This is a genomic window from Stutzerimonas stutzeri (assembly GCF_002890895.1).
GTDB classification, from domain to species: domain Bacteria; phylum Pseudomonadota; class Gammaproteobacteria; order Pseudomonadales; family Pseudomonadaceae; genus Stutzerimonas; species Stutzerimonas stutzeri_AB.
This window is the reverse complement of record NZ_POUL01000001.1, coordinates 55,944-169,288: the sequence shown is the minus strand read 5'-3', so window position 1 is coordinate 169,288 and position 113,345 is coordinate 55,944. Positions and strand designations below refer to the sequence as shown.

The 113,345-nt window shown below is 59.0% G+C and carries 102 protein-coding genes, 1 tRNA gene and 2 pseudogenes (2 of these 105 cut by a window edge); 37 read left to right on the top strand and 68 right to left on the bottom strand.

Features of this window, described 5'->3' with window-relative positions:
- Window positions 1–703, bottom strand: the 5' portion of a protein-coding gene (locus CXK96_RS00795) for an alpha/beta fold hydrolase (RefSeq protein WP_102834621.1). Its footprint begins 59 nt before the window's first position; only the first 703 of its 762 coding nucleotides appear in the window; it begins with the start codon at window positions 701–703; its stop codon lies beyond the left edge, outside the window.
- The gene (locus tag CXK96_RS00790) at window positions 696–1,676 is read right to left on the bottom strand and encodes an isopenicillin N synthase family dioxygenase (RefSeq protein WP_102834620.1); all 981 of its coding nucleotides are present in this window, start codon (window positions 1,674–1,676) and stop codon (window positions 696–698) included. Before CXK96_RS00790 ends, CXK96_RS00795 begins: the two co-directional genes overlap by 8 nt.
- 37 nt (window positions 1,677–1,713) lie before the next feature.
- Between CXK96_RS00790 and CXK96_RS20595 the strand changes: the two genes are divergently transcribed.
- Window positions 1,714–1,989, top strand: coding sequence for a hypothetical protein (locus CXK96_RS20595; protein ID WP_146030683.1), 276 nt, complete (start codon window positions 1,714–1,716; stop codon window positions 1,987–1,989).
- A gap of 69 nt (window positions 1,990–2,058) precedes the next feature.
- On the opposite strand, the gene CXK96_RS00785 is transcribed toward CXK96_RS20595, so the two are convergent.
- The 5 genes from CXK96_RS00785 to CXK96_RS00765 all read right to left on the bottom strand — a co-directional run bounded on the left by CXK96_RS00785 (window position 2,059) and on the right by CXK96_RS00765 (window position 8,197).
- On the bottom strand, window positions 2,059–3,003 hold the full coding sequence (locus CXK96_RS00785; RefSeq protein WP_102834619.1) for a LysR family transcriptional regulator: 945 nt from the start codon (window positions 3,001–3,003) through the stop codon (window positions 2,059–2,061).
- 42 nt (window positions 3,004–3,045) lie between these two features.
- Window positions 3,046–3,711: a TetR/AcrR family transcriptional regulator gene (locus tag CXK96_RS00780; protein WP_102834618.1), complete on the bottom strand. Its 666-nt coding sequence runs from the start codon at window positions 3,709–3,711 to the stop codon at window positions 3,046–3,048.
- 225 nt (window positions 3,712–3,936) lie between these two features.
- Window positions 3,937–4,743, bottom strand: a complete 807-nt coding sequence (locus CXK96_RS00775; RefSeq protein ID WP_102834617.1) for an outer membrane protein OmpK — start codon at window positions 4,741–4,743, stop codon at window positions 3,937–3,939.
- Window positions 4,744–5,137: 394 nt separating this feature from the next.
- On the bottom strand, window positions 5,138–6,460 hold the full coding sequence (gene rimO / locus CXK96_RS00770; protein ID WP_102834616.1) for a 30S ribosomal protein S12 methylthiotransferase RimO: 1,323 nt from the start codon (window positions 6,458–6,460) through the stop codon (window positions 5,138–5,140).
- A 132-nt stretch (window positions 6,461–6,592) separates the two neighbouring features.
- The gene (locus CXK96_RS00765) at window positions 6,593–8,197 is read right to left on the bottom strand and encodes a sensor domain-containing diguanylate cyclase (RefSeq protein ID WP_102834615.1); all 1,605 of its coding nucleotides are present in this window, start codon (window positions 8,195–8,197) and stop codon (window positions 6,593–6,595) included.
- Window positions 8,198–8,496: 299 nt separating this feature from the next.
- Here CXK96_RS00765 and CXK96_RS00760 point away from each other — a divergent pair, with 299 nt between their 5' ends.
- The 3 genes from CXK96_RS00760 to CXK96_RS00755 are packed head-to-tail and all read left to right on the top strand — an operon-like array spanning window position 8,497 to window position 10,379.
- Window positions 8,497–9,621, top strand: a complete 1,125-nt coding sequence (locus CXK96_RS00760; protein WP_219807513.1) for an RAD55 family ATPase — start codon at window positions 8,497–8,499, stop codon at window positions 9,619–9,621.
- On the top strand, window positions 9,566–9,976 hold the full coding sequence (locus CXK96_RS20795; RefSeq protein ID WP_219807517.1) for an RAD55 family ATPase: 411 nt from the start codon (window positions 9,566–9,568) through the stop codon (window positions 9,974–9,976). The genes CXK96_RS00760 and CXK96_RS20795 overlap by 56 nt, the downstream gene beginning before the upstream one ends.
- Window positions 9,969–10,379 (top strand): response regulator, encoded by a 411-nt coding sequence (locus tag CXK96_RS00755; protein WP_102834614.1) that lies wholly within the window; start codon window positions 9,969–9,971, stop codon window positions 10,377–10,379. The genes CXK96_RS20795 and CXK96_RS00755 overlap by 8 nt, the downstream gene beginning before the upstream one ends.
- Before the next feature lie 19 nt (window positions 10,380–10,398).
- Here CXK96_RS00755 and CXK96_RS00750 read toward each other — a convergent pair whose 3' ends face one another.
- The 16 genes from CXK96_RS00750 to CXK96_RS00675 form a co-directional block, all read right to left on the bottom strand.
- Entirely contained in the window at window positions 10,399–11,469 is a 1,071-nt protein-coding gene (locus tag CXK96_RS00750) for an acyltransferase family protein (RefSeq protein WP_102834613.1), read from the bottom strand.
- Window positions 11,470–11,510: 41 nt separating this feature from the next.
- Window positions 11,511–12,509 carry a glycosyltransferase gene (locus CXK96_RS00745; protein ID WP_102834612.1) on the bottom strand — a complete coding sequence of 333 codons (999 nt, stop codon included), beginning with the start codon at window positions 12,507–12,509 and terminating at the stop codon, window positions 11,511–11,513.
- 117 nt (window positions 12,510–12,626) lie between these two features.
- Window positions 12,627–12,845: a hypothetical protein gene (locus CXK96_RS00740; RefSeq protein ID WP_102834611.1), complete on the bottom strand. Its 219-nt coding sequence runs from the start codon at window positions 12,843–12,845 to the stop codon at window positions 12,627–12,629.
- 387 nt (window positions 12,846–13,232) lie between these two features.
- Window positions 13,233–14,450 (bottom strand): glycosyltransferase family 4 protein, encoded by a 1,218-nt coding sequence (locus CXK96_RS00735; RefSeq protein ID WP_102834610.1) that lies wholly within the window; start codon window positions 14,448–14,450, stop codon window positions 13,233–13,235.
- 145 nt (window positions 14,451–14,595) lie between these two features.
- Window positions 14,596–15,714 carry a glycosyltransferase family 4 protein gene (locus CXK96_RS00730; RefSeq protein ID WP_102834609.1) on the bottom strand — a complete coding sequence of 373 codons (1,119 nt, stop codon included), beginning with the start codon at window positions 15,712–15,714 and terminating at the stop codon, window positions 14,596–14,598.
- 16 nt (window positions 15,715–15,730) lie between these two features.
- Window positions 15,731–17,068, bottom strand: a complete 1,338-nt coding sequence (locus tag CXK96_RS00725) for a hypothetical protein (protein WP_102834608.1) — start codon at window positions 17,066–17,068, stop codon at window positions 15,731–15,733.
- A complete protein-coding gene (locus tag CXK96_RS00720; RefSeq protein ID WP_102834607.1) occupies window positions 17,065–18,384 on the bottom strand; it encodes a hypothetical protein in 1,320 nt (439 codons plus the stop codon). The genes CXK96_RS00725 and CXK96_RS00720 overlap by 4 nt, the downstream gene beginning before the upstream one ends.
- Window positions 18,329–19,588, bottom strand: a complete 1,260-nt coding sequence (locus CXK96_RS00715; RefSeq protein ID WP_102834606.1) for a glycosyltransferase family 4 protein — start codon at window positions 19,586–19,588, stop codon at window positions 18,329–18,331. Before CXK96_RS00715 ends, CXK96_RS00720 begins: the two co-directional genes overlap by 56 nt.
- A 21-nt stretch (window positions 19,589–19,609) precedes the next feature.
- Entirely contained in the window at window positions 19,610–20,137 is a 528-nt protein-coding gene (gene rfaH / locus CXK96_RS00710; protein ID WP_102834605.1) for a transcription/translation regulatory transformer protein RfaH, read from the bottom strand.
- A gap of 48 nt (window positions 20,138–20,185) precedes the next feature.
- On the bottom strand, window positions 20,186–20,929 hold the full coding sequence (locus CXK96_RS00705) for a WbqC family protein (protein ID WP_102834604.1): 744 nt from the start codon (window positions 20,927–20,929) through the stop codon (window positions 20,186–20,188).
- A gap of 19 nt (window positions 20,930–20,948) precedes the next feature.
- Window positions 20,949–23,159 carry a polysaccharide biosynthesis tyrosine autokinase gene (locus CXK96_RS00700; protein WP_102834603.1) on the bottom strand — a complete coding sequence of 737 codons (2,211 nt, stop codon included), beginning with the start codon at window positions 23,157–23,159 and terminating at the stop codon, window positions 20,949–20,951.
- 64 nt (window positions 23,160–23,223) lie between these two features.
- Window positions 23,224–24,153, bottom strand: a complete 930-nt coding sequence (locus CXK96_RS00695) for a glycosyltransferase family 2 protein (RefSeq protein ID WP_102834602.1) — start codon at window positions 24,151–24,153, stop codon at window positions 23,224–23,226.
- A gap of 1 nt (window position 24,154) precedes the next feature.
- Complete coding sequence (locus tag CXK96_RS00690; protein WP_102834601.1) at window positions 24,155–25,681, bottom strand: oligosaccharide flippase family protein; 1,527 nt, start codon at window positions 25,679–25,681, stop codon at window positions 24,155–24,157.
- 22 nt (window positions 25,682–25,703) lie between these two features.
- Window positions 25,704–26,885, bottom strand: a complete 1,182-nt coding sequence (locus CXK96_RS00685; RefSeq protein WP_102834600.1) for a DegT/DnrJ/EryC1/StrS family aminotransferase — start codon at window positions 26,883–26,885, stop codon at window positions 25,704–25,706.
- A 61-nt stretch (window positions 26,886–26,946) separates the two neighbouring features.
- Window positions 26,947–27,663 carry a hypothetical protein gene (locus CXK96_RS00680; protein ID WP_102834599.1) on the bottom strand — a complete coding sequence of 239 codons (717 nt, stop codon included), beginning with the start codon at window positions 27,661–27,663 and terminating at the stop codon, window positions 26,947–26,949.
- A 790-nt stretch (window positions 27,664–28,453) separates the two neighbouring features.
- Window positions 28,454–28,530, bottom strand: a tRNA-Met gene (locus tag CXK96_RS00675).
- Between the two features lie 412 nt (window positions 28,531–28,942).
- On the opposite strand from CXK96_RS00675, the gene CXK96_RS00665 reads away from it, so the two are divergent.
- Window positions 28,943–29,263 (top strand): hypothetical protein, encoded by a 321-nt coding sequence (locus CXK96_RS00665; RefSeq protein ID WP_102834597.1) that lies wholly within the window; start codon window positions 28,943–28,945, stop codon window positions 29,261–29,263.
- Between the two features lie 334 nt (window positions 29,264–29,597).
- On the opposite strand, the pseudogene CXK96_RS00660 reads toward CXK96_RS00665, so the two are convergent.
- A pseudogene (locus CXK96_RS00660) lies at window positions 29,598–30,330 on the bottom strand (EAL domain-containing protein); the annotation flags it as partial.
- Between the two features lie 94 nt (window positions 30,331–30,424).
- On the bottom strand, window positions 30,425–32,521 hold the full coding sequence (locus CXK96_RS00655) for a carboxy terminal-processing peptidase (RefSeq protein WP_102835014.1): 2,097 nt from the start codon (window positions 32,519–32,521) through the stop codon (window positions 30,425–30,427).
- A 334-nt stretch (window positions 32,522–32,855) separates the two neighbouring features.
- On the opposite strand from CXK96_RS00655, the pseudogene CXK96_RS20835 reads away from it, so the two are divergent.
- A pseudogene (locus tag CXK96_RS20835) lies at window positions 32,856–32,989 on the top strand (NAD(P)H-quinone oxidoreductase); the annotation flags it as partial.
- 216 nt (window positions 32,990–33,205) lie between these two features.
- On the opposite strand, the gene CXK96_RS00645 reads toward CXK96_RS20835, so the two are convergent.
- The 6 genes from CXK96_RS00645 to minC all read right to left on the bottom strand — a co-directional run bounded on the left by CXK96_RS00645 (window position 33,206) and on the right by minC (window position 37,754).
- The gene (locus CXK96_RS00645; protein WP_102834596.1) at window positions 33,206–34,495 is read right to left on the bottom strand and encodes a M18 family aminopeptidase; all 1,290 of its coding nucleotides are present in this window, start codon (window positions 34,493–34,495) and stop codon (window positions 33,206–33,208) included.
- A 443-nt stretch (window positions 34,496–34,938) separates the two neighbouring features.
- A complete protein-coding gene (locus tag CXK96_RS21115) occupies window positions 34,939–35,142 on the bottom strand; it encodes a class I SAM-dependent methyltransferase (RefSeq protein ID WP_336442426.1) in 204 nt (67 codons plus the stop codon).
- Entirely contained in the window at window positions 35,142–35,777 is a 636-nt protein-coding gene (locus CXK96_RS00635) for an RluA family pseudouridine synthase (RefSeq protein ID WP_102834595.1), read from the bottom strand. Before CXK96_RS00635 ends, CXK96_RS21115 begins: the two co-directional genes overlap by 1 nt.
- 84 nt (window positions 35,778–35,861) lie before the next feature.
- Complete coding sequence (minE, locus tag CXK96_RS00630; protein WP_019341568.1) at window positions 35,862–36,119, bottom strand: cell division topological specificity factor MinE; 258 nt, start codon at window positions 36,117–36,119, stop codon at window positions 35,862–35,864.
- Window positions 36,116–36,931 (bottom strand): septum site-determining protein MinD, encoded by an 816-nt coding sequence (gene minD, locus CXK96_RS00625; protein WP_102834594.1) that lies wholly within the window; start codon window positions 36,929–36,931, stop codon window positions 36,116–36,118. Before minD ends, minE begins: the two co-directional genes overlap by 4 nt.
- 91 nt (window positions 36,932–37,022) lie before the next feature.
- The gene (gene minC, locus CXK96_RS00620) at window positions 37,023–37,754 is read right to left on the bottom strand and encodes a septum site-determining protein MinC (protein ID WP_102834593.1); all 732 of its coding nucleotides are present in this window, start codon (window positions 37,752–37,754) and stop codon (window positions 37,023–37,025) included.
- Window positions 37,755–37,914: 160 nt separating this feature from the next.
- On the opposite strand from minC, the gene CXK96_RS00615 reads away from it, so the two are divergent.
- Window positions 37,915–38,865, top strand: a complete 951-nt coding sequence (locus CXK96_RS00615; protein WP_102834592.1) for a lipid A biosynthesis lauroyl acyltransferase — start codon at window positions 37,915–37,917, stop codon at window positions 38,863–38,865.
- Here the strand turns inward: CXK96_RS00615 and CXK96_RS00610 are convergent.
- From CXK96_RS00610 to CXK96_RS00595, 4 genes are all read right to left on the bottom strand, one after another.
- On the bottom strand, window positions 38,855–39,700 hold the full coding sequence (locus tag CXK96_RS00610; RefSeq protein WP_102834591.1) for a pirin family protein: 846 nt from the start codon (window positions 39,698–39,700) through the stop codon (window positions 38,855–38,857). The genes CXK96_RS00615 and CXK96_RS00610 overlap by 11 nt on opposite strands.
- Before the next feature lie 91 nt (window positions 39,701–39,791).
- The gene (locus CXK96_RS00605; RefSeq protein ID WP_423835177.1) at window positions 39,792–40,535 is read right to left on the bottom strand and encodes an MlaA family lipoprotein; all 744 of its coding nucleotides are present in this window, start codon (window positions 40,533–40,535) and stop codon (window positions 39,792–39,794) included.
- A gap of 19 nt (window positions 40,536–40,554) precedes the next feature.
- On the bottom strand, window positions 40,555–41,847 hold the full coding sequence (locus tag CXK96_RS00600; RefSeq protein ID WP_102834590.1) for a serine/threonine protein kinase: 1,293 nt from the start codon (window positions 41,845–41,847) through the stop codon (window positions 40,555–40,557).
- 402 nt (window positions 41,848–42,249) lie between these two features.
- A complete protein-coding gene (locus tag CXK96_RS00595) occupies window positions 42,250–42,474 on the bottom strand; it encodes a DUF2061 domain-containing protein (RefSeq protein ID WP_102834589.1) in 225 nt (74 codons plus the stop codon).
- A 271-nt stretch (window positions 42,475–42,745) separates the two neighbouring features.
- Here CXK96_RS00595 and CXK96_RS00590 point away from each other — a divergent pair, with 271 nt between their 5' ends.
- The 5 genes from CXK96_RS00590 (at window position 42,746) to CXK96_RS00570 (ending at window position 47,511) form a co-directional block, all read left to right on the top strand.
- Window positions 42,746–43,060 carry a DUF485 domain-containing protein gene (locus tag CXK96_RS00590; RefSeq protein WP_102834588.1) on the top strand — a complete coding sequence of 105 codons (315 nt, stop codon included), beginning with the start codon at window positions 42,746–42,748 and terminating at the stop codon, window positions 43,058–43,060.
- The gene (locus CXK96_RS00585; protein ID WP_102834587.1) at window positions 43,060–44,715 is read left to right on the top strand and encodes a cation acetate symporter; all 1,656 of its coding nucleotides are present in this window, start codon (window positions 43,060–43,062) and stop codon (window positions 44,713–44,715) included. The genes CXK96_RS00590 and CXK96_RS00585 overlap by 1 nt, the downstream gene beginning before the upstream one ends.
- Window positions 44,716–44,896: 181 nt before the next feature.
- Window positions 44,897–45,703 (top strand): SDR family oxidoreductase, encoded by an 807-nt coding sequence (locus CXK96_RS00580; RefSeq protein WP_102834586.1) that lies wholly within the window; start codon window positions 44,897–44,899, stop codon window positions 45,701–45,703.
- Window positions 45,704–45,811: 108 nt separating this feature from the next.
- The gene (locus tag CXK96_RS00575) at window positions 45,812–46,957 is read left to right on the top strand and encodes a CynX/NimT family MFS transporter (protein ID WP_102835012.1); all 1,146 of its coding nucleotides are present in this window, start codon (window positions 45,812–45,814) and stop codon (window positions 46,955–46,957) included.
- 131 nt (window positions 46,958–47,088) lie between these two features.
- Window positions 47,089–47,511, top strand: coding sequence for a hypothetical protein (locus CXK96_RS00570; protein ID WP_102834585.1), 423 nt, complete (start codon window positions 47,089–47,091; stop codon window positions 47,509–47,511).
- 3 nt (window positions 47,512–47,514) lie between these two features.
- On the opposite strand, the gene CXK96_RS00565 is transcribed toward CXK96_RS00570, so the two are convergent.
- The 5 genes from CXK96_RS00565 to CXK96_RS00545 form a co-directional block, all read right to left on the bottom strand.
- Window positions 47,515–47,745 (bottom strand): YheU family protein, encoded by a 231-nt coding sequence (locus CXK96_RS00565; RefSeq protein WP_102834584.1) that lies wholly within the window; start codon window positions 47,743–47,745, stop codon window positions 47,515–47,517.
- A gap of 10 nt (window positions 47,746–47,755) precedes the next feature.
- Window positions 47,756–50,518 carry a hybrid sensor histidine kinase/response regulator gene (locus CXK96_RS00560; RefSeq protein ID WP_102834583.1) on the bottom strand — a complete coding sequence of 921 codons (2,763 nt, stop codon included), beginning with the start codon at window positions 50,516–50,518 and terminating at the stop codon, window positions 47,756–47,758.
- A 188-nt stretch (window positions 50,519–50,706) separates the two neighbouring features.
- Window positions 50,707–51,906: an osmoprotectant NAGGN system M42 family peptidase gene (locus CXK96_RS00555; RefSeq protein ID WP_102834582.1), complete on the bottom strand. Its 1,200-nt coding sequence runs from the start codon at window positions 51,904–51,906 to the stop codon at window positions 50,707–50,709.
- 141 nt (window positions 51,907–52,047) lie between these two features.
- Window positions 52,048–53,790 carry an N-acetylglutaminylglutamine synthetase gene (ngg, locus tag CXK96_RS00550; RefSeq protein ID WP_102834581.1) on the bottom strand — a complete coding sequence of 581 codons (1,743 nt, stop codon included), beginning with the start codon at window positions 53,788–53,790 and terminating at the stop codon, window positions 52,048–52,050.
- Window positions 53,791–53,869: 79 nt separating this feature from the next.
- Window positions 53,870–55,642: an N-acetylglutaminylglutamine amidotransferase gene (locus CXK96_RS00545; RefSeq protein WP_102834580.1), complete on the bottom strand. Its 1,773-nt coding sequence runs from the start codon at window positions 55,640–55,642 to the stop codon at window positions 53,870–53,872.
- Between the two features lie 221 nt (window positions 55,643–55,863).
- Between CXK96_RS00545 and CXK96_RS00540 the strand changes: the two genes are divergently transcribed.
- Complete coding sequence (locus tag CXK96_RS00540) at window positions 55,864–56,337, top strand: MarR family winged helix-turn-helix transcriptional regulator (RefSeq protein WP_102834579.1); 474 nt, start codon at window positions 55,864–55,866, stop codon at window positions 56,335–56,337.
- A 27-nt stretch (window positions 56,338–56,364) separates the two neighbouring features.
- Here CXK96_RS00540 and CXK96_RS00535 read toward each other — a convergent pair whose 3' ends face one another.
- Complete coding sequence (locus CXK96_RS00535; protein WP_102834578.1) at window positions 56,365–57,219, bottom strand: LysR substrate-binding domain-containing protein; 855 nt, start codon at window positions 57,217–57,219, stop codon at window positions 56,365–56,367.
- Between the two features lie 95 nt (window positions 57,220–57,314).
- On the opposite strand from CXK96_RS00535, the gene CXK96_RS00530 reads away from it, so the two are divergent.
- Entirely contained in the window at window positions 57,315–57,554 is a 240-nt protein-coding gene (locus CXK96_RS00530) for a DUF1127 domain-containing protein (protein ID WP_102834577.1), read from the top strand.
- A gap of 59 nt (window positions 57,555–57,613) precedes the next feature.
- On the opposite strand, the gene mnmC is transcribed toward CXK96_RS00530, so the two are convergent.
- On the bottom strand, window positions 57,614–59,587 hold the full coding sequence (gene mnmC / locus CXK96_RS00525; protein ID WP_102834576.1) for a bifunctional tRNA (5-methylaminomethyl-2-thiouridine)(34)-methyltransferase MnmD/FAD-dependent 5-carboxymethylaminomethyl-2-thiouridine(34) oxidoreductase MnmC: 1,974 nt from the start codon (window positions 59,585–59,587) through the stop codon (window positions 57,614–57,616).
- Between the two features lie 182 nt (window positions 59,588–59,769).
- Between mnmC and pap the strand changes: the two genes are divergently transcribed.
- Window positions 59,770–61,251 carry a polyphosphate:AMP phosphotransferase gene (pap, locus tag CXK96_RS00520; protein WP_102834575.1) on the top strand — a complete coding sequence of 494 codons (1,482 nt, stop codon included), beginning with the start codon at window positions 59,770–59,772 and terminating at the stop codon, window positions 61,249–61,251.
- 143 nt (window positions 61,252–61,394) lie between these two features.
- Window positions 61,395–62,579, top strand: a complete 1,185-nt coding sequence (locus tag CXK96_RS00515) for a thiolase family protein (protein WP_102834574.1) — start codon at window positions 61,395–61,397, stop codon at window positions 62,577–62,579.
- A gap of 119 nt (window positions 62,580–62,698) precedes the next feature.
- Here CXK96_RS00515 and CXK96_RS00510 read toward each other — a convergent pair whose 3' ends face one another.
- The gene (locus tag CXK96_RS00510; protein ID WP_102834573.1) at window positions 62,699–64,090 is read right to left on the bottom strand and encodes a class II fumarate hydratase; all 1,392 of its coding nucleotides are present in this window, start codon (window positions 64,088–64,090) and stop codon (window positions 62,699–62,701) included.
- A gap of 147 nt (window positions 64,091–64,237) precedes the next feature.
- On the opposite strand from CXK96_RS00510, the gene CXK96_RS00505 reads away from it, so the two are divergent.
- From CXK96_RS00505 to CXK96_RS00480, 6 genes are all read left to right on the top strand, one after another.
- Complete coding sequence (locus tag CXK96_RS00505) at window positions 64,238–64,747, top strand: DUF2059 domain-containing protein (RefSeq protein ID WP_102834572.1); 510 nt, start codon at window positions 64,238–64,240, stop codon at window positions 64,745–64,747.
- A gap of 15 nt (window positions 64,748–64,762) precedes the next feature.
- Window positions 64,763–65,062 carry a BolA family protein gene (locus tag CXK96_RS00500; protein WP_102834571.1) on the top strand — a complete coding sequence of 100 codons (300 nt, stop codon included), beginning with the start codon at window positions 64,763–64,765 and terminating at the stop codon, window positions 65,060–65,062.
- Window positions 65,063–65,196: 134 nt separating this feature from the next.
- Entirely contained in the window at window positions 65,197–66,132 is a 936-nt protein-coding gene (locus CXK96_RS00495; RefSeq protein ID WP_102834570.1) for a rhodanese-related sulfurtransferase, read from the top strand.
- 56 nt (window positions 66,133–66,188) lie between these two features.
- Complete coding sequence (locus CXK96_RS00490) at window positions 66,189–66,821, top strand: DsbA family protein (RefSeq protein WP_102834569.1); 633 nt, start codon at window positions 66,189–66,191, stop codon at window positions 66,819–66,821.
- Window positions 66,814–68,595, top strand: a complete 1,782-nt coding sequence (locus CXK96_RS00485; RefSeq protein ID WP_102834568.1) for an ABC transporter ATP-binding protein — start codon at window positions 66,814–66,816, stop codon at window positions 68,593–68,595. The genes CXK96_RS00490 and CXK96_RS00485 overlap by 8 nt, the downstream gene beginning before the upstream one ends.
- A gap of 164 nt (window positions 68,596–68,759) precedes the next feature.
- A complete protein-coding gene (locus tag CXK96_RS00480; protein ID WP_102834567.1) occupies window positions 68,760–70,709 on the top strand; it encodes a HAMP domain-containing methyl-accepting chemotaxis protein in 1,950 nt (649 codons plus the stop codon).
- An 83-nt stretch (window positions 70,710–70,792) separates the two neighbouring features.
- Here the strand turns inward: CXK96_RS00480 and CXK96_RS00475 are convergent, their stop codons facing one another.
- Entirely contained in the window at window positions 70,793–71,836 is a 1,044-nt protein-coding gene (locus CXK96_RS00475; RefSeq protein ID WP_102834566.1) for a metal-dependent hydrolase, read from the bottom strand.
- Window positions 71,837–71,971: 135 nt separating this feature from the next.
- On the opposite strand from CXK96_RS00475, the gene arfB reads away from it, so the two are divergent.
- Window positions 71,972–72,385, top strand: a complete 414-nt coding sequence (gene arfB / locus CXK96_RS00470; protein WP_102834565.1) for an alternative ribosome rescue aminoacyl-tRNA hydrolase ArfB — start codon at window positions 71,972–71,974, stop codon at window positions 72,383–72,385.
- 123 nt (window positions 72,386–72,508) lie between these two features.
- On the opposite strand, the gene CXK96_RS00465 is transcribed toward arfB, so the two are convergent.
- The 3 genes from CXK96_RS00465 to CXK96_RS00455 form a co-directional block, all read right to left on the bottom strand.
- Window positions 72,509–73,819, bottom strand: coding sequence for an MFS transporter (locus CXK96_RS00465; protein WP_102834564.1), 1,311 nt, complete (start codon window positions 73,817–73,819; stop codon window positions 72,509–72,511).
- Window positions 73,820–74,584: 765 nt separating this feature from the next.
- Window positions 74,585–74,992 (bottom strand): PA2817 family protein, encoded by a 408-nt coding sequence (locus tag CXK96_RS00460; protein WP_102834563.1) that lies wholly within the window; start codon window positions 74,990–74,992, stop codon window positions 74,585–74,587.
- 283 nt (window positions 74,993–75,275) lie between these two features.
- A complete protein-coding gene (locus CXK96_RS00455; protein WP_102834562.1) occupies window positions 75,276–77,723 on the bottom strand; it encodes an acyl-CoA dehydrogenase in 2,448 nt (815 codons plus the stop codon).
- Window positions 77,724–77,983: 260 nt separating this feature from the next.
- Here CXK96_RS00455 and CXK96_RS00450 point away from each other — a divergent pair, with 260 nt between their 5' ends.
- The 3 genes from CXK96_RS00450 (at window position 77,984) to queF (ending at window position 80,660) form a co-directional block, all read left to right on the top strand.
- The gene (locus CXK96_RS00450) at window positions 77,984–78,916 is read left to right on the top strand and encodes an ABC transporter ATP-binding protein (protein ID WP_102834561.1); all 933 of its coding nucleotides are present in this window, start codon (window positions 77,984–77,986) and stop codon (window positions 78,914–78,916) included.
- Window positions 78,913–79,692: an ABC transporter permease gene (locus CXK96_RS00445; RefSeq protein WP_102834560.1), complete on the top strand. Its 780-nt coding sequence runs from the start codon at window positions 78,913–78,915 to the stop codon at window positions 79,690–79,692. The genes CXK96_RS00450 and CXK96_RS00445 overlap by 4 nt, the downstream gene beginning before the upstream one ends.
- Window positions 79,693–79,829: 137 nt before the next feature.
- The gene (queF, locus tag CXK96_RS00440; protein ID WP_102834559.1) at window positions 79,830–80,660 is read left to right on the top strand and encodes an NADPH-dependent 7-cyano-7-deazaguanine reductase QueF; all 831 of its coding nucleotides are present in this window, start codon (window positions 79,830–79,832) and stop codon (window positions 80,658–80,660) included.
- A 57-nt stretch (window positions 80,661–80,717) separates the two neighbouring features.
- Here queF and CXK96_RS00435 read toward each other — a convergent pair whose 3' ends face one another.
- The gene (locus CXK96_RS00435; RefSeq protein WP_102834558.1) at window positions 80,718–80,987 is read right to left on the bottom strand and encodes a DUF4404 family protein; all 270 of its coding nucleotides are present in this window, start codon (window positions 80,985–80,987) and stop codon (window positions 80,718–80,720) included.
- Between the two features lie 221 nt (window positions 80,988–81,208).
- Here CXK96_RS00435 and CXK96_RS00430 point away from each other — a divergent pair, with 221 nt between their 5' ends.
- On the top strand, window positions 81,209–81,910 hold the full coding sequence (locus tag CXK96_RS00430) for an MlaA family lipoprotein (RefSeq protein ID WP_102834557.1): 702 nt from the start codon (window positions 81,209–81,211) through the stop codon (window positions 81,908–81,910).
- 92 nt (window positions 81,911–82,002) lie between these two features.
- Here the strand turns inward: CXK96_RS00430 and CXK96_RS00425 are convergent, their stop codons facing one another.
- A complete protein-coding gene (locus CXK96_RS00425; protein WP_102834556.1) occupies window positions 82,003–82,302 on the bottom strand; it encodes a PilZ domain-containing protein in 300 nt (99 codons plus the stop codon).
- A 204-nt stretch (window positions 82,303–82,506) separates the two neighbouring features.
- Here CXK96_RS00425 and rssB point away from each other — a divergent pair, with 204 nt between their 5' ends.
- Both rssB and rssC read left to right on the top strand, forming a co-directional pair.
- Window positions 82,507–83,691 (top strand): two-component system response regulator RssB, encoded by a 1,185-nt coding sequence (gene rssB, locus CXK96_RS00420; protein WP_102834555.1) that lies wholly within the window; start codon window positions 82,507–82,509, stop codon window positions 83,689–83,691.
- Window positions 83,688–84,170: an anti-sigma factor antagonist RssC gene (rssC, locus tag CXK96_RS00415; protein ID WP_102834554.1), complete on the top strand. Its 483-nt coding sequence runs from the start codon at window positions 83,688–83,690 to the stop codon at window positions 84,168–84,170. The genes rssB and rssC overlap by 4 nt, the downstream gene beginning before the upstream one ends.
- 1 nt (window position 84,171) lies before the next feature.
- On the opposite strand, the gene tal is transcribed toward rssC, so the two are convergent.
- From tal to CXK96_RS00355, 12 genes are all read right to left on the bottom strand, one after another.
- Window positions 84,172–85,098, bottom strand: a complete 927-nt coding sequence (tal, locus tag CXK96_RS00410; RefSeq protein ID WP_102834553.1) for a transaldolase — start codon at window positions 85,096–85,098, stop codon at window positions 84,172–84,174.
- Between the two features lie 122 nt (window positions 85,099–85,220).
- The gene (gene dusA / locus CXK96_RS00405; RefSeq protein ID WP_102834552.1) at window positions 85,221–86,225 is read right to left on the bottom strand and encodes a tRNA dihydrouridine(20/20a) synthase DusA; all 1,005 of its coding nucleotides are present in this window, start codon (window positions 86,223–86,225) and stop codon (window positions 85,221–85,223) included.
- 394 nt (window positions 86,226–86,619) lie between these two features.
- Window positions 86,620–87,708: a polysaccharide biosynthesis/export family protein gene (locus CXK96_RS00400; RefSeq protein ID WP_102834551.1), complete on the bottom strand. Its 1,089-nt coding sequence runs from the start codon at window positions 87,706–87,708 to the stop codon at window positions 86,620–86,622.
- Between the two features lie 550 nt (window positions 87,709–88,258).
- Entirely contained in the window at window positions 88,259–89,179 is a 921-nt protein-coding gene (locus CXK96_RS00395; protein WP_102835011.1) for a GDP-mannose 4,6-dehydratase, read from the bottom strand.
- 281 nt (window positions 89,180–89,460) lie between these two features.
- Window positions 89,461–90,492 carry a GDP-mannose 4,6-dehydratase gene (gene gmd, locus CXK96_RS00390; protein ID WP_102834550.1) on the bottom strand — a complete coding sequence of 344 codons (1,032 nt, stop codon included), beginning with the start codon at window positions 90,490–90,492 and terminating at the stop codon, window positions 89,461–89,463.
- A gap of 160 nt (window positions 90,493–90,652) precedes the next feature.
- Window positions 90,653–91,414, bottom strand: a complete 762-nt coding sequence (locus CXK96_RS00385; protein ID WP_102834549.1) for a WecB/TagA/CpsF family glycosyltransferase — start codon at window positions 91,412–91,414, stop codon at window positions 90,653–90,655.
- Window positions 91,404–92,288: a glycosyltransferase family 2 protein gene (locus CXK96_RS00380; protein WP_102834548.1), complete on the bottom strand. Its 885-nt coding sequence runs from the start codon at window positions 92,286–92,288 to the stop codon at window positions 91,404–91,406. The genes CXK96_RS00385 and CXK96_RS00380 overlap by 11 nt, the downstream gene beginning before the upstream one ends.
- Complete coding sequence (locus tag CXK96_RS00375; protein WP_102834547.1) at window positions 92,248–93,504, bottom strand: hypothetical protein; 1,257 nt, start codon at window positions 93,502–93,504, stop codon at window positions 92,248–92,250. Before CXK96_RS00375 ends, CXK96_RS00380 begins: the two co-directional genes overlap by 41 nt.
- A gap of 354 nt (window positions 93,505–93,858) precedes the next feature.
- The gene (locus tag CXK96_RS00370; protein WP_102834546.1) at window positions 93,859–94,917 is read right to left on the bottom strand and encodes a glycoside hydrolase family 5 protein; all 1,059 of its coding nucleotides are present in this window, start codon (window positions 94,915–94,917) and stop codon (window positions 93,859–93,861) included.
- A 169-nt stretch (window positions 94,918–95,086) separates the two neighbouring features.
- A complete protein-coding gene (locus CXK96_RS00365) occupies window positions 95,087–97,297 on the bottom strand; it encodes a polysaccharide biosynthesis tyrosine autokinase (protein WP_102834545.1) in 2,211 nt (736 codons plus the stop codon).
- Window positions 97,298–97,311: 14 nt separating this feature from the next.
- Window positions 97,312–97,749 (bottom strand): low molecular weight protein-tyrosine-phosphatase, encoded by a 438-nt coding sequence (locus CXK96_RS00360; RefSeq protein ID WP_102834544.1) that lies wholly within the window; start codon window positions 97,747–97,749, stop codon window positions 97,312–97,314.
- 159 nt (window positions 97,750–97,908) lie between these two features.
- A complete protein-coding gene (locus CXK96_RS00355; RefSeq protein ID WP_102834543.1) occupies window positions 97,909–99,345 on the bottom strand; it encodes an undecaprenyl-phosphate glucose phosphotransferase in 1,437 nt (478 codons plus the stop codon).
- 376 nt (window positions 99,346–99,721) lie between these two features.
- Here CXK96_RS00355 and yegS point away from each other — a divergent pair, with 376 nt between their 5' ends.
- The 3 genes from yegS (at window position 99,722) to CXK96_RS00340 (ending at window position 102,543) form a co-directional block, all read left to right on the top strand.
- Window positions 99,722–100,651 carry a lipid kinase YegS gene (gene yegS, locus CXK96_RS00350; protein ID WP_102834542.1) on the top strand — a complete coding sequence of 310 codons (930 nt, stop codon included), beginning with the start codon at window positions 99,722–99,724 and terminating at the stop codon, window positions 100,649–100,651.
- A gap of 123 nt (window positions 100,652–100,774) precedes the next feature.
- Window positions 100,775–101,707 (top strand): chemotaxis protein CheV, encoded by a 933-nt coding sequence (locus CXK96_RS00345; protein WP_102834541.1) that lies wholly within the window; start codon window positions 100,775–100,777, stop codon window positions 101,705–101,707.
- A gap of 26 nt (window positions 101,708–101,733) precedes the next feature.
- Window positions 101,734–102,543, top strand: coding sequence for an MOSC domain-containing protein (locus tag CXK96_RS00340; RefSeq protein WP_102834540.1), 810 nt, complete (start codon window positions 101,734–101,736; stop codon window positions 102,541–102,543).
- Between the two features lie 98 nt (window positions 102,544–102,641).
- Here CXK96_RS00340 and CXK96_RS00335 read toward each other — a convergent pair whose 3' ends face one another.
- Window positions 102,642–104,573 carry a transglycosylase SLT domain-containing protein gene (locus tag CXK96_RS00335; protein WP_102834539.1) on the bottom strand — a complete coding sequence of 644 codons (1,932 nt, stop codon included), beginning with the start codon at window positions 104,571–104,573 and terminating at the stop codon, window positions 102,642–102,644.
- Window positions 104,574–104,850: 277 nt separating this feature from the next.
- Between CXK96_RS00335 and CXK96_RS00330 the strand changes: the two genes are divergently transcribed.
- Together CXK96_RS00330 and CXK96_RS00325 are read left to right on the top strand one after the other, a co-directional pair.
- On the top strand, window positions 104,851–106,758 hold the full coding sequence (locus CXK96_RS00330; protein ID WP_102834538.1) for an ATP-binding cassette domain-containing protein: 1,908 nt from the start codon (window positions 104,851–104,853) through the stop codon (window positions 106,756–106,758).
- 133 nt (window positions 106,759–106,891) lie between these two features.
- Window positions 106,892–107,584, top strand: coding sequence for a DUF6901 family protein (locus tag CXK96_RS00325; RefSeq protein WP_102834537.1), 693 nt, complete (start codon window positions 106,892–106,894; stop codon window positions 107,582–107,584).
- Between the two features lie 31 nt (window positions 107,585–107,615).
- On the opposite strand, the gene CXK96_RS00320 is transcribed toward CXK96_RS00325, so the two are convergent.
- Entirely contained in the window at window positions 107,616–108,056 is a 441-nt protein-coding gene (locus CXK96_RS00320; RefSeq protein ID WP_102834536.1) for a universal stress protein, read from the bottom strand.
- 209 nt (window positions 108,057–108,265) lie between these two features.
- Here CXK96_RS00320 and CXK96_RS00315 point away from each other — a divergent pair, with 209 nt between their 5' ends.
- From CXK96_RS00315 to CXK96_RS00305, 3 genes are read left to right on the top strand one after another with little or no spacing between them, the layout of a single operon-like run.
- Window positions 108,266–108,727: an MFS transporter gene (locus CXK96_RS00315; protein ID WP_102834535.1), complete on the top strand. Its 462-nt coding sequence runs from the start codon at window positions 108,266–108,268 to the stop codon at window positions 108,725–108,727.
- A 49-nt stretch (window positions 108,728–108,776) separates the two neighbouring features.
- Window positions 108,777–109,553, top strand: coding sequence for a class II glutamine amidotransferase (locus CXK96_RS00310; protein ID WP_102834534.1), 777 nt, complete (start codon window positions 108,777–108,779; stop codon window positions 109,551–109,553).
- A complete protein-coding gene (locus CXK96_RS00305; protein WP_102834533.1) occupies window positions 109,553–110,092 on the top strand; it encodes a DUF2937 family protein in 540 nt (179 codons plus the stop codon). Before CXK96_RS00310 ends, CXK96_RS00305 begins: the two co-directional genes overlap by 1 nt.
- Before the next feature lie 16 nt (window positions 110,093–110,108).
- Here CXK96_RS00305 and CXK96_RS00300 read toward each other — a convergent pair whose 3' ends face one another.
- The 5 genes from CXK96_RS00300 to CXK96_RS00280 all read right to left on the bottom strand — a co-directional run.
- On the bottom strand, window positions 110,109–110,582 hold the full coding sequence (locus CXK96_RS00300; protein WP_102834532.1) for a hypothetical protein: 474 nt from the start codon (window positions 110,580–110,582) through the stop codon (window positions 110,109–110,111).
- A 36-nt stretch (window positions 110,583–110,618) separates the two neighbouring features.
- Entirely contained in the window at window positions 110,619–111,797 is a 1,179-nt protein-coding gene (locus tag CXK96_RS00295) for a vWA domain-containing protein (RefSeq protein ID WP_102834531.1), read from the bottom strand.
- Between the two features lie 48 nt (window positions 111,798–111,845).
- A complete protein-coding gene (locus tag CXK96_RS00290; RefSeq protein WP_102834530.1) occupies window positions 111,846–112,244 on the bottom strand; it encodes a GFA family protein in 399 nt (132 codons plus the stop codon).
- Between the two features lie 49 nt (window positions 112,245–112,293).
- Entirely contained in the window at window positions 112,294–113,139 is an 846-nt protein-coding gene (locus tag CXK96_RS00285; RefSeq protein ID WP_019341637.1) for an AAA family ATPase, read from the bottom strand.
- 141 nt (window positions 113,140–113,280) lie between these two features.
- Window positions 113,281–113,345: the 3' portion of a DUF748 domain-containing protein gene (locus CXK96_RS00280; RefSeq protein WP_102834529.1), read on the bottom strand. 1,012 nt of this gene lie beyond the right edge of the window; 65 of the gene's 1,077 nt are visible here — the last part of the coding sequence; the start codon falls outside the window, past its right edge; the stop codon is at window positions 113,281–113,283.

The following is a 113,345-nucleotide window of genomic DNA, read 5'->3' as shown; positions in this document are numbered from 1 at the left end:
CCGGGGCGGCCAGTTGCGGCGCGTGCCCACAGTCGAGCGTGACCCGTTCGGCGCCGGGCACCAGCTCCTGCATCCAGCGTTGGACGGCCGGCACCACCGAGCGGTCCGTGCTGCATTCGATGTACAGGCGTGGCAGGCGGCCAAAGCGCTCGGCGGTCCAGCGCGCTACGACTGCACGCCCGCTGTCGGGCTGTACCCCCAACCGCTGCGCGGCGGCCAGCGCTTGCGGCAATGGCACATCATGGAAAAACAGTGCGCAGGCGATCTCGGCGGGCACTCGGGTGCCGATTCCATCCGCGCTGCGCTGTAGAAAAGGGCCTACGCCGGACACTTCCGGCGCCGTGCTGACCAATTCCGCACAGGCTTCTGCAAACGACAAGCCGCTGGGCAACATCATGCCGGCGACATAGGACACGCCCGCGATACGCTCGGCGCGCTTTTCGGCCACAGCCGTCGCAGTCATTCCGCCGCCGGAATGCGCCACTATCTGTATGGGGCCTTCCAGTTGGTCTATCAGCGTACAGACGTGCGCCGCGTAGCTCTCGAGACTCACCGCTGTTGGCGGCGTGTCATCGCTGCCGTTACCGGGCAGGTCCACAGCGTGGGGCGTAAAGCCGGCAGACCGCAGCCCGTCGAGCAAACCGTCCCAGACCCAGCTGCCGGCCCAGGCGCCGTGAATCAGTACGACATGGCGTTCAGGCATACGTCCTCCGATACATCTCGCGGTAGTGTTCTTCGACCGTGACGCTTGGGTAGCGCGGCGCTTCGTCGGGCGCGAGACAGGTCGGGATGCAGCTGACGAGATGATCGGGGTTGCCGCCGTAGAAGAACGGCACGCTGTAACGCTCGCGACCGGACAGATTGACCACGCGGTGCAGGGTCGAGCGGTAACGGTCGTTGGTCCAGCGGGCGATCATGTCGCCGAGGTTGACTACATAGGTGCCCTTTAGAGGCGGAGCGTCCATCCAGTCTTGAGTGCGGTGATTCCAAACTTGCAGACCGGGGTTGTCGTCCTGCAGCAACAGCGTCAAGCCGCCAAAGTCGGTGTGCGCACCGCAACCCTTCTCGCCCGGCGCAGCGTTTGCGGGTTGTGGCGGGTAGTGCAGCAGCCGCAGGGTGGCCATGGCGTCTTCACAGAAGCTGGTGAAATACGCCTTCGGCAGCTCAAGCGATAGCGCCAGTCCCGTCATCAGCTGCTCAGCGAGATCGGTCATGGCGGCGTGATAACGCGCCATGGCAGGGCGGAAATCGGGCAGGGTCACAGGCCACTGGTTCGGCCCGTGATTGAAGCGTCCGGCTTGTACGCGCGGGTCTTCTGCCGGAAGGTCGCGGCCAAGGTAGAAGCCTTCCTTCAAGTCAGGCGGCGCGCCTGGCTCCAGCCGCTGACCGCGCAGCGCTTCGTATCCACGGTTGGCAGGGGATGCGGCTTTGTCGAGCGCTCGTTTGGCTTCGTCAGGCAGAGCAAACAGCTGTCGCGCCTGTTCGAACACGACCGCTTGCAGCGCCGCATCGATGCCATGGTGGTGGATGTAGAAAAAGCCCCAGTCACGGCAGGCCTGTCCAATTTCCTCGGCGACGGCGATGCGTGCCTGTGGATCCTCGCCGAGCAGACCGGTCAGGTCGATCAGGGGCAGATGGTCTGCGGGTGCGTGGCCTGGGACGAGGGGATAAGGCATGTAAACAGTCCTGCGTATGGGAGGGCGGTGACCCTTTGTGCTGCAGTATCCGGCGCGTCAGCTGTGCGCAAAAGAAGAGAATATCGCGCACGCCGATGCCGTTTCGGCATCAGTCAAAGCTGCCTCTTTATGGGGCTTAAAGCGCTCTAAAACGGGGCTTCACGTGATCCGTGCCGTGCTTGATCCGCAGGCCTTAGCGCAGCTTTCAGCCGAAGCCGTGTGCTCCGAAAGGGCGCATCCGGCTGGGTTTTGGGTGAAGCGAAAAAACTTCACCTCGTTGAATGGCCGAAGCACTGAACGTGCAGTTTTTTAAAGGGGTGGTTCTGAGCTGAGCGGTAGGAAGTGTTGGGTGTTGCAGGGAGGAGTGGAGGCAAGAAGGGCGTCAGATCAGTCCGGCGTCGGTGCGTTCGCGTTGTTCGCGAAGAGTGATTTCCTCGCAGAGTGCGCGAACGAATGCATCCACTGCCACGGGCAGGTAGCGTGAGCTGCGTACATACACGCCGAGGTCGCTGAGCACCTGGCCGTTGTCGTTCAGCGGCAGGTGCACCAGGCTACCTGCAGACAGTTCCGCCTCGATGCCGATACGTGTCTGGAAGGCGATGCCGGCGCCACGCTTGGCCATCTGCGCTGCGAGCTCCACCGAGCTGGTTTCAAGTGCCGCTTTCTGTGGCGAACGGGTACGCGCCAATACCGGGGCAAGCAGGTGGTGAATAGAAAGGTCGCTTTTGGCCAGAATCAGGCGATGCTCAGCGCAGGTCGAGAAGCTCACCTCGCGACGGTCTGCCAGCGGATGGCCCGCAGGGACGATGGCGCCAAGGCGAAAATGACCGACGCCCAGCTGCTGCAAATCAGCGGTTCGCCGCAGCGCGAAGGCGATGCCGATATCGGCCTGGCCGCTGACGACCGCTTCCGGAATGGCTTGCGAACCCAGGCTGGTCACCCCGACGGTGATGTGCGGATAGCGCGCTGTCATGTTTTCCAGCACCGAGGGCAGCAAGTCGACGGTAACGCCCGAGACGGTGGCGATCTCCACATGGCCGGTGCGCATGCCCTGTAGCGCGTCGAGTTCCGAGCTGGCGCGCGCAGCGTCTTGTAATACGACAAGGACGTGACGCGCGAAGACTTCGCCGGCCGCAGTCAGGCGCAGGCCCGCTGGCAGTCGCTCGAACAGCGGCGAGCCGATTTCGCCTTCAAGCTTGAGGATTTGCCGGTTCACTGCGGAGGAGGCCACGTTAAGACGCCGAGCGGCTCCGCGGATCGACTGGCAACGCCGCACCATGTCGAAGTAATGGATTGCAGGTGAATGAATGCGCAGGCGTCGTGACATACAGGATGACGGCTCGGGAACAAACGGTGAATGGCGCTGGGATCAGCGTGGTGGGGTCAGGCCACAGCCTTTGAGAATCACCTGAATGAGCGTTTCGGTGCCGCGCTCGAAATCATCCTTGGTGACGCGGCGTTGACCGGTGATGCGTCGGATCTGATCGGAGAAGTCGGCGTAATGCTGGGTGCTGCTCCAGATCAGAAAGATCAGGTGCATGGGGTCGATCGGGTCCATTTTGCCGGCATCGCTCCAGGCCTGCAGCACCGCTGCGCGACCGCGAAACCACTCGCGATAGTCTTCGTTGAAATGCGCGGAAAGGCATTCACAACCGCTGATGACCTCCATGGCGAAGATCTTCGACGCCTGTGGTTGTTTGCGGGAAAACGCCATCTTGGTACGGATGTAATCAGCCAGCGCAAGGGCTGGGTCGTCCTCGACGGTAAGGTGATCGAAAGCGCTGTCCCAGAGGTCGAGGATATGCCGCATCACTTCGACGTAGAGGCCGAGCTTGTTGGTGAAGTAGTAATGCAGGTTGGCCTTCGGCAGGCCTGCTCGAAGGGCTATCGCGTTCATGCTGGTGCCCTTGTAGCCATGGTGGGCGAACTCTTCGGCCGCGGCTGACAGAATCAGCTCTTCGTTCTTCTGGCGAATTCGCCCGGTGCGTTTGCCGTCGGTTGGCGTCGGGGGGAGCAACGCGTCGAAAGTAGTCATAAGGTCCTTTCCCTGTGTGGGCGGCATCAGGCCCGATGCGCTTGTCGAATGCTAGCCTACGCCGGCCCCGGAAGCGGTGGCTACAGACCTTCGGCTCGTCGTGCACTCGCACGAAAATAAAGCGGGGTTCGATACGGAACAACGGCGGCACCGCTTGGGCACCGCCGTTGGTGAGCCAGACCGTTCAAGACGGGGTGCCGCCCGTGGAGCGGGCGGCTGCGCGCATCAGAAATGCACCTTCACGATGGCGTTCCAGGCGCTCTGGTCGGTCGGACCGACAAAGTTTTCGCTGACGAAGCCGCCGTCCTTGATGCCGTACTTGTTCGACCAATAGTCATATTCAATACCGACATAGAGCTGACCGGCCTTCTGGTATATGGCCTTGCCGAGGTCGTACTTGACCTGCGGGTTGATGTGCAGGTTCTTCGACTGGAAGTCGTCCGAGCCTTCGTTGCCAGCGTCATTGACGACCCAGTCGATATAGCCGTCGAACAGGATGTCCGAGCTGCCGACGGGAATAGTGATGGCCCAGGTCGGCGTGATCTGCCACTGGCCCGACGCCTTGTCACGGATGCCATCAGGCTTGCGGTAGTAGGTGTTGATGGCCAGGCGATCGAAGCCCGGGACCGCCAGGTCGACGGCCGGCCCGAGCAGGTAGTTCTGCACTTCGTCCTCGCCGCGCTCGTAGGTGAAAGCGATCAGTACATCCTTGATCGGGCCGTACGAGAGATCCATACCGGTGGTCTTGCCGAGCGAGAGGCGCGGGCTGAACTCGCCGTAGTAGGTCCGTGCGGCCTCGCTGTCGTCCGTGCTTTCATTCCATTTGTAGTCGACGAACATGAACACGTCGCCGTAGGTCCAGCCGCTGGCATGTTCGAAGGTCAGGGTGTGCTGGGTATCCGGATCGATCTTGAAGTCGTTGCCGTATAGATACGTCAGGCTGTTGTTCTGCCAGAGCATCGGTGCGGCGATTGCCTGGCCAGCGAGCATCATGCTGCTGGCGAGTGCGGCAGTGGTCAGTATGGATTTCATGTAGCGCTCCTGTTGCGTTATGTGTGCTTTTTTCTTGGCCGAACGGTCAGATGAAGCTGACAAAGCAAGTCTTGAGCCAACTGCTCTCGAACTGCCTTATGTTCGTATTATTGTTTATTTATCAGTTAGATAAGTCTTCCGGTCAGCTATGGCGCTGGGCTCGTTCGGCGCCAGCGCAGGTTCTTGCCCCAGAAAGAACCTGACCAAGCGGACAATGCTTCATCTCGATGCAGCAATGAGCCATCTGCTCTCGCCTAGAAACCGGTATTCATTGATTAGCGGGCCGCAGTGTGGATGCAGGTCGCCGATGCATGGAAGGCGCATGGGCGCGCTGCGTTGCTGGACAGAAAAAAGCCCCGTAGGTACGGGGCTTAACGCGTTCGCTTGGGTTTGATCAGATCACTTCGGCCCAGAGGTCGTATTCATCGGCGCTGGTGACCCGAACACGGACCATTTCGCCAGCCTGCAGTGGGCGCTCGCTGTCGACATAGACCATGCCGTCGATTTCAGGGGCATCAGCCCATGAGCGTCCGATGGCGCCGTCTTCGTCCACTTCGTCAATGAGCACGTCCAGTTCCTGGCCAATCTTGCGTTCCAGGCGCGCTGCGCTGATGGTTTGCTGATGGGCCATGAAACGGTCCCAGCGGTCCTGCTTGACGTCGTCCGGTACCGGCTCGAGGTCCATAGCTTCGGCGGGGGCGCCTTCGACTGGCGAATACTGGAAACAGCCTACGCGGTCGAGCTGGGCTTCGGTCAGCCAGTCGAGTAGGTACTGGAAGTCTTCCTCGGTCTCGCCAGGAAAGCCCACGATGAAGGTCGAGCGGATGGTCAGTTCTGGGCAGATCTCGCGCCACTTCTTGATGCGCGCCAGGGTCTTGTCTTCGAAGGCCGGACGCTTCATGGCCTTGAGCACTTTCGGGCTGGCGTGCTGGAAGGGGATGTCCAGGTACGGCAGGAGCTTACCGGCAGCCATCAACGGGATCACGTCATCGACGTTCGGGTAGGGATACACGTAGTGCAGTCGCACCCATACGCCCATGCTCGACAGTGCTTGGCACAGCTCCAACATCCGCGTCTTGACCGGCTGACCGTTCCAGAAGTCGGTCTTGTACTTGACGTCGACGCCGTAGGCGCTGGTGTCCTGAGAGATCACCAGGATCTCCTTTACGCCGGCCTTGACCAGGCGCTCGGCTTCACTGAGCACATCGCCCACCGGACGGCTGACCAGCTTGCCGCGCATGGACGGAATAATGCAGAAGCTGCAGGTATGGTTGCAGCCTTCGGAAATCTTCAGATAGGCGTAATGGCGCGGGGTCAGCTTGATGCCCTGCGGCGGCACCAGATCGACGAAGGGATCGTGATCGATGTTCGGTGGCACGACCTGGTGTACGGCGTTGACCACCTGCTCGTACTGCTGCGGGCCGGTCACGGCCAGCACGCTGGGGTGCACGCTACGGATATTGTCTTCGGCGACGCCCATGCAGCCGGTGACAATCACCTTGCCGTTCTCGGCGATGGCTTCACCGATGGCGTCCAGCGACTCGGCCTTGGCGCTGTCGATGAAGCCGCAGGTGTTGACCACCACCACATCGGCATCCTCGTAGGACGGCACGATCTGGTAACCCTCCATGCGCAGCTGGGTCAGGATGCGTTCAGAGTCGACCGTGGCCTTGGGGCAACCCAGGCTGACGAACCCGACTGTTGGCGTTTTGCTCATCGACTTTGAACCTCGAAAACCGCGCATGAAAAAGGCGCGCGAGTATACAGAGCTGGGTATTTTTTAGCCATGTCTGCCGTCGCCCCAGGAAGTCGGGGCGCTGTCGGCACCGAACCATGGGACTTGCAGATCTCAGGCGTCCGGCTTGGAATCTTCCGGCAAGTACTGATCGGGTTCAGCGACTTCCGAGCGATTGCGCCCATGTTGCTTGGCCCGGTAGAGCGCGGCATCGGCCAGTTTCAAGACGCGTTCGATGTCGCTGGCGTGCATGGGCCAGACTGCAATTCCCAGCGAAACGGCGATGTGGCCAACCACCGGGATTTGCTCCAGCTCGACGCAGGTACGCAGGCGTTCGGCTACCAGCAACGCCGAATCGAGCGTGGTGTTGGGCAGTAGCATCAGGAACTCCTCGCCGCCGCTGCGACAGAGAATGTCGGCGTCCCGCGAGCAGGTCTTCATCAGTCCAGCCATCTGTTGGATGACGGTATCGCCTACGTCATGACCATGGGTGTCGTTGATGCGTTTGAAATGGTCGATGTCTAGCGCAATGACTGCAAAGGATCGACCTTCGCTGCGGAGCATCTCCAGCGCGAAGGTAAGGCCGCGACGATTGTGCAGCCCAGTCAGCGGATCGGTCTGAGCATCCAGGTTGAGCTTGCCGATGCGCTGATGCAACAGGCTGATACCCAATTGCATGGCGCGCTTGAGCTGGGCCGCTTCGAAATACCAGGAGCGGATACGCTGAATGCGCTCAGCGGTGTTGGGGGCGTCCATTTCGCTGGCGCGCTGGGCCAGTTGCGACAGCGGTCGCGTGATAAATGTCGCCAGGCCCCAGATGCACAATAATGTCAGCAGGGCCAGGGGCGCGGTCTGGCGAGCAACCCTGAACATCAGGTCATCGAGCGGATGCAAGGTATTGGCTGTTGGCCGCTGAGCCACGATGCCCCAGCCAGCGGCAGGGGAGGCCGCATAGCCAGCCAGCATATCCACGCCTTGACTGTTGATCACTCGAAGGCTGCCGGACTCCCCTTGCAGCACCCTGTCGATGACTTCGTTCTCGGCCACTACTGTACCCAGGCGTTTCGGCTGCGGGTGATAGAGGAGCCTTCGTGACTGGTCGACGGCATAAAGGTAGGAGCCGTCCTGATAGAAGTGCTCGCCCAACATGCTATGGAGGATGTTGCGCTCGCGCAGAGAAATCACCCCGCCTATATAGCCGAGGTAGGTACCGTCACTGGCGACGATAGGATGCGAAATAAGGATTACCAACGTACCTAGTGCCGACGTGTACGGGCTGCTGATCAGCGGCTCGCGCTTAGCCAAGGCTCGGAGAGCACCCGGTGAGTTCAGCTTTTGCCCAACCAATAGGCCGGTATTCGGAGCGGTCGCCAGCACTTCGCCTTGGGCGCTGGTAACAACGACGGCATTGAAGCTGTCTGTCTGCTGCCGAAGCCGTCTGGCTTCCTCGTTCAGTACACCGTTGTCAGGAAACTGGGCAGCGATATTCTCAGCGCTGACGGCCAATTGCTGCTGGGCCGAGTGAAAGAACAATTCTGTCCCGTCTGCCAACTTTGCTGCATACGCTTGGTTGGCGGCGAGTGTGCTGCCGATCAGTGAGTCGCGCTGAACCTTGTAGCTGGCGTAGAAGCCAATACCGAGCGTGATCAAGCCACTCAGCATTGCCAGCAGGATGATCAGTCGGCGCAAGTCCAAGCGAGGTAGGCGAGCGGTTTGCATAGATCCAGCTGTAATCAGTCTCGGTGAGCGGCGCGATGTTAGGGGTTTTGTTGTTGAGCCTCCAGCACTGACGTCATCAGCCTGTGGTAGGGCGCGTTGCATAGGGTCGGAGCGTGTAGCTCGCAAGACCCTAACATGGTCGTAGAGCTGGCAAGCAAGACAATTGGCTGCTTTCCCGTCGTCACCCTGTATGAAACATGAACAACCGAGTGCGGAAAGTGACCAATGTGCACCGGCGGGTAATTAGGCCCAGGGCCCCTTTGCTACCATGCACCGACTGATTGAAACGGAAAGCTGCTGTGACCGACAACTCTACCTACTCGCCAACCGCACCGATTCATGTTCCGACCGGTGTGCCAGGGCTGGACGCCGTCCTTAAAGGTGGGCTACTGCCCCGGGCGGTGTATATCGTCCAGGGTGGGCCGGGTGAGGGAAAGACCATCCTGGCCAACCAGATCTGTTACAGCTGGGCGGCTCGTGGCGAGCGTTCCCTGTACGTGACCTTGCTGGCCGAAACCCACCACCGTCTGCTTCGCCATCTGCAGAACATGCGATTTATGGACAACCAGTACGCCGGAACGTCGGTGGTCTATGAAAGTGCGTTCGACATTCTCCGTACTGACGGGTTGGAAGGCATCCTGCGTTACCTCACACGCAATGGAAAGCGTCAACAGGCCTCGTTGATCGTGATCGATGGCCTGTTCGCGCTGGAAGAGAATGCCGCCTCGGAACGTGCTTTTCGCGAATTCATCAATGACCTGTCGGTTTACGCTGACGTGGTTGGCTGCACCATCCTGTTGCTAACCAACAGCAAGCGCGACTCGGGCAGCCCCGAGTTCACCATGGTTGATGGTTGGTTGCATCTGGGGAGCGACGAGGATCAGTTTCGGACCTACCGCTATTTGCAGGTGCGCAAGTTCCGGGGCAGCGACTTCATCTCCGGCCGGCACATGAGTTCGATCACCAGCGACGGATTTCGTGTGTTTCCTCGGCTCGAGGCGGTCACCGGCGAGCTGGAGTCGGCCGACATGCGAGACGAGCGCCTGAGTACGGGTGTTGTTGGGCTCGACGACATCATTCAGGGCGGTATTCCATTTTCCTCGACGACCTTGCTGGTAGGCCCGACCGGGGTGGGCAAGACCACCCTGGGACTGAGCTTCATCTGTGACAGCAGCGAAGCTGAGCCCGGTCTCATTTTTGGCTTTTACGAGGATGCACACAGGCTGCGACGTCGTGCAAAAGCACTCGGACTTGAGCTGGGAGCCATGATCGACAGTGGGGGTGGTGGAGGTGGTTCATCACGCTCCAACCGAGCTGCTACAGGATCAGCTCGCCGAAGAAATAATCGAGGAAGTTCGTCGCCGAGGCGTGAAACGGCTGTTCATCGACGGCATCGACGCCTTCAAACAAGCGGCAGTGAATGAGCAGCGGCTGGGGCGTTTCGTCAGCACGCTCACCGCGATCCTGCGTTGCGAGGGCGTCACCACGGTATTCACCGCCGAGCTGGCCGAAATCGTCGGTGGAGAGAATGGCCTGCAGTTCGCCGCCGTCTCGGCGATCGCCGAGAACATCATTCTGCTGAGGTATGCGGAACTCGAGTCGCGGCTCTATCGAACGCTGGCGATCCTGAAGATGCGTGAAAGCGGCTTCGATCCCTATGTCTACGAATTCTATCTTGGCGAGGGAGGGTTCAAGCTCGGAGAGAGGATGGAGCGGACCGAGGGGGTCGTGACGGGGCAGCCTCACCGTCAAACCTTGACGGGAGGGCGGGATGCGTGACGAGCAGCCCCAAAGACTCGACCCGCTCGTGTTGCTGGTGGAGGATGAGCTCGGCCTTAGCAAACTGATGGTGATGATTCTCGAGGACGAGGGCTATCGAGTCGTCGAAGCGGCGAATGGCGCGCAGGGGTTGATCAAGCTCGAGCAGGAAAAGCCTGCGTTGATCATCACCGATTACATGATGCCCGAGCTCAATGGCTACGAAATGGTCTGCACGATTCGCAAGAATCCGGCGTACGACGACGTGCCGATCCTGATGATGAGCGCTGCGTTGCCCCAGCAGCTGCCAATCGACGGTCTGGTCGATCATTTCCTCCAGAAGGGCACCGGCTTGGAGACACTGGTGACCACCATTCGCCGTCTCGTCGAGGACAACGGCACGCCCTCGGAGGCGACTCGCTAGGCCGATAAGAATATCGCGCTCAGGGCACCGGATTCAGGCCAGTACCGCTGATACCTTGCCGACTGCCCGGCAGGAAGCGCTTGAGGCGCAACGCTGGCGACTCGATCAGATACCAGGACACTGCAGCGATGGCGATACTCGCTACCAGACTGATTGCCATGAATGCCGGCAACGACAGGTGGGGATCCAACCAGTGCATCATCAGTTGCTGCACGGGAAAACTGAAGATGTAGATGCCGTATGAGAAATCACCGTATCGGCCGAAGCCTGACAGCCGCGGGATTTTCAGATGCGCCAGGTAAATGGTCAGGTAGGGCAGGGTCAGCACATGCACCAAGAACCACCATTCGGTCCTTGCGCTGATCAGCGATAGCGAAAGCAGGGCAAGCGCGATTTTCCAGTTCCAAGGCAGCAGCTTGCGATACAGATAAAGTGCTGAGCCAAGAAAGAAAAACATGCCCAAGCGGGTTACCTTGCGCAGGATGTCGCTCTCCAGCCCCAGCTTCGGCACCAGGTAGAAGTGGACGACCATAAGCACCATCGGCACCGCCACTACTGCAGCTCGTCCAAACAGCCTGAGCAGCCCTAGCACCAACAGCATCGTGTACATCAGTACTTCGTAAGGCAGCGTCCAGACCGATCCGTTGACCGTCCCCGGAAACGGATTTGCGGTGAAGACGCCGGGCAGATGGAACTGTGTGAAAAGCGCCGCGTTGGAGAGATAACGGACGGTCTGGCTGTTGAGCAGGTACTCGCCGAGCGAAAGCTCAGTGCCCAGTGGGCCGACGACAAAGGCGGTGAACAGCGTCGATACCGCCAGCGCTGGAAATATACGCAGTGCTCGTTTGCCGGCGAAGTCCAGGCCACTACGGCTGTGAATCCACGAGGCGGCGATCAAAAAACCGCTCATGACGAAAAACAGGTTCACCGCAATGTCAGCGGTGTCCATGGAGCCGGTGAACAGCCGTACCGGTTCGACAGCGCCCAGTCCAGAAAGCCAGTAGCAGTGGCCAAGCACCACTGCGGATGCAGCGAAGAAGCGTAGAAAGTCGAAGTTGTTTTCGTCGCGTTGCATTGAGGCGATGTCCATGCACGGCTCCTGATGTTTCTAAAACGCCCGAGGTGACCAGGTCAACGCAAGGGGAATGTTTTGCTCATTCCTAACGCACCGGATTCGCCGTCGTGAATGGCTTGCTCAATGAGCGCCAGACGCCCGCCGCTGTTGCGCAGCCGAGCGACGAGGCGCAAGAGGGTGAGAAACATCGCTCGGTTGATGCGATGGAGCCTGGGGGAGGCAGCCCAAACGTTCTTGTCGAACCAGGCCTGATTGCGCGCGGTGTAGTAGGCACGGAAATCTGACTCGCCGAGGAGGAAGGTCTCATAGATGTTTCGGGTGCGCTGTTTCGTGTTCCAGGACTGTTCCAGCTCCTCGATCACGGCTTCGGTAAAGAGAAACAGCCGCCCACCGCTGGCCGTGATTCGCCGGGTGTACTCGGTGTCGTCAACGTAAAGGACCAGCTCTTTCAGCGGCAAACCTATCCGCTCGTACAGGCTGCGGTGCGCGAGCATGCCGCCATAGGGCGCGAATGGCAGGCTGATGCTTGTCGGCAGTGGGCCGGCTCGCTTGCCCCAAGGCAGTCGCCTCCAGATTTTGTAAGGCAATTGGGCGATGTGAAAGCCGAAATAGCTGGAGCGCGGTTGCCGGATGTAACGGGCAGGTATGCCCTGAGCGATGTCGGCCTGTTGGGTCTCACGGTAGCCCAGGACTGCGACCTGGTCCGAGCCGAGCAGGCCAGTCAGACGCGTGAGCTCATGGTGCAGAATCGATACGGCGGCGGCGGTGGGCAGGTTGTCATCGTCCATCATCCAGATGAAGTCGGCGTCAGACGCCAGCGCAGCTTCAAGTCCCACGGCGTAGCCATTGGCCGAGCCTGTGTTTTCGGCCAGCTCGATCACACGAACCTGATCCGGCCAGCGCTGTACCAACTGATCAAGAGACGCCAGCGATGCGTTGCTCACCACCACCACGTTGCTGACCGCGGGAAAACTCAGGGCGCGCTCGATCGATTGCTGCACAAACGGCAGCCGGTCTCCGTAGGTCACGGTGACCACAGTGGTTTTGGTAGTCATGGTTGTCTCGACGTGGAAACGTGAGCGGCCCGCTACCCAGGGGCATGGCGCTCCCGGCAAGGCCCTTGCAGCGCTGCGGTAGCGGGTAGCGGGATCGCTAGAAGTGGGTGGTTCTAATCAGGCGATTTGGTCGGATGTAGCGTTGGCGTTCGGCTGCGCTTCAGAGGACGGCTCGACTGCTGAGAATAGGACATGGCGGTCCGGGGTGAACAATGCGTGGAAGACACTGATCAATTTGCTGGGCCCGGACGCGTCGGGCGGCGTTTGGAAAAATTCCGTGTAGGAATATCCGTCGGCATACACCAGGGTTTGCTGGGTTTGGTCTGCACTGTCCATAGCGACTCCAAGTATCACGGGGGTTAAAACGAGTAGCGAATGGTTTCGTTTGAACGGTATGGGTTGCCTACAAAGGGTTTTGCCAGGCGGATCGGCGCGGGTGTCGCTATGTCGGAGCTGGAACTGCCCGCACATTGCGGAGTGTTCTGATGCATTCCGAGGTTGAACAGAGTTGCTCCGCGACGCTTGGCACAGCCTGTTTTGCTCTGCACGGAATGGCCAGACTCACGTAACAGCCCGTCTTCGCTTGGCAAGTCCGAGCGGTGGTGGGCGCTAGCGGTACCGCCGATCAACAGCGCGAGGCTTAATGCCGAAATGGTTTGAAAGCATTGTGCTGCGGTGGTTGTGTTCATCCTTGAAGCCTCGCATAGGGGAGTGAGGACTCGGTCAGGCATGTTTCATCGGAACAGCCGTAGGGTAAACCTGAGCCACATTCAGAGCGGTGATCGTTGGTAGATCCAGTAGCGCATCCTGCCCTTGGAGCAACGAAACCTCTCGAACCCTAGTATCAACGAATGACTTGATCTCCTGCCTGAATCGTTCGGTTGAAAATCGCTCTGCGCTTGTGCGGCAGGTCTCAGGCAGAATCTGATGCGCATGCACCTCGAATCGCTCCACAGCGGCTATCAACGATTCAGGCGTCTGCTCGTTATAGAACACGCCCGTTGGCTCGGGATGCTCGATTCCCCGTACGGTTTCCAGTACGCCGCCTCTGCCGTAGGCAATGACTGGCGTGCCGCACGCCTGTGCTTCGATGGGTGCGATGCCGAAATCCTCTTCTGCAGCAAACACGAAGGCGCGGGCGCGCTGCATGTGGTGCAGGAGCACGGCGAAGCTCTGGTAGCCCATCAGCGTCACGTTCGACGTGGCGAGTTCCCTGGCCTTTTCCATCTCCGGCCCACTGCCGATCACGATGAGCTTCTTGTCAGGCATTCGGGAGAACGCCTCGACGATCATCGGGATGCGCTTGTACGGCACCATTCGCGAGGCCGTCAGGTAGTAATCCTCTTTCGCCGCGTGGAGCGTGAACTGACGTGTGTCGACCGGTGGGTAGATCACCGTGGATTCGCGGCGGTAGCTCTTGTTGATGCGCCGACCGATGAAGTGAGAGTTGGCGACAAAGTCGTCAACACCGCTAGCGGTGCGCTGATCCCACATGCGCATGTAGTGAAGCAGCATGCGCGCCAGTTTGGCCTTGAATCCATGATCGAGGCTCGCTTCATGCAGGTATTGATGCTGCAAATCCCAGGCATAGCGGATCGGCGAGTGCACGTAGCTGATGTGCAGTTGGTTAGGGCCGGTCAATACGCCCTTGGCGACGGCATGGCTGCTGGAAATCACCAGGTCGTAGCCCGACATGTCCAGCTGCTCGATGGCCAGCGGCATCAAGGGCAGATACTTCTGGTAGTGCGTCTTCGCCTTCGGCAATTGCTGGATGAAAGTCGTGGTGGCGCGCTTGCCGCCGAGGTTGGCGCGGTCCTCATCGGAGAGGAAATCGATCACGGAATACAGGTCGGCTTCCGGCCAGACATCCAGCAATCCGGCAAGCACCCTCTCGGCACCGGCATAGGTCACTAGCCAGTCATGAATTATGGCGATTTTCATTGCGAAGGCCTTTTTTTAGGTAGGGGAGTGGCAGACGTCACTCCGGTTGCAGTGACGGGAATCGCAGTTGCAGCTACTGACGTGATGCTTCATCCGCCAGCGGGGCGGGGATATCGGGACGGCTGGGACTGGACCCGCATCCTGGCTAGTGCTTTGGCTGGCTGAGTGGCAGCGAATTGATGTCAGCGACATCGGCTTTTCGCACGCCGGTGAACGCCTGGTCGATGAGCCTGGAAACCTGACGAGCCGAGCTGTTCCAGCAATATCTCGCAACGTTCGCCTTGCCTCGACGGCGCAGGTCCTGACGCAAGGCTTCGTCCCGAAGGATCCGCTGCATGCTCTGGGCGATGTCCTTTACCTGCAGGGGATCGAAGTACAGTGCGCTGTCGCCGAGAACCTCTGGTATGGATGCGGCACGCGCAGCGATAACCGGGCAACCACAGGCTTGCGCTTCGAGCGGAGGGATGCCGAACCCTTCATACAAGGAAGGAAACACGAAGGCGGCCGCACCTTGGTAGGCCTCTACCAGCTCCTCGTCCGTCAGCCTGCCCAGCATGCGAATGCGTCGACTACCGGCTACATCGTGAAGGCTCCCCGAGAAGATCCGGTTGGAGTCGCCAATGATGCGCAGCTCGACCTCATCGAGACCTTCCATGCTCAGGAAGGCTGCGACCATGCGTGCGAAATTCTTGTGCGCGCTGGGCGACGACACCGCCAGGAGGTAAGGCGCCGCCTCGCGTGGGCATTGCTCGGCGCAAAAGGGTTGGAAGCGCGCATCTACTGCGTTCGGCACGACGCAAATACTGCTTGCCGGATAGCCGTAATGGCCGGCTATTTCCTTTTTGGAAAAATCGCTGACGGTGATCAACGCCTTGGTTCGGCCAAGCAGCAACGGGGTCAGGGTTCGGTACATGGCTCTGAATGTCCTGGAATAGCTTTCCGGGTGCCTGATGTAGGTGATGTCGTGGTGCGTTGCGATCTGGTTGCCATAGAACAGCGGGGCGGTGTTGCACAGCGAGACCAGGGGAGGAGAGCCATTGCGTGCCAGCCACAGCGGGAGATCCAGTTGCTCCCACAAGTGCCCGCGGTGTCGGCCAATACGCCGGACCTGCAATTGCTCTGCGCTTTCATGCAGGCGTATGTTTTCGGGGGCGACGAATACCAAGTCGTCGCGCAGGTCCTTAAGCTGCAGTGAGATCTGTTCAGCGAACCGCTGTACGCCCCGCATGTCCTGAGTCAGGAAGCGAGCATTGATCACGATCATCTTGAGTTCCTTCTGTTCAACGAGTCGAGATGGGTTGCAAGGGCTCGGCGCCGACCGAAGCGGGCCCAAGGCTGAGAATTTTGGGAAATCCGTTGAGTTCGACGCGGACGGCGCAGTGATCCGCGTTGCTCGGGCATTGCCAGGCGACATCGGTGGTCCATCCCTTTTCGGGCTGAGCGGTATCCAGCAGTTTCAGGTTGCTGGCTGTCTTGCCCGCTGAGGTAATGGTGACGGGGCGCGTTTGGTCTGTAGTACTCCAGGCCACCAGGAGCTGTTCTTGGCCATTGCCAAACTGCAGCAGAACACTGTTTCGCGATTCCTCGACCCGCCCCAGGAACTGGTAATCCTTGATGATCGGACTGATCGCTTCGAGGACCCTAAACGCAGGTTTTGGCGAATAGTCCTGCCTGAGCAGGCCGAAGTTGTGTTCCCGTTCGTGTTTGTCAGTGCCGTCGTTGCGAAAGTCATACCACCAATATCCGCGCACGTTAGGGAGTGTCCTGACGAGAAAAAAGCTCCGTGCCAGATAGGCTGCCTGGAGGGCTTGATCGATGCCGCAGGTTCCCTGGTGGGCAGGCCAGGCCATTTCGGTCAGGTAAAGCGGAACCGGCTGATTGGCGGCACGGGACAGTTCCATGTCGACCCCCGCGAGCCATTCAATCCAGGCTTCCGGTGTGTTTTGCCCGCGACGACGGCAATGGACGTAGGGGTGCAACGAGAGGCCATCGACAGACTGCATGATTCCGGCTTCGATCAGGCGCAGCGCGAAACCGGATTCGATGCCCTTGGTGGTCACTGCGCCGGCCAGCACTTTGGCGTCCGGGTCATGCTGGCGGATGATGCCGGCGGCATCGGTGATCAGACGGGCGTAGTCCTCAGTGAACTGTGGATCGATCGGATCCTCGACGTCCCACTCGTTCCAGACCTCGTAGTGCTTGATGCGGCCACGAAACTGCTCGGCAGTAAAGGCCACGTAGCGATTGAACGCGGTGCGTACCGGTTCGCTGCGTGGCTTCTTGCCGTCACCGTGAAAGCGATTGCCATAGCCAAGGATGAACATGCTTTCGATCCCCTGCGCTTCGTTACCAGCAAGGTAGGCTGGCCAATGCTGCTCCACCTTGAGCTGATCGCGCTTACGCTCGAGGAAGGCCCAGTGCGCATCGGTTCGCACGGACTCGATACCCGCTTGTTTCAACAGCTGCACGCCCTTGCTGTTGCTGTCGCGCAGGTGCAGGTCATGCGAGCAGACGCCCAGGATGAACGGGTCTTCAGCGGGCTGTGCCGGTGCCTGCGTGGCAAGGGCAGTCACAGCAGCGGCAAGCGCCAGGCAGCGCAATGCATGTCGGTGTTTCATGGCCGGTCGTCTCTGGGTTTTCGCTTATCAAGCTCAAGGCCGTAAGGCGTTAATACCGTTGCAACCGGATGGTGACGCTCCTGCGGCGTCAGGGCATGGGCAATGGCCATGCCGAGGAACAGGGTGGCCGTGGTGACTTCCAGTACGTCGGTTGCCCAGCCAATCAGGATGGTGCAGAAAACAATCCCCAGCAGCGCGTCGCGAATGCGCGGGCCACGGTCATGCAGGCGCAGCAGCAACGGAAACAGCAGCAGATACAGCAGTACACCGAATACGCCGAGCATTCCCCAGAGATACAACGCCGTGTTGTCAGCGATGCTCAGCAACTCCAGCCAAGCCAATGGGAAGGCCGCCGCGCTGCTGCCTACTGCGCCGAAGCCAGCGCCCCACCAACCCCAGCCTTCGTTAACGATGACATCGATGAAATTCGGCCAGCTGTGGATCAGCCGATCATTGAAGGACGCTAGCAGGCTGGCGCTATAGGCCTCGCTTTGCGGGATGTTCAACAGCAGGCTGGCGATCGGCAATGCCATGCCCACCAGCACGGCGATGAAAAATGCCGTGGCGCTGGGCAGGCGGTAACCGGCCAGAAACAGCATGAGCAAGGTCAGCAGGTATGCAGCGGCAGTGGACTTATTGGTCGTGAGAAATATCGCGCCAAAGGCCAGCGGGTACAACGCCATCCGTAACAACCGCGACTGCAGGAACGCTGCCAGGAACAGGCTGTACAGGGCGATCATCACGGCCAGGTTGGTCGACATCCGGGCGAATCCTGCTAGTCGGTCGGTACTGCCGAAGGCCCAGGATTTGTTAGCGGTCAGCTCGACATCGCCCATCATGTAGCTATAGCCCTTCCACGGCACGCTGGTGAACATGTCCAGCGCAATGCCGAGCATTGACGCAACCAGGCAAAAACCGATGACCCAGCTGAGCAGGCTGGTCCTTTGCTCCAGATAGCCGCCGCAGAACACCCCGAACAGCAGCGGAATGTAGATGAACAGGCTGAAGCCGACATTGCCGAGTGTGGCGCCGTGCAGCAGCGCGAATAGGCTTGAGACCAGCACGGCAAACAGCACCAGCCAGACGCCGGGCTGGCTTCGGGTCCTGGGTAGTTCAAGCGCAACCGCGGCGATGCAGGCCAGCTTTGGCAGGTAGAGCAGGGCAGACACACCGGCAATATCAAGGTAATAGCGGAGTGCGCCGGCAAAGGTTTCGCTGATCAGCAGCGAGGCCGCGATAAGCGTGAGCACGGTGGGTTTATCAATCGCCAGCGGTCTCGACCTGCGATGCGAAATGGTCAGCGAACTCGGGTTCATCGTGGGCGCTCCGGCCGTGTAGCGTGGAATGCAGGATCGACTGGTACTGATCGAGCATTCGTTCCGTATCTAAAAAGGCGGCGACACTCTCGCGTGCCTGGCTGGACAGACGATGGCGCAGTCCGCTGTCCAGATAGAGCTTGAGCATGGCCCTGCCGAGGGAGTCGGGGTCGCTCGGGGTGCAGAGCAAGCCATTCAGGTTGTCCTGAATGATTTCCGGCAGGCCGCCCATGTTCGTGGCGATGATCGGCAAGTACTGAGCGCAGGCTTCAACCGCCACCAGCCCGAAGGGCTCGGCCCAGATCGACGGGATGACCAGCACGTCGATTTCCCGCATGAAGCGTTCCGAGGGTTGGTAGCCAACGAATCTCACCCTGGCAGGGTCGGCCTGGCCCTTGAGCTTGGCCTCGTAGTCCAGCTTGCCGCGACCAGCGATTTCCAGCGTGGCGTTGATGGAGAGCGCCTGAAATTGCTCGATCAGCCAGCGCACACCCTTGTTTTCAGAAAGCGTACCGATGTAACCGAAGCGCAGCAGCCCACTATGGCGTGGCCGTGGTCTGGCGGGCAGGCCGCTGCCGGCGTCGATGCAGTTATGCACGACATGCTGGCTGGCTCGGCCGAAATAGCCCTGGGCGGTCAGCCGATCTAGGACAAACCGACTGACGCCGATTACCGCCGCGACCTGAGCCGAGGCCGCCGCATGCGAATGGCGAAAGGCTGAACACGTGCCGCACTGACGCTCGCAGCTACGGCCCTTGCTGAACATGGTGTCTTTGGGACAGAGCAGATAGAGATCGTGTAGCACCTGAACGATGGGCAGTCCGGCCGCGCTGATTTCGTCCCATGCGGATATCGACCAGCCTGTGAGGTTGTTGCAAACCACCACGTCGGGTCGCTCGCGCTCGATGACCTGACGCACATGCCGTCGCATGGGGCGGTTGTAGCGGTCTCGATAATGCCAACCCAGCCGCAACAGTCGACTGGGACGGGACCGAGTGAAATGCCAGTAGAAGTTATCCAGCCCGGCGCGGTAGATCCGCACGCCGTCGAGTTCCTCATCGTGAAGTCCCGCCTCTGGGCCAGTCGCCAAGACAACAATGTCGCAGCCACGGCGCTGGAGCCCTTCGGCTAACTGTCGGACCACTATTTCCGCTCCGCCGCCAATGTGGGGCGCATACAAACTGTGTAGAAAAAGAACCTTCATGGTGCGCCCCTCGATGATCAGTCAATCCGCTCGGCAGGCCAGCGAGAAGGCTGGCTGTGCAGGGATGCTGCAGAGGTAGCGGTTGGGCACACGAACCTTTTGTTCACGCTGAAGCAGGTTCAGCAGGATCACCGAACGCTTCTCGCCGTCGGCACTGACGAAAATAGCCTCGAGATCGATGAAGCTGCCGCCATGCACCTGAACCTTTTCGCCGGGCTCGAACTGAGGCGCCTGAGGCTCGCTGGCCAGACGTTGACGCAACTGCTCGATGAGTTCGTCTCTGACGGGTGTCGGCTCGCTGCCGAATGACACTACGCGGGCGACGCCGCGCGTGGAGCGAATCGGGTACCAGTTATCCAGCTGCCGATCGAGTCGGATGAACAGGTAACCCGGGAAGAGCGCTTCGTCCGTTTTTCCGTTCCCTGTGCAAGGCTTTATAGGCCGGTAGCACTCGAAGTGCTGACGTCGAAGATTGTCTTCGGCGCGGCTTTCCTGGCGGGGTTTGGTCTGGATCAGGTACCAGTGGGAGTTGCTGCTGAGCGAGGTCATTTGAACCGCCTTCCATAGTGAGAATTGTCGATGTCCGTTCTGTCGAGGTCATGCGCCTTGCAACGCGGCCGGCTGCTCTATGCCCTCGACCAAAGAAAAACGTTTGAGCAGCGCCTGCGCTTCGCTTCGGCTGTTGAACATCAACACGTCGATGATCGACAGCGAAGGCACGAAGGGGTGGTTGAACTGGGGATAGCTCAAGTCATCCATCTTCAGGAATCTCAGCGTCAGCCCCTGCGCTCTGAAAAAGGCGTGGCTGTAGAGCTCCGTGCCGCCGATTGGGTTGATGTACAGCTCCGCGTTCATTTTGTGGGCGATGGTGACCACGCGTTCCTGCTTGTCCATGCGTGCCGGCAAGCCCAGTTCAGAGCCGATGCGGATCGGCGTCGCGATCTGCAGGTAGGCGCAGATCCGGCGGATGGAATTCTCGATGAAGCGCGCCAGGTTGCGCTCGGGGTGCGCCAAGATCTGCCGCACCAGGGTCATCACCTCGGCTTTGTGTGGCGCACGGGAGTACACCAGCTCCAAGGTCTTCAGCATCTTTTGCGCTTCTTGCTCGAACTCGTCGCAGAGCCAGCGTTGGTTGATCGGGAAGAACTGGTTGGCTTTCCGCAGTGGAAAGGTGATGAGTTTCGGTTGCCCGGCCGCCAGTATCCTGTTGCGGTTGATCCATGAGCCCTTGACGTACTGAAGGTCGTCGCCCAGCACAAAGACATCACTGCGCGCGATCAGCTGGAAATAGCCGAGATAGGGGAACAGGTAGGGCTGCATCATCGAGACGGTTCTGAGCACGGCATATCCCTCGCGTGTGTCAGGCTTTTTGAGAATAGCTGTAGTAACCGTAGGCGCCGGTCTCGTAGGCCGAGCTCGAGGCCCTGCGTTTGACCCCGTTGAGAATGGCGCCTTTGAGCAGTACGCCGTTCTGCGCCAGGCGCCGTTTGGAGGCTTCGATCTGGCCGGCAGTGCTCAACCCATAACGGGCCACCAACAGGCAGGTGCCGGCCTGTTGCGCAACCAGAACGGCATCGGTTACCGCCAATACCGGTGGTGTATCGACGATCACGAAATCGTACTCACGCTCGGCGTCCTTGAGCAGACGAGCGAAATTCTCGTGCATCAACAGTTCCGAGGGGTTGGGCGCACTATGTCCGCTGGCAATGAAATGCAGGTTGGCCTGATCGGTCTTGCAAACCACGGCGGCGAGCTGCAAGCCGCTGGCCAGCGCGTCCGACAAACCGTTGCGCGGCGCCATGCCGAACATGCCGGCCAGATAGCCGCGCCGCATGTCGGCATCGATCAGCAGCACGCGCTGGCCAGCCTGAGCTATGACAGAAGCGAGGTTACTGGCGACGAACGATTTGCCCACCGCGGGCGTCGGGCTGGTAATCACCAGCACCTGATTGCGTGCCTCGAGCATGGCGAACTTGAGGCTCGTGCGCAGGCTGCGGAGCGATTCGATAGCCAGGTCGGCGGGATCGGCGCGACCCAGCAGCTTGCTTCTGCCGTCGTGAATCTTCCTCAACCGGTACAGGTGCTCCTGCTTCGGCGAAAAAGGCAGCGCGGCATACACCGGCGTCCCTAGATTCTCAATGGTCTCGGGGCTTTCGATTCCGCGGTAGAACACCTGCCGCAGCAGGATCACCATTGCCGACACCAGTAGCCCGATGAAGATCGCGACCAGCACCACCAGTGGCTTGATTGGTTTTGCCGGTTTCTCCACCACCGCGTAGGCGCTATCGATGATGCGGACGTTACCGATGGTGCCCGCGCGAAGGATGTCCTGTTCCTGGGCCTTGTCCAGCAGCAACGTGTAGGTGCGTGTGGTGACCTGCATGTCGCGATTCAAACGCAAGAGTTCCTGCTGCGTCATTGGCAGGGTGTCGATCTTGCCCATCAACGCGGCTTTCTGGGCCTCCAACTGGCCGATCTTCTTCATCAGCGTCTGGTAGGTCGGGTGCTCCGGGGTGTAGAGCTGGTTGTATTCGGTGCGTTTGAGGTTGTGTTCGGAGATCTGTGATTCCAGCGCGACGATCTGATCGAGCACGCCCTTGGTCTCGATGCTGATGTCCACCGACTGGGCGCTGGTCTGGTAGTCGTTGAGGGCGGCTTCGGCCTTTTCCAGCTCCTTGCGCACCATGGGTACCTGCGACCTCAGGAACTCGAGGCGCTGAGCCGCTTCGGCGGAGCTGCGTTCGATGTTCTGTCGAACATACAGGCGACTGATTTTGTCGAGCACCCGATTTGCTTTGTCCGAATCCGGGTCCTCCATCGTGAGATAGATGATCCCGGAGTCCTTTCCGGCTTCACCCACCTTGAGGCGCTTCTGGTAGTCCAAGGCTGTGGTCTGCGGACGGCTGCGCACAACGACGAACTCGGTGCCGGGGCGAGCCTTGAGTTCGGCGACTTGCAGACGAAATCCGTCGAGTTGAACGGCTTCGTTGACTTTGCCGGTCAGCAACAATTTCTCTTCAGCGTCATACAGGCGGTATGAGCCCGCAGTGCCGGCACGCAGCAGCAGTTTCTCGCCCAGGTAGGCGTCCGGCACGTCCAGCTGGAAGATGTCGAGTTTTTCTCCACCCCAGGCGTAGCTGTCCAGGCCCAATAGCGGTGCAGCGAGCTCTCCGTCTTCTACGGGGTCGTGCTGGCGGGCCAGGTAGCTGCCGAGCAGCGGGACGTACTTGGGCCGGGCATTGATGTAAAGCCTCAGGTCATTGACGGTATCGCCCAGTACCGCACGGGATTTGATCAGCTCTATTTCGGTGATCGCCTGCGACACCGAGTTCGGCCTGGGCACGGATTCGGGAATACCAGTGATCCCTGACTTCTTTGGTTCGATCTGGATCATCGCGGTGGCTTCATAGATCGGCGTGGCGACGATGGCGTAGGCGACGCCGAGCAGAGCGAAGAGGCCGGTGATGGTGAAAATCAGACGCTTGTGATCGAACGCCACGCGCAGAATGCGCGCCAGATCGATCCGGTTATCGCCATCGTATTCCAGCGAAGAGCGGGCCATTGCAGTCATTGCGGGTTCCTTCCTTGAGTGTTGCGCCACCGGTGCAGCAGCGGGCGTGACGGCCAGGTGTTCTTCAGACACCTAGGGTCAGCCTGCGCAAAAGATTGATGCTGATGTTTTGGAAGACCTGACCCAGTGCCTGAAGCTTGCTGAGCGGCGAGATCGACGCGAGCACCTGAGCGAACACCTGGATCATGAAGTACTCGTACAGCGGCTGGACGCCGATGCGCTGGTAGTAACGAGCGAGGTTGTAGTAGGCGTGCGTGGTCATCTGGATGCGTTGCTTACTGCTGCGCATCGAGAAGATTCCGCCTTCGTGCACGCGATAGGCCGCAGGCTTTATCTCTTCGATGAACTTGCCTTTGCCATGCGCACCAAGCAGTGACCACCAGCAGATATCCAGCACTTCGACGCCGTGCAACTCCGGTGGCAACTCCTTCACAAGGTTGCGAAAACAGACGGTCAACGTGGAAACCGGACGCGCCTTTTGCAGCTGGAGAGCGGTTGCGTCCTTTCGATACTTGCCGGTCAGGTGAGGGGTGCGGACGACGCCCTGGCTGTTGAACATGAATGCATCGTGGTAAGTCATCACGTAGTCACGATGTGTTTCGAGGAAGTCCACCTGTATCTGCAGCTTGCGCGGGTCCGTCCAGTAATCGTCCCCTTCGCAATAGGCGATATATCTGCCGCGGGCCTGAGCGAAAAGTCGCGTGCTGAACGGCACCCCCAGCTGATATTGATTTTCTTGCTGATAGATCGGCTTGATCAGGTTGGGGTAACGCGCGGCGTACTCGCGGACGATCGCGGCTGTTGTGTCGGTCGACGCGTCATCGTGGACGACCACCTCGAACGGGAAGTCGGTTTCCTGCCGAATGAAACCGTCCAGCGTTTCCTTTATGAACGCCGCATGGTTGTAGGTCAGGCAGATGATGCTCAGCAGGGGAGAGCGTTGGTCGCCCCAAGCTGCCATTACGTCCTGTTCGGTTCTCGATTGGCTGTCCATTTCAAACGCTCGACTTGGTCATCATTACGTAAAGCCGCATTACCACCGGCTTGGAGGTGAAGGTCACCAGGGCAAGGCAGATCACGCCGCTGACTGCCAGCCCCAGGAGAATGTCGAATCGGTTGTCACTGGCGATGGCAGCGAACACCGGTTCGCCGATCAGCAGCCCCAGGCCGGTCATGGCCGTGATGCGCAACAGGTCCTGTAGCCATGGGCGATGCAGGCAGGCACCGAAGCGTTTGTGCACCATCGATGGCCAGATCAGGAAGGTCAGCATGCGTAATCCGAACCAGGCCAGCGCAGCGCCGTAGACGCCGTGTTCGAGGGTTGCGTAGACAACCACGGGGATGCTCAATGCGGCGCTGACCAGGCTGAACCACACATGCAGGCGCAACTGCCCATAGGCGTACTGCAGGTAAAACTGGAAGGCGGTAACGGCCATGATGGCGCTGCCGATCACGTACCACGGCAGGACCAGACGGCTCCATTGCGCGGCTTCTGCGTCGCCGGTCCAGGCTAAAACCAGCTCGGCAGAGTGAAACGCGATCACCCCGGCCAGGGGAAACAGCAAGCTGCAGACGAACCGGGTCGCGTTCAGATAGAGCGCCTGCATATCGGCGATACGGTCCTCGGCGACAAGCATCGTCATGCGCGGTAGCAGCGTCTGCACCAGCGGATTGGTCAGCGTCATGATGCCGGTCGAGATCAGCGCAACCAGCGAGAAATAGCCGTATTCGCTGAGCGGCAGCACATTGGATAGCAGCACCTTATCCAGCTGCGTCAGGACGATCCACAGCACTGAGGTGAGCGAAATGCCGGCGGCAAATGGCAGCACCGGCTTGACGACTGCCCAGTTGAAACCGGTCAGCAGCTTTGGATTGGGCATCAAGCTGTACGCTTTGACGGCGAAGATGAGGGTTTCGAGCAGTCCGACAGCCGTCTGGAAGAGAAAGAAGTCTTCCGGGTTCTGGCTGATATTGGCCACCAGAAACAACCCGCCGAAATAACGCAGCGTGGCGACGACGACATTAGCGCTGTTCAGCCACGCATGTAGCTCAAGGCCTTGCAGGCCGCTTTTATACAGGGTGGCGTAAAGCTTGAGCCCGATCATCAAGCCCATCAGGCTGATGCAGTGGACGATGGTGGTGTTACTCAATTCCGCTGCCTGCAGCCATTGGTGTGCAATCCATCCGCTGGAGAGATGAATGCTGAGAGCGGTGAGTAATGCCAGCGGCAGAAATATGATCTCGAACGAACGCAGCAATTGCCCCGGTTCGTAGCGCTGTGTCGCATTGTCCATGCGGCCGCGGAAATGGGCGATCTGACGAACCAGTGAAGGGGACAGACCGGCGTCCAGCAGCTGCAGCCAGGCTTGTAGTACCGCGAAGAAGCCGATCAGACCGTAAGCTTCCGCGCCCAGATGTCCGAGGTAGAAGGGCAGGATAAGAATGCCGATGAGCATGGCATACGCTTGCCCCGCATAGCTCAGGCCGGTGTTACGAAGCATCGATAGATTTCGATCGGACATGACGTCAGCCGTTGCGAATGAATCAGTAAATGCGCTTGCACATAGGGGCCGGCAGGTTTGCCCGGTCGTCCACCAGCCAACCGGCGGTGACCTGAGGCCAGATACGTTCGGCCTGCGGCTGGCTGCGATGTGCTGATTCTTTCAGCAGCGTCTCGATAACCGTGTTCTGGACATGCCGTGGCAGGCCCGGATAGATCGGCAGGCACAGCACCCGACGACTCAGGGCGCGGGACTCGGTTTGTGGGATTTGCGGCTGCACGTAGCTGAGGGTGTCTAACGAGGGGTAGAAGTAGCGCCTGGGGTTGATGCCCTTGTCCATGAGTGTCGCTCGACACCGCAGCAGCTGACTTTCATCAGTCAGGGCGATGGGGAAATAGCTGTGGTTGCGTTGCGAGTCCGCTTGCTGGCGCTGCAAGTCGAAGTGGTCACTGAGCTGATGTTCGTAGCGGCTGGCGATTTCTTCACGCTGCTCCAGAATCAATGCCATGTCGTCGAGAATGCACAGCCCCATCGCGGCAGCAAACTCATTGAGTTTGGCGTTGATGCCAATGCCGTCGATGATGTCGGTGTCGACGATGCCGAAGTTGCAGAGCAAACGAATCCTGGCGGCCAGCGCATCGTCGTCGGTGACGATGGCACCACCTTCTATAGTGTGGAAAAGCTTGGTCGCGTGAAAACTGAGCGTGCTGATATCGCCCCAGTTGAACACCGAGTGATCCTTGTAACGAACGCTGAATGCATGAGCACCGTCGTAGATCACTTTCAGGCGATGCTGCTGCGCGACCTGCGCGATTGTTTCGACATCGCAGGCATTGCCGAAAACATGTGTGGCGACTATCGCTTGAGTGTCGGCCTCTATCCTCGCTTCGATCGCCCTGGGATCAAGATTCCAGGTCGCTTTGTCGATATCCGCGAATATCGGTCGAATGCCCTCCCACTGAAGTGAACTGGTGGTCGCGACAAAACTGAACGGGGTAGTGATTGCACTGCCGGTGAGGTTCAGAGCCCGATAGGCGATCTGCAGCGCCAAGGTGCCGTTGTTGGTCAGAATTATGTTTCTGACACCCAGGTAATCACGCAGCCGCTCCTCCAGCTCCGTAACCAGAGGGCCATGATTGGTCAGCCAACCGGTGGCATAGATGCTGTCGACGTAGCCCAGAAATTTGGCTTTGTTGCCAAGATATGATCGGGTGACATTGATCATCTCGATATCCCTATCTGTCGTCACGTCTGAATCAGGCGCAATGAATGTTGCGCCTGTGAGGTCACGCTGCAGGTTGTGTACCCAAGGCTGTTGCGCGTCGTGCTCGGCGCTGGTTCAGCTTGAGAATCAAGCGGGTCGCGAGGCTGCCTGCATGCGGATCGCCAAAGTGAAAGATGGCCGTTGCGCGGCGATGATCAGGGTCACAGGGCTCGTTGGCATGAAGCGTGCGGTAGCCCCAGAACAGATAGAGGTTGCCGGGAACGAGTTGAAGCTTTTGCGGGCGCAGGAAGTTGTGCCGGATGGCTGCGCTAATCAATTTCCGACTCAGCGCGTTCTGCAGCAACGCTTTTTCGAGAACATTGATCAACACGTTGGAGCGTATGCGGCGACCATTGGGGAACAACAGCAAATCACCCCGGTCGACGCCATCCTGAGGAATTTCTATCGGTAACAGCGCCGTGACCAGGCTAGCGTCATAGTGAAAGCAATTGGACTCACGGCGACCTGAAGTCCCTTGGACACAGCGCAGGACTTTAAGTATCTCGTTGCTATAAGCAGCTTGCCCCGCGCCCGCCTGATAGACACTTTCCAGCATGTTTCGAAATTCTGGTGAAGCGCCTAGCGCGCCGAGCAGGGAGCTTTCTATTTCGCTGCCACCATGATGCGCGAAATAACTTCCTTTATGTTTTTCGGCTTCTGCTCGGACGCTTTCTTTAAGAGATTTCAGTTGGTCACTTGTTAGAAAGTTGGCAATGCAGGCGCTTCCCTTATTGGACATCTCATAAGTAATTAACTGAAGAGCGGGCGCTTCCAGGTTGCGGAAAGATGTATTCACGATGCACTCCAATTGGATAATACAATCGAGTAGAAGTTTTTAAAGGTTCAAGCCAAGCGATAACTTCTCGTAAACAGCGCTCTGTGTTTACGACTGATGTTTGGCATTAAGGGCTTGAGCCAGTATCGAGCCGTATTGGCTTTTCGCTCACGAGTTTCGATCAGGCAAAGCTACCGCACCAGCCGACACAGCTGCCTTTGCGTAATTAGAGCGTTGCTCTAGGTTGCAGGCTTGGCGCGCTTCAGACAGAGCTACCGCACTCGGCTAGAATTCGAGATAAGCAAACAAATCTTTGTTGGCGAAAGCAGCAGCATTGCTGCTGCTGAAGAAACGCCATCCATGCGCATCAGTACAGCTCGGCTTACTAGTTAGTTTGCCGTTCGAAACGAGGCGTCTCTTAGCTGTGTGATGTAGTTAACATTCAGAACCTGACGGCAGTCAAGAACCGAAACAAAAAAAATCGTCAGCAATACGGTCACTTAGCTCAATGCCTTGATTGCAAAGGAACTTTTAAAGTGTATATGGGTTTCCGCCTTGGACGGGTTTAAGCGGGCTCCATCTTCTGAACTAGGTCGTTTGATCTACGACTATTTTATCGATGAACAGATAGATGCCGGAAGTTACTTGGCTTATTTCGAAATTAAAAGGTTGGGGCGATTTATATCGTTTGCAATTCTTTCGGGTACAAAGCGGAGACCAAAAAAAAGGCCACTCATTGAGTGGCCTTTCTATTTGGTTGCGGGAGCCGGATTTGAACCGACGACCTTCGGGTTATGAGCCCGACGAGCTACCAGACTGCTCCATCCCGCGTCTGTGGGCGGCATTCTACATCTTTCGGCTGATCTGTCACGGTTTTATTGCAAACCGAACGATATTTCGTCACGCGCTAAGCGAAACATGAGCGCTGTGCGACTCGCTTGCCCGAGGCCGGTTCTGATCCAGTCGGCTATCTGCGGATGGCTTGTGATGATGACGAACGACTCGCAGCATGCCCCAAAGCATCGCCAGGGCGGCTGCACTCCAGCCAATTACTATCAGAAGAATTACTAGTGGCGCTGTGATCATCGTTGGATTCCTTTCTAACCAGACATCAAGTGCTCTCTGGATATGGGACCACCGAAATGAAACAGCGGTTCCGCTTGCCTTCTGTCGATAGCGCGGATCAATGGCCGCAGCCCGTTGCCTAAATTCGAGTATCGGCTCGAAACAAAAGGAGAAACGTATGCGAAGCTATGTGCTTATCGTGCTTGGGGCCGCGCTTGCGGCAGTGGCTACGGCCCAGGCGTCAGCGGGAGATTCAATGCCTGGTTATACGCTGCTGGCGCAGAATACCGGTTCGGTCAACCGTACCCTCGGAAATGGCTCCATGGGCACCGGTGCGGGTATAGAACGACTACCTGAACAGTCTGGGGAAAAGCGCAACGATCGTGAGGTCCGCGATCAGCGGCTGGAGCAGGTCTACGAGCAATCCAATCATGGCGACACTGATCCGGATATGGAGCATCGCCCGCGCCGAACGTTGGGGGACCGAGATCAGGATTGATCACCCCCCATTGTTTGGACGAGGAGGGCGATAGATCACGGTTGTATTTTGAATCGATGATTGCTTGCGTCAGCCGCTTGCGGAGCGAGTGCGGTCTCGCTCGTTAGGCACACGAGGGTGACCAGCACTGGCCGATGGGTCGCTACGGAAAAGATCGACCAGCCTGACTGTTGCGCTAACTTCTTATTGCAGCGTCAAGCTTGTTTGCAGGCTGAACAAGCCCAACTAGCTGAAGAATGTGGGCTGCTTGAGCCGCCGAGCGGCCAGGCAGGGTGGTGGTCGTTTGATGGCCTCCCTCGATTTCCCAAAACCGGCAGACAAAGACTGGCGTCCGCTTTCGGCTCCTCTTCCGGGCGGCCCAACAGATAGCCTTGAACCAGATCGACTCCCATGTCTGACAGGACGTGCAGTTCTTCGCCCAGCTCGATGCCCTCAGCAATGACCTGAGCACGTGATGCTCTGGCGATCTTCATGATCGACCCGACGAACTCGCGCTTAACAACGTCCCGGTGGATACCGTCTATAAAGTAGCGGTCGATCTTGACGTAGTCGGGGCGCAGCTCCGACCACATGCGCAGGCTGGAATAGCCTGCACCGAGGTCGTCCAATGCAATAGAAAAGCCCATGTCACGATAGTGATGCAAGGCGGCACGAAGCAGTTCGAAATCGTCGGTGGGTGTTTGCTCCGTAAGCTCGATTACCACACTGTCGGCCGAGATGCCGTACTTGTGCAGCAGCTCCAGGGTGCGGCCCGGCTTGTGCGTGGCATCCAATAATGTTTCCGGCGACACGTTGAGGAACAGTTTGCCCTTTAGCTGCTGCTGGCTATACCGGCGACAGGCGCTCTCGCGACAAGTCATCTCCAGCTCATTGAGCCGTCCGGCATGTCGAGCGGCGGCGAGCAGATTGATAGGGGAGTGAAGCGAGGTATTTGAAGGGCCGCGGGTAAGGGCTTCGTAGCCGAGGATGACTCGTTCGGCAAGCGATACGATCGGCTGGAACAGGCTGGTAATGCTGCTGTGAGCAAGGATGGAATCCAGCGTGCTCAACTGCTCGGTGACGGTCATGAGGGTCTCGTGGCGGCCTTAAAATGCGAAGGGCCGCACAATGGCGGCCCTTCGTATTTCACGACACTATGATGTCATTTTGATGACACCGAGATCAGCGATCGACAGACTGGTTCTTGGCCATCGCCTTATGCAGTCCCAAGTAATCCAGCAGAATTCTGCCGCTTTCCGAGAGATAGGCATCGTCTTCGGGTTTGATTTTTTTGTCCTCAACGTGCGGTGTCGTTTCATCTTCTTTTTCGAGCTTGGCCAGTGGCTCCTCGCCTTTGGCCTCGCGCAAGGTGTTCTCCAAGGCCAGTTGGCGCTTCTCGATGCGCTCCTGCTGACCCCGGCGCTTTTCCTCGTTGAGGCTGATGGTCGTCTCGTGAGTCAGCTCCTGAGTCAGCGCGAGACGGTCACGCGTGAACACAAAGTCGGGATCCTCATGGGTCCGTCCTTCGTGACGAGCTTTGAGTTCAGCGAGGAACGGCTTGAACGGATTCATATCCGGGTTGACCGCTGCGCGGATGCTGTCCCAGGGCATCGCTTCCGGCAGTGCGCTCTCGCCAATTTCCTTGGTATCGACTTCGGCTGGGTAGGAAATGTCCGGAATCACACCCTGATGCTGCGTGCTTTGTCCCGAGACCCGATAGAACTTGGCCAGTGTCAGCTTGAGTTCGCCATGATTGAGTGGCTGGACCGTTTGTACGGTGCCTTTGCCGAAGGTCTGGCCACCGACGATAAGCGCCCGGTGGTAGTCCTGCATGGCGCCGGCAAAGATCTCCGAGGCCGATGCGGACAGTCGATTGACCAGCACAGCCAGCGGGCCCTTATAAAACACACCTTGCTGCTCGTCGGCGAGTACGTCGACACGGCCATCGCTGTTGCGGACCAGAACCGTAGGACCTTGATCGATGAAAAGGCCGGTCAGTTCGGTGGCTTCCTGCAGGGAGCCACCGCCATTGTTACGCAGGTCGATGACCACGCCATCGACGTTTTCCTCTTCCAGCTCCGTCAGCAGCTTTTTCACGTCGCGGGTCGTGCTCTTGTATTCCTTGTCGCCAGCACGCAGGGCCTTGAAATCAAGGTAGAACGCAGGGATTTCGATGACCCCGAGCTTGTAATCGCGGCCGTCCTGATTGAGCTTAAGCACGGATTTCTTCGCCGCCTGCTCTTCAAGCTTCACCGCTTCACGGGTAATGGCAACGACCTTGCTGCTCTGGTCGTTTGGCGCATTGCTCGCCGGGATGACCTCGAGCCGGACGACCGATCCTTTCGGGCCGCGGATCAGTTTGACGACTTCGTCTAGCCGCCAGCCGATCACATCGACCATCTCCTCATTACTTTGACCGACCCCGACAATCTTGTCGGCAGGCGCGATCTGCTTGCTCTTCTCCGCGGGACCAGCAGGGACAAGACGCACCACTTTGACGTGCTCGTTGTCGCTCTGCAGTACGGCGCCAATCCCTTCAAGGGAGAGGCTCATGTTGATATCGAAGTTCTCCGCGTTGTCGGGAGAGAGGTATTGCGTGTGCGGATCGTAGGACTGCGCAAAGGCATTGATGTAAGTCTGAAACACGTCTTCGCCACGGGTTTGCTCAAGGCGTGCCAGCTGGTTCTTATAGCGCTTGGTGAGCAACTCCTCGATGGCCTTGGGCTCCTTGCCGGCGATCTTCAGTCGCAGCACCTCGTCCTTTACGCGTTTGCGCCAGAGGTCATCCAGTTCCTGTTCGTTCTCCGGGCGCGCTGCATTCTCGCGATCGACCAGCAGCTCCTCGTCCAGGGTGAAGTCAAAGCTGTCGACGCCTTGCTCCAGCAGGCTCAGGGCGTACTCCAGCCTGCTCTGCAGCCGCTCCAGATGCACCTTGTAAATAATGAACCCAGGCTCGAGGTTGCCATTCTTCAAGAAGTCGTCGAACTGGTTGCGCCAGGCTTCGAACTCGGCGACGTCGCCTGCAGTGAAATAGCTGCGCGAAGGGTCGAGCATCTCGATGTAGCTGTCGAAGATCTTCGCCGAGCGAGCGTCGTTGAGCGGGGGCTTGTTGTAGTGATGGCGCTTGAGCAGCTCGACCACGTTCAGGCTGGCTATCACCTGATCACGGTCAGGCTGCAGATAATCCCAGGTGTGCGGGTCGGCAGGCTTGGCCAGAGTGGCGCTTGCCTGAAGACCTACCAGCAAGGCTAGCAAGCCTGCGGTTAATGATCGTTTCATATCGAGAGAGCGACGCGAGGCTGAGTAGTAACGCATATTAGGCCATCAAATCAGGCGCCGAGACGGAATCCGCTCGGCGGGAAGAACACAGCCCGATGGTATCTGGCGGCTGGCACGCCGCGATTCAGGTCGCACCGAGGCGGTAGGGCGATTCTCCTCACCGAGGATGCCGATCAGGCAATCCATGGTTTTGAATGGGCGTATCGCTGTAGAGCCTAGGTAGAACTTGATCAGCGGCCTGCACTGCCGGAGTCACGGTTTAGCGGGCGCAGGTGTGAACCACTATGGAGGCAGCATGAGGGCATTGCAAGGCATCGAAGAACAGCTGGAGTGAGTGGAGCGCACCGTTGCGAAGTGCGGCAAGAAAGAGGTCAGGATTCAAATGGCGGCTGCAGGCCTGAACCGTGCCGATTTGCTGCAGCGCGCGGGCACCATCCGCCGCCACCCGGTGTGACCGATATCTTCGGATGACCGGGCTAAGTTACTCGCTGACATTGCAGAGCAGATTCGGGCCGCTCTTGGCCAACCAGACGCTTTCTCCACGCCTGGGATGCAGTCCCGGCGACGTGGAGGCGCGTTTGCTGCCCTGGCGAGCAACCATATATCGGCGATATGTTGCGTTGGTTATCGATGCCAGTCTGGCTGAACAATCCAAGCCAGGCGCGTGCGCCTGGATTTCACGGGTCAAGGCAGCTCGGCGCTCGAATAGAACGCGCTAAGTACCTTCACCAGATGTGCCAGATCCTGGCTGCCGGCCAGCTCGCGGATCGAGTGCATAGCAAAGGTCGGCAGGCCGATATCCACGGTGCGTACACCCAGCTGGCTGGCGGTGATAGGGCCGATGGTCGAGCCGCAGCCCATGTCGCTGCGGGTTACGAAGCTCTGCACCGAGACTTCATTTTCCAGACACAAGTGGCGGAAGAAGCCGGCAGTTTCGCTGCTTGTGGCGTATCGCTGGTTGCTGTTGACCTTGATCACCGGCCCGGCATTGAGTTTCGGACCGTGGTTGCCGTCATGCTTGTCGCTGTAGTTGGGATGCACGGCGTGCGCGTTATCGGCAGAGATCATCAGTGAACGGTTGATGCTGCGCTGGAAGGATTCGCCTTCAGGCAATACGCGGCGCAGGACTTGTTCGAGAAACGGCCCGTCGGCACCGCACATCGAGGTGGAGCCGACTTCTTCATGATCAGTGCAGACCAGCACACAGGTTTCCTCGGGGCCGGCGCGTAACAGGGCTTGGAGGCCGGCAAAGCACGACAGCAGGTTATCCAAGCGGGCGCCGGCGATGAAATCCCCATTCAGACCGATCACGGCAGCGCTCTGGGTATCGTAGAAGCTCAGTTCGAAATCCAGTACGACGTCAGCTACCAGACCATGCTCGCGGCTCAGTTGGTCCGCCAGCAGCGCCCGGAAATCCGGGCTGTCTTCACTGGCGACTTGCGCCAGTATCGGCGGCAGCTCGTTCTGCGGATTGATCGCCCAGCCCTGGTTGGCGTCTCGATTGAGGTGTATGGCAAGGCTGGGAATTACGGCAATAGGCAGCTTGAAATCGATCAGCTGGCTTTCGATCCGGCCATCGCTGCTATAGGTCACGCGTCCAGCCAAGGACAAGTCACGGTCGAACCATGGCGCCAGCAACGCGCCGCCGTAGACTTCGACGCCTAGCTGCCAGAAGCCCTGCCGCTGCAATTCAGGTTGCGGCTTTACCCGAAGGCAGGGGCTGTCGGTGTGGGCGCCGACCAGGCGGATACCCTGTTCGATGACCGATTGGTTACCCAGCTGGAACGCGATAATCGCGGAGTCGTTACGGGTGACGTAGTAACGGCCGCCGGGTTCGGTGTGCCAGGTCTCGCGTTCTTCCAACGCCTTGTAGCCGGCGGCCTGCAGGGCCTGGGCAAGGCTGGCGGTGGCGTGAAATGGGGTAGGGGAGGCTTTGAGGTAGTCAATCAAACCCTGGTTGAGTTCTTCGCGCATGGTTGGCTCCGGACGGCAATGGTTGAAAGTTTATCCCATCGGCCGGTGCCACTGCAGATCGAAGCGTCAGCAGTTCAGTCGCGCCTAGCTATCACCTCAAACAAATGCCAATGCTTGTTGCTGCCCACGGCAGTCTTGCCGTCGTACTCGAACTCGTTGAGTTCCAGCAGTGTCCAGCCAGCCATCTGCCGCATCAACTGCTCGTGGTTGAGGATGCTTAGACCTTTGTCCGCCCAAGCGTCATTCGGGCCAAAAAAATGCCCACTGAATAAGCCATGTTGCCGCAACGATTGGCAGATGCGCGACCATAGGTTCTGAAACGCATCTGGTCGACAGAATGGCAGAGCGAAGCCAGCGTTGATGAGGTTGACAGTTGGCAATGGCACATTGTCTTCGAACGAGCGGCAAACTGTGGTGAGCGCCCCAGAGCGATATTTGTCGGACTACTCGCGCAGCGACTCCAACGCACGCGGATCGCGATCAAGGGCGACGACGTCCCAGCCGGCTCTAAGCAGCGCCAAGCTGTCTCGCCCTGCTCCGCAACCCAGGTCCAGTGCTTGACCTGGGGGTTGTGCCCACAGATTGAGCGCTTTGCGCAGAGTTAGGTGCTCTGGGGCGCCCCGGGTCGCCTCGACGAAATCACGCATCAGAACGGCGCCGGACAATCGAATCGCATCCGTTCACCGGTTTGAGGGTGCGTCAGGGTGAGCATACTGGCGTGCAGGCAGAGTCGGTCATGTGCATCAAGCGCTTGCTCATGCGCATACAGTCGGTCGCCTAATAGAGGATGGCCAATCGAGAGCATGTGTACACGCAGCTGATGGGAGCGGCCGGTAATCGGGGTGAGTTCGACCCGGCTGTAATCACCGCAGCGCTCCAGGACTCGCCAATACGTCAGAGCATGCTTGCCCAGTTCATGATCGACCACATGTCGGGGTTTGGTTGGGGGGTCATAGCGCAGCGGTAGATCTATGCTTCCACTGTCCTGCTCGGGTTCTCCCCAACACAAGGCGGTGTAGGCTTTCTCTGTTTCGCGGTCATGAAACTGTCGGGAGAGTTCGCGATGGCTGTCCGCGTCGCGCGCAAGCACGATCAGGCCTGAGGTTTCCCAATCCAGGCGGTGGACGATCCGTGCCTCTGGATAACCATTTTCCTGAAGGCGGGTAACCAGACAATCCTTGTTGTCTTCGGCGCGACCGGGAACCGACAGCAGCAAAGTAGGCTTGTTGATGACCAGTAACGCGGCGTCTTGGTGAACGATCTGGATGTTGCTCAGTGGCATTTTCGAATTCCGCAAACGACATCGGCGACCGAAGTCGCCGATGAATCTGCCGCTACACAAAGGTGCTGGCGACTACCCGGTCGATCAACGATCCGGCAGGGTGATGTTCAGCTCGAGGATCGAACAGCTGCCCTGATCCTCCAAGGCGACCTGAACCTGATCGCTGTCGATGTTGACGTACTTGCGGATCACCTCGACCAGTTCCTTCTGCAAAGCCGGCAGGTAGTCCGGTTGCGTACGTTGGCCGCGCTCGTGGGCGACGATGATCTGCAGGCGTTCCTTGGCGATATTGGCGGGTGTTTCCTTCTTCTTGCGTTCACGAAAGAAGTCGAGAAGGTTCATTCGCGGCCTCCAAACAAGCGTTGCAGGAAGCCCTGCTTTTTAACGTCGAGGAAGCGATGGTTCACTTCCTTGCCCAGCAGGCGATCCACGGCGTCGCTATACGCCTGGCCGGCATCGCTTTGATCATCGAGAATCACTGGCACACCCTGGTTGGAAGCCTTCAACACGGCCTGGGATTCGGGAATGACGCCGAGCAGACGAATCGAAAGGATTTCCTCGACGTCCTCGACACCAAGCATTTCACCTTTGACTACGCGCTCGGGGTTGTAGCGGGTCAACAACAGGTGTTCCTTGATCGGTTCTTCGCCGTTTTCAGCACGGCGGGACTTGCTGGCCAACAGGCCCAGCATGCGATCCGAGTCGCGAACCGAAGAGACTTCCGGGTTGGTGACGACGATGGCTTCGTCGGCGAAGTACATCGCCAGGTGGGCGCCTTTCTCGATACCCGCCGGTGAGTCGCAGATGACGTATTCAAACGTTTTGGCCAGCTCATCGATGACCTTGCCGACGCCTTCGAGCGTCAGGGCATCCTTGTCGCGGGTCTGGCTAGCGGCCAGAACGTAGAGGTTTTCGAGACGCTTGTCCTTAATCAGGGCCTGGGTCAAGGTGGCATCGCCCTGAATGACATTGACGAAGTCATACACCACGCGACGCTCGCAGCCCATGATCAGGTCCAGGTTACGCAGACCGACGTCGAAGTCGACGATGACGGTTTTGTGGCCGCGCAAGGCGAGGCCGGTACCGATGGCGGCGCTGGAGGTGGTTTTACCGACGCCACCCTTGCCGGAAGTGACTACGAGGATCTTGGCCAAGGTGATTCACCCTAAATATGAAGTCGGGACCGTAGCCGAGTCGGCTTACAGTGCGCCCGTTTTGGTGCTTGAAAATTCGCGGCAGTATCCGTTAAAGGCGGGTGATGTTCAACACGTCGCCGGATAGCTTCATTTGCACGGCTTCGGCCCACAAAGGGTCGCGTCTAAGGTCTTCGGCGACCTTGTAATGCCCGGCAATCGAAACCATTTCAGCGGCCAGTTGCTGGCAGAAAATACGTGCGTTGGCGTCGCCCTTGATGCCTGCCAGCGCACGGCCGCGCAACGGGCCGTACACATGGATGTTCCCGTCGGCGAGAAGTTCCGCGCCAGGACTCACCGCGGCAAGCACGATGAGATCGCCGCCCTGAGCATAGACCTGTTGGCCACCGCGGATGGGGGTGGTGATCACCCGTGTCGGTCGGTAGTCGGGCTCTGCCGGTTTGGCGGGCTCGGTGGGGGCTTTGCTGGCGATGTCGAGCTTGCGTTCACGAGCGTTCGACGGCGGCAGTACGGGCAGATCCAGGCGGCCGGCGGCTTCGACGATCTGCGGGTCGCCTGCACGCAACGCAAGGGTGCGTAGGCCGTGCCTGCGGCAGAGCGCGATGAGCGCGGGCAGGTCGAGATTGCAATCGGCCGGGAGTTTGTCCAAGGCCAACACCAGCGGCGTGTTGTTGAAAAAATCCGGGGCTTGTTCGACCTTGATGGCGAGCTGTTGATCCAGACGCTGCAGGTCGTTCTGTGCCAGCTCCAGCACGGTGATGGCGAGCATGCTGCCCTTGAGCTGGAACACGGGGGCTTGGTCGGTTAGATCGGCTTGGCTCATGGTCTGCCTGCTGCGGTAAATGGCGAGGACTTATAGCGGGGCAAACTGTCGCCTGCAAGTCTCGCCAGCGCTGTCGGACGGATGCCGTGTATCGCGACGCCACGGCATTGGCGGGCGATTTATCGCTAGAATGCGCGCTTTTATTGGTTCGGGCTTGCCAATGGATCGTCCTCGTTTCCGTTCATCATTTCTTCACCCACGTTTCTGGTTGCTGTGGCTTGGCTTCGGTCTGCTGTGGCTGGTGGTGCAGTTACCCTATCGGGTACTGCTGCTGCTGGGGCGCGGCCTTGGCGCGTTGATGTACCGCGTTGCGCGCTCGAGACGGCAGATCGCACGGCGCAACTTGCAGCTGTGCTTTCCAGAACTGTGCGAAACGGAGCGTGAGCGGCTGCTGCGCGAGAACTTTGCCTCGACCGGCATTGCCTTCTTTGAGATGGCCATGAGCTGGTGGTGGCCCAAGTCGCGTTTGCAGCAGCTGGCCCAAATCCAGGGGCTCGAACATTTGCAACAAGCACAGGCGCAAGGGCAGGGCGTGATCCTGATGACCTTGCACTTCACCACGCTGGAAATCGGTGGAGCGCTCCTCGGCCAGTGGCACACCATTGATGGTATGTACCGCGAGCACAAGAATCCGGTGTTCGATTATGTGCAGCGGCGTGGCCGGGAGCGGCACAACCAGGACGCGACAGCGATCGAGCGTGAAGATGTGCGTGCCATGCTCAAGGTCCTGCGCGCGGGCCGGGCGATCTGGTATGCACCCGACCAGGATTACGGCCGTAAGCAGAGCATCTTCGTACCCTGGTTTGGAATTCAGGCCGCAACCGTGACCGCTACGACCAAGTTTGCCCGCCTGGGACGGGCAAAGGTGATCCCCTATACGCTGGAGCGCCTGCCCCACGGAAAGGGCTACAGCCTGGTGGTGCATCCGCCGTTGGAAGATTTTCCCGGTGAAAGCGAGGAGGCTGATTGCCGCCGCATCAACGAGTGGATTGAAGACTCGGTCAGGCAGCATCCTGAACAGTATCTGTGGGCCCACCGGCGCTTCAAGACACGACCGGCGGGGGATCCGAGTCTTTACCGCAAGCGCCCGAAGAAACCGGTCAGTCTGTAAAGACGCCGTCGCGGAAGTCGCGCAGCGCCTGCTCGATCTCTTCGCGGCGATTCATTACGAACGGGCCGTACTGCACAATCGGCTCGCCGATTGGACGGCCTGCAAGAAGCAGAACGCGGGCGCCGCTGCTGGTTGAAAGCGCCAACTCGCCCTGATCGGAAAGTCGGGCGAGCTGGTTTTTCGAGAGGCGTTGCCCGCCTACCAACAACTCGCCATCGAACACATAGAGGATCACTCGCAGCCCGTCGGACAGCTGTGGGCTTAGCCCTGTGCCGGCGGGAAGGTGAAGATCGAACAGCTGTGGCTCTGTATTAGGGCGTTGCACAGCACCGGCTTGGCTGACGCCTTCGGCGCAGAGCTGGCCGGCGATTACGACTGCTTCGATACCGTTCGGCAGCGTCATCCGCGGGATTTCGGCAGGTGAGAAATCACGGTAGCTTGGTTCGTCCAGCTTGTTCTTCGCCGGCAGGTTAAGCCATAGCTGAAAGCCGCGCATCGCCCCGTGTTCCTGCTGAGGCATCTCACTGTGGATGACGCCGCGTGCGGCGGTCATCCATTGCACCCCGCCGCTTTCCAGCAGACCGACATTGCCGAGGTGATCTTCGTGACGCATGCGGCCTTCGAGCATATAAGTGATGGTCTCGAAGCCGCGGTGTGGGTGCGCTGGAAAGCCGGCGATGTATTCGTCCGGGTTGTCCGAGCCGAACTCGTCAAGCATCAGGAAGGGATCGAATCGCTCCGGTGCGGCGCCGCCAAACAGCCGTGTCAGGCTGACGCCTGCACCATCGGAGGTGGCACGGCCGGTGCTGATGGAAAGGATTTCACGCGTGGTCATAGCTTCGCTCCTAGAACAGATGAGCTAAGACTACGACCAGCAACTCGATGCGTTCATGCGAAATTTGAACCCTTCGTATCGGTCAGATCGATCATTCTTCGATCTGCAGCTCCCGCGCGCGCGTATAAACGTAGCGGACCTTCTCGTATTCGAACGGCGAGTTGAGCTGTCCGTAACGCAGCGGCGTCGTGTAGCGGATGTCGATCAACCGAAGCGCCGTTAAGCTGAACTCACCGCCGCTGGCTTCGGCATAGCTGAAGTAGTCGACCTGCCGTTCGACGCCAAAATCCACTGCCTGGCCTGCGGTGTCCCGCAGGTTGGACGGGCCGAGTGCGGGCAGGATCAGGTACGGGCCGTGGGGAACGCCATAGAAGCCAAGGGTCTGGCCAAAATCCTCGTTGTAACGGGGCAAGCCCATGCGCGTAGCAGGGTCCCAGACGCCTCCGACGCCAAGGATCGTGTTGAACAGCAGGCGCGCCGTGGTGGTCATGGCGCGTTCGCCCTTGAGCTGAGCGATGCTGTTGAAGAGCGTCGGGATTTCCCCGAGGTTATCGAAGAAGTTGCTGACGCCGGTCCGCACGATCTTGGGCGTAACGTAACGGTAGCCGCGAACCGCAGGCAGCATCACGAACTGATCCAGGCGGTAGTTGAAGTAATACATGCGCCGGTTCAGCGATTCCCAGGGGTCATAGATGTTCAGCGCGTCGAAGGTGGCGCGCTCGAATTCGCGTTGGTCGAGGCCAGGGTTGAACTCAAGGTCACGCAACGGATGGGTGAATCCATCTTCATCGATAGTTCCCGTCTGGGCATGGGCCACGCTACTGATCAGCAGCATGACAGCAAGCAGAGAGCGTTTAGCCACGGAAAAACTCCAACATATCGTGGGCATTGACCCGGTAAGTGAGGTTGCCGCAGTGGCCACCGCGAGGGTAAAGCGTCATGCGCTCGCCGAAGGTGCGGCGAAGAAACCCCAGGTCTCCAGCGCCGAGAATGATGTCGTCGGCGTTATGCATTACACCGATCTTCGGGCTGTTGCGCATGTAATCCTCAAGCGCGTACAGGCTCACCTGTTGTACCAGCTGCGCCATGCTGCCGCCGTCCTGCTGCGCGCGCCACATGGGGATCAGCTGCTCGGTGATATAGCAATCGAAGTCACAGAGCAGCGCGCGGCGAAAGAACGGCTCGAGGCTGGTGCCTTCATCGATTGGGTATTTCGGCGGCACGATCAGGCCGCGGCGGTTGATCAGATCCGAGGTGAATGCAATATCAGCTGCCGAGAAGCGGAATACCGAGCCGATCAGCATGGCCATCTGTTCATCGGTCAGCCGCAGCGCGGACTGCTGGAAGTCGAACAGCATCGCCTCGTCCAGGTTGATCGTGCCTTGCTGCCGGTAGTAACGCGTGAGCTTTTCCAGGATGACTTCATAGAAGGTTGTGGTGCTGTCGATGGCATCGACCTGCGTCTGCACCAACTTGTCGAGGTTACTGATCGAGGTGTAGAGGTTCACCGGCGGGTTGATCATCAACACGCGCTTGAAGTTGAAACTTTGTCGCGTCTCGTCAAGCTTGCTGACGAACGCAGCATTAAGCGCGCCGAGGCTATAACCGACCAGGTTGAACTCAGTGACTGGCAGTTCATGTTGCTGTGCGCGAACGGCCTGCATCACGCGGTAGAGGTCCTTGGCATCGCCTGGACTGTAGCCTGGCGTGGCGTAGCGTGAGGCAGCGGCGATAAAGTCGAAACTGGTGGGGGAGGACAATTGCACCACATGATAGCCAGCCCCATAGAACAGTCGCTTGAGCGACTCGGTCTTGCCAGCCGAGTAGCTGGCACCAGTGCCTGAGATGATGAACATCAGCGGTGCTGGTCCGGGTTGTTTTGCCAAGCGGTAGGTCAGCCGTTTAACCGCCCAGAAATTGTCGGGCAGGGTGAACTCCCGTTCGGGGCGTAACCGCAGGCTGAAGTCGGCCTGATCGATCTCGTCATCCTCAGGCAGCTCGGCACGAAAAGGCGCCGGTGTCGTCGCTATCGTCGCCTCGAACGGGTTGCTCAGGGGGTAGCCATACTGCTCGACGCTGATGTCTGCCGCGTGGGCAGGCGTAACGACCAGTGCAAGCAGTGCGCTCAGGCACAGCAGCAATCGCATATGAGGTGATCTCCGGTGACTACGGTGGGGGGTTGGCAGATTTAATCTTTAGTGTTCGCGTGTCGGCGGCGGGGCCGGAATCCTTCCGGCGAAATGGCGTCGGTTGGTACAACGGGTGGCGTCTCGGCAGCGGTTGATTCGATCGCAACGACCACACATCTTCATACCCAGATCATGCCTGGAATCGCCTGCCCCCTGTCGTTTCGCTAAGCATGGACCACAATTAAGCCGTCAGGTTGCGTAGCTTAGGCCCGGTGATAGCGAAAAGCCGGTCGCGGATTGATTGGCTGGGAAATGTGACCGATCAGTCAGGGCAGGCGCAGGCGCTGTACAGAGCGTTTTAAAGAAGCTGCCCATTAATTCTTGACGGCGTAAGCGCTTCCGGGACTGCGGTCGAGTCGCTTACGCCTGGTGATGCAACCAGGCGTGAGCGGGGATGTTCTCCTCCGAAAGCTGACGCTTGTCCAGGCGCTGCCAAATTTTCTCGTGAAAATAGAAACCTACTGAGTTGCACAGGGGCTCGATCGCCGCAACCAGCCCGCCCGCTGCAGCGCTGCCGGTCAAGGCATAGGTCACCGAGAATGCGATGCAGAAATGCATCAGGGTAAAGGTAACGGTCTTGATCATGGTTATCTCTCCAAAGAGATCGAGAACTGTTCTCGGTTGCAATGGAGTGTGCAGATGCCGCCAGAACGTTGGAAATGGTCACGCTTGATGAGTGACATAGCCCATCGCTATCGGTGCCCGCTGCGTTAGGTGAAAGTCGTCATCAATGCGTCTGGCACGGGCCTTCCACCAAATAAAAACAAGACTATGGTCGAGTGGTTTTCAAACGGGCCGGCCCTAAAGTAGCCGCCCTGCCTTCATGTGTGGGCAGAGGACCGTGTGGAGACCCCCAATGAACAACGAGACCGTAATTCAGCAGATCAATGCTGACCCACGATTTCAGGACCTGGTTGCCAAGCGTGGTCGTTTCGCCTGGATGCTGGCGACCATCATGCTCACCGCTTACTTCGCTTTCATTCTGGTCATCGCCTTTGACCCTGCGGTGTTGGGAACCCCTCTAAGTGCAGGCTCCGTCACCACTTGGGGGATCCCGGCGGGTCTGGGCTTGATCTTCCTGTCGTTCGTGCTGACCGGCGTCTACGTGCAGCGCGCTAACGGCGAGTTCGATCGCATTACCCAGGACATTCTCAACGAGGCTCAGAAATAATGCTCGCTCGTCTGCTGACCGCAGCTGCTCTGATGGCAGTTGCTCCGGCGCTGTTTGCTGACGCCCTGACCGGCGATGTGCAGAAACAGGCCACCAACTGGACCGCCATTTCCATGTTCATCGTGTTCATCGTGTTCACGATGGGAATCACCAAATGGGCGGCCAAACGCAATACCTCCACTTCTGATTACTACACGGCCGGTGGCAGTATCACTGGTTTCCAGAACGGATTGGCAATTGCTGGCGACTTCATGTCGGCGGCGTCATTTCTCGGTATTTCCGCGCTGGTTTTCACCAGCGGCTACGACGGCCTGATCTATTCGATCGGCTTTTTGGTGGGCTGGCCGATCATTCTGTTCCTGATGGCAGAGCGCTTGCGCAACCTGGGCAAATTCACCTTCTCCGACGTAGCCTCCTACCGCCTGGGACAGACACAGATCCGTATCCTTTCTGCCTGCGGTTCGCTGATCGTGGTGGCCTTCTATCTGATCGCGCAAATGGTCGGTGCGGGCAAGCTGATTCAACTGCTGTTCGGCCTCGACTATCTGGTTGCAGTGGTCATGGTCGGTGTGCTGATGGTCATGTACGTGATGTTTGGCGGCATGCTGGCAACCACCTGGGTGCAGATCATCAAGGCTGTGCTCCTGCTGTCCGGCGCAACCTTCATGGCCGTCATGGTCATGTATAACGTCGGCTTCGATTTCAGCCGTCTGTTTTCCGAGGCTGTAGCGCTGCACCCGAGTCATCAGGCGATCATGAGCCCGGGCGGCCTGGTTTCCGACCCGATCTCGGCTATCTCGCTGGGCCTCGCATTGATGTTTGGTACTGCCGGCCTGCCGCATATCCTGATGCGCTTCTTCACCGTCGCCGATGCCAAGGAAGCGCGTAAGAGCGTGTTCTACGCGACAGGCTTCATTGGCTATTTCTATATCCTGACCTTCATCATCGGTTTCGGCGCGATCCTGCTGGTCAGCACCAACCCAAGCTTCAAAGATGCCACGGGCGCCATCGTTGGCGGCACCAATATGGTCGCCATTCACCTGGCATCGGCGGTCGGCGGCAACCTGTTCCTGGGCTTCATCTCTGCGGTGGCCTTCGCCACCATCCTTGCGGTGGTCTCGGGCCTGGCGCTGGCCGGTGCTTCCGCGGTCGCTCATGACCTCTATGCCTGCGTGATCATGAAGGGCAAAGCCAAGGAAGAGGACGAGATGAAGGTGACCAAGCGCACCACGCTGGCATTGGGCGTACTGGCCATCCTGCTTGGCGTCGCTTTCGAGAATCAGAACATCGCCTTCATGGTGGGACTGGCGTTCTCGGTTGCCGCCAGCTGTAACTTCCCAATCCTGTTCCTTTCGATGTACTGGAAGGACCTGACCACTCGCGGTGCTCTGATCGGTGGTGCGATGGGCCTGGGTACGGCGTTGCTGCTGACCATCCTGAGCCCGACGGTCTGGGTCGACGTGCTGCATTTCGAACAGGCCATATTCCCGTACAAGTATCCGGCCCTGTTCGCCATGATCGCGTCCTTTGCCGGCCTGTGGTTCTTCTCGGTCACCGACAAGTCCAAGACGGCTGCCGAAGAGCGCGCGCGCTTCTTCCCGCAGTTCATCCGCTCGCAGACCGGTCTGGGTTCGACTGGTGCGGTCGCCCACTGATCCTGGGTTTTGTGATCGAAAAGGCAGCCTTCGGGCTGCCTTTTTTGTTCTGGGACCAGCCATCTCTGCGGGGCCGATCGGGAGCGGAGCATGCCAGTCATTCAGCATTTCGATAGAGGCCGGAGCCTGCTGCAGCTTTCGCTAGACTCGTGGCAACCCAACGAACAAAAGGTTACAACCGATGCAAAATCGCATGATGGTCACGGGGGCCGGATCCGGCCTGGGTCGCGAGATAGCGTTGCGCTGGGCGCGCGAGGGTTGGCAGCTGGCATTGTCGGATGTCAACGAGGCCGGCCTGGCCGAAACCCTGAAAATGGTCCGTGATGCAGGCGGCGACGGTTTTACTCAACGCTGTGACGTGCGCGACTACAGCCAGCTGACAGCCCTGGCGCAGGCATGCGAAAGCAAGCTTGGCGGTATCGATGTGGTGGTCAACAACGCGGGTGTTGCCTCGGGTGGTTTCTTCGACGAGCTGTCACTGGAGGACTGGGACTGGCAGATCGCGATCAATCTCATGGGTGTGGTCAAGGGCTGCAAGGCCTTCCTGCCATTGGTGCAGAAGAGCCAAGGCAAGATCATCAACATCGCGTCCATGGCGGCTCTGATGCAGGCGCCGGGCATGAGCAATTACAACGTGGCCAAGGCCGGTGTGGTGGCGTTGTCCGAGAGCCTGCTGGTGGAGCTGAAGCAGCAGGAAGTCGGAGTTCATGTGGTCTGCCCGTCATTCTTCCAGACCAACCTGATGGACTCCTACCGCGGTCCGACCCCCAATATGAAAGCGCAGATCAGCAAGCTGCTCGAAGCGTCGCCTATCTCTGCTGCCGACATTGCCGACTACATCTATCGCCAGGTGGCTGAGGGCGTGTTCATGATCCTGCCCCACGATGAAGGGCGCATGGCCTGGAAGATCAAGCAACAGAACCCGCAGGCGATCTACGACGAGATGGCGCTGTTGGCAGAAAAGAAGCGCAGCAAGAGCAAAACCTGACCGGCTGGTCCGTTTTGCTTGCCCTGATCCTGGGGCGGGAGTAGGGTTGCCGATCCTTCCCAGTCTGCCTCTGGATTCACTGTGAAAAACCCGTCTCGCTGGCTGCTCATGCTGGCCCTTGTGCTGGCCGCCATCAACCTTCGGCCAGGCATCACTTCGTTTGCACCATTGATCGAACGCATCGCCGAGGAGCTCAGTCTCAGCCGCAGCGTCATCAGCCTCACCACCGCCTTGCCAGTACTGCTGATGGGGTTGCTGGCGCCGTTGGCACCCCGTCTGGCCGTGCGTTTCGGCCTGGAGCGCACCATCAGCCTGTGCCTTGGTTTGATCGGTTTGGCGCTGTTACTGCGTCTGTTCGGCAAGAATGCTCCAGTGTTGATCAGCACGGCGGCTATGGTCGGTGCCGGAATCGCGGTTGCCGGGCCGCTGCTGTCGGGCTTTATCAAGCGTTATTTTCTCGAGCAGATGGGCAAGACCGCGGCCTACTATTCGTTGAGCATGGCGGTTGGCGGCACCATCGGCGTAGTGCTGACTGCACCAGCAGCCGAATGGTTGGGCCAGCGTTGGACCTGGGGCCTGGCGCTGTGGGCAATCCCGGCGGTGCTGGCATTGCTGATCTGGTGGCGCCTACCGAACCAGCCGGAACCGGCCGTGGAGAGCCGTACCGGTCTGCCGTGGCGCGAACCGCGCGCCTGGTTGGTAAGCATCTATTTCGCCTTGCAGGCCGGTCTGTTTTACGCGCTGGCTACCTGGTTGGTGGCGCGTTACCACGAGGTTGGCTTCAGTCTGCTGCAGAGCAATGCCTTCTTCAGTGGCTTCATGCTGATCGGTTTGCCCAGCGCGTTCATCATGCCTTGGCTGGCGCAGCGCTTTGGCAGGCGGCACTTGCTGATGGCCTGCTGCGGCGTGCTGGCAACGGTCTGTCTGCTGGTCATTGCCTGGCTTCCGCAGGTCAATCCGCTGCTGGTGTGCATGCTGCTGGGTATAGCCCTGAACGGGACCTTCTCCATGTCGCTGGTATTGCCGATGTACGAAGCCAGTACGCCGCTTGCGGTCAGCCGCTTGACGGCGATGATGCTCTGCACCGGTTATTGTCTGGCCTGTTTCACCCCGGTGCTGACCGGATTGGGCCGAGATATCGCCGGTGACTATCGTGAACCCTTCCTCGTACTCGCGACCATGTCGGCGGCGATGTCCCTGCTGGCCTTGCGGCTGGCGCCTCGGCGCGATCTGGCTGCAGCGAGCACGCGCTGAAGCGACTCGACTGCCTTGAGGTTGTGGTCTGCGTCACCTCTGCAGCTTGTACCCAGACCTTGTCTGCAAGGGACGCTGGAAGGCTGAACGGATTTAGTCGAACATGACGGGCTTTCTCCTGGAGTGTTTCTGTGGAGCCGGAATCCATCGTCTACGGCAGCATCCGTGACTGGCCTTCAACCGATATCGAGCAGTGCCGGTTGCGCCGCGCGGTCAATCGGCGTGCGCTGTACAGCCTGCCGCAAGGCGAGGGTTGGCCTTTTCTCGGAAGAGAGATGTTCTCTTGCTGTATGGACGAAGGGGTGTATCAGACGCAGGTCATTCATTTCGGTGCCAGCTACCGCGCGGTCGAATATGAGTGGGCGCTCTGGGTGCGTCATTTCGAGGAGCTGCTGAACGAACTCTACTGGACCAGCGCCGTGGTCCATCTGGAGACCGAACTCAATGGTATTCATACCTTCCGCTGGGAAACCGAAAGCGGCTCGCACAGCCCTCATCAGCGCGATCTGCGCATGCGCTGCGCCTGGGAACGTGACGGTGGGGTGCTCAGCTGAGGTCTAGTCCTCGAGCCATTCTTTCGGTACGTCGCGTCTGAGCGCCAACTGGCATTGCTGATGCTCAATGTCGAACGCGATCACGGCGGTGCCTTTGCTCAGCGCTTGGCGTACCCGCTCGACGCGGATTTCCAGCGGCGTCTCGTCGCCATTGTCGGTGCCCTCGCGGGTCACGAAATCTTCGATGAGGCGGGTCAGGGTGTCAGGTTCGAGTTGGTCGTAAGGAATGAGCATCGATGCCGAATCAGGTGGGAGGGTGCAGGTCGGGTTCGTTGATCGGCGCGTTGAGGAACCGATCCAGGTAAGCATACAGCTGCTCGCTGTCCAGTGGTTTGCCAATGAATTCATCCATGCCGGCCTCGCTGCCAGCGCGGCGATGTTCATCGAGTACGTGAGCGGTCAGCGCAATGATCGGCACTGGCTGCAACCGCAACTGCGCCTCGAGTCGGCGGATCTGTCGACTGGCCTCAAAACCGTCCATCTCCGGCATCTCGCAATCCATCAGGATCAGCCGCACCGCGGCCGGGTTCTCGCTGTAGGCACTGACCGCTTTGCGTCCGTTTTCGGCCATCATGACTTCATAGCCGCGTTTGCGCAGCAGACTGGACACCACCATCTGGCTGACGGGATTGTCCTCAACAGCGAGGATGAGTGGTTTGGAGCGTCCCGGGTGTTCAGTGTGCGCCACACCGCCATCGGTCGTAGGGATTGTCTGATGGAGGCGCTGCAGCGCTTCGCGTAAGGGGCCGAGCAGCAGTGGCAACGGCAAGTTGGCCAGGCGCAGCGATGACGATGCCGGGGAAGGTTCGCTTTGCGGCGGGTAGAGCAGCATCACCCGTTGATTCAGTTCGAGCTGATCGGCTACAACGTTGAGCCAAGCCTGGGGTTTGCCTGGCCACGGCGCCATGATTACCAATAGTGGAGCTGAGGCTTGATCGTCGAGGTAGCGGCGTAGATGTTGTGGCTCCTCGCAGCGGACGGTTCGCATGCCCCAGCGCTGCAGCAAGTTGCCCATTGCATCCAGGGCGCAGATGTCCTTGGACGCGATCACAGCGGTGCGTCCCTCGAGTAGCGCCGTCAGTGGGTCGAGGTTGCCGCTCGCCTCGCGCAGCGGGATGTCGAAGCTGAACTGGCTGCCTTGGCCGGGCGTGCTCTGCACGTCGATCTGGCCGCCCATCATTTCTACCAGTTCCTTGCTGATGACCAACCCTAGACCGCTGCCACCATAGCGCCGGGTAGTACTGGAATCGCCTTGAGCGAAAGATTCGAACAGTTGGGCCAGAACCTCCGCGCGCATGCCGATCCCGCTGTCGGTGATCGAAAAGACCAGGCTTCGACTGCTTTCGGGGCCCTGGCAGACGACCTTCAGTACCACACAGCCCTGTTCGGTGAATTTCAGCGAATTGCTGAGCAGGTTCATAAGAACCTGTTTGAGACGAGTCGGATCGCCGCGCAGGCGGCGCGGCACACCCGGGGCGAGGCTTAGATGCAGGTTCAACTGCTTCTGCAGCGCTTGAGCCGTGAACAGGCTGATGGTTTCGGAGACCAGCACTTCGAGGTCGAACTCGATGTCTTCCAGAACCAGCTTGCCAGCACCGATCCGCGCATAGTCAAGGATGTCGTTGATGACCGTCATCAGCGAGTGGCTGGAGCTGGAAACAGTGTCCAGGTAGAACCGTTGGTTACGGTCAAGTGGTGTTTCACGCAGCAATTGCAGCATGCCCAGTACACCGTTCAACGGCGTGCGAATTTCATGGCTCATTTTCGCCAGGAAGCGGCTCTTTGCCTGGTTCTCGCTCTCTGCCCGCTCGGCTGCCTGGCGTGAACGGAAGCCTTCTTCTTTGAGTAGGTTGATGCGGTCCGCGAGACCGATCGACAGGGTGATCAGCTCGAAGGCAATGCCAACTTTGACGATCGAGGGGCCATACAGCCCCAGCAGGTTGAAGCCCAGTGATCCGGCCGTGACGATGACGAAGGTCGCCAACAGCACGCCCCAGGCAAGCGTGTAATACAGGCCATAGCGCACGCCGCGGCTCCAGACGAACGCACCGGTCAGCAGCAGCCCGATCGACGAGCTGATGACCATCACACTGGCCAGTACGCTCCACACCTGAGTTTCCAGAACGAAACCGGACAGCAGCGCGCCCACCGACAGGATCAGAGCCACCCGCAGGGCGAAGTCCAGGCGTGGAAAGTATTCTCGGGTATGCAGGAAATGGCGGCTGAACTGGATAGACACCAGGCAATGACTGAGCATCAGCGCATAGATGCCCAGCGCGATCACGCCGCCTGCATCGTTCAGCCACTTGACCAGCATGCCATCGAAGCTGAGCGCAAACAGGCCCACGTTGAGGTTGTAGATCAGGTACCAGAAATACGCAGGCTCGCGCAGGGAGAGGAACAGAAAGAAGTTGTAGCAGAACATCGCGAACAGCACGCCGTAGAAGGCTCCGGCCAAGCCCGTCGAATCCTCGAATGATTCGGCGTTTGCTGCATAGCTGCTGAAGTACAGCGGCACGTAGAGAGTGCTGGTGCTTTCCACACGCAGCAGCAAGGTCGAGGTACCGGGCTCCAGTTCCAGAGGAAACCAGAAGTTGCTGACCCTGACCGCTCGTTCGTTGAACGGATGGTTGTCGCCGGAGCGCTGCTGGCTGATGCGGCCGTCCGGGTGACGGAGATAGAGCTGAATGTCGTCGAGCAGGGGGTAGTTGATCTCGACGAAGCCGCCGATGGGGTCGTGCAACTGGTTTTTCAGGTCGACACGGAACCACCAGACCGAATCGTTCTTGCCCTTGTTGGGATGTACCCCGGACACGGGTACGAAGGTTTTTTCCGGCAGCGCGAAGACTTCAGCCACGCCAAGCTCGGCAGCCGGGTCTCGCAAAAAGTAGCTCCAGCTACCCAGCGCCTGGCGGAAATGCTGGGAGTCCACCGGCACGGGCTCGAACGCCGATACCTGAGCGGTCAGACAGAACAGAAGAACGGCCAGAAAAAGACGCGGCAGCATGTTATTGATCCAAGGAATACACACTCGCAAAACGCAGTTTCCAGTCGCGCGAATGGCAAACCCTGTTCGCTTCATGCCTGACTGGCCAAGCATTCATATGTTTCAGAGGCTTGCGACTTTGCCCGGATCAGCGCCGCCTCGCAATCGGCAAATGCCTCAAGTTGGCGGCGCATCATGAAACGCCACGGTCAACCTGAAGAATCATCGGTCGGCTTGTCGAAGATTGAATCGACTGCCGGCACGCGCGTGTCGTTTTCCATCTGCGTCACATGTTCCAGTTGATGGCTGAAATTCTCTAGGGAATCCTTACCTGCATGGGCATCACTGGTGAACACCGGTGGGCTCAGCAAGTAGGCCGAAATCAAGCGGCTCATGGCGGCCAGGCTGTCGATATGGGTGCGCTCATAGCCGTGTGTCGCATCGCAGCCAAACGCCAGCAGCGCGGTGCGGATATCGTGCCCGGCAGCGATCGCCGACTGTGCATCGCTGTGGTAGTAGCGGAACAGGTCACGCCGCACCGGTACCTCATTGGCTTCTGCCAGTTTGAGCAGATGCCGGGACAGGTGGAAATCGTATGGCCCACCCGAATCCTGCATGGCGACGGTAACTGCGTGTTCGCTGGATTCCTGGCCCTTGGCCGTCGGCGCGATGTCGATGCCGACGAACTCGCTGACATCCCAGGGCAGGGCCCCGGCTGCCCCAGACCCGGTTTCCTCGGTGATGGTGAACAGCGGATGGCAGTCGATGGGTGGCTCACGACCGCTTTCGATCACCGCTTTCAGTGACGTCAGTAAGGCTGCCACTCCGGCCTTGTCATCCAGGTGGCGCGAGCTGATGTAACCGCTGTCGGTAAACTCGGGCATTGGATCGAATGCGACGAAATCGCCCACGTTGATGCCCAGCGCGAAGGTGTCGGCGCGGCTCGCGGTATAGCCGTCCAGACGCAGCTCGACGTGGTTCCAGCTGATCGGCATCTCGTCAACTGCGGTGTTGAATGCATGCCCCGAGGCGAGCAGGGGCAGCACGCTGCCACGTACCACGCCGGTGTCAGTGAAGACGCTGACGCGGCTGCCTTCGGCGAAGCGGCTTGACCAGCAACCCACCGGGGACAGACCGAGTCGGCCATTGTCCTGAATTTCCCGGACGCTGGCGCCGATGGTGTCCAGGTGCGCGGCGATGGCTCGATCCGGGCTGTACCGGCGACCTTTGAGCGTGGCGCGGATGGTTCCGCGGCGGGTCAGCTCGAAGGGAATGCCGAGCTCCTTCAGGCGCTCTGCCACATATCGAACGATTGTGTCGGTGAAGCCGGTGGGGCTGGGAATGGCGAGCATCTCCAGCAGCACACGTTGCAGGTAGTTGAGGTCCGGTTCGGGAAGCTTGGCAGTCATGATCATTCCTTAGCGGCGGAAAACTGGCTGCCGCTATGTAAGTGAGTGAAGTTGAGCTGCGGTGGTGCCGCAAGCGAGGCGGCGGGCCGTTCCGGCACCTGCGGATGCCGGAACCAGGCCATCTACAGCCTGAATTTCCCGCTAGTGGGTGCCGTAGCTGAGTGGAAAGAGTAGGTCGACGAAGCGCTCGGCGGTGGGCTGGGGATGGTGATTGGCCAGGCCGACCCGCTCGTTCGCTTCAATGAATACGTACTCGGGTTCGTCTGCTGCCGGCACCAGCAGGTCCAGGCCGACTACCGGAATATCCAGTGCGCGAGCGGCCCGAACGGCGGCGTCGATTAAATCTGGATGCAGCTGATCGGTTACATCATCGAGCGTGCCACCGGTATGCAGGTTGGCTGTGCGGCGCACCGCCAGGCGCTCGCCGCGTGGCAAGACGCTGTCGTAGTCGAAGCCGGCGTCGCTGATGCAGCGCTGTGTCTCTTCGTCCATAGGGATTCGGCTTTCGCCGGCGGTTGCAGCCTGGCGGCGCCGGCTCTGGGTCTCGATCAACTGGCGAATGCTGTGGCTACCGTCACCCACCACTTCAGCCGGACGGCGTATCGCCGCGGCCACGACTTCATATCCAATCACGACAATGCGCAGGTCAAGTCCGGGATGAAAGCTTTCCAGCAACACGCGCTGATCGAACTGACGTGCGCGAGCAATGGCTTCTTCGACATCCTGGCTGCTGCGCAGGTCGACCGAGACGCCTTGGCCCTGTTCACCATCGAGAGGCTTTACGACCACGCTGCCGTGCTGCTCGAGAAACGCGGCATTCTCCTCGACCGAACCCGCGATTTGCTGGGCAGGCAGTTTAAGCCCCGCGCGAGCAAGGGTCCGGTGAGTCAGGCTCTTGTCCTGGCACAACGTCATGCTGACCGCAGTCGTGAGGTCCGACAGGGACTCGCGGCAGCGCACCCTGCGGCCGCCCTGAGTCAGAGTGAACAGGCCGGCTTCAGCATCGTCGATAGTGATCTCGATGCCTCGGCGGCGTGCCTCGTCGACGATGATCTTGGCGTAGGGATTCAGCTCCGCTTCCGGGCCTGGGCCAAGAAACAGCGGCTGATTGAAGGTGTTCTTGCGCTTGACCGTGAAGGTCTGCAGGTCGCGGAAGCCGAGCTTGGCGTAGAGCGCCTTGGCTTGCTTGTTGTCGTGCAGTACCGACAGATCGAGATACGCCAGCCCACGGCCCATGTAGTGCTCGATTAGGTGGCGAACCAGCGCTTCGCCTACACCGGGGCGTGTGCAGTTTGGCGCGACCGCCAGGCACCAGAGGCTGGAACCGTTCTCCGGATCATTGAACGCCTTGTGGTGGTTGATGCCCATGACACTGCCGATGATCTCGCCGGAGTCATCGTCCTCAGCCAGCCAATACACCGGACCGCCTTGCTCTCGCGGTGTGCACAACTCAGGGTTGACCGGCAGCATGTGGCGGGACTGATACAGACTGTTGATCGCCTTCCAGTCCTCCTCGCTCTGAGCGCGGCGGATGCCGAAGCCGCGGAAGCTCCGGCGAGCCGGGCGGTAATCGGTGAACCAGATGCGCGATGTGTCCGATGGATCAAGGAACAGCTGCTGCGGCGCATAGGCGAGTACCTGATGCGGCGCGGCGACGTACAGGGCGATATCCCGCTCACCGGCCTGTTCATGGAGCAGGTCGGCCGCGAGCTTCTCAGGGTCGGAGTAGGTGTGGCCGATCAAGATCCGGCCCCATCCGCAGTGCAGTGTTACTGGCGCCTGATGTTCCGCCTGGCCATCCTCGGCGAGCCGTTGCTGCAAGCGCTCGTAGGTCGGTGTCTGGCCGCGCAACAGTCGCTGTCCATAGGCTTGAGACTTCTGCATGGTGCATTCCTTGGAGCTTGTATGACTTCACTACGGCAACGCTTCGGCGCTCGCTCATTGCGTCGTCATGAACGGGTTGTTAGAGGCCTTGTTCGCTCAACCATAGATTGACCGCTGCCAACTGCCACAATTTCGAGCCACGCAGGGGCGTCAGTTGACCTTCTGGGTCATTGAACAGCCTGTCCAGCATGGCCGGGTTATACAGCCCGCGGTCCTGACTCGGGTCGGTCAACAGCTCCCGCACCCAGTTCAGCGTGTCGCCCTGCAGATGCTTGAGCCCTGGCACCGGGAAATAACCCTTGGGACGGTCGATGACCGCAGCTGGAATGACTTTGCGCGCGGCTTCCTTGAGCACGTACTTGCCGCCGTCGGGCAGCTTGTACTTGGCTGGAATTTTTGCCGACAGCTCGGCCACGTTGTGGTCGAGAAACGGCACTCGAGCTTCGAGGCCCCAGGCCATGGTCATGTTGTCGACGCGTTTGACCGGGTCGTCGACCAGCATCACTGTGCTGTCGATGCGCAGAGCTTTGTCTACAGCGGCGTCGGCGCCGGGCTGGGCGAAATGCTGACGTACGAAATCGCCGGAGAAGTCGCCCTTGACCCACTGCTGCTGCACGGTGTCGGCGTATTCCTCGAAGCTGCGGTCACGGAAGGCTGTGAGATAAGCCTCAACCGGATCCTCGGCACCGTCCACCTGTGGATACCAGTGGTAACCGGCAAACAGCTCGTCTGCGCCCTGGCCGCTCTGCACCACCTTGCAGTGCTTGGAGACTTCACGCGAGAGCAGATAGAACGCGATGCAGTCATGGCTGACCATCGGTTCGCTCATGGCGCGGAAGGCGGCGGGTAGCTGTTCGAGAATTTCCTTTTCCTGAATGCGCAGCTGGTGATGACGCGTTCCGTAATGCTCCGCGATCAGATCCGAGTACTTGAACTCGTCGCCACGCTCGCCACCGGCATCCTGGAAGCCGATGGAGAAGGTCTGCAGGTTATCGCCAGCGCCGGCTTCGCGAAGCAGGCCGACCAGCAAACTGGAGTCGACACCGCCGGACAGCAGAACGCCCACGTCGACCGCCGCGCGATGACGCAGGGCAACGGAGTCACGCAAGGTGGTCAGGGTGCGCTCCTGCCAGTCTTCGAAGCTGTAGCCTTGTTCTTCTTCCGATGCGCCGAATTCCAGCGTCCACCAGCGGTGTTCACTGCTCTTGCCGCTGGCGTCAATCCGCATGAAGGTGCCGGGTGGCAGTTTTTCGATTCCGGCGATCAGGGTATCCGGCGCCGGCACCACAGCATGGAAGCTCATGTAGTGATTCAGAGCTACCGGGTTCAGCACGCCAGCAATATCTCCGCCCTTGAGCAACGCCGGAAGCGTCGAGGCAAAGCGCAAGCGCTCGCCCGTGCGTGACAGATAGAGCGGCTTGATACCGAGACGATCGCGCGCGATGAACAGTTCTTGCACGTCTCGCTGCCAGATGGCGAAAGCGAACATGCCGTTCAGTCGGGGCAACAGGGCTTCGCCCCAGGCATGAAAGCCTTTGAGCAAGACCTCGGTGTCGCCGCCGGAGAAGAAGCTGTAGCCCAATGCTTCCAGTTCGGCGCGCAATTCGGGGTAGTTGTAGATGGCGCCGTTGAACACCATGGACAGGCCGAGCGCCGAGTCGATCATCGGCTGGCCAGAGGCCTCGCACAGATCCATGATCTTCAGGCGTCGGTGACCCAGAGCGAGAGGGCCTTGGCTGTTGAAGCCGCAGGCGTCCGGGCCACGGGACGTCAGGGATTGGGTGATGCGTTCAACCGCGGCCAGGTCGGCCGGTTGATTATCGAAGCGAAGTTCGCCAGCTATGCCACACATAGGATCCTTACCGGTATTGCCGTTGGGGAGTGTGACTGACGCTCGGACCGCGAAGTTCAGGATTTCAGACGGGCGTGTACCGCTCTGGCTCGGTGGCTGAGGGGCTTGTTAAGGGGCGCCTCAGCTGGCCTGAATCGCGCTCTGCTGCGTCAGTCAGGTTTTACAGGGAAACAAAAATAGTGCTTTCATGTCAAACCGTACTCGGCACGATTTAACTGTCTATGAGCGAAAAAAACATTCGATCTGAAACTATTGAAGCGGTAGAGAGCAACCTTGAGTTGTCTCTGTTTCAGGCCTTGCGCCGGTTGCAGCAAGACGCCGAGATGCATGCCAAGCGACTGGCGCGTTTCGGTGGGCTGAGCCCGGTGCAGCTGATGATTCTGCAGGTGCTGGCCAGCGAACGGCAGCTGACCGCCAGCGCTTTGAGCAAGCGCGTCAGCCTGACGCCAGCGACGCTGTCCGGGCAACTCGACCGCCTTGCTGAGCGCGGACTGCTGTTGCGCCAACGGGATGATCAGGACCGCCGTCGTCAGTGGCTTTTATTGACTGACGAGGGGCGCGCACTGCAACAGCAGGCGCCTTCGCTGTTACCGCCCGAGTTCGTTGCGCGATTCTCGGCGTTGCCGGAGTGGGAGCAGCACGGGATTACCGCGGCGCTACTGCGCGCCGCGTCGATATGCGGATCGGAACACTAACCGCCGCCGCGCTGATCGACCGACCCGCTACAGACGAAAACCTTCGACGATATGCTCCGCTAGCGTCTCGCTGACCTGAGACTGGTTGCGATCGTTGCGCAGCAGGACAATGCTGCACGAAGGCAGCTCCGGCATGCCCTCGGCTTCGCCCAGTACGCGCATATCCGCTGTCACCAGGCTCTGCAGCTGCGCGGTCACCGCAAGTCCCGCGTTGGTCACAGCCATCAGCGCCGAGAGGCTGGGGCTGGTATAGGCGACCCGGTAGGGTACTTCCAGGCTGTCCAGGGCGTTGCAGGCCCAGGCCCGGCAGAAGCAGTCGGTATTGAACATGGCCAGTGGCATGGGCCGTTGTTCATGGGTGTTGAAGCCAGGCGCTTCGGCCCAGACGAAACGCTCTCGGCGCAGCAGCTGACCGATCTCGGTGCCCGGCTCGCGGGTGACGATGGACAGATCCAGGTCGCGACGCTGCAGTAACTGATAAGACGGTTCGCAATGCACCTCCACCTGTACCAGCGGATAGGCCTGCGCGAAGCGCGACAGGATGCCCGGCAGGAAGCGCATTACATAGTCGTCCGGGGTGCCGATGCGCACCGAGCCTACCATGTGCGGTTCGCGTAGAGTCGTCAGCACCTCGCCGTGCAGTTTGAGGATTCTCCGTGCGTAACCGAGCAGGATCTGGCCCTCGGCGGTGAGCTTGACCTGACGCCCATCGCGCTCGAATACCGACCGTTGCAGCACATCCTCTTCCAGGCGCTTCATCTGCATGCTGATCGCCGACTGCGTGCGATTGACGGCTTCGGCCGCTCGGGTAAAGCCGCCGTGATCGGCAATTGCCACAAAGCTGCGCAGCAGCTCTGCATCGATACTGGGGTAATTGGCCATCCATCAATCTCCGAGATGTACGCCATCAGAAACATTCGTTGGATTGATCATAAGCCCGGCAGGACACTGGCGCCATCCACTCGGAGGTATCCCAGATGAAAAGCCATGCTGAGTTCGTTCAACCTTGCGTCAGAAGCACAACGGCCCATTACTCATTCGGCCGGTCGTTGCATACGGTCTGGCAGCAGTTAACCCGCTGGCATGCGTTGTATCGTCAGCGTCAGCAGCTCGCGGCATTGAGCGACGAGATGCTCAAGGACATCGGCTTGAGCCGGGCCGATATCGAAACCGAAACTTCCCGTCCGTTTTGGGACGAGCCGTTTCGTCGATGCTAGTGCTACGGCCTGTTCGAGGCCGCGTGCCTGGTGTGCGAGCGCCAGGCGATCGCGGTCAGTCAGTCGGTCCGGCGAATGAGTTTGCGCAGCAGGAATCGATTGGGATGGCAGGCTTCGGCAATGGCTCGCGGCACTGGCAGGGGTTCGTCATTCAGCCAGGCTGCGAGCAATTCCCCGGCCAGGGGCGCGGTAATCAGGCCGCGCGAGCCGTGGGCGGTGTTCACGTACAGCCCGTCAAGCCAGGGGCATGGCTTGTCGGGCACCTGGCGGGCATCCTTTGCCAGCACGGCATAGGTCTCGGCGAAACATTCCGGATCGGCCATCGCGCCAACGATGGGTAGATAGTCGGGGCTGGTGCAGCGGAACGCGACACGTCCTTGCAGCTGGTCTGTGTCGCAGCTGTCGGCGTCCAGGCGTTGATGCAGATCGCCGGAAATCTCCCTGAGCATGTCCAGGTTCGAATGATGTTCTGCAGCGCTCGGCGCGGGATCGGCCTCGGCAAAATTGAAACTCGCACCCAGCGTATGCTGACCTTCACGTGGCGGAGCGACATATCCCTTGGCACACAACACGGTGCGCAATGCGGCGCTTTGTTCGGTCGCCGGCAGGGCGGTGATCTGCCCGCGAATCCGCTTGAGTGGCAGCCAGGCGCTTTGACTGAAGCCCTTCGCATCGGCGGCGCCGGCCAGAATCACGACCGGCGCTTCGGCCAGCAGCTCATCGCCGGCCAGCGCCTGCCATTGCTCGCCGCTTCGACGCAGTTCGAGCGGGTGCCGATGGCGATGTAACTCGATGGACGGGTGCTTGATCAGCCAGCGACACAGCGCTGGTGGGTGCGCCCAACCGGCGTCCGGATAGAACAGCCCACCCTGGTCCAGCGCTACGCCCGCCAACCGCTCGGCTTCCTCGCGCGGTACCGCATGCAGGAGACCGGGCGGGAAGGCGTCGGAAAGTGCCGCCTGGCGGACGCTTTCCTTGTTGTCGAAGGCAAGCTGCAGCACACCGCAGGCATCCCAGTCCTGCCCGCGCTGCAGGTTGTGCAATAGCCGGCGGGTGTAGCCAAAGCCGCTGGCCACAAGCTGCGAGAGCGCGGTTCCGTGCGCTGAGAGCTTCAAATAGAGCACGCCCTGCGGGTTGCCAGAACCCTCCTGGGCAATATCGTCGTGCCGTTCCAGCAGTGCCACTTGCCAGCCGCGCGCCGCCAGGCTGGCGGCGCTGGCGCATCCTGCGAGGCCTGCGCCGATGACCAGCGCCTTGCGCTGCGCCGGTTGATGCGACGGGCGCGCGAACCAAGGGTTCTCCCGGGTTTCTGGCGGCGTGACAAGCTGGCCCTGCAGGTTTTCCCACTTATGGCCCAAGCCGGGTATCCGCTTGACCTCGAAGCCTGCCTGCTTGAGTGCTCGTCGTACGCTGCCGGCACTGCTGAAGGTTGCCAGCGTTGCGCCTGGGGCCGACAGCCGGGCTACCTGCTCGAACAGCTCAGGCTGCCACATGTCCGGGTTTTTTGGCGGTGCAAAGCCATCGAGAAACCAGGCATTTATCCGCGCATCCAGCTCTTTGAGCCTCTCGAGCGCATCGCCTACCAGTAGCGTCAGCGTCACCCGGCCGAAGCGAAACTGCTGGAACCCCGGGTTGATCGCCACATACTGATCCAGCAACTGCCGCGCCTGGTCATGCAGTTCGGGCCACAGAGCCAGGGCACGACACAGGTCGTCGTGCGTGAGGGGGTGCTTTTCAACACTGACAAAGTGCAAGGCGCTATTGGCAGGCGCAGTGCGCTCGAAAAGCGCCCAGGCGCAAAGGAAGCTGAGACCGGTGCCAAAGCCCGTTTCGCCAATCACCAGCCGCTCCCCAGCGCGAAGGGCAGCGAAACGTTCGGCCAGCCGATTGGGTTGCAGAAACACGTGGGTGGTTTCGGCCATGCCCGAGCCGCGGGAAAAGTACACGTCCCCATACTGCCGGGATTGCGGTTGGCCGTTCTCGTCCCAGTCGAGTTCGGCATGCTGAAAACCGGTGTGGAGCGGGGCGGACATCGACGTTTCCTGCGGTAAAAGACCGCGATTCTAGCAGCCGCGCGAAACCTGCTGCGGGCGCGCTTTGTCGCATCGATAGGCGTGCAAGATTGCGCGCCAGCGCAAGCAGGCGGTGCTACATCAGTACTGCAGTTGTCTCGGCCTGCTAGGGTTCATCACAGCACCCCTTCTTGGAGTACACGATGTTCGAGTCTGCGGAAATCGGCCATACCATCGACAAGGACACTTACAACAAAGAAGTGCCTGTTTTGCGCGAAGCGCTGCTGCAGGCGCAGTACCGCCTCAGGGAGCAGGCACGGTTTCCGGTGCTGATCCTCATCAATGGCATTGAGGGCGCGGGAAAAGGCGAAACGATCAAGCTGCTCAGCGAGTGGATGGACCCGCGGCTGATCCGTGTCGACAGCTTCGACGTGCCGACCGACGAAGAACTCTCGCATCCGCCTGCGTGGCGCTACTGGAGAAGACTTCCCCCCAAAGGCCAGACCGGGATCTTCTTTGGTAACTGGTACAGCAAGATGCTTGAGGATCGCGTTCATCGTCGAATCAAGAAGACCGATCTTCAGCTGGCCATCGACCGCGCACAACGGTTCGAGCGGATGCTCTGTGCCGAGGGCATGCTGATCTTCAAGTTCTGGTTCCACTTGTCCAAGGACCGCATGCAGCAGCGGCTTGAGTCGCTCAAGGATGACCCACTGCACAGTTGGCGTATCAGCCCGCTGGATTGGCAGCAGTCGAAAACCTACGACCGGTTCGTCAAGCACGGTGAACTGATCCTGCGTCGCAGCAGCCGGGATTTTGCGCCCTGGTACGTGATTGAAGGAAGCGACGAACGATACCGCAGCCTGACCGCCGGGCGGCTGTTGCTCGAAGGGCTGAATGCCGCGCTGGACGCCGCCGACCAACCCTTCACTCAGCCGCACACGGCAACCGTCGAGCTGAACCTCGACCAGGCAAGCCTGCTCGACAGTCTCGACATGCGGCAGTCGCTTAGCAAGGACCACTACAAGGAGCAACTGGGGCAGGAGCAGGCAAGGCTGAGTCAGCTGCTGCGCGACCCGCGACTGCGCAAGCGCGGGGTGCTGGCCCTGTTCGAAGGCCACGATGCGGCAGGCAAGGGCAGCGCTATTCGCCGGGTTACCGGTGCGCTGGATCCCCGGCTGTATCGCACCATACAGATCGCCGCGCCCAGTGAGGACGAACTGGCGCAACCCTGGCTGTGGCGCTTCTGGCGCAACGTCCCGGCCCGCGGGCAGTTCACCATTTTTGATCGGTCCTGGTATGGCCGAGTGCTGGTCGAGCGGGTCGAGGGCTTCTGCTCGCCGGATGAATGGCTGCGGGCCTACACCGAAATCAATGAGTTCGAGGAACAGCTGGTCGATGCCGGCGTGGTGGTGGTGAAGTTCTGGCTGTCGATTGACAAACAGACGCAACTGGAGCGATTCAAGGAACGCGAAGACACGCCGCACAAGCGCTTCAAGATCACCGAGGAAGACTGGCGAAATCGTGAAAAGTGGGACGACTACAGTAACGCGGTAGCGGACATGGTCGACCGCACCAGTACCGAAATAGCGCCCTGGACACTGGTGGAGGCCAATGACAAGCGCTTCGCTCGGGTCAAGGTGTTACGAACGCTCAACGATGCGCTGGACGCTGCGATCAGCTGAGGTTGCAAAGGGAGGGCAGACAATGGCCGGCCATATCCCTGCTGAATGGTCGTCGCCATTGGCGATGGGCCGGAACTATGCTCGACCCATCGTCAACAGGCTGGTCGCCCCCGTCGCGGCCGCCCAACCATTCGAGGTATGCCATGCGTGAAGTAGTGATCGTCGACAGCGTCCGGACCGGCCTGGCCAAGTCCTTCCGCGGCAAGTTCAACATGACCCGTCCCGATGACATGGCGGCCCATTGCGTCAATGCGCTGCTGTCGCGCAACGACCTGGATCCCAAGCTGGTCGAGGACTGCATCGTCGGTGCCGGTTCCAACGAAGGCGCACAGGGCTACAACATAGGCCGTAACGTGGCGGTCCTCTCGAACCTGGGCATTCAGTGCGCGGGCATGACGCTCAACCGCTTCTGTTCGTCCGGACTGCAATCGATCGCCATTGCGGCCAACCAGATCGCCTCGGGTTGCAGCGACATCATCGTTGCTGGCGGCGTTGAGTCGATCACCATGACGGCCAAGAGCCGCAACAGTGACAATCTCTTCAACCCGATTCTGCAGGAGCGCGTCCCTGGGCTGTATCACAGCATGGGCCAGACCGCTGAAATGGTTGCGCGTCGCTACAACGTGACCCGCGAGCAGCAGGATCAGTATTCGCTACAGAGCCAGCAGCGCACGGCGCGGGCCCAGGCTGAAGGTCTGTTTCAGGACGAAATCGTACCGATGAACGTCCGCTACTTCACCGAAGAGAAGGCCACTGGCGAGCGCACCGAACATGAAGGCGTGGTTGATCGCGACGACTGCAACCGTCCCGATACGACGCTGGAGAATCTCTCGTCGCTCAAGCCCGTGTTCGCGGATGACGGCTCCGTCACCGCCGGCAACGCGTCGCAGTTGTCCGACGGTGCCTCGATGACGCTGGTGATGAGCCTGGACAAGGCGCTGGAGCTGGGTCTGAAACCGCGTGCTTATTTCCGTGGTTTCACCGTCGCGGGTTGCGAGCCGGACGAAATGGGCATCGGTCCGGTGTTCTCGGTTCCGCGCCTGCTTCAGGCGCGTGGCCTGCAGGTCAGCGACATTGATCTCTGGGAGCTTAACGAAGCCTTCGCTTCTCAGTGCCTCTATTGCCGCGACACGCTCGGCATCGACAATGAGAAGTTCAACGTCAACGGCGGCTCGATCTCCATCGGTCACCCCTTTGGCATGACCGGCTCACGCACTGCGGGCCATCTCATTCGTGAGCTGCAGCGCCGCAATCAGCGTTACGGCGTGGTGACCATGTGTGTGGGTGGCGGCATGGGCGCATCGGGGTTGTTTGAAGCCGTGCGCTGAGGCAGTCAGATAAATAGAAACCCGCGCCTGGCGCGGGTTTTTTGTTACCGCAGTCTGGCCACCGAGGCTTGTAGGGTGGGCTTCAGCCCATCACCCCGCGGCCAGATCGCTGCCTCAGCTCAGCTGCGACTGGATTCGAGCATGGTTTCCGGTCGGACCCACTGATCGAACTCCTCGTCGGTCAAATAGCCAAGCGCCAGCGCCGCCTCACGCAGGGTAGTGCCTTCGGCGTAGGCTTTCTTGGCGATCTCGGCAGCCTTGTCATAACCGATGTGGGGATTCAGCGCGGTCACCAGCATCAGCCCTCGCTCCAGATGCTCGGCCATCCGCCCGGCGTCCGGCTCCAAGCCGACGATGCAATGGGTATTGAAGTTGCGGCAACCGTCAGCCAGCAGTCGGATCGATTCGAGCATGTTGTGCACGATCACCGGCTTGAACACGTTTAGCTGCAGATGGCCCTGGCTCGCGGCGAAACCAACCGTGACGTCGTTGCCCATGACCTGGCAGGCAAGCATGGACAGTGCCTCGCACTGGGTCGGATTGACCTTTCCCGGCATGATTGAGCTGCCCGGCTCATTGGCTGGCAAACGCACCTCGGCAAAACCACCTCGGGGGCCCGAGCCCAGCAGGCGCAGGTCATTGGCGATTTTCATCAGGGCGGTGGCCAGCGTTTTCAGGGCGCCGGAAAGTGCGACCAGCGGCTCATGGCCGGAGAGGGCGGCAAATTTATTCGGCGCGGAGACAAACGGAAGGCCGGAGAGTGCGGCCAGTTCAGCCGCAATCGCCTCGGCGAAGCCGTGCGGGGCGTTGAGTCCGGTGCCTACTGCAGTGCCGCCTTGGGCCAGTTCGTAGACGGCGGGCTGGGCATGTCTAATCGCATGTTCAGCGATATCGAGCTGGGCGACGAATGCCGAGAGCTCCTGGCCGAAGGTCACCGGCGTCGCATCCATCATATGGGTGCGCCCGGTCTTCACCAGCTGCCCGTGACGTGCCGCCTGTTCAGCGATACCACCCGACAATTCGGCGATGGCCGGCAGGAGGTCGTCGTGGATCGACCGCGCAATGGCGATGTGCATGGCGGTAGGGAAACAGTCGTTGGAGCTCTGTGCACGGTTGACGTGGTCGTTGGGGTGGACCGGGCTCTTGCCCCCGCGCGCACCACCGGCCAGCTCGTTGGCGCGTCCGGCGATGACCTCGTTGACGTTCATGTTGCTCTGGGTGCCGCTGCCGGTTTGCCAGACCACCAGCGGAAACTGATCGTCGTGTTGACCATGAAGGATCTCGTCCGCGGCCTGTTCGATCAGGCGGGCGATGTCCGGCGGTAAGTCGCCTATGCGGTCGTTTACTCGCGCCGCAGCTTTCTTGATCAGCGCCAGCGCATGGCAGACGGCGAGCGGCATGCGCTGCTCACCGATAGCGAAATTGATCAGGGAACGTTGTGTCTGAGCGCCCCAATAAGCCTGCTCAGGTACTTCCACAGGTCCCAGGCTGTCGGTTTCGGTGCGTGTCATGCCGTACTCCATTAATGAGGTATCCCTGTTAGGTCGCTGGCAGCGGGCACAGGTTCAATCTGGCCTGCAGTGTGCCTTGAGCGACGGGAACTCAGCGCGCAGAATGTGTCCATTGAGGCTCACCTAACGATCGCCAAGGATCATCTCATGCACATGCTTCGTACATTCGGCCTTTGTAGCGCTCTGTCGATCGCGCTGCTCAGTGGTCTGGCCAGCGCGGACAGCGCCAGCCACGCAACTCAGGCTGAGCGTTTTCTGGAACTGGTCAATGCCGATCGGCTGTCGGTGCCGGTCTACGGCCAGGTGCAGCAGATGTTCGCCCAACGCTTTGAACAGACTCGGGCACCGGAAAGCAAACGCGCGCTTCTCGAGCAATACCAGTCCAAGGCGGATGCCGCACTGGACAAGGCGATCGGCTGGGAAAAAGTCAAACCCGATCTGATCAAGCTCTATACCGACACCTTCACCGAGCAGGAGCTGACCCAGTTGAACGACTTCTACGAGTCGGCGCTGGGCAAAAAAATGCTGACCAAATTGCCGGAGCTGAATGCACGCTCGGCGCAGGTCACCCAGGCCAAGCTGGAAAGCGCCGTGCCTCAGGTGAACAAACTGCTGGCAGAAATGACGGCCGAACTCGATACCCAGAAAAAACCCTGACGGAGCACGCCCGGCATGCCCAAGATCGACCTTATCCAAGACGCGCTGCAAAGCGCACTGCAACCTCAGCATCTGCAGGTGCTGGATGAAAGCCACATGCATAGCCGTGGTCAGGAAACCCATTACAAGGCGGTGATCGTCAGCGAACAATTTGCCGGTCTGAATGCGGTCAAGCGCCACCAGCGCGCCTACGCTGCCATGGGCGAGCTGATGCCGCAGATTCACGCACTCGCCCTGCACACCTATACCCCGCAAGAGTGGGCCGAGCAGGGCGTCGCACCGGCGTCCCCAGTCTGTGCCGGAGGACATAAGTAGTCAGCTGCCGGGCGGCTTGAAGCCTGTCCTGCAATTATTGCTAGAATGCGCGCCGCGCCGGCTCACGCCGGCGTTGTCGTTTTCGCATTCCCGGTCCGCCCTTTGCGTGGGTGACCACTGGAGGAAATACCCGCATGACCCAGAAGATCGTCGTCGCGGCGCTGTACAAGTTCGTCTCCCTGCCGGACTACGTCGCGTTGCGTGAACCCCTGCTCGAAACCCTTGAGGCCAATGGCATCAAAGGCACGCTGTTGCTGGCTGAAGAAGGTATCAACGGCACCGTGTCCGGCACCCGCGAAGGGATCGATGCCTTGCTCGCCTGGTTTGGCAGCGATGCGCGCCTGGCCGATATCGATCACAAGGAATCCTACTGCGACGAGCTGCCGTTCTACCGCACCAAGGTCAAGCTGAAGAAGGAAATCGTCACCCTCGGTGTGGAGGGCGTTGATCCAAACCAGCGCGTCGGCACCTATGTCGATCCGAAGGACTGGAACGCGCTCATCGAAGATCCGGAAGTGCTGCTGATCGATACCCGCAACGACTACGAAGTGGCCATCGGTACGTTCGAAGGCGCAATCGACCCGAAAACCAAGTCGTTTCGCGAGTTTCCCGAGTACATAAAGGCTCACTACGATCCTGCCAAGCACAAGAAGGTCGCGATGTTCTGCACCGGCGGTATCCGCTGCGAAAAGGCGTCCAGCTACATGCTCGGTGAGGGCTTCGAGGAGGTCTATCACCTCAAGGGGGGCATCCTCAAATACCTCGAAGAAGTACCGCAGGAAGAAACCCGTTGGCACGGCGACTGCTTCGTGTTCGACAACCGCGTCACCGTCCGCCATGACCTCACCGAGGGCGACTTCGACCAGTGCCACGCCTGCCGCACACCGATTTCGCTGGAGGACCGCCAATCCGAGCACTACGCTTCAGGCATCAGCTGCCCGCACTGCTGGGATAACCTCAGCGAAAAGACGCGCCACAGTGCGCGTGAGCGGCAGAAGCAGATCGAACTGGCGCTCAAGCGCAACCAGCCACACCCTATCGGCTACAACTATCGCAAGGCGGGTGTTTAACCGTACAGTCCCGAGGCGCGCTAGACGCGCTTCAACCTGATAGAACCGGAGCGCCGATGAGCAGCCGACTGATCTATGTGATGGACCCGATGTGCTCATGGTGCTGGGGTTTCGCACCGGTCGTGCAAGCTCTGATCGAACAGGCGCAGGCCCGCGGGGTAGGTGCGGATCTCGTCGTCGGAGGATTGCGCCAGGAGCGTACCGTGATGGATCAAACCGCTCGCGACCGTACGGCTTCTTATTGGCACGCGGTACACGAGGCGAGCGGTCAGCCCTTCAACTTCGAGGCGGGTCTTCCAGAAGGGCTGGTCTATGACACCGAGCCGGCTTGCCGCGCCCTGGTCGCTGCGCGCAGTCTTGATCCTCAGGTAGCCTGGCGTCTTGCCGGGCTGATTCAGCGCGCGTTCTATGTCGAAGGGCGCAATGTCACGCCGCCTCAGGAGCTGGTTGAGCTGGCCGAAACCGCCGGGGTTCCGCGCATCGAGTTCGCCGATCGTTTCGATTCTCAGGCCGCCCGCGATGCCACCGTCGCTGATTTCGAATGGTCCCGCAATCTCGGCATTGCCGGCTTCCCGACCTTGCTGGCTGAGCACGATGGTCAGCTAGCCTTGGTGACCAACGGATTTCAACCGCTTGAGGCATTATCTCCATTACTGGCGCGCTGGCTGGACCACAACATAAATGCCTGATCAGCTCAGCTGGGCCGAAATCCGCCGCCTCGCGCTGCACCATCGTAAAGCCTTGGTGCTGGCCAACCTTGTCGCGGTGTTGGCGACGCTGTGTAGCGTGCCGATCCCCTTGCTGCTGCCGTTGCTGGTTGATGAGGTGCTGCTGAAGCAGGGCGACGCAGCACTCGAAATAATGAACAACTTTCTTCCGCCAGAGTGGCAGACGGCGCTCGGCTATATCGGCTGGATGCTTTGCGTGACGCTGCTGCTGCGCGCATCAGCGCTGGCCTTCAACGTGCTGCAGGCCCGGCTGTTCGCTCGGCTGTCGAAGGATTTGGTCTATCGCATCCGAGTGCGCTTGATCGAAAGACTCAAGCGAATCGCCCTCAGCGAGTACGAAAGCCTGGGTGGCGGAACCGTTGCTGCTCACTTGGTCACCGATCTCGAGACCATCGACAAGTTTATTGGCGAGACGCTCAGCCGCTTGTTGGTTGCCGTGCTTTCCATTGCCGGCACGGCGGCGATCCTGCTCTGGATGCATTGGCAGCTGGCGCTGTTGATCCTTCTGTTCAATCCGTTGGTGATCTACGCAACGGTGCAGTTGGGCAAGCGGGTCAAGCATCTGAAGAAGCTGGAAAACGACAGCACTTCGCTGTTCACCCAGGCGCTCACTGAGACGCTGGATGCAATCCAGGAAGTCCGCGCCGGTAACCGGCAGGGCTTCTTCCTTGGACGCCTCGGTCTGAAGGCCCGAGAGGTCAGGGATCACGCGGTTGCTTCGCAATGGAAGACCGACGCCTCCAACCGCGCCAGCGGTCTGCTGTTCCAGTTCGGTATAGACATCTTTCGCGCCGCGGCCATGCTCACGGTGCTGTTCTCCGATCTGTCCATCGGGCAGATGCTCGCGGTGTTCAGCTACCTATGGTTCATGATTGGTCCGGTTGAGCAGCTGCTCAATCTGCAATACGCCTTCTATGCGGCAGGCGGTGCGCTGAGCCGTATCAACCAGCTGCTGGCGCGTGCCGATGAACCGCAGTATGCCGGCGGTCAGGACCCGTTCGCGGGGCGAGATACCGTTAACATCGATGTTCAGGGTCTTTGCTTTTCCTACCAGGATGAGCCAGTGCTGGAAGGGCTTGATCTGACCATCTCGGCTGGCGAGAAAGTCGCCATCGTCGGCGCCAGCGGCGGCGGCAAGAGCACGCTGGTGCAGTTGCTGCTGGGGCTCTATCAGCCGCAGGCCGGGCATATCCGGTTCGCCGGGGTCGAGGTGCAGGACATTGGTCTGGCCACAGTTCGCGACAACGTCGCGGTGGTGCTGCAGCATCCGGCCCTGTTCAACGACACGGTGCGCGCCAACTTACTGATGGGCCGTGAACGGGATGATCAGGCGTGCTGGCGGGCGCTGGAAATTGCCCAGCTGGCTGATACGATTCGCCAATTGCCAGCCGGGCTGGACAGCATTGTCGGTCGTTCGGGCGTGCGTCTTTCCGGCGGGCAGCGACAACGACTGGCCGTGGCGCGCATGGTGCTGGCCGAGCCCAAGGTGGTCATTCTCGATGAGGCGACATCGGCTCTGGATGCAGCCACCGAATATGCCTTGCATCAGGGGCTCAACCGTTTCCTGCAAGGTCGCACGACGCTGATCATCGCTCACCGTTTATCGGCGGTGAAGCAGGCTGATCGGGTGCTCGTTTTCGATGGCGGGCGCATCGCGGAGCAGGGCGATCATCAGCAGCTGATCGCCGACGGAGGGCTCTATGCCAAGCTTTACGGGCATCTCCAGCAGCATTGAAGCTGTGCTTGCCTAGCGGGTCGGTTCTTCCGTTCCGCCGCTTCTCTTTCGGGCCGGCCCGGTGCCATTAATGCCTGATTAAAATGATCAGAATTTGGGTTCAACTTTAGTCGCAGCCTGCCGACTTCATGGCTGTGCCTATCTCATCTATCTAGGAAGTTAAGATGCAGTCCGTCGATATATTCGCCAACCTTTCCGTAGGCAAGAAGCTGCTGGGCGGCTTTGCCATGGTCCTGTTGCTGACGCTGGGAGTCGCCGGAACCGGCTTCTATGCTGTGGACTCGATTCTGACCCGTTCGTATCAGATGAATCAGCTGTTACGGATCAACGCCGCTGTCCTTGAGGCCCGTGGCCTGGAGCGTGACTTTGCGCTGACTCGGAGTGACGCGTCCGCTGCCGCCTTGCGCAGCACCTTGGCCAAGCTCAATCAGGAACTGGACGAGCTTGCCGCAAGCGTGCCCGAAGAAGACCAGCAGGCGCTGCAGCAGATTCGCAGTAATGCTGCAGAGTATGCAGACAAGTTCACCCAATACGGTCAGTTGATCGACGAGGGCATAGCGCTTCGGGAGCGCATGGCCGAGGCGGCGCAGAAAAGCCGTGAGGAATTCGAGTACATCGAGCTGGATATGTACGACGCGGTGCGTGTGTTGCGCCTTGAAGGTGACCGTCTGACAGGCAGTGATCCGCTGACCATCGCTGAAGCGGCTTCTGGCCTGACAAAACGCATCCTCGATCTGCGTACATTCGAGAGCATGTTCATTGCTAACAGCGCTCAAGCCGCGGTGGATAGCTGGAACGAGTCCTATCAGGACGTGACAACCATCGGCAGCAGTCTGAAAACCTGGCTCAACGACGAGCAGAAGACCACCATGGATGGTGCGCTCGCCGCACTGGCAACCTACCAGCAGGCATTCGGTGACTTCCGCAGCAACCGGATCGAGCGCGTCGCGCTGGAACAGGCGATGGTGGCTCAGGCTCAACGCATCCTGGATACAGCCGAGAAGGCGCTGGCTGGCGCCACCGAGGCGATGCAGGACCAGCGCCGCAGCGCCTATATGCTGCTCGGAGTTATCAGCGTTCTGGCTGTGGTGATCGGCTTGATGGCCGCCGCGGCAATCTCTCGCATGATCGTCGTTCCGCTGCGTTATACCGTACAGCTGGCTCAGCGGGTGGCCGAAGGCGATCTGACCCAGTCGCAGAAAGTCACCCGTCGCGACGAGCTCGGTCAGCTGCAGCAGGCCATGTACGGCATGACCGACAGTCTGCGCACCCTGATCGGCCGCATCGGTGGGGGTGTCGGTCAGATAGCGACCGCAGCGGAACAGCTTTCGGCGGTGACAGCACAAACCAGCGCCGGCGTGCAGAAGCAGCGGGTTGAAACCGAACAAGTTGCTACGGCTATGCATGAAATGGCGGCCACCGTTCAGGAAGTTGCGCAGAACGCTGAGCAGGCCTCGCATGCCGCCCGACAGGCTGACCAGCAGGCGCGCCAGGGCGATCGGGTCGTGCAAGAGGCCATCGGCCAGATTGGCAGCCTGTCCAGCGAAGTCGAGCACTCCGCTCACGCCATCGAAGAGCTGAATACCGAAAGCGGCCGCATCGGCACCGTACTCGAGGTGATTCGCGCGGTGGCTGAGCAGACCAATTTGCTTGCGCTCAATGCCGCAATCGAGGCTGCCCGTGCCGGTGAGCAGGGCCGCGGTTTCGCTGTTGTGGCTGACGAAGTCCGCGCCCTGGCTCGTCGCACTCACGACTCCACCGAGGAAATCGAAGGGCTGATCGCCAACCTGCAGCGGGTGGCACATAAGGCTGTCGAGCAAATGCAGACCAGCCGAAACCTGACCCAGCGCACCGTTGGCCTCGCGAACGAAGCGGGCAGTGCGCTCGGTCGCATTACCGAATCGGTCTCAACCATCGAGCAGATGAACCAGCAGATCGCCGCTGCAGCTGAGCAGCAGAGCGCTGTGGCGGAAAACATCTCCGAGAGCGTGACTCGTGTGCGTGACATTGGCGAGCAAAGCGCCAGCGGTAGCGAGCAGACCGCCGCAGCGAGTGCCGAGCTGGCGCGCCTGGGCGTTGAACTGCAGGGGCTGGTGGCGCGTTTTCGTACCTGAAGCTTGCACCCGTGAAAAAAAAGCCCCCGGTCTGCCGGGGCTTTTTTATGCGATCTGAAAACTACCAGCGAGCTTCCCAGCGGTCAGCCGGGCCGGTTAAGGTCTGCTGCCCACTCGGCCAGTGGCAGGCCCGGCCGTTGCTGCCAGATGCGCAGCCAGATCTGCTTGAGCCGGTCCAGATCGCCGCGTTCGGCGGGCAGTCGCTCGACGTAGGGAATCAGCCCCCAGCCCGCGCCGTTACGCTCGGCGAGAGCAAAGCGGAATGGATGAAAACCAGTCATGCCGAGACGCAGATCTGTTACCAGCAGCTGGCCTCCCACCTCATCGTAACGGAGCACGTCGCCGGTAAACCATTGCAAGCGAGCATGCTGCGGCGATTCGCGAAGAGCTGTGGCGAGCCGCCCGCCGCGAGGAATACTCACCAGTTCAGGTGGTTGTTCATCGAACCAGCTCACCAGCGCTTCGTAGTATTGATCACCTTCAATGACAATGACTCGCCACAGCAGGCTGTTAAACGGCGTCGGCGTACTGAACAGCTGGCTGGCCTGTATACCCTGTGCGCTCATTGCCGCTTCCACGCGCTGCTCGGCCATCTGCTTGCCAGTAAGGGTAAAGCCCAAGTAGAGCGACGACAGCAGCAGTGCGCTCGCAGCCCAGCGCGGGCTGCGGCCCTTCACACCGACAATCACGCCAACCAGCACGGCCAGCAACAGCGGGAGGCTGTACAGAGGGTCGATGATGAACACGCTGGACCATGCCACCGGCGGCGTGGTCAGCGGCCAGAACAGCTGGGTGCCGTAACTGGTGAAGGCGTCGAGCAGTACATGGGTCACCAGCACCAACCAGATCGTGAGAAACAGCCGCATGCTGCTGTAATTGGGATCAGGCCTTATTCGACGCGCCAGCCAAGCCAGCGCAACGGCCAGTGAACTGAGAACGAACAATGAATGGCTGAAGCCTCGGTGATAGGTCATGTCGGCGATGGCATCGCCGTAATCGATGACCACATCTAGATCAGGTAGGGTGCCGAGCACTGCACCGTAGAGCAGCGCCTTGCGGCCTTGCCATCGGCCCAGCAGGGATGCCTGCACAGTGGCACCGAGAAGGGCTTGGGTTATCGAGTCCATGCGCGATTCCGTCTTTTCCGAGTGCGCTACGGTAGCCGAACCGGCTGCGCCGTAGCGGCTCCAAATCATATAAAAACATGTCCGCGAGGCTTCTGTTGTGGACAATGACCTCTGATTCCAACTGGTGTAGGACCGATGCTCGACATATCCAACAACGTGCAACTAGCCGACAGCGAGATCGAACTGACGGCCATTCGAGCGCAGGGTGCCGGCGGGCAGAACGTCAACAAGGTATCCAGTGCGCTGCACTTGCGCTTCGATATCACCGCGTCTTCATTGCCCGCGTTCTACAAGGAGCGCTTGCTGACGCTGCGCGACAGCCGCATTACAGGCGACGGTGTGATAGTGATCAAGGCGCAGCAGTATCGCACTCAGGAGCAGAACCGCTCCGATGCTCTGGAGCGTCTGGCCGAACTCATCCGTAGCGTGACGAAAGTGGAAAAAGCGCGCCGCCCGACACGCCCAACGCTGGGGTCCAAGAAGCGGCGCCTTGAAGGCAAGACCAAGCGCGGTGCGATCAAGGCCGGACGCGGCAAAGTGGATTTCTGACGCTCGTCAGCAGCACGGCCCCGCCAGCGGACAGGATGCGGCTGGGCCGGTTTGACCGGGCCCTGTGTCAGGTCAGAGCCGAAGGGCCACGATCCATGGCGCAAGCGGACCCACGTCAGTTGCTTAAGAATGTGTGCCGGTGCGCGGTTCGGCGACTTCTTCTTCGTCTAGGGGCTGCTGGCCTTGGTCGAGGATGTCCGCCTCGGCGACCTCGCCCTCCGGCGTATCCGGCATCAGCTCGAGCACGGTATGACTGGTGCGTAGCATCGGCGTGAAGTGGCCGTGCGGCTCGGTCACCAGATCGAACACGCGGCGCGCGCGGAAGTAGGAATACAGCGCCAGAAACGCCAGGGTGACCGCGAAGAAGACAGGCAGCGCTTTGGGCCCGAAAAAGCTCATCAGGCCGCCTGCTATAACCGGGCCGAAGGCCGCGCCGAAACCGTTCGCCAGCAACAGGCCGCTGGAACCGGACAGAATCTCGTCGGGGTGCAACTGGTCGACCATCTGCGCGACAGCGATCGAATAAATGGAGAAGGCCAAACCACCCCAGAGAAACATCATTCCCAGCAGCAGCGGACCGGAGGTCAAGGGAGTGATCAAACCGCCGATCACCGCGGCAATTGCCACGACCCAGAGTAAGACCAGACGGCGGTCATGCTTGTCGGAGAACAGCCCGATGGGCCACTGCAGAACGGCGCCTCCGAGAATGGTGATACTCATCAGCAGGCCGACGCCCGAGGCGTCGAAACCGGTTTGCGAGGCATAGACTGGCGCGAGGCCCCAGAAGCCCCCGAGGGTCAGGCCGGAAATTCCCGCAGCCATCAAGGGTAGCGGGGCGATTCGCGCCAACTGCAAGAGATCTGTAGCCGGCATGTCCGGCTGCGCGGGTTGTGCCTGACGTGTCAGGGTGATTGGCATCAGGGCAGCGCAGATCAGGATCGCGGCAAGCGCAAACAGCGTGAAATTCATCGGGCTGTCTAGGCTCAGCAGTTGCTGAGCCGCGGCCAGCGAGCCAAGGTTGACGGCCATGTACAGGGCGAACACCTGGCCGCGCTTTTCGCCGCTGACCTGCGCATTGAGCCAGCTTTCGATCACCATATAGAGCGTGACCAGGGCGACGCCGTACATCACCCGCAGCACCAACCACACCCATGGATTGACGATCAGCACGTGCAGCAGCACGGCGACCGAGGCGAGTGCGGCGTAGAAAGCGAAGGTGCGGATGTGGCCAATGCGCCGGATCAGCGAAGGCGCCAGCCAGGTGCCGACGAGGAAGCCGGCGAAATAGCCGGACATCAGCAGGCCGATCAGCCCGGTGGAATAGCCTTCTTCAATGCCGCGCAGCGTCAGCAGCGTGTTCAGCAATCCGTGGCCGAGCAGGAGAAATGCAACTCCACCCAGCAGCGAGCTGATGGGGGCTAATAACGACGTCATAGCAAAACAACCTTGAGCAATTTATCCGTGAAGGCAGGCTGCCAAGAGTGGGCGGCGTGCCGTTATATCCATAAGTGACTGAATCACTTGAGTATCTGATTGTCGACGCATTGCGTATGCAGCTTGGGCAGCATTTTCGGCCGAGGATTCAAAACGAAGCGGATTTTCCCCGAAGAGCTTATTCCCTGCGCAACGTTCAGCTTTGAGCTGGAGCAATAGTGTTGACAGCTCTCCGTTCAGGCCAGCCAGAGAGTCCCGTCGAGCTACAAGCTTGGCTCAAGGAATCCGTTTTGTCCTGACACCCGCGTCGCTATCCGTTCAGGGCCATGTCGAGCATCCATCTAATCGGCCAGACATCTAGGGCCGGATTTCCAAGAGCTGCCAATTTCAGCGGCGGGCGAGGCTGATGCCGTGTAGCCACATCGGACAGATACTAGCCGTGGCGCTGACTTAAGCTGGCGGATGGTAAAACGGTCGCGGCTGTTGACTGCTGCACGTGTCGGAACAAAGCCGGTGAGCGCTTCGCTTGTGGGCTAAACCCGTCGGTTGATGCAAAGAGCAACGTCCGCATTGTGCATTACGCTGGGTACAGCACTGACTCAGGCTAAACGGGGTGTCATCCGCTAGAAGGCGGGCAGGGCTCAGGTCGGCGGAGTAGTGCTTAAAGTGCTGCGCGAAGCCATTCCAGCTTTAGCGCGGGTCAACCGCAACCAAAGATATCCGCCTCGTCGTAGACGCTGTTTTCTGTATAGGTTGGTCGGCGACTCAGTGGCGCGGGCTCTCTTCAGGCATGCTCATCAGCTGTCTTTCCATGTTCCAATCAAACGGCTCGTCGTTCTGCTCTGCTTCATAGCGACGTTCTTCCAGCTGCTGGAAAATTTCGATCTCTTCGTCCGGCATGAAGTGCAGGCAATCACCGCCGAAGTACCAGAGCAGGTCGCGCGGAACCAGATGGGCAATCTGCGGGTAGCGGTGAAAGACCTGGCAGATCAGGTCCTGACCCATATGGCGCTCTTCCGGCACGTCCTGCAGGTTCATGATCAGTTCGTCGAACCGCTCGAGAAACAGCGCATGGCTTTCTTCCGAAACCTGTTCGGTTTCACCCATGGCAAGCAGAATGCCACGCAGATGGGCCAGAAGCGCCAGGTTGTGATCGTGATAAGGGTTGGCCATGGTTCACCTAAATCGATTGGGCGCGCGATTATAAAGGCGCGCGGATTAATTGGGGCGTGTCTAGTTGACTCGGGTCGTGGTGCTGGGTTCGGTACGGACGTCGGATAGCTGCGCAAAGGCCCTTGGTGCCAAGGTGAGCGTTGGCTTGCTCGTGTACGCAAACGTCGCCTGAGTCGGTGCTGGCCGATGACGGCACGCGACGCCGAGAGGAGCGACTCGCCAAGCATCGCGCGTGAGCGCGGCGCCTGGCAGAGCCTACAAGTGGACTGGGTAGCAGGCAGGGCTAGCGAGTCATGCCTTCGGGTAGCTCAAGCGGCTCCTTGGCGAAATCATCTACGCTGATGACTTTGCGGCGCGCCGCTTCCGCAGCGGTCAGCTGCTCTGCCTCGGCGGCATCGAGTACGCCTGCTGCGAGTGCGGCGCTGATCGGGTCCTCTCCGGCGGCAGGTTGGAAATCACCGGCCTTGAGCGCTTTGTGCAGCTTCTTTTGCAGCGGTTGCGATGCCGCCAGGGTGTCGAACGCGTCTCGCAATGCACCCAAGGCTTCGTCGCGCCCTTGTGGTCGGTAGACGCCCTCGAGAATCTGCTCCAAGGCCGAGTCACCTTCTGGGCGACCGAGGATTGCGGCGATTTCGGCATCAAGCGCATCAGACGGCCCCTTGTGGCGGGCACCGAATGGAAATACTAGAACCTTCAGCACGCCGCCAAGCAAGCGGTTGGGGAAGTTCGCCAGCGTATCGGCCAGGGCTTGCTCAGCCTTGCAGAGGCAGTCTTCCATCGCCCAGCGCAGCAGCGGTGCTTGCTCGATTGGGTGGCCCAGGTCGTGATAATGCTTGAGCGCGGCGGATGCCAGATACAGATGGCTGAGCACATCGCCCAGCCGCGCGGAGAGGCGTTCACGACGCTTGAGTTCGCCGCCGAGCAACATCATGGACAGGTCGGCGAGCATGGCGAACGCGGCGGCGATCCGATCCAGCGCGCGGAAGTAGGGGCGGGTCAGGTCGTTGCCTGGCGCCTTGCCGAACAGGCCGAACGTCAGCCCGAGCACCAGGGTGCTGGCGGTGTTGCTGACGGCGAAACCGATGTGCTGCATCAGCAACCCGTCGAACTTCTTGATTGCAGCGTCGCGGTCTGGCTCATGAACCAGCTCCATCTCGCGCAGTACGAACGGATGGCAGCGGATCGCGCCTTGGCCAAAGATCATCAGGTTCCGCGAGAGGATGTTCGCCCCTTCGACCGTAATCGAAATGGGTGCAGACAACCACATGCGGCCGAGGTAGTTACTGGGGCCCATGATGATGCCTTTGCCGCCATGGATATCCATGGCGTCGGTGATGCACTCGCGGCCGCGCTCGGTCAGGTGATATTTGAGAATCGCCGACAATACCGAAGGTTTTTCTCCCAGGTCGACTGCGTTGGCCGTTAGGATTCGTGCACTGTCCATCAACCATGCATTGCCGCCGATGCGCGCAAGCGGTTCCTGAATACCTTCAAAGGCTGCCAGCGGCACGTTGAACTGCTCGCGGATTTGCGCATAGCGGCCGCTGACATAGCTGCAGGTCTTGGCCGCGCTGGCGCCTGTCGCTGGCAATGAAATCGAACGCCCGACTGACAGGCAGTTCATCAGCATCATCCAGCCTTTGCCGATCATGTCTCGTCCGCCGATGATGGCTTCGAGCGGCACGAACACATCCTTGCCCCAGTTCGGACCATTCATGAACGCAGCGCCAAGGGGCAGGTGACGGCGACCGATCTCGACCCCAGCAGTATCGGTTGGAATCAGCGCGAGACTAATGCCCAGCTCTTCCTCATCGCCCAGCAGATGCTCAGGGTCGTACGTCTTGAAGGCGACACCGAGCAGCGTGGCGACTGGGCCGAGAGTGATGTAGCGCTTCTCCCAGTTCAGGCGCAGGCCAAGTACTTCTTCGCCTTCCCATTCACCGCGGCAGATGACACCGCTGTCATTCATCGCGCCAGCGTCGGAGCCCGCATAGGGACCGGTCAGGGCAAAGCAGGGAATGTCGGTGCCATTGGCCAAGCGCGGCAGGTAGTGATTGCGCTGTTCATCGGTGCCGTAATGCATCAACAGCTCAGCCGGGCCGAGGGAATTGGGCACCATGACGGTCGTCGCAAGGTCCCCACTGCGGGTGGCCAGTTTCATCACGATCTGCGAGTGGGCGTAGGCCGAGAAGCCCTTGCCACCGTATTCCTTGGGGATGATCAAGGCGAAGAATCCTTCGGCCTTGATGTAATCCCACGCTTCTTGTGGAAGGTCCATGCGCTGGCCAACTTCCCAGTCGTTGACCATGGCGCATAAGGTTTCTGTCGGGCCATCGACGAAAGCTTGTTCTTCCTCGGTCAGGACGGCCTTTGGATAGCCGAGCAGGACGTCCCAGTCAGGTTTGCCGCTGAACAACTGTCCATCCCACCAGACCGTCCCGGCGTCGATCGCATCACGTTCGGTGTCGGAGATAGGGGGCAGGACTTTTTTGAACCAGTCGAACATCGGGCCGCTGAAGTACTTGATGCGCAGGTCGGTGACCAGCAAGGGCACCGCGATCGCAATCAGCATGAGCCAGAGGATGACCATCAACCAGGTCGGCGTCTCGTCGGCCGCGCCCATTAAGACCAGATACGCTGCAACAATGGCCAACGCCGGAACGGGGGAAACCCGTAAATGGGCAATCACGGCAATGCCGATGAGTAATACGAGCAGCCAGAGCAGGGTCATATGGTTTTCCTTGTTGAGCGAATGGCGTCCAAATTGAGCATAGGCGTTTGTAGCAAGCGGGGTGAAGAGACAGGACGACGCGTTTGGTATCAGATAATGACCGAGCCTTCACAAGCGAGTTCGAAGTGACTGCTTCGGGTCATCATGTTTATCTACCCTGGTGTGACCTGGTGGTTCTCCGCGGTTTGCATTTCGGCGTTGCAATTGACGCAGCGCGCCCTTATTTACTTTGAATCTCTCTGTGTTGTGTGCGTTCTTATATGACTACTGCTCTGTCCATTCGGCAGTTGACCAAGGTTTACGGAAACGGCTTCGAGGCCCTCAAGGGCATTGACCTGGACGTTGCCGAAGGCGATTTCTTTGCGTTGCTGGGTCCCAACGGTGCCGGCAAATCCACCACCATCGGTATCCTTTCCACGCTGGTGAACAAGACCGGCGGCACGGTCAACGTGTTCGGTCACGACCTTGATCGCGATCCTTCAGGCCTCAAACGCTGCCTGGGTGTTGTACCCCAAGAGTTCAACTTCAACCAGTTCGAGAAGGCCTTCGACATCCTTGTCACCCAGGCCGGCTACTACGGTATTCCGGCAAAAGTCGCCAAGGAACGCGCCGAGCAGTACCTCAACCAGTTAGGGCTGTGGGACAAGCGTGACGTGTCCTCGCGCATGCTGTCAGGCGGCATGAAGCGGCGTCTGATGATTGCTCGAGCGCTGATCCACCGACCGCGCTTGCTGATTCTCGACGAGCCCACCGCGGGGGTGGACATCGAACTGCGCCGTTCGATGTGGTCGTTCCTGACCGAGCTCAACCGTGAGGGCATCACCATCATCCTCACGACACACTACCTGGAAGAGGCCGAGCAGCTGTGCCGCAACATCGGCATCATCGACCACGGCCAGATCGTCAAGAACACCAGCATGCGCGAGTTGCTCAAGCAACTGCATGTCGAGACTTTCCTGCTCGACCTGAAAGAGTCGCAGCTGGTCCCGCCAGAGCTTGGCAGCTATCCGGCGCGCCTGGTTGACCATCACACCCTCGAGGTGCAAGTGGACAAGAGCCAGGGCGTGACCGACCTGTTTCGTATGCTGTCGGCCCAGGGCATCGAGGTGCTGAGCTTGCGCAACAAGACCAATCGGCTGGAGGAGCTTTTCGTTTCGATGGTGGAAAACAACCTGCCCAAGGTGGCCAAATGAACGCAGAATTCCGGCCCAATCTGGTCGCGTTGCAGACCATCGTCCACCGCGAAATTCGCCGCTATACGCGCATCTGGCCGCAGACACTGCTGCCACCAGCGATCACCATGGTGCTGTACTTCGTCATCTTCGGAAACCTGATCGGCGCGCGGATCGGTGAGATGGATGGCTTCACTTACATGCAGTACATCGTGCCCGGCTTGATCATGATGTCGGTGATCACTAACTCCTACAGCAACGTGGTTTCCAGCTTCTTCAGCAGCAAGTTCCAGCGATCGATCGAAGAGCTGCTGGTTTCGCCAGTATCGCCTCATGTGATCCTGATTGGCTTCGCTCTGGGCGGTATTACCCGCGGGCTGGCGGTAGCGTTTATCGTGACGCTGTTGTCGATGTTCTTCACCGATCTGCAGGTACATCATCTAGGCGTGACGCTTCTGGTGATCACATTGACGTCGACGATCTTTGCCTTCGGCGGCTTCATCAACGCGGTTTACGCCCGCAACTTCGATGATATTTCAATCATTCCAACCTTCGTGCTGACCCCGCTGACCTACCTGGGCGGCGTGTTCTATTCGATCAACCTGCTGTCGCCGTTCTGGCAGACGCTGTCGCTGGCGAACCCCATTCTGCACATGGTTAATGCGTTCCGTTACGGCATTCTGGGGGTTTCGGACATCCGTATCGGCATTGCGATCAGTTTTATGGCCGTGGCGGCAGTACTCATGTACCTGTTGTGCATTCATTTGCTGAAGAGTGGCCGAGGCATGCGCCAGTAGTCATCGCGCCAGGCACTTCCATTAGCAACGTTGCTGCGCTTGATCTGACGACCAGTCAATGGCCCGATGAGCAGGCGCGGTGATAAACCACACGGGAACCGCTACACTTGCGGTCATTTTTCGTACAGGTTTCCGCTATGCAGCACCCCGCCGAACTGTCGCCGCTGGGCAAATCCAGCGCCTATGTCGCGACCTACAGCCCCGAGCAGCTCTTTCCCATCCCGCGTGCGCCCAAATGGGCCGAGCTTGGGCTGACGGCCGAGTCCTTGCCCTATGGCGGCGTCGACATTTGGAATTGCTATGAACTGTCCTGGCTGTTGCCATCCGGCAAGCCGGTGGTGGCCATTGGTGAGTTCAGCATTCCCGCCGACTCGCCAAATATCATCGAATCCAAGTCATTCAAGCTTTATCTCAACTCGCTGAACCAATCGGTCTTCGAGAGTCGGGCAGCGCTTGTGGAGGTGATGACGCGGGACTTATCAGCCGCAGCGGGTAAGCCCGTCAGCGTTCGCTTGCGCACGTTGGATGAAGCTGCCGAGGAGGGGATCGCGCCGCTAGACGGATACTGTATCGATGATCTGGATATCGAGATCCGGCAATACGATTCGCCGCGGCCAGAGCTGCTGAGCAGCAACCCTGAGCGCCAGGTGGATGAGCGTATCTATAGCCATCTGCTGAAATCCAACTGTCCTGTCACCGGCCAACCGGACTGGGGCACAGTGGTAATCGAGTACCGGGGCGCTGCGCTGAATCACGGCAGCCTGCTTGCCTATCTGGTGAGTTTTCGCCAGCACGCGGACTTTCATGAACAGTGCGTCGAGCGGATCTTTCTCGACTTGCAGCGCGTGCTGAAGTCAGAGCGACTCAGCGTGCATGCTCGCTATGTACGCCGCGGCGGGCTGGATATCAATCCCTACCGCAGTACCCAGCCCGTATCGCCGGGCAATAGCCGGCTGGTTCGGCAATAACCGCTGCGATAGGAGAGCGTGACGCGTTCACGCTCTAATGGATTGAGCAGGTTTCGCTCAGATGCCCATGTTCGCCAGGGTCTGCATGATGTTGCGCAGCGTCATCGCGGTGTTCGGATGGCTGACCTCGAAACGCTCGACGGCCAGATTGACGCCGTCGACCAGCGAGTCGTTCTGATGGTCGACTCCGTCCTCGTTGGCGAGTCGCAGTTCGATGTCATGGGCAATCACCTGCAGCGACGCGCGCTCTTCTTCAGTAAGCGGTGTGTCCTGGGCCAGTTGACTACGCAGCTCTGCTAGCTGCGACTGCAGATCATGTTCCGGCATGTTGCTACCCTCTTGGTTTGTCGTACGGCAAAGTCGCCAGCGCTTGATGTGAGCAGGGTAAACTAGCGTGCTGGGCTTGTCCTTGCTTTTGAGTCTCAATGAGTCCGCAAAAATCCGTAGGGGTTCCGTGTGTCTGCCCGCTGCCGGAACTGGCCGTTATCCCTTTATACTGCGGCGCTTTGTTGGGCAATTGCCCCCATTCGAAATAGGAGAGGGCCGCGATGCAAGTCATCGGCATGGATTGGGTTGGTTACTTCAGAATAACGCTGGTGACGGCGCTGGCCGTGTTTGGCGCTTCATCGCTCCAGGCCGCCGAGCAAGACCCCTGGGAAGGCGTGAATCGCGCGATCTTCACCTTCAACGACAAAGTCGATACCTATACGCTCAAGCCGCTTGCGCAGGGTTATCAGAAGATCACGCCAAATTTTGTCGAAGACGGCATCGGCAATGTATTCAGCAATCTTGGCGATGTTGTGGTGCTGACCAATGACTTGCTTCAGGGCAAGGTTCGAGACGCGGGCATCGACACCAGCCGTATCCTGTTCAACAGCACCTTCGGCGTGCTGGGTTTCTTCGACGTCGCAACCCGTATGGGCTTGCAGAAGAACGATGAAGACTTTGGGCAGACGCTTGGCGCGTGGGGCCTGGGCAGTGGCCCTTATGTCGTGTTGCCGCTGCTGGGGCCGAGCACTGTGCGCGATGCGGCTGGACGCGTGCCGGACTCTTTCCTGCAGCCGTATCCGTATATCGAGCATGTGCCGACACGCAACGTGACCCGCGCCGTCAATGTGGTGGACATGCGTGCCGGTTTGCTCTCGGCGGAAAAAATGATTACTGGCGACAGGTACATCTTCGTGCGCAACGCCTACCTGCAGAATCGTGAATTCCGCACGCAGGATGGTCAGGTCGAAGACGATTTCTGATAGGTCTCTGCGGACCGCATTGGCCAACGCCAATGCGGTCCGCCTGTTTCTAACTCCTTGCTGTTCCTAAGTGGTTTTTACCTAAACAACAGTCATTTCATTGAAAGGATCGCTAGCCCAAGGCTCTGTCGTCCGTCTTCGTGCTTACCGACCCGCACCACTTCTGTTTCGGCATCCAGTCCCTTCAGTTCGCTGTGTTCGGAAGGAATGTGCACCTGGACCTTGTCACCCATCTGCAAACTCGTCGCTGCGACCACCTGCATCCCTGTGCTGGAAAGGTCCAGGCAGGTTGCCTCGTAGCAGTCGTCACCCTGAGTCAGGGTTATGGCTGTCTCGATATTCATGCGAATGAAGTCGCGTTTTTCGCTGTAGTCCCGATCTCGCTGGGTCATTGTTTCGTCCTCTGAGTTCTTGTTTCGCCAGTTCTTATAACGCCCGTCAATTCGGCCTGTAAAGGACAGGCGGAGCGACCGCGCCTGGCTTGAAACGCCGATCGTATGGGAGTACCGTCTGCGCCTTGAAACGATCCCATGCCCGGCGCTCGCGCAGGGCCGATGCTTTCGCCAATCATCCTGGCGATACCGCCTGGTAGGAACATGCATAACCCAAGCGCGACGCTGCTGATCATAGATGACGACGATGTGGTGCGAGCCAGCCTGGCTGCCTATCTGGATGACAGTGGTTTCAAGGTGTTGCAGGCGCCTAACGGACCGCGAGGGGTGGAGCTGTTCGACGCGGAACACCCTGATCTAGTGATTTGCGACCTGCGTATGCCGCAGATGGATGGCCTGGAGCTCATCCGACTGATCAGTGAGCGTCAGGCTGACCTGCCGGTAATCGTAGTGTCAGGTGCCGGTGTGATGAGTGATGCGGTCGAAGCTCTGCGGTTGGGCGCTGCCGACTACCTGATCAAGCCCCTTGAATACCTGGCGATGCTTGAGCATTCGGTCCGTCGTGCCCTTGATCGGTCTCGCTTGCGCATGGAAAACCGGCGTTATCGGGAACAGCTGGAGACGGCCAACCGCGATCTGCAGGCGAGCTTGCATCTTCTTCAGGAGGATCAGGATGCTGGTCGACAAGTGCAGATGAATATGCTGCCGGTCACACCCTGCAGCCTCGACGAGTTCCAGTTCGCCCATCAGATAATTCCTTCTCTTTACCTCTCGGGTGATTTCGTCGATTACTTTCGAGTGGACGAGCACCGCATCGGCTTCTACCTGGCGGATGTATCCGGTCACGGGGCCTCTTCAGCGTTCGTCACCGTGCTGCTCAAATTCATGACCACGCGGTTGCTCTACGAGTCTCGACGGGGCAGAGCTTTACGCGCTTTTAAGCCGTCCGAGGTGCTCGATCACATCAACCGCGGCTTGATCAACTGCAAGCTCGGCAAGCACGTCACAATGCTGGGCGGGGTGATTGATCAGGAGCGCAACGTGCTGCATTACAGCATCGGCGGCCACCTTCCAATGCCGGTGTTATACGCCAACGGTGCTGCAAGATATCTCGAAGGAAAGGGTTTGCCGGTCGGTTTGTTCGTCGAAGCCACCTACGAGAATTACGAGATCGAACTGCCTGAGTCTTTCAGTCTTACGCTACTTTCCGATGGCATTTTGGACCTTTTGCCCGGCGAGACCCTCAAAGATAAAGAGGCCGGGCTACCCGGATTGATTCGCGAAGCAGGCGGTACGCTGGTGGGGCTACAGCGGGTGTTGGGCCTAGCCGATCTGGAGGATATGCCCGATGACATCGCGTTGTTGGTATTGAGCAGGAACCTTGCATGAGCACGGGTAAGATCCAGTTCGCTGAGCAGAACGGCACGTTCGTGCTCAAGTTCGTCGGTGAGATCCGACTGACGCTTTGCTCGGCGCTGGATGCAACGATCGAGAAGATCTTCTCTTCGCGCAATTTCTCATCGATCGTTATCGATCTCACTGAAAGCCGTAGCATCGACAGCACCACGCTCGGTCTGCTCGCCAAACTTTCGATTCTTTCGCGGCAGAAGGTCGGCATGCTGCCGACATTGGTTACCACCCATGAAGACATCACACGTCTGTTGCAATCTATGGGTTTCGATCAGGTGTTTAATATCGTTGATCAGCCGCTGCCGTCGCCTGAGCAACTGGCCGATTTGCCAAGCCAGGATCAGTCCGAGGAGATCGTAAAGGGCAAGGTGCTGGAGGCTCACCGTATTCTGATGAGCCTCAACGAATCGAACCGCGAGGCGTTTCGCGACCTGGTGACAGCGTTGGAGCGGTCTTGAGCTACAGCTTGGTTGGCAGGAGTGCTTCAAGCTTTTCCTGATCCCGCGCAAACTGGCGAATTCCCTCGGCCAGTTTCTCCGTCGCCATCGGATCTTCGTTCAATCCCCAGCGGAAGCTGCCTTCATCCATGCTGATGCGCGGCTCGGAGGCGCGTCCGGGGGAGAGTTTGCGCTCCAGCGTGCCTTTTTCCTGTGCCAGCTGGCTGAGCAACTCAGGGCTGATCGTCAGGCGATCGCAGCCTGCCAACGCTTCGATCTGACCCGCGTTACGGAAGCTCGCACCCATTACTACGGTCTTGTAACCGTGCGTCTTGTAGTAGTCGTAAATCCGGCTGACGGACTGCACGCCAGGATCTTCGTCGCCCACATAGTCGCGGCCTTCCGATTTTTTGTACCAATCATAGATACGGCCGACGAAAGGCGAGATCAGGAACACCCCGGCCTCGGCACATGCCACTGCTTGGGTAAATGAAAATAACAGTGTCAGGTTGGTCTGGATGCCCGATTTTTCCAGCTGCTCAGCCGCACGGATGCCCTCCCAGGTAGAGGCCAGCTTGATCAATACGCGGTCACGGGATACGCCGGCCTGCTCGTATAGGCCGATCAGGCGCTCGCCCCGCTGGATCATAGCTTGTGTATCGAATGAAAGCCTCGCATCGACCTCCGTAGAGATCCGCCCCGGGATCAATTTGAGCACCTCCTGCCCAACCGCGACCGCGAACAGGTCGCAGCCGAGGCCAATATCACCGCCACAGCGGGACATAGCGTCCTTGAGGTGCTCTGCATAACGCGGCAGTGCAGCAGCTTTGAGCAGAAGCGAAGGATTGGTGGTGGCATCAACCGGTTGAAGACGGGCGATGGCGTCGAGATCGCCGGTGTCGGCAACCACGGTGGTGAATTGTTTGAGTTGTTCCAGCTTTGACGTCATAAGGGCGCTCTATCCTTTGGTAGTCATGACTCGATTTCCGTGGCCATCGCGCCATCTGTATCCGATGGTCCGGGTGTTGCAGCTGTTGGATTGAAAATGCGGCCGCGTGTTCCCTCCTGGTATCAGTGCCCCTCGAGCAATCCGGTCGCTTGCTCAAGCAACGCCAGTGGTTCTCTGGTTTTATGGATGTCGACCGATAGCAGCTGGCGAAACCTTCTAGCGCCTGGAAAACCCTGGCCAAGCCCCAGCACGTGACGGGTAACGTGATGCATCGAGCCACCGCTATCAAGATGATTCTGAATATAAGGGCGCATGCGCCTCAATGCCTCGGCTCGGGTAATGACAGGTTCTTCGCTGCCAAACAGTCTGCTATCAACCTGCGCGAGCAAGTAAGGGTTGTGGTAGGCCTCGCGCCCGAGCATCACACCATCGAACTGCTCAAGGTGGGCTTCGCATTGATCCAACGTTTTGATGCCGCCGTTGAGGATAATCTCAAGATCTGGAAAGTCGCGCTTCAATTGTTGCGCAACATCGTAGCGAAGGGGTGGAACCTCTCGGTTCTCCTTTGGTGAAAGCCCCTCCAGAATGGCGATGCGCGCATGGACGGTGAAACTGCGGCAGCCTGCCGCTTGGACCTGCCCCACGAAATCACAGAGTTCGGCATAGCTGTCGCGCCCATTGATGCCGATGCGATGCTTGACGGTTACTTCGATCCCCACAGCATCACGCATCGCTTTCACGCAATCGGCCACCAGTGCTGGATGGCCCATCAGGCATGCGCCGATCAGGTTGTTCTGCACGCGGTCGCTGGGGCATCCCACATTGAGATTCACCTCATCGTAACCAGCCGCTTCGGCCATCTTTGCGCAGACGGCGAGGTCACTTGGCACACTGCCGCCAAGTTGCAACGCCAAGGGATGCTCGGCCTCATCATGACGCAGGAAACGGTTGGCATCGCCGTTGATCAGTGCGCCCGTAGTGACCATCTCGGTATAGAGCAGGGCATGCTGTGAAAGCAGACGCAGAAAATACCGACAGTGCCGGTCGGTCCAGTCCATCATCGGCGCGACGGAAAACCGGCGCGACAGCTGCGGAGACGTAGTGACAGGTTTGTAGCTGGCGTTCATGCGGCTTTCCGGCGGAGCGTTTAGGGCGCGCTACGATTGCTTCGACACCTTTATGCCGATTGGCTGTGGCGATATAGCAACTGTCTGGGCGCGTTGAAGGCGACTGGGGCGGTTGCTTAACCGATCGCCTCGGAAAATGGCCGGCAAGTTTATCAGGAGAGCAGGGTCCTGGTGCGTGAGACCGCCGTGCGGCGCCGCACGGCTGCGTACTAGGGGCAGCCATAACGGCAAGGTTCCACGCGCTGATTGGGGTCGGATGTACAGCCGCTTGAATGGCCTAGTGATTAAGCGTACATAGGCGCCCCGAGGAGTTCGGCAGCACAAAAAAACCGCAGTCGCTCTAAAGCTGACTGCGGTTTTGATCAGGCCGATCTCGACCTGATGACTGCGGTTGTTACCGGTTGAACGCAGCCCCGGTGCCAATGACGCTAGCCGAAGGCAGCAGCTGGCTGATGAAACGGTTCCAGCGAGTGATTCCTGCCGGTCCGACGAACACCACATCCTGCGGTTGCAGAGGGAAGTGTTGAGCCAGGGCAAATGCCGCAGGCGACTCGGCATTCAGCTGAAACACGGTGGCTTTTTCAGTAGCGATGTTTTCAGCGCCACGAATAACGTAGACCGCTTCGCCATCGGCAGTGTCTTGACGAATACCGCCCGCGGTGCCGATAGCATCCATCAAGTTGAGGCTGGTGGCCTTGAAGGTCATGGCTTGCGGGTTTACCACTTCACCCAGCACGTAGATCTTCTTCTGGTCGTTATACGGCAGATGGAGTTGGTCGCCGTCTTTCAGATACACCTTATGGAGCCAGGAGTCCGGACGGTTCAGGTCGTCAAGATCAAGCATGTATTCGCGGCCGTCACGCTTGAGCATCAGCCCGGACAGGTCCGCCGTATCGGTATCGACACCGGCTTGACCAATAGCCTGCATGATGGTCATCGGAGCGGTCGTCACCTCGACCTCGCCAGCAGTATTGAATGCACCGGAGAGCACAATGCGCTGGCTACCGAAACGCAGCAGACTGACATCTACCTGAGGGCTGTCGATGTAATTGGCCAGCCTTTTGGAAATATCGGAGCGAAGCTGCTCGATCGTTTTGCCGGCTGCTTCGATGTTTCCGATATAAGGGTAGAACAGGGTGCCGTCGGGGCGAACCAGACGACCATTGGCGTCCAGCTGTTGTTGTGGTCCCGATGGAGCGGTCAGCTCGGGATGGTCCCAGACGGTTATATAGAGGAGGTCATTGGCGCCGATGCGATAAGCCTCTGGCTTGAAGCTCAGCAGCTCTTGCTTGCTGGACGTGCCCTGGTCGGAGGAGAGTTCGCCCTTGAGCATTTCAGGGGTGATGCGCATCAGCTGGACAGTGCCGTCTTCCGTTTCTGCGCCGTCCTTGAACTGATCGGGATCCAGATGCTGACCGGGGGAGAAGACGCATCCCTGCAGCACCAGCACGGAAGAGAAAGCGAGAGCAAATAATGGTTTCATGGTTTCTTCATCCTTGACGGAATAGTTGTTTTTACGAAGTGAAACAGCGCAATTCACCTTTAGCTGAAGGAGCGAGCGAACACTGACTTGTCTATCGACAGTCGCCGAAGTGTTTCGGCGGTGCTACAGACGCATTCAATCTCTGCTGTTCCGGGTGTCGCTACTGCAAGCTCTGAGGGATATACCTCCAGACCTCTGTGAGGCCAGTTCGGATTGAGCCACCGGGCAGGTTCCGCTCAATCGTTGTTTGGCGTCCTTCCTTAGTAGAAAAACGACGCCGTGTTGCTCACAGTAGCCATAGACCGCTTCGTTTCTCTGCGGTTCACGGCCACGTGCATAAATGAATTGGTAATGCAAAGCTCGCCGGTACAAGGCGAGGAGGGTGACCGATGACAAGCGAATGCCGGGGTAGCCAGCAACCGTGACCGCTTGAATGCGGCTGTCAACGTGCTATTAGGCTGACTGGACATTAGCGGACATGAGCCAGCGAAAGCGGGCGTTGCCATCACTTGAGATCGACTGCCTCATTCCTGACGGCAAAGTGGTTGGATCATGTCTTTGTCGCGGAGCAATGCTCGATCATCCAGCGCAGCGTGTCCTTCAGTTCGATTCGGGACATGTCGCCAATCAGCGAATCCAGTTTGGCTCGGCTACCGAACAGGTTCTTCACGTCTGCGCTGCGCACGAACGCTGGATTGACCCTGACCTCCATGCGATGGCCGGAAATGGCAGCTGCCTGCTCGAGAACGTACTCGAGTGTATAGGCGAATCCGGAGCAAATATTGACTGTCTGGCCGACCGCGGCGGGTGTCTCAAGCAAGCGTCGATAAGCATGGACAACCTGACGTACATCGCAGAAATCACGGGCAATATCCAGATTACCTAACTCGATTACCGCGGCCCGACGGCGCGTATGTGACACGATTTTCGGGATGAGAAATTGCTCCGCTTGACCAACGCCCGTGTAGTTGAACGGGCGACTGACTATCAGCGGCAAACGATCCTGGTACAGCCGGGCAAGGAACTCCATGGCTGCTTTGCTAACAGCATAGTCATTGGCCGGAGCAAAGGGCGCGGATTCATCCAGTACACCTTCGGTTGCGTTTCCGTAGACGTTTGCACTGCTGGCTAGCAGCACGCCTTCAAGCTCGGTTGCTGAGGTACGTAATGCTTCCAGCAGGTGGCGAGTGCCGAGCAGGTTGGCTGTGTAAATAGCATCGGCATCGCTGTGTGCGACGAAAGAGACCGCGGCCAGGTGCACGACGTAGGTTGGGCGAATTTCGATCAAAAGCGCGCGTAGCGGCTCAGCATTGTTCAACGAGCAGCAATGGATGGCTGAGACCGCCGCCGGCAGTTCGCCGACGGGTTGGCGGTAGCTGAGGCCATGAACCTCGTAGCCACAGGCCGCGAGTTCCTCTGCCATATAGCGCCCGGTAAAACCGGTAGCCCCGGTAATCAGCACTTTACGCATGATCTTCCCGATAGGATGAATTTCCAGTTTCAAAAGCCGATGCAGGGCCCAGATATAGGCGAGAGGCATGGCGTTGCGGTTACTGTCGACGCCAGATGACGATCAGTGCCGTAACGCCAGCGCTGTCTCGGTGTACCAGTTGAGTCTGTCTCGACTGCTGAAACGACCATCAGACCGCACTGAAATCAAAGCGCCGGCTGACTTTCGACAAGGCTACCCTCAGTGGTGCTCGGATATCAGCAGGCGCCTGAACCAGAACGGCCGTTGCCAGTCGATTGCCCTTAGAACGAAAAGCCCTGCTGATTACGGCGCATGTCGGCGTCCACCATCATGCGGCACAGCTGCTCCAGCGTAGTTTTAGGTTCCCAGCCCAACACGTCCTTGGCTTTTTGAGGGTCGCCGATCAGCAGGTCCACCTCCGCTGGGCGGTAGAACTTAGGATTTACCCGCACAACGACCTTGCCGGTTGCCGCGTCGGTGGCTTGTTCCTGTTCGCCGGAGCCCTCCCACTGGAGCTCGACATCAACCGCCTTGAACGCCAAAGTCACAAAGTCGCGCACGGTTTCGGTACGGTTGGTCGCCAGCACAAAAACGCCAGGCTCGTCCGCCTGCAGCATGCGCCACATCCCTTCGACATATTCCTTGGCAAAGCCCCAATCACGTTTGGCGTCAATGTTGCCCAGCTCCAGCACGTCGAGCTTGCCCAGTTTGATCTTGGCCACAGAGTCGGTAATTTTCCGCGTCACAAACTCACGCCCGCGCAGCGGCGACTCGTGATTGAACAAAATGCCGCTGCAGCCGAATATGCCGTATGACTCGCGGTAATTGATTGTCATCCAGTGCGCATAAAGCTTGGCCACGCCATAGGGGCTGCGGGGGTAGAAGGGTGTGGTTTCGGACTGTGGAATGGCCTGTACCTGACCGAACATTTCTGAAGTCGAGGCTTGGTAGAAGCGAATCTTCGGGTTGACGATACGAATGGCTTCCAGCAGGTTCACGGCGCCTGCACCGGTGATGTCAAGGGTAGTCAGCGGTTGCTCGAAGGAAACACCCACAAAGCTCTGTGCGGCGAGGTTGTACACCTCAGTCGCGCCGGTGCTTTCAAGTAATCGAATGCTGGAAGACAGGTCCGTCAGGTCGTACTCAACAAGATTCAGATTGGGATGCTTGTCGATGCCCAACTCTTCGATCCGCCAGAAATTGACCGAACTGGTGCGACGGAACGTGCCATAGACGGTATAGCCTTTTTCCAAAAGGAGCTCTGCAAGGTAGGCGCCGTCTTGTCCTGTGATACCCGTAATAATCGCTTTCATGTTCTTCCCTGTTCGAGGATAGGTTTTCTGATGTGCTCTTGCTTCGCTCCTGCCTGGCACGAGGCACTGCAAGGCAGCGAAGTCAATCGGTAAGCTTCACTGACTGCCGATCACCGCGTACCGGTGCTCGGTATGCCCGAAGGGTGGCCTCAATCGTCGATTAAGACTCCTGTTTTGCTGGGCTGCCTTTCTGCCTGGAGTTTTTTTCCCTCAGGAAGGCCGGCACGATATACACCGCGTCCGCCCAGTAGCGTTTGGCTAGCCTGCGGGGCTCCATGCACATGCGATGCAGCCATTCAAGTTTGAATTCGCGCATCCACTTCGGCGCTCGCTTGATGGTTCCCGTTGCAAACGAAATGGAGGCGCCGATGCTGAAGCCCATACCGGTGCGCTCGTAGGGCTGGGTGGCTGCAGCCAGGACTTCACCGCGTGGGGTACCCACGGCGTAAAGAACCAACTCCGATGGATTTTCGCGAACGAACTGCAAGCAACGCTGCACTTCTTCCGGTTTTTTAATGAAGCCCATCGGCGGGTTGTAGTGATAAAGAGAAATGCCTGGATAGAGCGCTCTGAGTTTGTCGGCTTCGGATGTCGCTGAACCAATCAGGACAATGCGCAGCCGATCCCGGTCCGCCCATTTGAGCAGGTCGAGTGTCAAATCGCTGCCGGGAATAGCTTCATCCAGATGTATGCCCAGACGGCTCAACAGCGAAAGCAGGATGCGGCTGTCACATACTCTCCAGCGCGCTTTGAAATAAGCGTCACGCAGCTGTTCGTCATGTTCCAACTGAACAAGATGGTCGACATTCGGCGTCACCACAAACGAATAGGGTTGCTTGACGCCCTCGCGTATGCAGGTCAATAAAGTCTTCTTATTGCCGGAATAGAAGTCTATTCCGAACGCATTAGTATCACTCGACACTCATTGCTACTCCCTTGAAGGCGCCCTTGATACCTGACCAGGCGAGGGTGGGATTTTTGTATTCCTTGACAGTTGTAACGGCCGAAAGCAGAAACGCGGAAACGATCGCGAATGCCGGGCCGTAGAAGCGCTTGTTGAAACGGGTGGCTGCACGGTTGCGATAGTAGTGATAGAACGCTGATCGACTACCCAGGCTGAGTGAACCGTAGTGATACAGGCGGCTTTCAGGGATCACTCTCGTTGAAACACCAAAGCTCCTGGCACGGTACTGCCAATCAACCTCTTCGAAATACATGAAGTAATCTTCATCCATCAAACCGACTTCTTCAGTCAATGCTGCCGAAAAGGCTAGGCTGCAGCCCATAATGTAGTCTGGAGCGTGCTGAGGTTGCTGCTTTTGAGATGCTTCGATGCTCTGATCTTTCCCGAGTAATCGGGCTTTGCCTAGGATCGGATAAAGCTTTCCGCCGCCATAGCACTCAAGCCGACCCGTGTCGGCGCTCAATACGAGCGAGCCGACAAACTGACGGTCGTTACGCTGCAATGCCTCCAGTAGCGGTGAGAAGGCATCACTGTCTACATAGGTGTCGTTATTGATGACCCAGAAATACTCCGGCTGCAGATGCTCCATTGCCCAGCGCAACCCGTAGTTGTTGCCGCCCGCATAACCGCTGTTGTCTGGGTTACACAGCAGGGTCACGTTCGTATGGGCTTTTTCATCCAGCCAGTTCTGAAGGGCGATGGCGGAGCCGTCCTGCGAATCATTGTCGATGATGACGATATGGCCAATCGTTGCGCAATGTTCGAGCAGGCTTTCAGCGCAGCTGATCGTTTCAGTAGCAGCTTTGTAGTTGAGAATAAGTGCGACGTTCATGTACTCGTTCCTTGCTGCGAAGATGGCGTGCCCGTAGAGCATGTAATACGAAAAGCATGCAAATAACTGGTTGGGTATATTCGAATAGACCGTTAAGTGGCCATATCACGAAGAAGGCCAGCATCACTGCATAGGTGAACTCCATTTCGGAATTGATACTGCGGGCAATACGGTGGTAGACGAACAGGGTCAGAGGCACTAGCAGGAACGTTAGAAAACCGAAGCGAAACAGTGTGCCAATGATGCCGATGTCTGACAGAAAGAAGTGTTCGCCGAAGTAGGGGATGAAACCGTCCTGCCACATCAGCGAAAGGGACCCGCTAGGCAACCAGTTAACTAGGTTCAAGTGACTGAACACGGATGCGATCGTGTGGGGCCTCACACCATCCTCCACGTCACCGTCCAAACTGCTCTCGTAGAACTCCACGTTCAGACCGAGAATTTCAAGTAACTCTGGATAAAAGAACAGCGGGGACAACAGAACGCAAAGCGAGGCAGCCCAAATGATTGCTTTGGCCCGCAACGAGAAAAGCGTGAATGCTAGGCACAGTACAATTAGCTGACGGGTTTGCGTGGCGAAGACCAAGGTCAGCAACAGCACTGCCGCAAGAATGAGATACAGTTTTCGCTGTCGCTGTTCACCATTGATAGGCGATTTGCCTTTTGCCCACACCTGAATGCAATAGAAATAGGCGAAACAGATCAAAAAGGGCCCGATGGATGAGCGGTCCGGACGATCCCAGGACGTTTGCTCCTCGCGCAGATCCGGAACCAGCCCGAACTTGAAACACCAGGACAGGACCACTGCAATCAGTGCGGCGTAAATGAATGCATGTTCGAATTGGCGCGTACTGATGTGCTTGGCAAGCAATAGCAGCGGGACGAAGCCGAATGTAAAGAGAATTCGGCGTTCTTCGATCAGACCGTAAGTGATGGGTTGGCCAAAGGAGTAAAACGAAAAGATTGCAGGTAGTACGGTGAATACGAAAACGCTGTAGAAAGCGTAATACATCAGGATGCGGAACTCTCTCGATGACTCTTCGGTGCTGGCAAGAATCAACAGTAGCGACAATCCCAAACAGACGGCCAAATAGGCTTCGTTCAGAAACTTGAAGCCGATCGGGTTGTGCGTACTGTCACCAAACACCGAAAAGTGCAAGACGATCGCAAGCACGGTCAACGGCAAAAAGAAAAATTTTGAGCTGATGTTTGTCATCACCTGAGTCCTTAGGTGCATTTCCATTCCAGATTTACTACGTCGCAACAAACTCAAGCTTTAGCATTTCCACATTGATGCCTTCGGTGCGTCGTCACTCTACGTCTGGCTGATAGCTTAAGCGCCTCGGTCAATTCGCTGCCGGCAGTCAGCTAGTAACAACTGGATTCGATAGCCGCAGGAGTGTTTGAGTTCCCCTCGCATTAAGCCGCTCGATGTAAGGTCGAATTTGGACAAGCGGGTGGCAGCAGGGTTGCGTCGATCTTTCAGATTTCATCGAAATCTTTCTGAACGGCTTCACATTGTTCGCTGCGGGGCATGCCGCCATCCACAGGCAGGGCGACAACGCGTCTGTCAAGGCTGCTGCTTAGGGCCGTATTCCGTGCAGCTATTGGAAATGTGCTTTTGCAAAACCTCCATTTGAGGTCTGTCTTTGCCATCGATGGGCTCGACAGCTAACACGTATTCCCCCCAGCCCGGGCCGCCCGCCCAGTACGCGCTAGGCATGCAGTTTTCGTTGAGGTAGCCAAGCAAATTGTCCATGGCAATCAGCATCGATTCGGAATGCCCAGGTACACCGTACTCGCCGAGGAAACCCTTGAGTTTGTTTTCCTTCAGCCACTCGACGAACGGCCGAACGCGTTCCACCCCCAACATTGGGTCGACCACTTCGTCCTTGGCATAACGCCCGGAAAAATCTTTGTCGAGGTACAGGTGTCCCTCGTAAATGATCTTGTCTGCCGGATCGTTGATCAGAAAGTCCTCGTTGACGTAGCGCCAGTGAAAGGTGCTAGCCCAGCGGTCGCCTTCGACGAATATCAAGGTGTCCATGTCTACCTGGCGGATGGCATCGACTGCTGCCTGGGCGGCCCCACGCCAAAGGCCATCTGTGGAATGGGGCTCGTTCATAATGTCGTAGCCCAGCAACGCGGGGTGGTCTTTGAACTCTTGCGCAAGCTTGCGCCAGACAGTTGCGTAGGCCTCGTAGGGCACCTGTGGCGAACCGATCAGCTTGCCCTTGTACCGCCCATAGTTGTGCATGTCCAGAATGACTTTCTGGTTATGTTTGGCCGCGAAGTCCAGCGTCCGCTTTAGCAACCGCATCTGATCAAAGTTGACGCCTTTGTAAAGGTCATGTTGTAGGCGTTCCCATATGAACGGAAACCGAATCAGGCGGATGTTCTTGCTTGCGTAGTATTCGAAGTACTTTTCTTCCGGATAGAAATAATTGGTGCCGACTTTTCCGGGTGTGATGTGAGGAGCGAAGTTCGCGCCTGACATGTTGATGCCAACCAAGTCGATGCCTGTGTGATCGTCGGGCTGCGCTTGTGCGACCGATATGCACCCGGCAATAGACAAGCCGGCTATTAACCTTGCAGTGCGGAATAAAAGAGAAAGGGGGCGACGTTCCATAATGACCTTTATCTCCAAAGGGCCGCTACCAACTCGACGGCTCTGTTGTGGTCAGTCGATTGCATAATGCGAACCGTTCTCCTTGTGCAAGGCCAACGGTTCGGTTAGTAGCAATGGGGGCAGCGGCGGCAGAGCCTGATAACTTGCAGGACTCCAAAAGCCAGAAGGGTTACTTGCTCTGGTACTCGTACTGGTAGTAACCGTACTCGCTATAAGTTGATGCCTTGCGCACTACGGCGTTGAAGATAACGCCTTTGACCAGGAGACCGTTCTGCTCAAGACGGCGCTTGGCGAACTCGATTTCTTTCACTCCGTTCAGTCCGTAGCGCGTCACCATCAGGGTGGTGCCGGCCTGACTGCCGACCAATGCAGCGTCGGTTACGGCCAGAATTGGTGGCGTATCGAAAATGACCAGGTCGTACATGCTGCTGATCTCTTTGACGAAGCGCGAGAAGTTCTCATGCATCAGCAGTTCCGATGGGTTAGGAGGCAGCTGGCCGTGAGTAATCACATGCAGATTGTTCAACTGAGTTTTCTGAATGGCATCGAACAGTGTGATTCGGCCGGACAGAATGTCGGACAGGCCTTTTTCACCCTGGCAACGCATGACTTTGTGCAGATAACCCTTGCGCATGTCGGCGTCGATCAGCAACACCTTCTTGCCAGACTGTGCGATGACGGCGGCAAGGTTGCTGGTCACGAATGACTTGCCCACTGCTGGGCTTGGCCCAGTGATCATGAGGATGTTGTTTTTTGCTTCGATCATCGCGAAGTGCAAGCTCGTACGCAGGCTGCGCATCGCTTCGGTCGCCAGGTCGGCTGGATCATTGGTCGAAAGCAGATACGAAGCGCTGCTCTTGTCCCGCTTGAAATTGGCCAGGCGTTTTTCCAGCAGTCCTTGTTTCTCGCTGAACGGAATCGCTGCGTACACCGGGATGCCTACACGCTCGATCTCTTCAGGATTTTCGACGCCACGCTTCAGAGCTTCACGAACATAGACGAAGGCGACAGCAAGAATGCCGCCAAGTAGCGTAGCGACGATGACGATCAACGGCTTGTTGGGTTTGATCGGCTCGTCGATATCCGCCGCAGCGTGGTCGACGATGCGAACGTTGCCCACGGTCCCGGCACGGATGATATCCAGCTCTTGCGTCTTGTTAAGCAGCATCGAGTAGGTCTCGGAGGACACCTCGACATCGCGGTTGAGGCGCAACAATTCCTGCTGTGTAGAGGGCAGGGTGCCTATCTGCTTCTCCAGTTCGGCCTTCTGCGCTTGCAGTTGATTGATCTGGTTCATCAGCGCCTGGAAATTAGGATGCTGACGAGTGAAGCGGCTTTCCATCTCGGTGCGCTTTAGGTTCTGCTCGGAAATCTGACTTTCCAGATCCACAATGCGGTCGAGTACCGACTGGGTTTCGGCAGAGATGTCCACCGAGCGGTTGCCGGTTTGGAATTCGTTCAGCGCCGTTTGTGCGGCATCGAGCTTCTTGCGGACCTCAGGTACCTGCTCGCTCAGGAATTCAAGGCTCTGGGTCGCTTCGGCCGCATTGCGCGCAATATTTTGATCGACGTAGCGCTGGGCTACCGCCTCCAGCACCTTGACCGCTTTTTCCGGATCGGTCCCTTCCAGTGTCACGTTAAGGATGCCCGACTGCTTGCCGCGCTCACCAGCGTTCAAGCGGTTCTGATAGTCCTCGGTAGTGGCGTAGGTGCGGTTCTTGACCACGGTAAAAGTGGTGCCCGGGCGTGCATTAAGCTCCGCCACGGTGATGCCGTAATCCGGGGTCTCGATGGGCTCGCCAACGACGCCTTGGACGACCACTTCGCCGTCGGTGTCGCGCAGGATGAATCCGTTGTTTTCGGCCGCTTCCAGTGTCAGTTCTTCGCCATGCATCTTGTCTGGCACGATCAGCTGGGTGACGCGCAGCGATTCGCCGCCCCAGGCATAGGACTCGAAGCCTTCCGGATACCAGCCCAGCTCACCTTCCTCGGTTGGCTCGAATCTACGGAAGATATAACCGCCGAACACCGGGAAGTGGTGAGGCTCGATGATGATATCGAGGTTCAGATCTTCGACTGCGCTACCCACGACCGAGCGTGATTTGAGCAGGGCGATCTCTGTCTGCGCCGGCGAAACGGCGGGAGCGGTGCCGACCACGTCGGTGAGGCTCGGCAGGCCGCCCTTAGCCTGGATCTGGATCATTGCACTGGCCAGATATACCGGTGTCGCGAGCAGCGCATAGGCAACCCCCAGCGCGGCGAAAAACCCCGTTATGGTAAGAATCAGCGCTCGGTTGTTCAGAAACGTGTCAAAGAGGTGGGCCAGGTCAATGTCCTTGTCCTCTTTTGTTTCATAAATGGGTCGGGGCATGGTGGTCATTGAAGTTCCTTCTTCTATTTCAGGTAAGGAAGCCAGCTTTCGACGGACTGGGTCAGAAGGCTGTGAACATGTTCGAATGCGGGCTTGGACTGGCGGTAGGGATCAGGGATTTCCGTATCGTCCAGCCATTTACCCAGCAGAAAAGTTTTGCCGTGTACTTCGGGTGCGATCTGACGAATGTGCTGGATGTGGCTCTGCTCCATCACAAGGATCAGGTCTGCGCGGTGAAGCATTTCGCTATCGACCTGACGCGCACGGTGAGCCGTGTGTTCCACTCCATGGTCGTTAAGCACCTCATGTGCCGTCTTGTCCATCGGGTTGCCTACTAAGGCACCTATGCCTGCCGAGCTGATCGTCAGGCCTTTGCCCTCGAGTTTGTGGGCTAGCAATGCTTCGGCTGCGGGGCTTCTGCAGATGTTGCCCACACAGACAATCAATATGTTCTGGAACATTTACTCAGCCTCGTAGCCCTGAATTAGTGGGCGAACAGGTCTGCCTGTTGCAGAACGCAAATCTGATGTTGGCTCGCTTCATTAGTTCAATCTTCCTGCTGCGCTCGCGCATGTAATGTGGCGTGTTGCCAGTTTGGGGCTGGTCAATGTGTGTGGCAGTCAGTAGACGTCCTTGTTGAGCAGCAGGGCGGGGACAGTCCGGGCAAGGATGTAGATGTCGAACCAGACCGACCAGCGTTCGATGTAATCGAGGTCGTACTCCACGCGCTTCTCGATTTTCTCGACTGTGTCGGTCTCGCCGCGGTAGCCATTGATTTGCGCCCAGCCGGTGATGCCGGGTTTGACGCGGTGGCGTGCGGAGTATTCCGATACGGCGTCCTCAAACAGCACGCCTGCGGCCTTGGTCGCGGTCGCATGGGGGCGCGGTCCGACCATGGACATGCTGCCCAGGAACACGTTGAGCAGCTGCGGCAGCTCGTCGAGGCTGGTTTTGCGAATAAAGCGACCCACTCGGGTGATGCGGTCATCGTTGCGCGTCGTTTGCCGTTCGGCATTGGCGTCCGACTTGGCGTGGTACATCGAGCGGAACTTGAAGACTTCGATCAGTCGGTTGTTGTAACCGTAGCGCTTCTGCTTGAACAACACCGGCCCCGGAGAGTCGAGCTTGATCGCCAGAGCGAGCAGCAGCATGACCGGGGCGGCCGCCAGCAAGGCAAGGCTGGACAGCATGATGTCTTCGATGCGCTTGAACATTGGCGACCAGCCACGCAGCGGCAGATCGGAGGCAATCAGCGTCGGCAATCCCCCGACTTCGGTGATGCGCTTGTTGGCATGACGGAAGGCGACCATGTCCGGTACCAGCAGAACGTTGACCGGAAGTCTGCGCAACTCGTTGATCAGCTGGCCGATGCGGCTGTCGGCAAACCAGGGCAGGGCGACCAGCACTTGAGTCACCTTTTCTTCACGAATCATCTGCTCTAGGTCGCGGGTATTGCCCAGCAGCGGCAGATCAGCCAGCGTGTCCGGAAGACGCTCGAGGCGGTCGTCGATGAAGCCGAGCACGCCAGTGCGGATATCGCGGTGGTGAGCCAGATACTCGGCAACACGCACACCATTGTCAGTGCCGCCCAAAATTACGGCATTCTGCAGATAAACGCCTTTTGCCATCAGCCGGCGAAAAAGAGCGAGCATCATCAATCGTTCGGCACCGAACAGGATGCCACTGGTGACGAACCAGAAGGTCAGATGTTTGGCTTCAAGGTAGCCAAACATGCCCAGCCCCTGGTGCATGAAGATCATCAGGCTGAAAGCCGCGGCCCAGGCGACGAGCATGGTGCGGAAGCGCAGCAGCGTGCTGAAGACTTCCTCACGGTAGATGCCAACCGACTGGAAGATGACAACGCTGATCACGCCAAAAAACATCAGGAAGGTGCTGAATGTGCCTCCGCCTGCGGGCAGGTCTAGGGGCAGAAATAGCAACAACAGAACGCCCGGCAGCACTGAGGTCAGCCCGTGAATCAGACGAATGCTGGCAAGAAAGTAATCTACGAAGCTGGGGTGGGCGTACTCAAGGGTTCCAACGGACTGTAAGCGCATACAAGGCTCCTTCCTATGGCTATTACTAGCTCAATACTCGTTTTGATCGCCGCGATCCGCGGTTCTGATGGCAGGCCGCTATCGCAACCTTCACCTGGACAACAGCTCCGACCGCCCTGCAGGAAATGAGTTCACCGAAACCATGCAAAGAGCCTATCGCTGCGAAAGAATTAAATGCATGTCGCAAATGCTTGATATACAAAGGTTAAATTGATGATGGCGTTGCATCTAAGCGTTTTTTCAGTGCTCTGCGCTGACCGGTGGTCAACGTTTTGGTTGCTCGGCTTAACCCCGTATGCGGTTGCCTTTTCACAACTTTATGCGGTGCAAACAGGTCTATCTGCGCATACCGATACGGATGACTGGAACGATTGGCATGAATGAACCCAAGGCATTGCTCGTCCTCCACGGAAAGCAAGGGCTCAACGAAGAAGTCAGAGAGGCCGTTACCGAATGGCGCAAGTTAGGCAATGAGCTTGCGGTGCGGGTGACGTGGGAACCAGGCGACACCGCGCGCTTGGTCAGTGAAGCGCTGGCGGCGGGATATCGGACGCTGGTCTCGGGAGGCGGTGACGGAACACTGCGTGAGATGGCGCAGGCTTTGCTCGACAGTGGCTCTGACGCGAGCTTGGCGGTGTTACCGCTCGGCACCGCTAATGATTTTGCTCATGCGGCGGAAATTCCGCTCGCGCCGTTCGATGCACTCACGTTGTTGAATCGAGAGCCAGTTTGGGTAGACGTCGGCGAAATGAACGGCGAACTGTTCATAAATATGGCGACAGGTGGCTTTGGCTCCAAGGTGACCGCCACCACATCGTCGGAACTGAAGCGGGTTCTCGGCGGCAGTGCGTATCTGCTGACCGGCTTGTCCCGCTTCAGTGAGCTGCGCTCCACCTGGGGCCGCTTCGTGGCGCCTGACTTCACCTGGGAGGGGGAGTTTCTGGCGCTGGGCATAGGTAATGGCCGCCAGTCCGGTGGTGGGCAGCAGCTTTGTCCTCAGGCCTCGATCGATGACGGACTGCTCGACATCTGCATCGTTCCAGCTCCGGCTGATGCGGTCGGGACCCTCGGCACCTTGCTGAGTGGCGGTCTGCTGGGTATAGACACCGTCTCGGTCAAAGCCCGTGCACCCTGGTTCGAGGTAGAAGCGCCAGAAGAAATCAGTATTAATCTTGATGGCGAGCCGATCGCGGCAAAGCAGATGCATTTTTCCGTGAAACGGCGAGCACTGCGGTTGCACCTTCCTGTGGACAGCCCATTGCTGCGGGACGAGCCGCTGATAGAGAACGATCATCCATCCGCCTGACCGTTTGCGGTTCCGTATGCGAGCAGGGCATGCGGGCGGGAGATAAATTCTATTGCCGGTGGATAAAGCCCGGACGTTTGCGGCCGATAGCTCCTTAGTCCCTATTCGCCAAAGGAGCCCGCAATGGCCGGCATTCTAGAGTCAGTCGATCAACGCACCCGATTGGTGGGGCAGAACCGTCTGGAAATTCTCATGTTCCGTCTTTCCGGACGGCAACAGTTCGCGATCAACGTGTTCAAGGTGCAAGAGGTTGTGCAGCTGCCGAAGATGACACTGATGCCGCACCGCCACGGCTCGGTGTGCGGCGTTGTGAACCTTCGCGGGCAGACCTTGCCGGTCATCGACCTGTCGCGAGCCATAGGCTTGCGGCCGTTGGTACCGGATGAAAGCAGTACCATCATCGTGACCGAATACAACCGCTCGATTCAGGCCTTTCTGGTCGGCGGTGTGGATCGCATCCTCAACCTCAACTGGGAGGAGGTGCTACCGCCGCCGACTACTGCGGGACGGCAGCACTATCTCACTGCAATTACCAAAGTCGAGGATAAGCTGGTCGAAGTGATCGACGTGGAAAAGGTCCTGGCCGAGATCGTTCCGTACAACACCAGCATCGCACCGGAGCGTTTGACCGATCCGGTGCTTGAGCGTGCCAGGGGGCGTGAGGTCCTCTGCGTAGACGATTCGACTGTGGCCTTGGCGCAACTGCGTGAAACCCTGAGCCAGCTGGGTATCACGGTTCATTCCGCCAGCGACGGCATGAAGGGCTTGAACAAGCTGAAGGCCTGGGCGGATAGCGGTGAAGTGCTCACCGATCGACTGCTCATGGTCTTCACCGACGCCGAAATGCCGGAGATGGACGGCTACCGTCTCACCACTGAGATCCGCAACGACCCTCGCCTGCGCGATCTCTACGTGGTATTGCATACGTCGCTTTCTGGCAGCTTCAACCTGGCTATGGTGCAAAAAGTCGGCTGCGACAACTTCCTTTCCAAGTTTCAGCCGGAGAAACTGGTCGACGTCGTCCGCGAACGTTTGTTGCTGGACGAAAAACACTGACCTGATCGACCAATAGAGGGCCCAGCATGCACCTTGCCTCGCTGTATCGTTTTCCGCTCAAGTCCGGTTCGGCTGAGCTACTGGAGCATGAACGATGCGACGAGCTTGGCTTGTGCGGTGACCGGCGCTGGATGGTAGTGGACGCTGCAAGCGGGAAATTCCTGACCCAGCGAATGCTGCCACGCATGGCCCTGTTGGATGCCCGCTGGCAGGGCGATGCGGCGCTGCTGTTGACAGCGCCAGGGATGGATGCGTTGCGTGTGGCGGTTCCGGAGCAAGGCGGCGTTGAGCGTGGCGTGCTGATCTGGCGCGAGAGTGTACGGGTACCCGATGCGGGTGACGCTGCGGCTGGATGGCTGACGCGGCTGCTTGGTCATCCCTGTCGTCTGGTGCATTTGCCGACTTCGCGTGGCATCCAGGTCGATCAGGACTACGCACGGCCAGGTGAACGCACAGCGTTCAGTGATGGTTTCCCCTTCCTTCTGATTGGCCAGCGGTCACTCGACGACCTATCGGCGCGAGTCGGACAGTTGCTTGACGCGCGCCGATTTCGGCCGAATCTGGTGATTGCCGGGGCGGCGCCTTACGCAGAAGATGGCTGGCGGCGCATCCGCATCGGTTATCTGACATTCCGCGTGGTCAAGCCCTGCTCGCGCTGCATCATTCCGACCATCGACCCCCTTAGCGGGGAGCGCAACCCTGATCGCGAGCCGCTGGCTACGCTGATGGGCTACCGCAAGGGGGAGGGTGGCGTGTTCTTCGGTCAGAATCTGATCGCCGAAGGCACTGGCTTGTTGCAGGTTGGTATGCCCGTTGAAGTGCTCGAGCAGGCGTAGCCAGAACAACGCTAATCTCTCAAAAATGGCGCTACGGCTAAGACGGGCGATTTGAAGGCTGCGGCGCATGCCGCAGCTCATCAAGTCGGATCCGCAGCCTATCGCTGACTGTCGAAGTAGCGCTCGTGCCATTCAACCAGCGGTTGCGGCGAATTGAGTTTCTGCCCGTAGATGACCGAATAGGTCAGGACGTTTTGCACGTACTGGCGGGTTTCATCGAACGGAATATTTTCGACCCAGACGTCAAACGGCAGATGTTGAGCATTCTTCAGCCACTGTCGAACGCGCCCAGGACCGGCGTTGTAGGCAGCCGAGGCTAGCACCCGATTCCCGTTGAACTGACCATAGATCTGGCTGAGATAGGCAGCACCTAGCTGGATATTGACGTTGGGGTTGAGCACTTGCTGGGGCGACGCCAACGGAATGCCAAAGCGCCTGGCGGTTTCTTTCGCGGTAGCCGGCATCAGCTGCATTAGGCCCGAGGCACCTACGTGAGAGCGGGCATCGGCCATGAATGCGCTTTCCTGGCGAGTGATCGCAAATACCCAACTCGGGTGAATCTCACGCGCCTTCGCGGCGTTCACCAGGCTGCTGCGATGTGCCATGGGGAAACGGATGTCCAGGTCGTCCCAATACTTCGCCTGGCTGATGGTGCGGATGGCCGGGAAGTACCATTCCAATTCATAGGCCAGTCTCGCCTGGGCGACCAGTTCATCGCGGCTGAACAGGCGACTTACGTGATACCACTCGCGGCGTCCGTCGACGATCTGCCCTCGCGCATGGAATTCCATGGCGCGGCGAATACCAGCGGTATTGCGAACCTTCTGTACCAGTTTCGGGTCGAGTGCGAGCGGTTGATGGTTGAGCTTGTAGGGCGCCTGGATGCGGTCTGCCGAAAGGAAACCGTAAAAGTCACGCTCCCCGGCAACCGGCTGGTAGAGCTCGATGGCTTGCTTTTCGTTAGGCTTTGCCAGTTCTAGGCTGCGTGCCTTCCAATAACGCCAGCGATTGCTGTTGGCGAGTTCTTCGGGGAACCGCTGAGTCAGCGCATAGACGTCATCCCAGCGGCCCAGGCGCAGCAACAGCCGAGCCCGCCATTCGCTGACGGTGTCATCACGCAGTTCTGGGTCGTACTCGGCCATGATTTTCAGCGCGCGGGGATCGAAACGCTTGGCGAGCGTAAGGCCAATCTGGCGCGCAATGGAGACCTTCTCCTCCGCCGAGAACGACATCCGCCTGGCGTAACTGTCGAGCAGTCCAAGGGCTTGCTCCGGGTTTGCACGGGCCAGCCGGCGCAAGCCTATCGAGACGATATCACCCATGGTTTCGGTGGCCGGTGAAAAGCGCTCGGGCTGGCTGAGCAGCTGTGGCTTCTGCGCGACATCGATCAGCAGTTCTCCCTGCGCTTTCAGCGTCGGTAGACTTTTGATCAGGAACTTGGCCAGGCCATAGTTGCCGCTCTCGACCGCCAGTTTGGCGCGCTTCCAGCGCAGGTCCTCGGTCAGCTGACCCGCGTCTTCCCAGCGCTCGAACAAGGCATCGCAGGCGTTGTGCTGGGACTTGCCGACCAGCCAGAGCTTTTCGGCGGTGGCATAGCCCTGTTCTTTCTGCCCGCTGATGAGCTGGTACTGACCATACAGGCAGTCGAGCTCGGTGAAATTCATCTTTGGATCGTAGTAGGCGACGAAGGGGCGCCAGTCGCCACGTGCAGCCAGCAGTCGCAGCCAGCGAAGCTTCATCCAGCTCGCCTGTGGCAGATCTCCGTGCTCGGCGAGAAATTTTTCCACCTCGTCGTTGCTGGCGGTTTTCAACCGTGCGGTCAGTTCGTCATATGCCAGATAGGGCTCGAGCGGATAATCGCGCAGCGCGTTGGCATAACGCCGGTAGGGCCCGCTATCGCCCTTGGCCAATGCCCGCTTGGCTTCGTCGTAGAACTGACGCTGCTGCTGCAGGCTCGCGGCTTGAGTGGTTTCGAGGGTGACGACGGTGAAGAAAAGGCACAAACAGACACTGGAGAGTCGACCGCGCATGAGACTTCCGAAAACGGGGGTACGGAGGGGGATTTCTTGGGGCTAGCTTAGCTTGGCCGGCCCAGCAGTTAAATGAGGATTAAGCGCTGGAAAGCGTCAAAGCGAAACTTCCGACGAGCGTCATGCCATCGTTCGTTCCAGACTGCCCCGACCCCCTCTGATAGAGGCTGAAAACGTCGGCGATGACCTGTCCTCAAGCAGGTTGATTGGCGTTCGTCAGAGCCCGACGGACCGTTGCCTTCTGCTAGAATGCGCGCCCTGTTTTCCGGAGATAGCCATGACCCTGCTCAAGTTGACCGATGTGTCCCTCGCCTACGGCAACAATCCATTGCTCGATGGAGTGTCCTGGCAGATTGCGCGGGGTGAGCGGGTGTGCATTATCGGCCGTAACGGCACCGGAAAATCCAGCATGCTCAGCCTGGTCAAGGGCAGCCAGCTGCCGGACGACGGCGAGATCTGGCGTGCGCCAGGACTGAAAATCGGCGAGCTGCCTCAGGAGCTGCCGGTCGCCGATGAGCGCACCGTATTCGATGTCGTGGCCGAGGGGCTCGCGGGCGTGGGGCAGCTGCTCGCTGATTATCATCACCTGAGCCAGAACATTCAGAACGAGGCTGACCTCGATAAGCTCATGCACGTCCAGCAGGAGCTCGAAGCCAAAGATGGTTGGCGCTTGCAGCAGCTAGTCGACAGCACCCTGAGCCGCTTGCAACTGCCAGCTGATAAGACCCTGGCCGAATTGTCCGGTGGATGGCGCCGGCGCGTGCTGCTGGCACAGGCGCTGGTGTCCGAGCCGGATCTGCTGCTGCTCGATGAGCCGACCAACCACTTGGATATCGGCGCCATTGCGTGGTTGGAAGAGGCGCTCACCGGCTTCAATGGTGCAGTATTGTTCATCACCCACGACCGGGCATTCCTGCAGAACCTGGCAACCCGAATTCTGGAGCTTGATCGTGGACACATGATCGACTGGAACGGCGACTACGCGAGCTTTCTGGTACACAAGGAGCAGCAACTGGCAGCTGAAGAAACCGCCAATGCGCTGTTCGACAAGAAGCTCGCCCAGGAAGAAGTGTGGATTCGTCAGGGTATCAAGGCGCGCCGTACCCGCAACGAAGGCCGCGTGCGCGCGCTGAAAGCGCTGCGTGCTGAACGCAGCGAACGTCGCGAACACCAGGGCAAAGCCAATCTCCAGATTGATGCGGCTGAAAAGTCCGGCAAGCAGGTCATCGTCGTGGAGCATGCGAGCTTTGCCCATCCTGGCGGTGAGTCGCTGATTCGTGATTTCTCCATGGTGCTGCAGCGCGGTGACCGTATCGGTTTGCTCGGCGCCAATGGCACCGGCAAGACCACGTTGCTGAAACTTCTGCTGGGTGATCTGCAGCCAACCAGCGGTACGGTAGAAGCCGGGACCAAGCTGGAAGTGGCATATTTCGACCAACTGCGTCACCAGCTGGAGCTGGAAAAGACCGTGGTCGACAACGTAGCCGAGGGGCGCGATTTCATCACCATCGATGGCCAGAACCGACATGTCCTGAGTTACCTCGGGGATTTCCTGTTCAGCCCTCAGCGCGCTCGCACGCCTGTCAAGGCGCTCTCGGGCGGCGAGCGGGCACGGCTCTTGCTGGCTAAGTTGTTCAGCAAACCCGCCAACCTGCTGGTCCTGGACGAACCCACTAACGATCTGGATGTGGAAACGCTCGAGCTTCTTGAGGAAGTCCTGCTGGGATTCCAGGGCACGGTATTGATGGTCAGCCACGACCGGGCATTCCTCGATAACGTGGTGACCAGCACACTGGTGTTCGAAGGCAACGGCGTGGTTCGTGAGTATGTCGGTGGCTATCAGGATTGGCTGCGCCAGGGCGGCTCGGTAAAGCTGCTCGGCGTCGGTGAGGCGAAAGACGGTAAGGAAAGCAAATCCGAGGCGACCACGGCGGCTGCACCCAGACCTGCCGAACCCGTTCCGGCGAAGAAGAAACTGAGTTACAAGGTTCAGCGCGAACTCGAGGCGCTACCAGGAAAGATCGATGCTGCCGAAAAGAGTATCGCCGGGCTGCAGGAGGAGATGGCGCAGCCGACCTTCTACCAGAAGAGCGCCGAGCGTACCGGCGAAACGATAGCGAAGCTTGAGGCGATGCAACGAGAGCTTGATGAGTTGCTAGAGCGTTGGGCTGAGCTGGAAGGCTGAAACGCCGGGCGGCTTCTGCTTCGGCATGCCCGGAAAAAGCCGCGTACAGCCTCGGCGCATGCGGCATGAAACGTCCGGCTGATTGACGGAACCTAGTTGAACGGAACATCTGGCAGCATTGGACGGAGCATAGATGGCTATCGAATACCGCATCATCCTCGACGATGAGCACGAATTCAGTTACCGGATCGAGCTGGACCGTGCCTTTGATCACGAGGCCGCGAAACAAGCGCCCAAGTGGACGCGTTTGGATCATCAGCAGTGCAACAACTGTCCGCTGAAGCGCGACCAGCACAGTCATTGCCCGGCTGCGGTCGACCTGCATCAGGTAATCGAAGACTTCCAGGGCCTGCCCGCCATCCGCAAGGCGCATGTGCGCGTTCGCACGCCGGAGCGGGAATACAACAAACTGGTGGGATTGGAGGAGGGCCTGCGAGCGTTACTTGGCGTCATCATGGCCACCAGCGCCTGCCCGGTGCTCGGCCGGCTCAAACCGATGGCCCATCAGCACTTGCCGTTCGCCAGCAACCAGGAGTTCGTGTTGCGTGCTGTATCACTGTATCTGGCGCAACAGTATTTCAATCTGCGCGAGGGGCGGCATGCCGACTGGGAACTGCGCGGACTGGTGCGCTCATTTCAGCAGTTGCAGCTGGTCAACCAAGCGTTCTGGCAGCGTATCCATGACACCTGCCATGGTGACTCCAATCTCAAGGCCTTTCTGACCTTTTTTTCAATGGCATCGAGCCTGACCTATTCACTGGAAACCCAGCTGCAGAAGATCCGACCATTGGTGATGAGCGCCAATGAGAACGTCGAAACGGCCTGAATCGGATCTCGGTTCAGGCCGTTTCGAGGGCTCACTCGGGTTTTTTCAGGCGCACGGCAAGCACATCGCAGGGCGCACCGTGAAGGATGTCATTGGAGGTTGAGCCGAGCAGCAAAGCCAGGCCATGGCGGCCATGGCTGCCGACCACGACCAGATCGCACCCTTGCTCCTTGGCCAGCCGGTGCACCTCCTGGCGGGGCTGGCCGTAAGCCAGGTGGCGTTGGTCCGCGGTAAGCTCAGGGTAGCGGTCAGCGAATACGGCCAGGCGCTCGCGGGCCTGATCGAACTGCTGCTGTTGCAGCATTGAAAGATCCATCGGCACATCTCCGCCGAAAGCCATGGCCATGGGCTCGATGACATGGACCAACGCCAGTTTCGCGCCGCTGGCTGTCGCCAGCGCCTGGGCGCGCGCTACCACCGGGTGACAGTCGTCGTTCAGGTCGGTGGCGACCAGAATATGCTGGTAGATCATGGTGAATCTCCTGAAGTGTCGGTTGCTACAAGTATGGCTTCTAGGCACGCGGTGTGGGCTGCGACGCGTTTTTTTTCAGGGTTTATACGGCGTTGGATGCGTAATGGCCAGCGTGCATCGCATCAGGTGGCTAGCCGTGCCGCGGTTCACCACTGTTATCATGTCCGCCGTTAATGCCGGTGCTTCCTCCGGTCTGTACAGAGATCGTTATGTTCCTACTCGCCAATGAATATCTGCTCGCCTGGTCTGCCTACGGAGTCGCCGCGCTGGGCTGTCTGCTGGTCTGGATGCGCATTACTCGCCCTATGTGGCGATGGTTGCGCGAACCGTTGCGGCTGATTGTTGCTGTGCTGCTGCTGACGCCGACCATCGTCGACCCCGCCAAGGAGCTGTTCGCCCCGGCGGTCGCCATCACCATGCTGGATCTGCTTTTCAAAGTCGGCAGCAATGCCTGGCGTGCCGTGGCTGACCTCGCGCTCTATGGACTGGTCGCATTCGCGATCTACTCAATATTTGCGGTCATACGCTGGCTGTTTGAACGCCGAGTGAAGCAGCAGGGGAGCCAATCGCGCCATGAGGACCCTCGTACCCTGCGCGAGCGACTGGAAGACGATGACGAGGACCTCCGCCCAACGAACCGCTATCAGGCGCGTACCGAACCCAGACTCTGACTCTACCTTTCTCGCCCCAGGCGCAGCAGGAACTATCGGGAGATAGCGCATGTGTGAACTGCTCGGCATGAGCGCCAATGTACCGACCGACATCCACTTCAGTTTTACCGGACTGATGCAACGCGGTGGCCGTACTGGGCCACACAAGGACGGTTGGGGCATCGCGTTTTATGAAGGTCGCGGTTTGCGGCTGTTTCAGGATCCGGTGGCGAGCTGCGAGTCGGAAGTGGCGAAGATGGTCCAGCACTATCTGATCAAAAGTCATGTGGTGATCGGCCATATCCGCCACGCCAATGTGGGCAAGGTCGCGCTGGTCAACACGCATCCTTTCGTGCGTGAGCTATGGGGGCAGCACTGGTGTTTTGCCCACAACGGGCAGCTAGCAGATTTCAGCCCAGCACGTGGCTTCTATCAGCCGGTAGGGGATACCGACAGCGAAGCGGCATTTTGCGACCTGCTCAATCAGATACGCGGCGACTTTCCCGAGCGAGTCGCAGCGGAAGATCTGATCCCTCATCTGCTCGATGCCTGCGCCGGTTACCGGACCAAGGGCGTGTTCAACTGTCTGCTCAGCAACGGCGAATGGTTGTTCAGCTTCTGCTCAACCAAGCTGGCGCAGATCACCCGTCGCGCGCCGTTTGGCCCGGCTCAGCTGAAAGATGCCGAATTGACGGTGGATTTCAACGCCGAGACGACGCCCAACGACGTCGTGACCGTGCTGGCGACCGAGCCGTTGACCGACAATGAACAGTGGGACGTCCATCAATCGGGCGAATGGACGCTGTGGCGGTTGGGCGAGTGCGTCGCACGCGGGCAGGTGCAGTGATGCTGCGAAGCTATTTGCGGCTTACCTTGTTCGCCCTCGGGTTGCTCGTCGGCGTTCAGGTACCGGGCTTCATTGAGGCCTATGCTAATCAGGTCGAGGCGCGTCGCCTAGAGGCCCACCAAGGCCTGGCAGGGTTTCAGGACACCGCCGGGAAATTTTTCGAAGGTGACCTCAACGCACTGGTCGAGCATTACCGCGCCAGCGAAGATCCGGTGATCCAGAGCGACGCCCGCAGTGTTTCGGCGTTGGTCGAGCGTGCGCGTTTGCTCGACCGCGAATGGCGGATCATGGAGGGGCCTTGGTATGCGCAGGCTTGGCACGTTTTGATAGGCGCAGACCGCGCGATCAGGCGGCAAGCCTGGAGTGGCTATCGGTTCCGGGTGTTATTGGCACCTGAGGCGATCGCGTGGGGTCTGAGCTGTGCGCTATTGCTCGCCTGGATCGTCGAAAGTCTCTTCGTACTGCTTCGCCAGGCGCTGTTTCCACAACGTAATCGATGCCGGCGTCGTACGGCTAACCCGCTTCCATCGAAGCGATAGTATTGGTCGCCTGAGTTCACTCGACACGCCTACTAACGCGGTACGCCCACTCCCCTAGACCGAGCTGAGCGGCAGGCAGGCACAGCGTCAGAGGTATGATCCACAGCAGGTCGGTATCTCTCACAATCAGCTTCACGTTTCGAAGGGCCGTGGGCATTTCTGCAACATGCAGCAGGATTCCGATAACCCCGAGCCATATCAGCGTGACTTGAGCGAGCTGCCAGCCGCCGAAAATCCCATTGGCAATTCGCAGCCACGGGCGGTGCGCTGGCACCAGCAGGGCGCGTAACCACCACGCCAGCACGGTCATCGATAACGACATTTTCCACAGGGCAGGAAGAATCCCTCCGTTGCCTAGCAAGAATGCATGCGATGGGGCTGCCCAACTGTTGTGGCCAGACTGCAGTACCGCTATAACCAAACGGAGATCGCTAACTGCGGTGAGCGCCGTAAACCCGGTTACTGCGGCAATTGCCCAGCGCTGTTTCATTTACTTGCATCCTTGCAATAGTTAACCGGAAACGGCCTATTTCGACAGGAACTTCATCCCTTCTTCCAGCCCGCTCAATGTCAACGGATACATGCGGTCTTCAACTAAGTCGCGGACGATTCCGGTCGATGAGGTATAGCCCCAGGTGTCTTTCGGATAAGGATTGATCCAGATGAGCTTCTTGTATTTCTCCATGAAGCGCTGCATCCAGACGTAGCCAGCTTCCTCGTTCCAGTGTTCGACACTGCCTCCGGCCTGAGTGATCTCGTAAGGTGCCATGGCCGCGTCACCGACGAACACCACCTTATAGTCAGCGCCGTACTTGTGCAGCAGATCGAGGGTCGAGGTGCGTTCTGAGGTGCGGCGGAAATTATTTTTCCAGACTGACTCGTAGATGAAGTTGTGAAAGTAGAAGTACTCGAGATGCTTGAACTCGGTCTTACAGGCCGAAAATAGCTCCTCGCAAACCTTCACGTGGGCATCCATCGAACCGCCAATGTCGAACAGAATCAGCAGCTTTACGGCATTGCGGCGCTCGGGGCGCATCTGGATGTTCAGCAGGCCGCCGTCCTTCGCGGTGTGGTCGATGGTGCCGTCCAGGTCCAGTTCGTCCTGCGCACCTTGGCGGGCGAATTTGCGCAAACGGCGCAGAGCAACCTTGATGTTGCGCGTTCCCAGCTCGACCTGGTCGTCGAGGTTTTTGTACTCGCGCTGATCCCACACCTTGACCGCCTTGCCCTGGCGCTTGCCCGCATCGCCAATCCGGATGCCCTCGGGGTTGTAACCGCCGGAGCCGAAGGGGCTGGTGCCGCCCGTGCCGATCCACTTGTTGCCGCCCGCGTGTTTGCCTTTTTGCTCCTCGAGACGCTTCTTGAACTCCTCAATCAGCTTATCCAGGCCGCCTAGCGACTCGATCTTGGCACGCTCTTCATCGCTCAGCGAGCGCTCGAACTCTTTGCGCAGCCACTCTTCCGGAATCAACGCTTCGATGTGTTGATCGAGATTTTCCAGACCTTTGAAGTAGGCGCCGAAGGCGCGATCGAACTTGTCGAAGTGTCGCTCGTCCTTCACCAGAATGGCACGCGACAGATAGTAGAACTCGTCCATGTCGGCGAACACGACGTTGTGTTTCAGCGCATTGATCAGATCGAGCAGTTCGCGCACCGATACCGGAACCTTTGCAGCGCGCATCTCATTGAACAAGCCAAGCAACATGGCAGAACCTCGAGCTGCCGGTCGTGGCGGCAGCTTTTCATGAATGATTCAGAGATCTTCGTCGTGAGTCGGCAGGCCGTCTCGGATCTCATACCAGTCCGCCTTGGAGCGCACGAAAATGTGCGCCTGCGGCGGGGCGGGCAATGGCGAGTCGAGCGTGCCGGCTGCGACGCCGAGCTCATGCTCGCGGTTGTCGACGAATTGCAGGTTGGAGCCGCAGCGAATGCAGAACGTCCGCGTCACATGGTCGGACGAGTGATAAACGCCCAGCTGATCCTTGCCGGAGAGAAAGTGAAACGCATCCAGCGGCACGCTCGCATAAGTGGCGAAAGCCGCACCGTGGGCTTTGCGACACATCTTGCAGTGACAATGGGTCAGCTCGTTGATCGGGGCATCGATGCGATAACGAACGACGCCACAGAGGCAACTACCGGTATGCGTTTGCATGGATCTTCCTCCAGTAAGTGAAGCGTCCGGCTCGTGTGAACGCCGTCAGTCAACGGCTGGCGCGACGACTCATGAATGCCAGACGTTCAAGCAACTGCACATCCTGCTCGTTTTTCACCAGGGCCCCAGCTAGCGGCGGGATGGCCTTGGTCGGATCGCGCTCGCGAAGGACCGCCTCGCCAATGTTGTCGGCCATCAGCAGCTTCAGCCAGTCGACCAGTTCGCTGGTGGACGGCTTCTTCTTCAAGCCTGGCACCTTACGTACATCAAAGAACACATCCAGCGCTTCGGCCACCAGGTCCTTCTTGATATTCGGGTAGTGCACATCGACGATCCGCTGCAGCGTGTCACGATCGGGAAAAGCGATGTAGTGGAAGAAGCAGCGGCGCAGGAAGGCGTCGGGCAGTTCCTTCTCGTTGTTCGAGGTAATGATGATGATGGGCCGCTGCTTGGCCTTGATGGTTTCGTTGGTCTCGTAAACGTAGAACTCCATCTTGTCGAGTTCCTGCAGCAGGTCGTTAGGGAACTCGATGTCGGCCTTGTCGATCTCGTCGATCAGCAGGATGACGCGCTGCTCTGACTCGAATGCCTCCCACAGCTTGCCCTTTTTGATGTAGTTGCGTACATCGTGAACGCGGTCGGAGTCCAGCTGCGAGTCACGCAGACGGCTCACCGCGTCGTATTCGTACAAGCCCTGATGCGCCTTGGTGGTGGATTTGATGTGCCAGGTGATCAACTGCGCGCCAAATGACTCCGCCAGTTGCTCGGCCAGCATGGTTTTCCCGGTGCCCGGCTCGCCCTTCACCAGAAGCGGACGCTCCAGTGTAATGGCGGCGTTCACCGCAAGCTTCAGGTCGTCGGTGGCGACGTAGGACTGGGTGCCTTCGAACTTCATCGGAGTTTCCTTGCATCGGGCCTGGCACGCAGGCGCTTACTGTTTAGTTAGACGGCCGACTATAAGTGATGGACGCGCGACTGTGAACGTGAGGGGATCATTCAGTCACTGAATGGGCAGCCGTTCCATAGGTGTTCGCGCTTATCCCTCATCGTCGCCAAGTGAGCGCTCGAAACGAGCTGAGAAGGCCTCGACAAAGGCGTTGC

What these genes read in the sequence shown, in the direction of transcription:
- arfB (WP_102834565.1), top strand. Translation starts at nt 71,972, where the DNA reads ATGCTCGACATATCCAACAACGTGCAACTAGCCGACAGCGAGATCGAA.
- CXK96_RS00665 (WP_102834597.1), top strand. Translation starts at nt 28,943, where the DNA reads ATGCGAAGCTATGTGCTTATCGTGCTTGGGGCCGCGCTTGCGGCAGTG.
- CXK96_RS00750 (WP_102834613.1), bottom strand. Translation starts at nt 11,469, where the DNA reads ATGGACATCGCCTCAATGCAACGCGACGAAAACAACTTCGACTTTCTA.
- yegS (WP_102834542.1), top strand. Translation starts at nt 99,722, where the DNA reads ATGAATGAACCCAAGGCATTGCTCGTCCTCCACGGAAAGCAAGGGCTC.
- CXK96_RS00560 (WP_102834583.1), bottom strand. Translation starts at nt 50,518, where the DNA reads ATGCTGCCGCGTCTTTTTCTGGCCGTTCTTCTGTTCTGTCTGACCGCT.
- CXK96_RS00785 (WP_102834619.1), bottom strand. Translation starts at nt 3,003, where the DNA reads ATGTCACGACGCCTGCGCATTCATTCACCTGCAATCCATTACTTCGAC.
- CXK96_RS00695 (WP_102834602.1), bottom strand. Translation starts at nt 24,153, where the DNA reads ATGGACAGCCAATCGAGAACCGAACAGGACGTAATGGCAGCTTGGGGC.
- CXK96_RS00535 (WP_102834578.1), bottom strand. Translation starts at nt 57,219, where the DNA reads ATGGCCAATTACCCCAGTATCGATGCAGAGCTGCTGCGCAGCTTTGTG.
- CXK96_RS00375 (WP_102834547.1), bottom strand. Translation starts at nt 93,504, where the DNA reads ATGACAAACATCAGCTCAAAATTTTTCTTTTTGCCGTTGACCGTGCTT.
- CXK96_RS00285 (WP_019341637.1), bottom strand. Translation starts at nt 113,139, where the DNA reads ATGAAGTTCGAAGGCACCCAGTCCTACGTCGCCACCGACGACCTGAAG.
- CXK96_RS00735 (WP_102834610.1), bottom strand. Translation starts at nt 14,450, where the DNA reads ATGAAAATCGCCATAATTCATGACTGGCTAGTGACCTATGCCGGTGCC.
- CXK96_RS00790 (WP_102834620.1), bottom strand. Translation starts at nt 1,676, where the DNA reads ATGCCTTATCCCCTCGTCCCAGGCCACGCACCCGCAGACCATCTGCCC.
- CXK96_RS00775 (WP_102834617.1), bottom strand. Translation starts at nt 4,743, where the DNA reads ATGAAATCCATACTGACCACTGCCGCACTCGCCAGCAGCATGATGCTC.
- CXK96_RS00730 (WP_102834609.1), bottom strand. Translation starts at nt 15,714, where the DNA reads ATGATCGTGATCAATGCTCGCTTCCTGACTCAGGACATGCGGGGCGTA.
- CXK96_RS00725 (WP_102834608.1), bottom strand. Translation starts at nt 17,068, where the DNA reads ATGAAACACCGACATGCATTGCGCTGCCTGGCGCTTGCCGCTGCTGTG.
- CXK96_RS00335 (WP_102834539.1), bottom strand. Translation starts at nt 104,573, where the DNA reads ATGCGCGGTCGACTCTCCAGTGTCTGTTTGTGCCTTTTCTTCACCGTC.
- CXK96_RS00380 (WP_102834548.1), bottom strand. Translation starts at nt 92,288, where the DNA reads ATGAACGTCGCACTTATTCTCAACTACAAAGCTGCTACTGAAACGATC.
- CXK96_RS00450 (WP_102834561.1), top strand. Translation starts at nt 77,984, where the DNA reads ATGACTACTGCTCTGTCCATTCGGCAGTTGACCAAGGTTTACGGAAAC.
- CXK96_RS00605 (WP_423835177.1), bottom strand. Translation starts at nt 40,535, where the DNA reads ATGCTGCTGATCAGTAGCGTGGCCCATGCCCAGACGGGAACTATCGAT.
- CXK96_RS00320 (WP_102834536.1), bottom strand. Translation starts at nt 108,056, where the DNA reads ATGATCTACCAGCATATTCTGGTCGCCACCGACCTGAACGACGACTGT.
- CXK96_RS00365 (WP_102834545.1), bottom strand. Translation starts at nt 97,297, where the DNA reads ATGACCACCATGCCCCGACCCATTTATGAAACAAAAGAGGACAAGGAC.
- minE (WP_019341568.1), bottom strand. Translation starts at nt 36,119, where the DNA reads ATGAACCTTCTCGACTTCTTTCGTGAACGCAAGAAGAAGGAAACACCC.
- CXK96_RS00600 (WP_102834590.1), bottom strand. Translation starts at nt 41,847, where the DNA reads ATGCGATTGCTGCTGTGCCTGAGCGCACTGCTTGCACTGGTCGTTACG.
- CXK96_RS00355 (WP_102834543.1), bottom strand. Translation starts at nt 99,345, where the DNA reads ATGCGCTTACAGTCCGTTGGAACCCTTGAGTACGCCCACCCCAGCTTC.
- CXK96_RS00680 (WP_102834599.1), bottom strand. Translation starts at nt 27,663, where the DNA reads ATGTCCAATAAGGGAAGCGCCTGCATTGCCAACTTTCTAACAAGTGAC.
- CXK96_RS00635 (WP_102834595.1), bottom strand. Translation starts at nt 35,777, where the DNA reads ATGCCACTGAGCAACATCCAGATCGTTCACCAAGACGCCGCGTTACTG.
- CXK96_RS00765 (WP_102834615.1), bottom strand. Translation starts at nt 8,197, where the DNA reads ATGCAAACCGCTCGCCTACCTCGCTTGGACTTGCGCCGACTGATCATC.
- CXK96_RS00595 (WP_102834589.1), bottom strand. Translation starts at nt 42,474, where the DNA reads ATGATCAAGACCGTTACCTTTACCCTGATGCATTTCTGCATCGCATTC.
- CXK96_RS00400 (WP_102834551.1), bottom strand. Translation starts at nt 87,708, where the DNA reads ATGAAACCATTATTTGCTCTCGCTTTCTCTTCCGTGCTGGTGCTGCAG.
- gmd (WP_102834550.1), bottom strand. Translation starts at nt 90,492, where the DNA reads ATGAAAGCGATTATTACGGGTATCACAGGACAAGACGGCGCCTACCTT.
- CXK96_RS00610 (WP_102834591.1), bottom strand. Translation starts at nt 39,700, where the DNA reads ATGACCACGCGTGAAATCCTTTCCATCAGCACCGGCCGTGCCACCTCC.
- mnmC (WP_102834576.1), bottom strand. Translation starts at nt 59,587, where the DNA reads ATGTCCGCCCCGCTCCACACCGGTTTTCAGCATGCCGAACTCGACTGG.
- CXK96_RS00540 (WP_102834579.1), top strand. Translation starts at nt 55,864, where the DNA reads ATGAGCGAAAAAAACATTCGATCTGAAACTATTGAAGCGGTAGAGAGC.
- CXK96_RS00305 (WP_102834533.1), top strand. Translation starts at nt 109,553, where the DNA reads ATGCTGCGAAGCTATTTGCGGCTTACCTTGTTCGCCCTCGGGTTGCTC.
- CXK96_RS00340 (WP_102834540.1), top strand. Translation starts at nt 101,734, where the DNA reads ATGCACCTTGCCTCGCTGTATCGTTTTCCGCTCAAGTCCGGTTCGGCT.
- CXK96_RS00460 (WP_102834563.1), bottom strand. Translation starts at nt 74,992, where the DNA reads ATGGCCAACCCTTATCACGATCACAACCTGGCGCTTCTGGCCCATCTG.
- CXK96_RS00425 (WP_102834556.1), bottom strand. Translation starts at nt 82,302, where the DNA reads ATGACCCAGCGAGATCGGGACTACAGCGAAAAACGCGACTTCATTCGC.
- CXK96_RS00395 (WP_102835011.1), bottom strand. Translation starts at nt 89,179, where the DNA reads ATGCGTAAAGTGCTGATTACCGGGGCTACCGGTTTTACCGGGCGCTAT.
- CXK96_RS00500 (WP_102834571.1), top strand. Translation starts at nt 64,763, where the DNA reads ATGCCCAAGATCGACCTTATCCAAGACGCGCTGCAAAGCGCACTGCAA.
- CXK96_RS00585 (WP_102834587.1), top strand. Translation starts at nt 43,060, where the DNA reads ATGCTCGCTCGTCTGCTGACCGCAGCTGCTCTGATGGCAGTTGCTCCG.
- CXK96_RS00290 (WP_102834530.1), bottom strand. Translation starts at nt 112,244, where the DNA reads ATGCAAACGCATACCGGTAGTTGCCTCTGTGGCGTCGTTCGTTATCGC.
- CXK96_RS00345 (WP_102834541.1), top strand. Translation starts at nt 100,775, where the DNA reads ATGGCCGGCATTCTAGAGTCAGTCGATCAACGCACCCGATTGGTGGGG.
- CXK96_RS00445 (WP_102834560.1), top strand. Translation starts at nt 78,913, where the DNA reads ATGAACGCAGAATTCCGGCCCAATCTGGTCGCGTTGCAGACCATCGTC.
- CXK96_RS00485 (WP_102834568.1), top strand. Translation starts at nt 66,814, where the DNA reads ATGCCTGATCAGCTCAGCTGGGCCGAAATCCGCCGCCTCGCGCTGCAC.
- CXK96_RS00370 (WP_102834546.1), bottom strand. Translation starts at nt 94,917, where the DNA reads ATGGAACGTCGCCCCCTTTCTCTTTTATTCCGCACTGCAAGGTTAATA.
- dusA (WP_102834552.1), bottom strand. Translation starts at nt 86,225, where the DNA reads ATGAACGCCAGCTACAAACCTGTCACTACGTCTCCGCAGCTGTCGCGC.
- CXK96_RS00480 (WP_102834567.1), top strand. Translation starts at nt 68,760, where the DNA reads ATGCAGTCCGTCGATATATTCGCCAACCTTTCCGTAGGCAAGAAGCTG.
- CXK96_RS00465 (WP_102834564.1), bottom strand. Translation starts at nt 73,819, where the DNA reads ATGACGTCGTTATTAGCCCCCATCAGCTCGCTGCTGGGTGGAGTTGCA.
- CXK96_RS00715 (WP_102834606.1), bottom strand. Translation starts at nt 19,588, where the DNA reads ATGAAGGTTCTTTTTCTACACAGTTTGTATGCGCCCCACATTGGCGGC.
- CXK96_RS00575 (WP_102835012.1), top strand. Translation starts at nt 45,812, where the DNA reads ATGCTGGCCCTTGTGCTGGCCGCCATCAACCTTCGGCCAGGCATCACT.
- CXK96_RS00495 (WP_102834570.1), top strand. Translation starts at nt 65,197, where the DNA reads ATGACCCAGAAGATCGTCGTCGCGGCGCTGTACAAGTTCGTCTCCCTG.
- CXK96_RS00310 (WP_102834534.1), top strand. Translation starts at nt 108,777, where the DNA reads ATGTGTGAACTGCTCGGCATGAGCGCCAATGTACCGACCGACATCCAC.
- CXK96_RS00435 (WP_102834558.1), bottom strand. Translation starts at nt 80,987, where the DNA reads ATGCCGGAACATGATCTGCAGTCGCAGCTAGCAGAGCTGCGTAGTCAA.
- CXK96_RS00745 (WP_102834612.1), bottom strand. Translation starts at nt 12,509, where the DNA reads ATGACTACCAAAACCACTGTGGTCACCGTGACCTACGGAGACCGGCTG.
- rfaH (WP_102834605.1), bottom strand. Translation starts at nt 20,137, where the DNA reads ATGACCTCGCTCAGCAGCAACTCCCACTGGTACCTGATCCAGACCAAA.
- CXK96_RS00700 (WP_102834603.1), bottom strand. Translation starts at nt 23,159, where the DNA reads ATGACTGCAATGGCCCGCTCTTCGCTGGAATACGATGGCGATAACCGG.
- CXK96_RS00755 (WP_102834614.1), top strand. Translation starts at nt 9,969, where the DNA reads ATGCGTGACGAGCAGCCCCAAAGACTCGACCCGCTCGTGTTGCTGGTG.
- CXK96_RS00580 (WP_102834586.1), top strand. Translation starts at nt 44,897, where the DNA reads ATGCAAAATCGCATGATGGTCACGGGGGCCGGATCCGGCCTGGGTCGC.
- CXK96_RS00685 (WP_102834600.1), bottom strand. Translation starts at nt 26,885, where the DNA reads ATGATCAATGTCACCCGATCATATCTTGGCAACAAAGCCAAATTTCTG.
- CXK96_RS00475 (WP_102834566.1), bottom strand. Translation starts at nt 71,836, where the DNA reads ATGGACTCGATAACCCAAGCCCTTCTCGGTGCCACTGTGCAGGCATCC.
- CXK96_RS00530 (WP_102834577.1), top strand. Translation starts at nt 57,315, where the DNA reads ATGAAAAGCCATGCTGAGTTCGTTCAACCTTGCGTCAGAAGCACAACG.
- CXK96_RS00505 (WP_102834572.1), top strand. Translation starts at nt 64,238, where the DNA reads ATGCACATGCTTCGTACATTCGGCCTTTGTAGCGCTCTGTCGATCGCG.
- CXK96_RS00330 (WP_102834538.1), top strand. Translation starts at nt 104,851, where the DNA reads ATGACCCTGCTCAAGTTGACCGATGTGTCCCTCGCCTACGGCAACAAT.
- CXK96_RS00590 (WP_102834588.1), top strand. Translation starts at nt 42,746, where the DNA reads ATGAACAACGAGACCGTAATTCAGCAGATCAATGCTGACCCACGATTT.
- CXK96_RS00565 (WP_102834584.1), bottom strand. Translation starts at nt 47,745, where the DNA reads ATGCTCATTCCTTACGACCAACTCGAACCTGACACCCTGACCCGCCTC.
- CXK96_RS00455 (WP_102834562.1), bottom strand. Translation starts at nt 77,723, where the DNA reads ATGACCCTGCTCTGGCTGCTCGTATTACTCATCGGCATTGCCGTGATT.
- CXK96_RS00490 (WP_102834569.1), top strand. Translation starts at nt 66,189, where the DNA reads ATGAGCAGCCGACTGATCTATGTGATGGACCCGATGTGCTCATGGTGC.
- CXK96_RS21115 (WP_336442426.1), bottom strand. Translation starts at nt 35,142, where the DNA reads ATGCGTGATTTCGTCGAGGCGACCCGGGGCGCCCCAGAGCACCTAACT.
- rssC (WP_102834554.1), top strand. Translation starts at nt 83,688, where the DNA reads ATGAGCACGGGTAAGATCCAGTTCGCTGAGCAGAACGGCACGTTCGTG.
- ngg (WP_102834581.1), bottom strand. Translation starts at nt 53,790, where the DNA reads ATGCAGAAGTCTCAAGCCTATGGACAGCGACTGTTGCGCGGCCAGACA.
- CXK96_RS00655 (WP_102835014.1), bottom strand. Translation starts at nt 32,521, where the DNA reads ATGAAACGATCATTAACCGCAGGCTTGCTAGCCTTGCTGGTAGGTCTT.
- CXK96_RS00545 (WP_102834580.1), bottom strand. Translation starts at nt 55,642, where the DNA reads ATGTGTGGCATAGCTGGCGAACTTCGCTTCGATAATCAACCGGCCGAC.
- CXK96_RS00300 (WP_102834532.1), bottom strand. Translation starts at nt 110,582, where the DNA reads ATGAAACAGCGCTGGGCAATTGCCGCAGTAACCGGGTTTACGGCGCTC.
- CXK96_RS00720 (WP_102834607.1), bottom strand. Translation starts at nt 18,384, where the DNA reads ATGAACCCGAGTTCGCTGACCATTTCGCATCGCAGGTCGAGACCGCTG.
- CXK96_RS00515 (WP_102834574.1), top strand. Translation starts at nt 61,395, where the DNA reads ATGCGTGAAGTAGTGATCGTCGACAGCGTCCGGACCGGCCTGGCCAAG.
- CXK96_RS00645 (WP_102834596.1), bottom strand. Translation starts at nt 34,495, where the DNA reads ATGCGCGAAGAACTCAACCAGGGTTTGATTGACTACCTCAAAGCCTCC.
- CXK96_RS00325 (WP_102834537.1), top strand. Translation starts at nt 106,892, where the DNA reads ATGGCTATCGAATACCGCATCATCCTCGACGATGAGCACGAATTCAGT.
- minC (WP_102834593.1), bottom strand. Translation starts at nt 37,754, where the DNA reads ATGAGCCAAGCCGATCTAACCGACCAAGCCCCCGTGTTCCAGCTCAAG.
- CXK96_RS00430 (WP_102834557.1), top strand. Translation starts at nt 81,209, where the DNA reads ATGCAAGTCATCGGCATGGATTGGGTTGGTTACTTCAGAATAACGCTG.
- CXK96_RS00555 (WP_102834582.1), bottom strand. Translation starts at nt 51,906, where the DNA reads ATGACTGCCAAGCTTCCCGAACCGGACCTCAACTACCTGCAACGTGTG.
- CXK96_RS00740 (WP_102834611.1), bottom strand. Translation starts at nt 12,845, where the DNA reads ATGGACAGTGCAGACCAAACCCAGCAAACCCTGGTGTATGCCGACGGA.
- CXK96_RS00690 (WP_102834601.1), bottom strand. Translation starts at nt 25,681, where the DNA reads ATGTCCGATCGAAATCTATCGATGCTTCGTAACACCGGCCTGAGCTAT.
- CXK96_RS00295 (WP_102834531.1), bottom strand. Translation starts at nt 111,797, where the DNA reads ATGTTGCTTGGCTTGTTCAATGAGATGCGCGCTGCAAAGGTTCCGGTA.
- queF (WP_102834559.1), top strand. Translation starts at nt 79,830, where the DNA reads ATGCAGCACCCCGCCGAACTGTCGCCGCTGGGCAAATCCAGCGCCTAT.
- rimO (WP_102834616.1), bottom strand. Translation starts at nt 6,460, where the DNA reads ATGAGCAAAACGCCAACAGTCGGGTTCGTCAGCCTGGGTTGCCCCAAG.
- CXK96_RS00360 (WP_102834544.1), bottom strand. Translation starts at nt 97,749, where the DNA reads ATGTTCCAGAACATATTGATTGTCTGTGTGGGCAACATCTGCAGAAGC.
- CXK96_RS00510 (WP_102834573.1), bottom strand. Translation starts at nt 64,090, where the DNA reads ATGACACGCACCGAAACCGACAGCCTGGGACCTGTGGAAGTACCTGAG.
- CXK96_RS00315 (WP_102834535.1), top strand. Translation starts at nt 108,266, where the DNA reads ATGTTCCTACTCGCCAATGAATATCTGCTCGCCTGGTCTGCCTACGGA.
- rssB (WP_102834555.1), top strand. Translation starts at nt 82,507, where the DNA reads ATGCATAACCCAAGCGCGACGCTGCTGATCATAGATGACGACGATGTG.
- CXK96_RS00615 (WP_102834592.1), top strand. Translation starts at nt 37,915, where the DNA reads ATGGATCGTCCTCGTTTCCGTTCATCATTTCTTCACCCACGTTTCTGG.
- CXK96_RS00780 (WP_102834618.1), bottom strand. Translation starts at nt 3,711, where the DNA reads ATGACTACTTTCGACGCGTTGCTCCCCCCGACGCCAACCGACGGCAAA.
- tal (WP_102834553.1), bottom strand. Translation starts at nt 85,098, where the DNA reads ATGACGTCAAAGCTGGAACAACTCAAACAATTCACCACCGTGGTTGCC.
- pap (WP_102834575.1), top strand. Translation starts at nt 59,770, where the DNA reads ATGTTCGAGTCTGCGGAAATCGGCCATACCATCGACAAGGACACTTAC.